The organism is Enterobacter sp. BIDMC92 (genome assembly GCF_001030225.1).
In the GTDB taxonomy this organism is placed as follows: domain Bacteria; phylum Pseudomonadota; class Gammaproteobacteria; order Enterobacterales; family Enterobacteriaceae; genus Enterobacter; species Enterobacter sichuanensis.
In genome coordinates this window covers 457,213-572,555 of the sequence record NZ_KQ087598.1, presented here as the reverse complement: position 1 = coordinate 572,555, position 115,343 = coordinate 457,213, and the positions used below count along the sequence as shown (strand labels likewise).

The window sequence follows — 115,343 nt, the reverse complement described above, 5'->3', positions numbered from 1 at the left end:
ACATCCGCGATTACGGCACCATTGAAATGCGGCAGCTCTTTGAACAGCCGTTTACGCATATCCACAACGAAGGCGTTACCGGTGTGTTCCCGGATATAGAGCAGATCGTCCGGTTGCAAAAGATAGTCGAAGAGCTGGGTGTTGTGACCGACGCAGCGACGGTATAATACGCACATGACAATCCCCGGCAGCGGGGCTTTTGTATTTATAACAGGGTATACGTAACAATGATCACCGGTGACTTAAAAAGTAAAATCGACGGCCTGTGGGAAGATTTCTGGGTGGGCGGCATCACTAACCCGCTGACCGTAATCGAACAGATCACCTACCTGATGTACTCCCGGATGCTGGATACCCAGGAACAACGCGACGAGAAGCGTAAGCAAATCGCGGGCGTTGGTTTTAAACCGCGTTTTGCGCCTGAGCAGCAGGAGTTCCGTTTCAGTCACTACAGTAACCTCGGTTCGGACGAAATGATGGAAGTGGTGCGCGACGGCGTATTCCAGCATTTCCGCCAGCTTGGGCAGGCTGAAGATACGAAGGTGACGTTGCTGGGCAACTTTATGAAAGATGCTCGTCTGGAGATTGTTAAACCGTCACTGCTGACCAAAGCCGTGGAGGTGATCAAAAACCTGCCGCTGGATCGTGGCGACACCAAAGGCGATCTCTACGAATACCTGTTGAGCAAGCTGACCACTGCCGGGATCAACGGACAGTTCCGCACGCCGCGCCACATTATCCGCACAATGGTTGAAATGATGGAGCCGAACCCGGCGCGCGGCGAGACGATTTGCGATCCAGCCTGTGGCACCGGTGGTTTTCTAGCGACCAGCTATGAATATCTGCTGGAGAAGTACAGTTCGCTGGAGTCGATTCATACCGAGATTGGCACCAACGAACGCGGCGAGCTGGAGGAGCAAAAAATCTTTACCGGCGATCTGCTGACGCCGTGGCGTAACCATGTGGATAACAATATGTTCCACGGTTACGACTTCGATACCACCATGCTGCGTATTGCCGCGATGAACCTGATTATGCACGGCGTGGAAGCGCCGGATATTCACTATCAGGACACCATGAGCCAGAGTTTCAGTACCAATTTCCCGCAGGCCAGCAAAAACGCTTTCAACCTGATTCTGGCGAACCCACCGTTTACCGGTTCACTGGACGAGGAAGATATTGACTCCACGCTGTCGGCAATGGTGAAAACCAAAAAAACCGAACTGCTGTTCCTGGCGCGGATTCTGCAAATGCTGAAAGTAGGCGGACGCAGTGCCACTATCGTGCCGCAGGGCGTGCTGTTTGGTTCCAGCAAGGCGCACCAGTCGCTGCGTAAAACGCTGGTGGAAGATAACCAACTGGAAGCGGTGATCAACCTACCTTCCGGCGTATTTAAGCCTTATGCCGGTGTGGCGACGGCGATCTTGATTTTCACTAAAGGCGGCCAGACGGATGAAGTTTGGTTCTACGACCTTCAAAATGATGGCTACAGTCTGGATGACAAGCGTAACCCGATAAAAGACAACGATCTGCCGCATCTGCTGGCAAGCTGGAAGTATTACCGTACTTTACGCGGGCTGCCGGTTGATAACTTTATGGGTGAAAAATTAGCCTCATTGTTGAAACAACAGTCCCCGGAAGGGATTGATGCTGGCGTTGATTTTAAAGATCGCACGCAGGCGGCGTTTGTGGTGCCGAAGGAGGAGCTTGCAGCGCAGAAATACGATCTCTCCATCAACCGTTATAAAGAAGTCGTGTATCAGACGGAGGAGTATGAAGATCCGAAGGTGATACTGAAACGATTAAAAAATCTGGAAAAAGAGATTCTGGCGGATCTGGATGAGTTGGAGGGGATGCTGTGAGTTGGCCGATGGTGAAGCTCCATGATATTTGTAGACCGAAACAGTGGAAAACTATAGCCGCTAGTAGCTTACTAGAGTCTGGTTACCCTGTTTATGGAGCAAACGGAAAGATAGGGTTTTATTCCCAATTTACGCATGAATTCCCAACATTGATGATTACTTGCCGTGGGGCGACTTGCGGTAATGTGCACATTTCTGAGCCCAAGTCATACATTAATGGGAATGCGATGGCATTGGACGATATAGACCAAAGTAAGGTTGATATCAAATATTTGTATTACTTCTTTCTAAAAAGGGGATTTAGTGATGTGATTTCTGGCTCGGCACAACCACAAATCACTGGTCAGGGATTAACTAAGGTCGAAATCCCTCTCCCTCCCCTGCTCGAACAAAAACGAATCGTAGCCACCCTTGACAAAACCGCTGGCATACGTCAAAAACGCGAGAAAGCTATCAAACTGGCTGATGATTTTTTGCGTGCTACATTTTTGGAGATGTTTGGTGATCCTGTGGGAAACCCTAAAGGATGGAAAAAGGATAAAATAAAAAAAGGTGTATTAGACATTACTTCAGGTTGGAGTGCCTCTGGCGAGAATATTCCCTGTAAATCGAATGAATTTGGCGTATTGAAAATCAGCTCGGTGACCTCTGGAATATTCAAGCCGGAAGAAAATAAAGTAGTAGACTGTAAAACCATTCCTACTTCGAAAAAACTTATCCTCCCTAAGAAGGGAGATTTACTATTTAGCCGCGCAAACACCAGAGAGTTAGTTGCTGCGATATGTATGGTCCATCAGGATTATAATAACGTTTTCCTTCCTGATAAATTATGGTCCATTAAGCTAAATCACGAGCTATTACTACCAGAGTTCTTTCTTGTTTTGATACAAAATGAAAAAGTCCGTGAGTTACTAACAAAACAAGCGACCGGAACAAGTGGGTCGATGCTAAATATATCTAAAAATAAATTTGAAGAAACTGAGATTATCTTCCCAGAGATCAATGTTCAAAAAGATTTTTGCAATGCTTTCAGCAAAATAATAAATTTAAAAGAAAAATCAATAAAAAGTAATGAGTTAGCCAATGAGTCATTTAATTCATTATCTCAAAAGGTATTTTAGCAATGAAGATTGTTTATACCCCTAATCTCTACTGGAAATATGCTCCGCCAGCAAAACCAGAGTTTGGTGATGTTTTATCTTTGAGCAGTAATAATTGGGACGACTATGGCTTTAAAACCAGCTTAAATGCACAAATATATATTGACAATCAATTAGTATCATTTGACTTTTCAATTAAACTTTTAATTGAAAATATCGATAACACAGCAATAAAACTTGATGAATTATGTAAGGATGGATGGGATGGAGTATTCCCTATACCTAATGCTAACTATATAGCACTCCCATCTGATATTGATTTTTATAAAATACTCATATCGAAAATCGGTGAAGATGAAACAATTATTCTTCTTAATGAACTACACGACGCTGGTTTTACATTCAATATAAATCACGATAAAAATACTGAAGCATTAATTGAAACAGATGCCTTTAAAACATCATTGCTTCGTGAAAGTGGTTCCAGTAAATCGTTTCAAGATGGCTATCTTATTTTCAATAACATTCTTTCTGAAATAAGAGATTTTCAATTAAATATCATCGCAAAAGATGAACATGTAAGAACTGTACCATTTAAGTTCAATTCATCACTTTTACCCTATGATATTAATGTAATTATAGGGCCAAATGGCATTGGTAAGTCTCACTGTCTTAAATCGCTGGTTGAATATTGGTTACAAACAGGAATGGGAGACTTTTCTGTTTTAAACGAAAACAAACATACTCCTTTTGATGAAAGACCAAATATTAGTAAGTTAGTGCTTGTGTCCTATAGTCCGTTTGAAGATTTTAACCTTGATATGGAAAATAATAATCTACAAGATAAACAAGCTTATCAATATTTTGGATTTCGACAGAAAAGAGACGATGGTAGCATTGGTATCAGTCGTAACTTACCAGCATTGAACTCAAGTAATTCATTGATTGATATGGTATCTGATGACGAAAAATATAAATTTATAGAAGGAAGAATAAATAAATTAAATACAATCAATGATGTATTAAAATCAGCTATTGATTATGAACAATGCGCACTAAAACTAAAGCCATCAGAGCATCCAACATTTTTCAACCACCATGCTATCCCTATAAATGGTGAACAGTTTTTCTCAGCTAAAGATATATCAACCTGGATACCTAATATCGACTTGCTTCGTGAAGCATGTAGTCTTAATGATGGTGTTATTTTTATAAAAAATAATCAGATCGTTCCATTGAGCTCGGGGCAACGATTATTTGCCTACATCGTAATTAATGTTGTTGCATCAATAAAAGATAATAGCTTGATTGTTATTGATGAACCTGAACTTTTCTTGCATCCAACATTAGAGATTGAATTCGTTGGACTTCTGAAAAAAATACTTAAGCCATTTCGTTCAAAAGCTATTCTTGCCACACATTCTTTATCCATTACTCGCGAAGTTCCTTCAAAGTGTGTGCATATATTCCACGACGGATGCAATGGCTTAGAGATACTTCCTCCGCCATTTGAAACGTTCGGTGGGAATGTTCAGAGAATTTCATCCTATATCTTTGGCGATAAATCAATTTCTAAACCGTTCGATGAATGGCTTGAAATGCAATTGCAAAACATTGAAGATCCTGAAAAATTAATAAAAATGTTAAATGAGGAGATAAATGAGGAAATGATCATGAGAATTATGAGCTTAGGAAAAAAATATCATGGTCGCTAAGTTACATCTACCTGAATATGATTCTATTGCGATACTTCGAGCTATCATTTCAGAACGAGAAAGATATAAAGATTTCTATAATAGACTAACTGATGATTGGGTAGTACAGGTACAAAATTATCTGGAACATCATGGTGATCCACGTTTTATTTTACCTCTCGACCTGTCATCGTATATTTCAGAAGAATCCGTTCACACAGAAGAAGAAAAAACAACTGATGCCAATAGACACATATCTGCAAAAGAAAGATTAACACAAAAAAGAAGACAAAGCCTTATCAATTTGTATTCCCCTGATGAGAACAAAATACCTTACACAATCCTTGATACGCTAAGACGGGGACATAATCTCTTATTTTGCCCATGTTGCGGTGAACCAGGAAAACCGACAACATTAGATCATTATTTGCCGAAAACTGCGTATCCAGAATTAGCTATAATAATCGCTAATTTAACACCCATGTGCAATGAATGTCAGCAGAATAAAAGTTCTGACTATCATGATGAAAATGGTAACAAAATTTACATACATCCTTATTTTGATCCTATTGAACAAGTTAATTTAAGCATTGACATAGAAGAACCATATGCTACTCCAACATTCAGACTAACTATTCCTGATGATGATAATGAGTTATATGAATTATTAGTCCGACATGTTAATGGCGTTAATTTCTTAGAGCGCTTTGATGAATTTTGTCGAAATGAATATATGGCATTATTAAGAACAATGTCATTAGAACGCCAAGAGGATGAACCGGATAGGGCATCTAGAATAGTCAGTCGGTTCAAACGGCAGTGTGAGGGACAATCTCAAAATAGATGGGAGGCTATTTTTTATAGAGGGATTTTGAACAATACGGATTTACTTGATTATTTGGATAATGGCAATCTACCTAGCTTCATTTAACGTAGAAAATTATTCCATTTATAAATATATTAACAATAACTCTACGATGAGAAAATTAAGAGAAAGGCATATACTGCCCTTACATCATAGTCTTGTAGGAAAGTAACCATGCCTTTAGATTTAAGTAACATTTTAGTTATTGGCATCAGCGCAACTGCGCTTTCGACATGAGCGAATCCGATCGGATGTTCCGAGAAACCTATGCGACGGATCCTGATAGCGCCATTGGAAAATATCGCGCCTATATGCTGGAACACGAAAACCAGCCTTTACAGCCTGGTACAGGGTATCCCTTAGTCAAAGCACTTCTGGGGCTGAACCAACATCGTCAATCCGAAGATAAATCACCGCTGGTTTAAGTCGTTGTGATGTCGCGTAACAGCCCTGATACGGGTATCCGCGTCCTGAATACTATCCGCCATGACAGGCTCGATATCACGCGTTCTGCCTTTACGGCAGGTGAAACCGTTGCTGATTACCTCGATGCTTTTGATGTGGATCTGTTTTTAACGACCAACATCGATGATGCGCAAAAAGTTATTGATTCCCGATTTTGCGCCGCAGCAATATTAAAAGATCCTCCGTCTGATGCCGCAGATATCCCGGAAGGATCGTAGCTGTAAGCTCCTTATGACAGTAACTCCGAATTGACTTGGTAGTTTTCACCGGTAGCACATAAGCAAACCTGACGGTCTGCTTCGAGCGAGGAGCGGACACTCATGATTCTTACTTATATATATTTTCCTACATCGAATTTTTTAGGGAAAAATTATTTAGTTAGTCACACTCCGCCAGTCAATTCTGCGATTAGTGGTTCATAAGGTGTGCCAGCTTGTAGTGCATTCCAGATTTTTAAAATTTTATCACGATTTCTCCCCAACCAACTCGAAACATCGCTATCATATTTCTTAGGTAAATCTCCCTCTATGCGGTCTCCTGATTGTATGGCATAACTAGCAGCATGCGCTTTTTTTCCATAGTCAATATGAATATGGGGAAGTTGATGTCCTTTTTCTTGATATATTTTTATCTTCATGTTTTGTCTCTTCACCAAGAGAATTTCCATGAATCCGCCGCCACTAGAGCGCCTTTTCTCAGTCAGTAGATCCTTCTGAGCAAAGAGTTTTTGTAATTCGTAAAATTCTTCATCTAAATTCATATATCACCCATTAAATTTCAGTTTAAACTCAACTCTTTATTGCTAGGCTTTTCCTAGTCTGCTCCAGGCACTAAGCCGACCCCAGATCAACACTCCCTTCTAAACACCTCTTTCCTGTGCCATTCCACAAACCGCTCGCCCGGATAATTTTCTTTAACCGGTGGCAACGCAATCGCCTTTCCCGCAAAATCCCAGAACAGTCGCTGTACCACCCCACCACCATTAACCGCGTCGGAAACCATCACACGCATATTTTCATCCAAGCCAATCGAACCACGATCAAACGCTTTATGATGGATTGCGCACAATGCCAGGCCATTAGGTACTTCACAAGGGCCATGATGCTGCTTCCATCTGATATGGGCAGCTTCCAGAGCAATCGGCGCATTGTCGTGGCGCATGTTGAAGCCGCAGATCGCGCACTGATAATTGTAAGCACGTAGCACCATCTGGCGGAACTTCGGATCACGTTGGCGGAGAGAGGTGCGAATATCAAACCCCATCTCATCAGCGATGTCTTCTTGGATACTGGCCGGGAAATGCGCCTCCAGGAGCTGCTGCGCCAGCGTATCAATTAGCCTGTGATTTTTTGCCACCAACCCAAAACTATCGGCATCAAATCCACCCGCGACATTATATTCGATGAGTTCACGTCGGGGCGGCTGGCGGCTACCATTGGTTGAGCACAGTTCCGCGTTTTGTAGTTCCCAAAAGCCATCGCCCTTCAGACGCCAGAACGGCATGTCCGGGCGCTGGTCACGGCGCTGCGGTCCATAACGTTCCAGAAGATCCAACAGGGGCTCGTAGATTTCAGAACTATAGTTAAACAGGCGCTCATGACCCTGCCGATAGCGTGAAAGGACATGCAGCAGCAATAATGGCTTATGTGGCGCACGCTGTTCGCCTTTGCGCCAAATGGTGATATTTGATATCGCTTGCTTCAGGGTTTTGTCAGAGGTCATTACGTTGAAGAATCCATGAGCACATATTTGCGATGATGCTCGCAACTTTATGTACATTCAAGGCATTATTGCAGACGTCCTTTTTGTCTGGCGACTCTGTACCTGGCAGATGGAATTCTGATAACAACGGTAAAAAATACAGCGACCAACCAGTCCTAAAGGGCTGGTTGGTCATTTTAATTTAAACATCAACCGAGAAATAAAGGCATTCAACTCACTCGCCATTACCCCGGTTGATCTTCGCATAGTCAAACGGCGTAATCCCTTTCCCTCGATTGGCATCCAGAAAATCCGCCCACCACTGCAACATCAGCTTGCGCTCATCCAGATGTTCCGCTTTATGGATATACGCCGCCCTCACCGAATTGCGTTCCATATGGCTCATCTGCCTTTCCACCGCATCCTTCGACCATAGTCCTGACTCAATTAGCGAGCTACAGGCCATTGTGCGAAAGCCGTGACCGCAAACCTCAACTTTAGTGTCATAGCCCATCACCCGGAGCGCACTGTTTACGGTGTTTTCACTCATTGGCTTACGCGGATCATGATCGCCAATGAAGATCAGCTCATGTTCGCCACAGAACTGCTTTATCTGCTTCAGGATCGCCAGCGCCTGCTTTGAAAGCGGCACCAGATGCGGTGTACGCATCTTTGAACCTCGCTGAGAATGTTTCACATCAGGAATGGGCTCTCGCTCAGGTGGGATGGTCCACATTGACGTTTCAAAATCGATTTCTGACCAGCGAGCAAAACGCAGCTCACTGGACCGAATAAAGATAAGCAGAGTGAGTTCTGTCGCCCAGCGGGTTAGCGGCCTGCCGGTATAGCTATCTATTTTCTCAAGCAACTCAGGGATGCGCTTTAATTCCAGCGCCGGACGATGTTGTCGATTACCGGAAGCAACCGCCCCAGCCATCTCTTGTGCCGGGTTATAATCAATTAACCCACTTTGCACTGCATAACGCATGATGGCCGTAGTGCGCTGTTGAAGACGGGCAGCAACTTCAAGACGTCCAGACATCTCTACGGCTTTAATTGGCGCTAATAAATCGCGCGTTTTTAACTCAGTGATATTACGTTCACCAAGCGCTGCAAAGAGATTATCTTCCAGACTTTTTAGCACACGATGGGCGTGATCTTCAGACCACTTTTTATTGGTGCCATGCCACTCGATCGCTACCTCTTTAAAGGTTCGTGCTTTACTCTGTTCAACCTTATCATTTTTCTTTTTGTTTCCCGGATCGACGCCATTCGCTAGTAGCTTACGCGCTTCGTCACGACGTGCTCTGGCATCCGCCAGTGTGATTTCAGGGTAAACCCCAAGTGCCAGCATCTTTTGCTTGCCGTCATAACGGTACTGCAAACGCCAGTACTTAGAACCATTAGGATGGACAAGTAGGTGCATACCGCTGCCATCGGTCAGTTTGTATTGCTTATCCGTTGGCTTGGCTGTTCTGACCTTGATATCTGTTAACGCCATGCTTATCCCCTCCCTGTTGGTACAAGCATTATCGAACCGTAAATACCATCATCTTTACCAACATGTGTTGGTAGATGTACGTTGATGTCGGTTAACCTTGAGAGAGTTAATATAGCGGGAAAGGTAGATAAATACTGGATTTTAGAAATAAAAAAAGACCTCAGTTGAGGTCCATTTACATGCTTTTGGTGCCGAAGGCCGGACTCGAACCGGCACGTATTTCTACGGTTGATTTTGAATCAACTGCGTCTACCGATTTCGCCACTTCGGCACTGAAGGGGATGCGGAAACGTTGTGGATTATACCTGTCGCGCGCCGCCATGCAAGCGACGACGCGCTAAACCTGCGCTAAGTGCCCAAAAAACCAGCGCTACCGTCAGTCCAGCTCAGACACCGCCAGCCGTATCACCCTCGCTGCCTTCTGCTCCGGCAGCGCCAGCACCTTGGCCCACATTTCCTGCACCATATCGCAGGAGAGCTTCTCTTTGCCCGCCGCCTTTTCCGGCATCTGCAGCAGCTGGATGTCCTCGCCGTACTTATCGGCAAGCGCCTTCATAATCGGTCGCACATCCTCGACGGCCGCCTCGCGTTCGGCCGGGGTCACGGTGTGGCGGTTTTTGCCGTAGGCCGCGCGCATCATGTCGGCGTCGGCCTGCATGCGCCGCGCCATCAGGTCTTTATCCAGCATGCGCATCGGGTTGATGCCGCCCTTCACCATCGGGTAGAGGAAGCGGAAGCAGGCGTCGTCGCTCACCTTCTGGATGGCGGCGGTCTGCTCCATATTGATGGTCATGTAGTTCACCACGTTGGCATCCGGGGCGTTTTGCAGGCGCGACATCTGCAGATGCAGGATCTGCGGCTGGATGGTGTCGATAATCTGCTGCTCCGGCTCGCCCGCTTTTTGCAGGGCGGCCATCTGGTCGAGGATGCGCTGATGCAGCGCGGGCTCCTGCTCCTTAATCACCTGCCAGGCGGGCATCGCGTTAAGGGCGTTATCCATCTGCCGTTCCGGGGCGCGCTGCCTGTCGAAAAACACCCAGAACGCCACGGCGGCAGCCGCAATGACGACAATCACAATACGGGTCCACGTTTTATTCATCTCGCATCCTTATCCTTGAGTTATGCCGGTTTACACCGGCACGCCGCTGTGGAAGCGAAACTCGTTGTCCGGTGTCGAGATAAGTGTGGCTTCAATTTCGCCAAAAAGCTTTATGCGCGGTGAGATATCGTCGTCGCTCACCTGCTGGGCCAGCGTCAGGTAGTCCTGATAGTGGCGCGCTTCCGAGCGCAGCAGCGAGAGATAAAACTTCTGCAGGTCGTCGTCGAGGAACGGGGCCAGCGCGGCGAAGCGTTCGCAGGAGCGGGCTTCGATGTAGGCACCACAGATGAGCTTGTCGATCAGCGTCAGCGGTTCGTGGGTGCGCACTTCCTTCAGCATCCCTTTGGCGTAGCGGCTGGCGGTGATTTTGACGTAGGGAATGTCGCGGGCCAGCATCGCCTCGCGCACCTGCAAGAAGTGGTGCAGCTCCTCTTTAATCAGCAGCACCATGCTGTCGATAAGCGCCTGGCCCCACGGGTCGTCGGTTTTGGGCATCACGCTTTTGCCAATCTGCCTGTGCAGGGCGATGAAGTCCGGCTCCGGGCCGTCGCGGAAGGTGAACTGTTCGTAGGGCTTGAGCCACTCGAGCAGCGCGTCGGCACCGCTTTCGTCGGCGACGTATTTACGCACCAGCAGCAGCGCGGTCTGGGCGGCCTTGAGCTCGCACACCATGTGGTCGGTGAGCAGCAGCGGCAGGTTCGCCGGGTCGCGGGCTTTATCAATCCATGCTTGCGGGGTCGGGCACTGGAGGAAGTTGAGTACGGGGGCGAGTATCTGCGGGTAATCCATGGTTCTGCCTTGAAAAAGCGGTGGCGCGCGCCACCGCCTGAAACGCTTAGTGACGCACGCCGTCGTCGTCTTCGTCGACGTAATCTTCGTCGTCGCCTTCTTCGCCGTCTTCACCGTTCGGATCTTCGAAGTAGGTTCCCCAGCCGTCGTATTCCACGTCAAACTTCTCGGCCAGGTTCATCAGCTGTTCTACCTGCGCGTCGATCAGCTCCGCCTTCAGCGCGCCTTCGCTCAGAATGTCGCAGCAGATGACGGTGTCGCCCTCTTCCACTTCCAGCTCTTCAGGCTCGGTCACTTCGTAACCCAGCTTGAAGGCTTCTACCGCCATTTTTTCCAGCGCGTCGAAATCATCCGCAGAGAAATGGTGCTCGATGGTGTACAGCGCGTCCGGATCGCTACCGTCTTCCAGCAGCTCTTCAATAATCAGACGCGTCTCTTCGCGTTGCTCTTCCAGTAATTCCGGGTTTGCCATGGCTCAATCCTCTTTAAAGTGCGGCAGATACTTCTATTTTCACACACGGACGGGTTTGCCTCCACCTTTGTTGGAAAGATTTGTGAAACGGGGTTGCAAATGAATAATTACACATATAAAGTGAATTTTAATTCAATTAGTGGCGTTCGCCATGTGAGGATAAAATGTCCGATTTATACAAAAAACACTTTCTGAAATTGCTCGACTTTACCCCTGCACAGTTCACTTCTCTGCTGACCCTTGCCGCACAGCTCAAAGCCGATAAGAAAAAGGGCAAGGAAGTACAAAAGCTTACCGGTAAAAACATCGCGCTCATCTTCGAAAAAGACTCGACCCGTACACGTTGCTCTTTCGAAGTTGCCGCATTTGACCAGGGCGCGCGCGTTACCTATTTAGGGCCGAGCGGCAGCCAGATTGGGCATAAAGAGTCAATTAAGGACACCGCGCGGGTTCTCGGGCGGATGTACGACGGCATTCAGTATCGCGGGCACGGCCAGGAAGTCGTCGAAACGCTGGCGCAGTATGCGGGCGTGCCGGTGTGGAACGGGCTGACCAACGAGTTTCATCCGACGCAGCTGCTGGCGGACCTGCTGACCATGCAGGAGCACCTGCCGGGCAAGGCGTTTAACGAGATGACGCTGGTCTACGCGGGCGACGCGCGCAACAACATGGGCAACTCGATGCTGGAAGCGGCGGCGCTGACCGGGCTGGATCTACGCCTGGTGGCCCCGAAAGCCTGCTGGCCGGAAGAGAGCCTGGTGGCAGAGTGCAGCGCGCTGGCGGAAAAGCACGGTGGGAAAATCACGCTGACGGAAGACGTAGCGGCGGGCGTGAAGGGCGCGGACTTTATCTATACCGACGTGTGGGTGTCGATGGGCGAAGCCAAAGAGAAGTGGGCGGAGCGGATTGCGCTGCTGCGTGGGTATCAGGTGAACGCGCAGATGATGGCGCTGACCGGCAACCCGGACGTGAAGTTCCTGCACTGTCTGCCGGCGTTCCATGACGACCAGACCACGCTCGGCAAGCAGATAGCGAAAGAGTTCGACCTGCACGGCGGGATGGAAGTGACGGACGAGGTGTTTGAGTCGGCGGCGAGCATCGTGTTCGACCAGGCGGAAAACCGGATGCATACGATTAAGGCGGTGATGGTGGCGACGCTTGGGGAGTGAGTCCTCTGCGGTCTGGTGCCCTCACCCCGGCCCTCTCCCACAGGGAGAGGGGGAAAACACTAAAAAACGACAACAGGGTTGTCGTTTTTGCTTTTACCTTGCACAGGGAGAGGGGGAACACCGGCTCCATTTCATTGATTTTTCACCCCGAAAAAGGTACGTTTTCGCCTTAATTCCAGCGTGGACATGCCAGCATTATGCCGATTATTCAGTCTGTTGAACGTGCATTGCAGATCCTCGACCTGTTCAACGAGCAGGCCACCGAGCTTAAGATCACCGACATCAGCAAACTGATGGGGCTGAGCAAGAGTACCCTCCACTCTCTGCTGAAAACCCTGCAGCTTCACGGCTATATCGATCAGAACCCGGAGAACGGCAAATATCGCCTCGGCATGAAGCTGGTCGAGCGCGGTCATTTCGTCGTGGGCTCCATCGATATTCGTCAGAAGGCGAAAGGCTGGCTGACGGAGCTGTCACAGCGGACCGGGCAGACCACCCATCTGGGGATCCTGGACGGGCGTGAAGGGGTCTATATCGAGAAGATTGAAGGCAAGCTGGCCGCCATCGCCTATTCGCGCATTGGCCGCCGCCTGCCGGTTCACGCCACCGCCATCGGCAAGGTGCTGATTGCCTGGCTGGGCGAGGCCGAGCTTAACGCCCTGCTGGAGGGCTATCAGTACACCACCTTTACTCCCGCCACCCTCTCCTCTCGCGAAGCGTTAATGGCTGCCCTGGCGCAGACCCGCGAGCAGGGTTACGCCCTGGATAGCGAAGAGAACGAGCAGGGCGTGCGCTGCGTGGCGGTGCCGGTGTGGAACCATGAGTCCCGCGTGATTGCCGCCCTGAGCCTGTCGACGCTGACCTCCCGCGTGGACGACGCCGGGCTGGCGAGTTTCCGCGAGCAGCTTCAGCAGGCCGGGCTCCAGCTGTCACGCGCGCTGGGCTACCCGGCCTGAGCCGTTAGGCCGGCTCGTAGGTGAAGTAGTCGAAGTCCGCGTGACAGCCGTCGCCGCTGATGTCCTCGCAGTGCAGCCCCACAAACGCGCCGGTGAAGAAGCCGCGCCCGCCAATGTAGTCGTCCGACAGCTTCCACGCCTCATACGTTACCGGCACGGTGTGCCACGTCTCGCCGTCAAACGAGTAGCTGTAGCGGTAGACCAGCGTATCCACGTCCACCCGCAGCCAGACGCTCTCCGCGCTCTCCGGCACCGGAATGGGCTGCTCGTGCAGCGGCCATGACGGCACGTTGTGGTCGAGCTGGATAACTTTGATGGTTCTCCCCTTCCCCTCCTCGTAGTCCACAAAGCAGTAGCTCCAGTTTTTGCTGTTGTAGTAGCAGGTCAGCCCCGCGCTCTGCTGGAAGTGGACCGGCGAGAACTGCATCCGCGTCTCGGCCCGGAAGGTGAAGTGCTGCCAGCGGCGCGCCACGGTTGACTGGGTGAAGGTCGAGTTGAGCGAATCGTTGCCATAGAGCCGTAAGAAGCCCGGGCGCGCGGTGAGCGAGCCGAGGGTGTCGTCGAACGGAATGCGCAGGGTCTGCAGTTCCGGGTCGAGCGAACTGGCGTCGAAATCCTCCCGCCAGCTGCCCTGAACGGCGACAGGCTGCTCGGCTACCTGCGGGCCTTTCACGGTCAGCTGCGCGTGCTTGCCGCCTTCCACATACGGCCAGCCGTCGCGCCACGCAATGCGGGCGATGCCGGTCTCGCGCCCCAGCGGGCAGTAGCCGCGCCCGCCGGAGGCCAGCAGCGGCACACCGGGCAGGCGCAGCGGGCGGCTGGTGAGGTAGGCCATGTACCATTCTCCGGTATGGATCTGCAGCAGCGAGCCGTGGCCGCTCTTCTGTAGCGGGTTCTCCGGCAGGTGCCAGCTGGTCATCATCGTCACGTCCGGGTGCAGCTCGTACGGCCCGTCGATATTTTTGGAACGCAGCACCACGACGGCGTGCTCGTAGCTGGTGCCGCCCTCAGCCACCATTAAGTAGTACCATCCCGCATGGCGATACAGGTGCGCGCCCTCGGTGTAGCAGAGCGGCGTGCCGGTAAACAGCGTTTTGCGCTCGGGCGAGAGCGTGCCGGTCTGCGGATCAAACTCCTGCAAAACGATGGTGTTGTGCGGATTGCTGTGGTGGCGCGGCCCCCACGGGCGGTAGAGGTAGTACTTGCGGCCATCGTCGTCGTGGAACAGGGACGGGTCAAACCCGCCGTTGCCCATCGGGATCGGCTCGCTCCACGGCCCCTCGATGGACGGCGCGGTGACGAGGAAGTTACGGCCGTTTTTCCACGGCGAGTCGACAATCTTCACGTCGGTATAGAGCAGCCAGAATTCACCGTCGGCGTAGCTCAGGCACGGCGCCCAGATGCCGCCGGAGTCCGGGTTGCCCTTCATGTCCAGCATCGACACGCGGTCCAGCGGGGTGCTGACCAGCGACCAGTTTTTCAGGTCTCGGGAGTGATAGATGCGCACGCCGGGGAACCATTCGAAGGTCGAGGTGGCGATGTAGTAGTCCTCGCCCTGGCGGCAGAGGGACGGGTCCGGGTTAAAGCCGGTCAGAATGGGATTAGTGATTTGCATAGTGCCTCCGGTTAATGGGATGCGGCTGTCGCGGCGTCGGGAACGGCCTCGCCCTGCGCCGCGCGGTGCTTGATCAGCTGCTGGCTGATGGCCTCCACGCGGGCATCGGTGAGCTTGTAGAACGACAGCATGATGAACATGCCCGCGTAGAGCACCACCGGCACCACGCAGAACAGAATTTTGATGGTGGTGAGCACCTCGACCGGCTGCACGCTGCTGCTGGCGGAGTAGTTGACGTACGCCAGGATCCAGCCCACCACCGCCCCGCCAATCGCCAGGCCAATCTTCAGGCTGAACAGGTAGGTGGAGAACACCAGCCCGTCGAGGCGGCGCCCGCTGCGGCTTTCCTCGTAATCCACCACGTCAGAGGCCATCAGCCACTGCAGCGGCGTGGTGGTGTTAAAGACAAACAGGAACAGAATGTTGAGGGCGAAAATCAGCGCGATATGCTCGGCCGGGGTGACAAAAATCAGCAGGCTGATCAGCGAGTAAGCGACGATGATCCACTTAAAGGCGGTGACGCGGTCGAAACGGCCCAGCAGGCGGGAGGAGCAGAGCGAGCCGAACATGGTGGCGAGGCTGCCGTAGAGTAAAAACTGGGTCGCCATCTCCGGATGATCCATCACGTATTTCACGAAGTAGAGCGTCGCCCCGCCGCGTACCACGTTGGAGCAGGTCGCCATCATCTTGAACGCGCACATGATGCGCCACTGGCCGTTACCGAGCAGCAGTTTGAGATCTTTCGCCACCGACGAGCCCGGCTGGACCTCAAAGGTGTAGCGCTCTTTAGTGGTGAAGAAGCAGACGTAGAGCAGCACCACGCCGGTCAGGCCCAGCACGCACATGGCGCCGAAATAGCCCACCTGCTCATCCCCTTTACCGATGATGCTCACCAGCGGCAGCGCGATGCCGCTGATGGCGAGCGAGCCCGCCGCCGCGAGGAAAAAGCGCCAGGACTGCAGGGCATGGCGCTCTTTCGGGTCGGCGGTAATGACGCCCGGCATGGCGCAGTACGGCACGTTAACGAAGGTGTAGACCAGGGTCAGGAGAATATAGGTCACGCAGGCATAGATGATTTTGCCCTGCGCGGAAAAGTCCGGCGTGTAGAAGGTCAGTACGCAGACGATGCCAAACGGGATGGCGCCCCACAGCAGGAACGGGCGGAACTGACCGTGCCGCGTGCGGGTGCGGTCCACCAACAGCCCCATCAGCGGGTCGGTCACCGCATCCAGCACGCGGGAGATTAAAAACAGCGTGCCCATAATCCCCGCCGACAGGCCGAAGACGTCGGTGTAGAAATAGGCCAGCAGGAACATGGTGGCCTGCCAGACGAAGCCGCAGGCGGTATCACCGAGCCCGTAGCCAATTTTGTCTTTCATGGTTAATTGCGTCATCAGAATTACACCCTTATGTAGTGTGCTGAATTACAACATCGTGTTAATGGAGTGTAATGAGCTGTTCAATTAACCAGCAATGGTCATATCTTATTTCTGAATTACGTTATTTTGCTTTTGTGACGCCAACGATATATCGCAAGACATTGTTTAAATTAACAAAAAACAAAAAAGCAAAAGCCATCCACGGAATATATTCCGTAGACGACAATCGCGTGAAAAATAATTAAATGCCGAGCGCTTTTTTACCGGCGTTAATTACCTCGATAATTTTATCAGTGTCATAAATACAGCCTTTCCAGGTGCCGCCGCTTACCGACTGCAGTGCCGCCCACAGCCGGGTATCGTCCGGCAAAAAGTCGTGAGCGTGCAGATCCGGGTGCGTCTGCCGCAACGCCAGCTCGCGGGCGCCCTCCTCCGGCGTCAGCGGGTGGTCCGCGGTGCCGATAAAGCTCACGCTGCCCGTCAGGGTCAGACGGTCGACCACAATCTCGATGATGTCGTTGTCGCGCAGCTTGCCAATCGGCCCGCCCGCCAGCGCCTCCGGCGACACGTGGCCGAAGCAGGCGCCTGTCGATACCCCCGAGAAGCGCGCATCGGTGATTAACGACACCGTTTTGCCCCACGAGATATGCTTCAGCGCGGAGGTAAGCTGGTAGGTCTCTTCCATGCCGGTGCCGGACGGGCCGCCGCCGATCACCACCATGATATCGCCCTGCTTAATCTCTTCCCGCTTGATGGCCTTAATCGCCTGCGCTTCCGAGACAAACACCCGCGCCCTGCCGGTGTGGCGGTAAACGCCATCGTCACCCACCACAGACGGGTCGATCGCCGTGGCCTTGATCACCGATCCTTCCGGCGCGATGTTGCCCGTCGGGAAGCAGACCGTCGAGGTCAGCCCTTTCGCTTTTGCCTTCTCCGGCGGCAGGATCACGTCATCCGGATCCACGCCGTCCTGCTCCCGCAGGCACTGGCGGAAGCGCGCCCGGCGCTCGGACGCCTGCCACCAGTCGAGGTTCTCACCTACCGTCTGGCCGGTCACGGTCATGGCGTCCAGGTGCAGCAGGCCGAGATCGCGCAGGTGGAGCATCACCTCCGGCACGCCGCCGGCGAGGAACGCCCTCACGGTCGGATGGTAGTCCGGGCCGTTGGGCAGCACGCTCACCAGGCGCGGCACCTTACGGTTGATGCGCGTCCAGTGTTCAACATCCGGAATAGTGCAGCCCGCCGCGTGGGCGATGGCCGGAATGTGCAGCAGTAAATTGGTCGAGCCGCCGAACGCCGCGTGGATCACCATCGCATTTTCGATGGCTTTATCGGTGAGGATATCCCGTGTGGTGATGCCGCGGTTATCCAGCTCGCTCACCGCCCGCGCCGACTGGCGGGCGATCTCCAGCCACACCGCCTGTCCGGACGGCGCCAGCGCGGAGTGCGGCAGCGCCAGACCCAGCGCTTCCGCGACCACCTGCGAGGTGCCCGCCGTGCCGAGGAACTGGCAGCCGCCACCCGGCGACGCGCAGGCGCGACAGCCCAGCTCGGCGGCCTCCTGCAACGAGAGTTCATGGTTGGCGAAGCGCGCGCCGATGGTCTGCACCTTGCCCGCGTCTTCCCCCACGGTCGGCGGCAGCGTCGCCCCGCCCGGCACCAGAATGGTCGGCAGGTCGTGCATCGAGGCCAGGGCAATCATGGTGGCGGGCAGCCCTTTGTCGCAGGTTGCGACGCCAATCACCGCCCGGCGCGTCGGCAGGGAGCGGATCAGGCGGCGAAAGACGATCGCCGCGTCGTTGCGGTACGGCAGGGAGTCGAACATGCCGTGCGTGCCCTGTGAGCGCCCGTCGCACGGATCGCTGACGAAGGCCGCAAACGGGATCCCGCCGTTGCGGGTGATCTCCTTCGCCGCCGCCTGCATCTGCATACCGATCTCCCAGTGCCCGGTGTGGTAGCCCAGCGCGACCGGGCGTCCGTCTCCGGCGCGGATGCCGCCCTGGGTGCCGATAATCAGCACCTCTTTACCGGTCAGCTTGTTGGCATCCCAGCCCATCCCGGCGTTCTGCGTCATGCCGAACAGGTTGCCGCTGGGGGATTCCATCAGCATCTGCGGGGTCAGCGGCAGCGCCCCCTGCGGCCCCGCCGCATGGGTGATCACCGCATAAAACGCATCATCCTGCGGGGTGAAAATTTTCTCGATGGTCATGGTTATCGTCCGGCTCAGCAGAGCTTGAGCTGTTGCAGCAGGGTTTTCAGCTGCGCCTTACGCGGCTCGTCCAGCGGTGACGCGGGCGGCAGCACGTGCGTGGAAATCGGGCGGCCGCAGAGCACGATCGCCTCTTTAATCACGTTCACAAACGGCGTATCCAGCTGATACATCTGCGGAATTTGCAGTAAGGTCTGATGATACTCAGCCGCCTTCGCCACGTCTTTATCCCGCCAGGCTTTCAGCAGATTTACCGACACCTGCGGAGCAAAATTGCCGCTCGCCGAGATCGCCCCGTCGCCGCCGAGCAGCAGGGTATTAAAGAGATGATCGTCGTAACCGCATAGCACGGAGAAGTGCGGATGCGCCGCTTTGACAGTGTGGATCATGCTGCGCAGGTGGGCGACGGAGTCGATGGTGTCTTTGATGCCGATAATATTGCTGCGCGAGTCGGCCAGGGTTTTCACCAGCGCCGGGGTCAGATCCTGCCCGGTCAGCGCCGGGAAGTTATAGAGTATCACCGGCAGCGTCACGCTGTCGGCCACCTGTTCGAAGTAGCGAATCAGGTTCGCTTCCGACACTTTCCAGTAGTAGGGGTTGATCACCACGATGCCGTCCGCACCCTCCTGCTGGGCGTGCTGGCTCAGTTCAATGGTTTCCCGGGCGTTGGTGCCGCCGGTGCCGATCAGCACCGGCACACGACGATCGACATGATCAATAGCGAAGCGGGCAACGGTTTTACGCTCTTCGGCGCTGAGCTGGGAGAATTCGCCGCCGCTGCCGAGGAAGAACAGGCCGTCAACGCCTGCGGCGATCAGATCGTCAATCAGTGCGGCGGTGCCCGGCTTATCGAGCTGGCCATCGGCGGTAAATATGGTGGAGACGGGGGGAATGATCCCCGTGAACAACGCGGACTGCGGCATGAGATCTCCTTGCTGAATCATTTTGTTCTACATTATAGAACAGCGTTCATTAATTTAACGATCATACTATGACGCAGAAAAAGCGCAGGTAAATGGGAAGGGTTGAGGGAGTGCGGGAAATTTAAGCTGGATCACATTATGCGAGGGGATGTGCCCCAGCGCATGTTTATCGGGCGCGGTGTTAATTTGCTGTTAATCCCTCGCAGGCATTTATGCAGTAGTTATGCATAACCTCAGCACGGCGTAATGACACCGCGGCGCTAAGTTGCTGATCGTACTGCTTTCATCATAAAACTCGCGGCAGCTTCACACTTTATCATTTTAATAATTTGCTAATAAATCCCATAATTATTTATTGATTTTTCTTAAGTCAAAAATAGTTAATTGATAATTATGCATAGTCATTCCACTGATATAATTAAATCATTTAAAATCAATCATATAACAAATTATGCCAAAGCATTAAATTCTACAAAATAATAACAAACCCAAATAATGCCAACGGATCCTGCTTAGCTATTCACCCGCCAACAATATCAAATTAATCATTATCTGATGCGAATCATGCAAATGAAAACAAATCCTCCGATCGCTAATTTCACGTGAGCAACATCACAATACGGTTTATTTAAGCGCCTACTATTGACCACGAAATCAATTGAGCTTAGCCGCCATGTAATTAAGCAAATATGGCGCATGCCCTTTTTATTCTGAAAAACAGTTAAAGGAATAATTATGGAAAAGCATTATGTCGGTTCTGAAATTGGTCAATTGCGTAGCGTTATGCTGCACCGCCCAAATTTAAGTCTGAAACGGTTAACGCCGTCGAATTGTCAGGAGCTGCTTTTCGATGACGTGCTCTCGGTTGAACGGGCGGGTGAAGAGCATGACATTTTCGCAAACACGCTGCGCGAGCAGGGTGTGGAAGTCCTGCTGTTGACCGACCTTCTGACGCAAACCCTTGATATCGCAGAGGCGAAAGCCTGGCTGCTGGAGACGCAAATCTCCGACTATCGCCTTGGGCCCACCTTTGCCGGCGACGTCCGCGGCTGGCTGGCGGATATGCCGCACCGCGAACTGGCGCGCAGATTAAGCGGCGGGTTAACCTACGGTGAAATTCCGGCGGCCATTAAAAATATGGTCGTCGATACCCACACGGCGAATGATTTTATTATGAAGCCGCTGCCAAACCATTTATTTACTCGTGATACTTCGTGCTGGATTTATAACGGCGTGTCCATTAACCCGATGGCCAAACCAGCTCGTCAGCGCGAAACCAATAACCTGCGGGCAATATATCGCTGGCACCCGGCATTCGCCGACGGGGAATTTATTAAGTATTTCGGTGATGAAAATATTAATTACGACCACGCCACTTTAGAAGGCGGTGACGTATTAGTGATTGGCCGCGGCGCGGTGTTGATCGGCATGTCCGAACGCACCACCCCGCAGGGGGTGGAGTTCCTCGCCAACAGCCTGTTCAAACACCGCCAGGCCGAGCGCGTGATCGCCGTTGAGCTGCCAAAACACCGCTCCTGCATGCACCTCGACACCGTGATGACCCACATCGATGTCGACACCTTCTCCGTCTACCCGGAAGTGGTGCGCAAAGACGCCCACTGCTGGACGCTCACCCCGGATGGCCGCGGCGGCCTGCTGCGCACCCAGGAAACCGACCTGCTGCACGCCATTGAAAAAGCCCTCGGCATTAATCAGGTGCGTCTGATCACCACCGGCGGCGACGCCTTTGAGGCCGAACGCGAGCAGTGGAACGACGCCAATAACGTACTGACCATTCGCCCGGGCGTGGTGATCGGCTACGAGCGCAACGTCTGGACCAACGAGAAGTACGACAAGGCCGGTATCACCGTGCTGCCCATCCCGGGCGACGAGCTTGGACGCGGGCGCGGCGGCGCGCGCTGCATGAGCTGCCCGCTGGAACGCGACGGAATTTAAGGAGCCATCATGGAACGAAAACCCACTCTGGTTGTGGCCCTGGGCGGCAACGCCCTGCTCAGGCGCGGCGAACCGTTAGAGGCCGACATCCAGCGCCAGAACATTGAGCTTGCCGCCCGCACCATCGCCGGGCTGACGGCGCAGTGGCGCGTGGTGCTGGTGCACGGCAACGGGCCGCAGGTCGGGCTGCTGGCGCTGCAGAACAGCGCCTACGACAAGGTCGCCCCTTATCCGCTGGACGTTCTCGGCGCGGAAAGCCAGGGGATGATCGGCTACATGCTCCAGCAGGCGCTGAAAAACAGCCTGCCCCAGCGCGAGGTGAGCGTCCTGCTCACTCAGGTGGAGGTGGACGCCGCCGACCCGGCCTTCAGCAACCCGACCAAGTACATCGGCCCGGTCTACAGCGAAGCGCAGGCAAAAACGCTGGCCGCGGAGAAAGGCTGGGTATTCAGGGCCGACGGCGGCTATTTCCGCCGCGTGGTGCCCTCTCCACAGCCGAAGCGCATCGTTGAGCGCGACGCCATCACGGCGCTTATTCAGCGCGACCACCTGGTGATCTGCAACGGCGGCGGCGGCGTGCCGGTGGTGGAAAACGCCAACGGCTATCGCGGGATTGAGGCTGTGATCGACAAAGACCTCTCCGCCGCCCTGCTGGCGCGCCAGATCGAGGCCGATGCCCTGCTGATCCTCACCGATGCCGACGCGGTGTACCTCGACTGGGGCAAACCGACCCAACGCCCGCTGGCGCAGGTGACGCCGGAACTGCTCAGGGGCATGCAGTTCGACGCCGGATCGATGGGGCCGAAGGTGGCCGCCTGTCGCGAGTTCGTTGAAACCTGCAACGGGATTGCCGGCATTGGCGCGCTGGCCGACGGCGCGGAGATCCTGGCGGGCGAGAAAGGCACGTTGATTCGTAACTGAGCACACATTTTAAAAAGGATTAACCCATGACCATCAACCTGAAAAACCGCAACTTCCTCAAACTGCTGGACTACACCCCGGCAGAGATCCAGTACCTGATCGACCTCGCCATCGAGCTGAAGGCCGCCAAAAAAGCCGGGCGCGAGAAGCAAACCCTGGTCGGGAAAAACATCGCCCTGATCTTTGAAAAAACCTCCACCCGCACCCGCTGCGCCTTTGAAGTGGGCGCGTTCGACCAGGGCGCGCAGGTCACCTACCTCGGCCCAAGCGGCTCGCAGATCGGCCATAAAGAGTCGATGAAAGACACCGCCCGCGTCTTAGGCCGCATGTATGACGGCATCGAATACCGCGGCTATGGGCAGGCCATCGTCGAGGAGCTGGGCGAGTACGCGGGCGTGCCGGTGTGGAACGGCCTGACCGACGAATTCCACCCAACGCAAATCCTCGCCGACCTGATGACCATGCTGGAGCACGCGCCGGGTAAAACCCTGCCGGAGCTGAGCTTTGCCTATCTCGGCGACGCGCGAAACAACATGGGCAACTCGCTGATGGTCGGCGCGGCCAAAATGGGGATGGATATCCGCCTCGTCGCGCCGAAATCCTTCTGGCCGGAAGCAGGTCTGGTTGAGCAGTGCCGCGCCATCGCTAAAGAGACGGGCGCGCGCATCACCCTTACCGACGACGTGGAAGAGGGCGTGAAGGGAGCGGATTTCCTCTACACCGACGTGTGGGTCTCTATGGGCGAGCCGAAGGAGGCCTGGGCCGAGCGCGTCAGCCTGATGAAGCCGTATCAAATCAACGCGGACGTCATGAAGGCCACCGGCAACCCGAACGTCAAGTTTATGCACTGCCTGCCGGCGTTCCACAACGAGCACACCAAAGTGGGCCGTGAAATCGAGATGGCCTATGGCCTGAAGGGGCTGGAGGTGACGGAAGAGGTCTTTGAATCACCGAACTCCATCGTCTTCGGCGAAGCTGAGAACCGCATGCACACCATTAAAGCGGTCATGGTGGCGACACTCGGCGACTAATCACCGCCCGGCGCGCCGCGGGGTGCGCCGGGTTTAAGGAGAACATCATGGGCAAGTTCAAGTTTCCCTCCGCTTACACCATTCTCTTCTTTCTGATTGCCGTCGTCGCCGCGCTGAGCTGGATTATCCCGGCCGGTCAGTACCAGATGGCAATGAACGAGGCATTAGGCAAAGAAGTGCCGGTTGCCGGTACCTATGCGCACGTGGCGGCACATCCGCAGGGCCTCGTTTCCGTCCTGATGGCGCCCATCGCCGGGCTGTACGATCCGGTTTCCGGCCAGGCCGGGGCGATCGACGTGGCGCTGTTTATTCTGATCATCGGGGGATTTCTCGGGATCGTCACCAAAACCGGGGCGATTGACGCCGGGATCGAGCGCGTCACCACCCGGCTGCGCGGACGCGAAGAGTGGATGATCCCGATCCTGATGGCGCTGTTTGCCGCAGGCGGCACGATTTACGGCATGGCCGAGGAGTCGCTGCCCTTCTACACCCTGCTGGTGCCGGTAATGCTGGCCGCCCGGTTCGACCCGGTTGTCGCCGCCTCCACCGTGCTGCTCGGCGCGGGGATCGGCACGCTCGGCTCCACCATTAACCCGTTCGCGACGGTGATCGCCGCCAACGCCGCCGGGATCCCCTTCACCAACGGCATCATGTTGCGCATCGCGCTGCTGGTGATTGGCTGGGTCATCTGCGTGGCGTGGGTGATGCGTTACGCCCGTAAGGTGCGTCAGGACCCGTCGCTGTCGATCGTCGCCGACAAGCAGGAGGAGAACCGCGCCCATTTCCTCGGCAACAAAGGGGAGCAGTCGCTGGAATTTACCCCGGTGCGCAAAATCATCCTCGTGATTTTTGCCCTCGCGTTCGCGGTGATGATTTACGGCGTGGCGGTGCTGGGCTGGTGGATGGCGGAGATCTCGGCGGTGTTTCTCGCCAGCGCCATCATCGTGGGGCTTATCGCCCGCATGAGCGAAGAGGAGCTGACCTCAACCTTTATCAACGGCGCACGAGATTTGCTGGGCGTCGCGCTGATTATCGGCATTGCGCGCGGTATCGTAGTCATCATGGATAAGGGCATGATTACCCACACCATTTTGCACAGCGCGGAAGGGCTGGTCAGCGGGTTGTCCACGGTGGCGTTTATCAACGTGATGTACTGGCTGGAGGTCGTGCTGTCATTTCTTGTGCCTTCTTCATCCGGCCTGGCCGTTCTGACGATGCCGATCATGGCACCGCTGGCCGATTTCGCTAACGTCAACCGCGACCTGGTGGTGACGGCTTACCAGTCTGCCTCCGGCATCGTTAACCTCGTCACGCCAACCTCAGCCGTGGTGATGGGCGGTCTGGCTATCGCCCGGGTGCCTTACGTGCGTTACCTGAAATGGGTGGCGCCGCTGCTGGCGATCCTGACGGTGGTGATTATGGTGGCGTTAAGCCTGGGGGCGGTGTTGTGATGTGTTGACGTTGTAGGCCCGGTAAGCGTAGCGCCACCGGGCGTTTTGTTTCAGCCACTTACATGGGAAATAGTTATGACGGAATATGGTGATTACTCTCCAAAAGAACAACTACAGTTGACGGTCTGTCAGCGCCTGATTGCAGAAAAGAGCTATATCTCCCAGGAAGAGATCCGCCGCGACCTGCAGGAGAGAGGGTTTGACAGCATCAGCCAGTCGACCGTTTCGCGTCTGCTGAAGTTGCTCGGAGTCATAAAAATTCGAAATGCTAAAGGGCTAAAGATTTATTCGTTGAATCCTCAACTGCGCCCTGCCCCCGACGCCGCACGCACCGTTTCAGAAATGGTGGTGAGCGTCGAGCATAATAGCGAATTTATCCTCGTGCACACCGTTGCCGGATATGGCCGCGCGGTGGCGCGCATTCTGGATTATCACCAGCTTCCGGAAATTTTAGGCGTGGTGGCCGGCAGCAGTATCGTCTGGGTCGCCCCCCGGGTGGTGAAGCGCACCGCGCTGGTGCATAAGCAAATTAATTATTTACTCAGAACGAATTAATATTCACAAAGAACCGTTTGCATTGAGTAAAGCGTGCATTAAATCGCTTGATCCGCAAAGCGAGCTGCGTATAATGCCCCACAATTTGCCGGGAGGAAGCATGGTCAAGCGTGTACGACACAACGTCTTACCGCGTCTGAAATCAGACGCTGGCCTGCCGTTTTTCTTCCCGTTGCTCAATCTATTCCCAGAGCCCCTCATTTGAGGGGCTTTTTTTTGCCCGGCGTCAGGAGATAAACATGAATCCGCTTTATCAAAAACACATCATTTCCATAAACGACCTCAGCCGCGAAGAGCTGGAACTGGTTCTGGAAACCGCGGCAAAACTGAAGGCTAATCCGCAACCGGAGCTGCTGAAGCACAAGGTGATTGCAAGCTGCTTCTTTGAAGCCTCCACCCGCACCCGCCTCTCCTTTGAAACCTCGATGCACCGCCTGGGCGCGAGCGTGGTGGGCTTCTCGGACAGCAGCAACACGTCGCTGGGTAAGAAAGGCGAAACTCTGGCGGATACCATTTCAGTGATCAGCACCTATGTGGACGCGATCGTGATGCGTCACCCGCAGGAGGGCGCGGCGCGCCTGGCAACCGAGTTTTCCGGCGGCATTCCGGTACTGAACGCCGGTGACGGTGCCAACCAGCACCCGACGCAGACCCTGCTGGATCTGTTCACCATTCAGGAAACTCAGGGCACGCTTGAGAACCTGAACATCGCCATGGTCGGCGACCTGAAATATGGCCGTACTGTCCACTCCCTGACCCAGGCGCTGGCGAAATTTAACGGTAACCGCTTCTTCTTCATCGCCCCGGACGCGCTGGCCATGCCGCAGTACATCCTCGACATGCTGGACGAAAAAGGCATTCAGTGGAGCCTGCATGCGAGCATCGAAGAGGTGATGAGCCACGTGGATATTCTGTACATGACCCGCGTGCAGAAAGAGCGTCTGGACCCGTCCGAATATGCCAACGTGAAGGCGCAGTTTGTGCTGCGCGCCAGCGACCTTGAGGGGGCGCGCGACAACATGAAGGTCCTGCACCCGCTGCCGCGCATCGATGAGATCACCACAGATGTGGATAAAACGCCGCACGCCTGGTACTTCCAGCAGGCCGGGAACGGCATCTTCGCCCGCCAGGCGTTACTGGCACTGGTTCTGAATCGCGAATTAGCTCTGTAAGGGGAGACGACCATGACACACGATAACAAACTCCAGGTTGAAGCCATCAAGCGTGGCACCGTGATTGACCACATCCCTGCGCAGGTGGGCTTTAAGCTGCTGACGCTGTTCAAACTGACCGAAACCGACCAGCGCATCACCATCGGCCTGAACCTGCCGTCAGGCGAGATGGGACGCAAAGATCTGATCAAGATTGAGAACACCTTCCTGACCGACGAGCAGGTCAACCAGCTGTCGCTGTACGCGCCGGAGGCCACCGTCAACCGCATCGACGAGTATGAAGTGGTCGGCAAATCCCGTCCGAGCCTGCCGGAACGCATTGAGAGCGTGCTGGTTTGCCCGAACAGCAACTGCATCAGCCACGCTGAGCCGGTATCCTCCAGCTTTGCAGTGAAAAAACGCGCCGATGACATCGCGCTCAAATGCAAATACTGCGAAAAAGAGTTTTCTCATTATGTGGTGCTGGCCAACTAATTGAGGTTGGTAATGAAATCCCGGCTGTTATAATGGCCGGGAACATTCTTAACGCTGTCATTCTGGAGAAAACATGAGCAAAGTACTCGCGACGGAAAATGCACCCGCGGCTATCGGCCCCTACGTTCAGGGCGTTGATCTGGGCAGCATGATCATCACTTCAGGTCAGATCCCGGTGAACCCGAAAACCGGCGCGGTGCCGGAAGACGTAGCGGCACAGGCGCGTCAGTCGCTGGAAAACGTGCAGGCTATCGTGGAATCCGCAGGCCTGAAAGTAGGCGATATCGTGAAAACCACCGTTTTCGTGAAAGATCTGAACGATTTCGCGACCGTTAACGCCACTTACGAAGCCTTCTTCACCGAGCACAACGCCACCTTCCCGGCGCGCTCCTGCGTGGAAGTGGCCCGTCTGCCAAAAGACGTGAAGATTGAAATCGAAGCGATTGCGGTACGTCGCTAAGCGGTTTCAACAGATCATGGGCGGCGTTGGCCGTCCATTTTTTTTGGCTATTTTTCCTCTCTCCACCGCATGACGTTCCCCGCTCGCCATTAATAACATCGCACTGCAGATTAATTATTAATGGACTAACAATGAAATTATCAAAAATTGCACTGGCGGTGGCGACCCTGACCGTTGCCTCCTCCGCACTGGCCCACGGTTATATTGAATCTCCTGCCAGCCGCGCTTATATGTGTAAGCTTGGGCAAAATATTGATTGCGGTTCCGTTCAGTATGAACCGCAGAGCGTGGAGAAAACCTCCGGCTTCCCGACCGGGGCGATGCCGCCTGACGGCCAGCTTGCCAGCGCGGGAATTGCGAATTACTCCCAGCTGGATAAACAGAGCCTGAACGCATGGACGAAAAGCCCCATGACCGCCGGCCCGCATGAATTTGTCTGGTATCACACCGCGCCGCACAAAACCACCAACTGGCGTTACTACATCACCAGACAAAACTGGGATCCGAATAAACCCCTGACCCGCGATCAGTTTGAATTAACCCCGTTCTGTACCGTGAATGGCAATGGCCAGGCCCCCGCGATGCGTAAAGCCATGACCTGCAATGTGCCGGCACGCACGGGTTATCAGGTGATTTATGGCGTCTGGGAAATAGCGGATACCTCGAACAGTTTCTACCAGGCCATTGACGTTGATTTCGGTAACGGCGGCAATGTTACCCCGGATGACGGTGCCGGCATCGAATCAGAGTGGAGCAAAGTCCTCAGCGGCCAGATTGCGGGAAATAACCTGAACGTCGGCGATAAGGTCATTGCCCGCTTCTTCGATGCGCACGGTGAAGTGACGTCCCTGCGCACGGAAATAACGATCGCCACGGCCGCGCAGGGGGATGCTAACCAGTGGTCTTACGATCTGGCGCAGAAAATTAACACCGCGCACCAGGACATTCGCGTTGGCGTGAAAGATGAGGGCGGCGAGATTAGCCCGGTTCATGGCGCGAACAGCGTATTCGTCAAAGAGGGCAGCGCCCTGCAGTCCGTTGCGATTTCGTACGAAGAGCAGAAGGCGGAGGTCAACGAAACTATCGCCGTCAGCAATTTGCACTACAGCAAAATCGAGAACGGCAATGCGACCATCACCTTCCACGTGAACACCCACGGTAACGTCGATTTCGAAGCCCACGTCATGAACCATCACGGCGCGGAAAAAGGCTATCTCAAGCAGGCGATGAACAACGCGAATCAGGACGTCACCCTGACGCTGACCGACGTTGAAGCGGGCCATCACATGCTGAAGTACTACGCCACCAATCAGGACGGCACGCTGTTTGCGCAGGATGTACTGAACCTGATGCTGGAAGATGACGCGGCGGCGGACAACAGCCCCGGTCAGCATGACTACATCTTCCCGGACAATATCGCGTCGTATAAAGCGGGTACCGTGGTGCTGCAGCCGAAAGACGGTAAGACCTACCAGTGTAAGCCATTCCCGTACAGCGGCTACTGCGTGCAGTGGAGCAAGTATGCGACCCAGTTTGAGCCGGGCACAGGTTCACACTGGAAAGAGGCGTGGGTTCTGAAGCACTGAGTCGTCTGATTCCCTCACCCCGGCCCTCTCCCAAAGGGAGAGGGTGTATAAATTCCCTCTCCCTTTGGGAGAGGGTTAGGGTGAGGGGGTCTATTGATTCCGCGTCGCTCTGAGCAGCGTCTCCAGCGGATAGACCGCCGCAATCACCACCTCGTCCTGCACCTTCGCCGCGTTATCCAGCTCACCCTGAATCGAGGCTATTTCTTTATCGTCCAGCGTGCCCTGCCGCGCCACCAGATCGGTGAGCCGCAGGCCAATCGACGCAAGCTTGTCGACCTCCTGAATCACCGGTTTGATCGCCTTCAGCTGATAGCTGTTTTCGCTTAACGCCAGCGCGTCGCTGGTGTTGCTCTGCCAGCGGTTGAACACGTGGCGCAGCGCCTCGGCGCTTTCCGCATCTTCCGCGTCGCTCACCAGACGATCGGCCCATTTGTTCATCTGCCGCACGGTAGCGCTTTCGGCGTTCAGCGCATCCGCGAAGCGGTTGAGGGGTTCAAACTGATGGTAGTTTCCGGCCTGGAACTTCAGGTGCTGACGGGTGTAGTACTGCGCCGGCTCAACGGCCTGGGCGAGGATTTGCAGCGGCAGGGTGTCGGCATTACCGGCGAGGCGTGTGAATTGCACCTGCTGCTGGGTGTGCTGTTGTAGCCCGACCGACACCGTCGACCAACTGTCCATCGCCTGCAGGCGGGTGTACATGTTGTCGACGTCGTTGACGTCCTGCGCGGACCACAGGCGCTCCGCGACCGCAAACGTACGCGGCCACAGGCGGATATCGAGCACCGGCGCCACCACGTTTTCTGCCCACAGCGCGGCTTCACCGCCGAGCAGGTTAACCTGATGCGCGGCGTCCGGCACCACCGGCGGCGTCCCTTCAGGGACCTCGTCCAGACGCGTGCCGCTAATCGGATAACGGACGTTCCCCACCAGGAAGTAGCCGGTGAGCTTATCGTTATCCACCGATACCACCGGACGGGTTTCCCCCATCCAGGTGTCGACGGTAAAGGTCACCTGGTTGTCATCGCGCCAGGCAATGTCCTGTACCGCGCGGCGGGATTTGCCGGCAAAATCAATAAACCCGCGCCAGCCTGATTCCCCTTTCACCAGCGTGAAACTTCCCTCCACCGGCTTCCCCTTCAGGCGCGGCATAGAGAAGGCCCAGCTCTGGACGCTGTCGGTGTCTGCGATGACATCCACGCCGTTTAAGCCCTGCGGGACGATCTCGTTGCGGTAGTGGTAGGCGGTGGACTGCGGCTGATCGAGATAGAAGCCCGTGGAGAGGATCCCTTTATAGCCGTTCTGCGCCACCTGCCCCAGCGCGTCCTGCCCCTGCCAGGACTGGATCAGAATGCTTTTCGGCAGATCGGGATGGTAGATCTCGTCCCAGCCGACCATCTGCCGGTGATGCTTTTCAAGGATCGTTTCCAGCCTGCGGTTGAAGTAAGCCTGCAACGCGTGGCTGTCAGCAAGCTTCTTATCGCGCATAAACTGCTGAATGGCCGGGTTCGCTTTCCACTGGCTGTCGTCCACCTCGTCACCGCCGATATGCAGATACGGATCGGGGAAGATCGCCGCCAGTTCGCTGACCATCGCCTCAGCAAAGGTGTAAGTTGCCTCTTTGGTCGGGTCCAGCACCGGTTTGAGCACGCCCCAGTGGCGCTCCATCTGATACGCCCCCGGCGCGCTCATCAGCTCCGGGTAGGCCACGGCGATGGCCGAGGCGTGGCCCGGCATGTCGATTTCCGGCACCACGCGGATGCCGCGCTCGGTAGCGTAACGCACGACCTCGCGCATCTGTTCCGGGGTGTAGTACAGGCCATCGCTGGCAAGCCGGGTCAGTTTGGGATAGCGCGTCGAGCTGAAGCGCCAGCCCTGATCGTCGGTGAGATGCCAGTGCAGCACGTTTAGCTTGGCCGCGGCCATGCCGTCAATCTGGCGCTTGATATCCGGCAGCGGGATAAAGTGGCGCGCCGAGTCCAGCAGCAGCCCGCGCCACGGGAAGCGCGGGGAATCCTCAATCGACACCCACGGCAGGGAGGTGTTTTCCGCGCCGTTTTGTATCAGCTGGAGCAGGGTTTCCATGGCGCGTAGCGCGCCGAAGCGAGTGTTGGCGGAGATATCCACCCCGTTGGCATCCACCGTGAGCTTATAGCTTTCGTCGCTGTCCGGCAGCGGCTGCGGCTTCACTTTTTTGGCAATAGCAATGCGGATGGTCGGTTTTTCCGGCTTATCAGCCTGCGGCTGCAGCGTCCAGCCGGTTTGCAGGGCGATACGCTGACGCAGACGGTTCACCGCATCACCGAGATCGTCCCCGCTGACGCTTACGGAAACGTTGTTACTCAGCACCAGTGCGCCCTGGGTGGTTGGGCGTTCGACCTTCGCAGGCCAGGGCATCAACGGGAGATCCCCTGCCGGGGCGGCAAACGCCGACGCGCCGAGCAGCAGCCCGGCGGTTAAGAGACTGTACCGTAACATGAATGTTCCTTATCTGACGGGCCAAATAAAGGCAAAACATTCTGTTAACATGCGCTCATTTTGTCGTCAAGCGAATGCGCCGACGGAGATCACAGGTTGTTGAATTTGGGAGGAAAGCTAGTGCCGGGTGGCGGCTTCGCCTTACCCGGCCTACGTTCTGATCGTAGGCCCGGTAAGCGCAGCGCCACCGGGCTTGCCGTTACTGCCACCCATACCGACGCGCATAGAACCCTTTCACCATCTGCGTCAGCACCATATAACCGGCGAGGATCGCCACCAGCCACGGGAAATAACTCAGCGGCAACGCCTGCAGCTGCAGGTAACCTGCCAGCGGTGAGAACGGCAGTGCGATACCCAGCGCCATCACAATCCCCGTCATCACAATCAGCGGCCACGCGGCATGGCTCTGGAGGAACGGAATGCGGCGGGTGCGGAGCATATGCACAATCAGCGTCTGCGACAGCAGTCCCACCACGAACCAGCCGGACTGGAACAGGGTCTGATGTTCCGGGGTGTTGGCGTGGAACACAAACCACATCAGGCAGAAGGTCAGGATGTCAAAGACGGAGCTGATGGGGCCAAAGAACAGCATAAAGCGACCCAGATCCGCCGGGTTCCAGCGCTGCGGTTTCTGGATCTGCTCGTCGTCGACGTTATCAAACGGGATCGCCACCTGAGAGACATCGTACATCAGGTTCTGGATCAGCAGATGCAGCGGCAGCATCGGCAGGAACGGCAGAAAGGCGCTCGCCACCAGCACGCTGAATACGTTACCGAAGTTGGAGCTGGCGGTCATCTTGATGTACTTGAGCATGTTGGCGAAGGTGCGACGGCCTTCAATTACGCCCTCTTCCAGCACCATCAGGCTCTTTTCCAGCAGGATGATATCCGCCGCTTCGCGGGCGATATCCACCGCCCCGTCAACGGAGATACCAATATCCGCCGCACGCAGCGCGGGCGCGTCGTTGATGCCGTCACCCATAAAGCCCACCACGTGCCCTTCGCGGCGCAGCAGGGTAACAATGCGCTCTTTGTGCATCGGTGTCAGACGGGCAAACAGCGTGGTGCGCCGGGCAAGCTGAGCCAGCTCGTCATCGGAGAGCGGTTCAATGTCGCTCCCCACCACCACGTCACCCGCGTCCAGCCCCACTTCATGGCACACTTTGGCCGCCACCAGCTCGCTGTCGCCGGTGAGGATTTTCACGGTGATACCGCTCGCCTTCAGCGCTTTCAGCGCCGGGGCGGTGGTCTCTTTCGGCGGATCGAGGAAGGCGATGTAACCCTCGAGGATCAGATCGGATTCGTCGATTCGCTGATAGTCCCCCTCGCGCGCGGGCAGGAATTTGCTCGCCACCGCCACCACCCGCAGCCCCTGTCGGTTCAGGTTATCGGTGACGCGCCTGATGCGGCGCAGCATGGTGTCATCCAGCGGCACGATGTCGCCGTTATAGCGCACCTGCGTCGACACGTTCAGGATCTCCTGCAGCGCCCCTTTGCAGATCAGCTGATGGACATCTGCCTGCTCGCTCACCACCACCGACATCCGGCGGCGCTCGAAATCGAACGGGATCTCATCCACCTTCTGCCAGCGCCCGGAGAGCGTGCGGGCAGCCTCCTCGTCCACCCCTTCCAGCACCGCCACGTCGAGCAGGTTTTTCAGCCCGGTCTGGTAGTGGCTATTCAGCCAGGCGCTGTGCAGCACGCGCTCGCTGGTTTTGCCGGAAATATCGGTGTGGTTCTCCAGCACGATTTTGTCCTGCGTCAGGGTGCCGGTTTTATCGGTGCAGAGAATGTCCATCGCGCCAAAGTTCTGAATGGCGTCGAGGTGTTTGACGATCACTTTCTGTTTAGAGAGCTTCACCGCCCCGCGCGCCAGCGTGGAGGTGACGATCATCGGCAGCATTTCCGGGGTTAAGCCGACGGCCACAGAGAGCGCAAACAGCGCCGCTTCCCACCAGTCGCCTTTGGTGTAGCCGTTGATCAGCAGCACGATCGGCGTCATCACCATCATAAAGCGGATCAGCAGCATGCTGACGCGGCCAATCCCTTTCTGGAAAGCATTCGGTTCGCTTTCCTGCTCGCTGACGCGCCCGGCAAGCTGACCAAACCAGGTGTTGCCTCCGGTGGCGGTGACGATCGCCTGCGCCGTACCGCTGACCACCGTGGTGCCCATAAAGCACAGGGTGTCGCACTCAAGCGGGTTCATCTGCAGCGGGTCGCGGCTGCGCGCCACCTTTTCAACGGGCAGGGACTCCCCGGTCAGGGAGGCCTGCGCCACGAACAGATCCCGTGCCTGAATGATGCGTAAATCCGCCGGGATCATATCCCCCGCGGCCAGCTTCACCAGATCGCCCGGCACCAGCTGGTCAATGGGCAGTTCAACCCAGGCGTTTTCACCGAGATCGTTGATCACGCGCGAGACGGTTGCGGTGTTGCTGACCATCGCTTTCAGGGCATCCGCCGCTTTGGTGGAGCGGGCTTCCTGAATAAAGTTCAGCAGCGTGGAGATCCCCACCATCAGGGCGATCACGCCTGCGGCAAACAGATCTTCAGTGGCGTAAGAGATCGCGCCAAGTACCGTCAGCAGTAAATTAAACGGGTTGCGGTAGCAGAGCCACAGATGCACCCACCACGGAGACGGCTTTTGCGCCGGGATCTGATTATCACCGTGCACGGCGCGGATTTTTTCCACTTCTGCCGCGTTCAGCCCTTCCGGATGCCCACCAAACGCGCGCCAGACTTCGTTTTCATCCATCGCCGCCACGTTCAGGCAGCGTTCGGTCAGGGACGCGGGGATCGCGGCGCCCGCCATGTTTTTGGCCGTGGGCAGCGGGTCGCGCTGAACAAGACGGTGTGGCAGGTGGCGGCTCAGCAGGGCCTGCAGCTGCCGGGTGATATTTTTAAACATAGTCATTCCTCCGCATCCGCAAGCGCGGACGCAGCTTTTCCTTCAGGCGTGGCAAAGCCGTACCTGAGCGGCACTCAATTTTTCAAGCAGGAACGTGTATGACGCTGCTGCCTCACATCACCGGTGAGTCAGCATCAGGCTGGCTTACCGGAAAGAACGTCTTCTCCCGTTCAGGAGAGGTGTGGGATCGGGATCCATAAAGCCTCCGGTAAGTAAAAATAAGGGGTACGCCGCGCAGTATAAGGATTTAACCGTACCCTAAGCGACGCTTCGGGCGGTATTATACCCCCCCTCAAATAAACCGAACGTAAACCAGACTTTGCCCATAGCGAATTGGCGCTATAGCATTAGGCTCATTTGACACCGTTATCGTTGTTACAGGGAATACAGCATGCAGAACCGCCTTACGATTAAAGACATCGCGCGTTTAAGCGGCGTGGGAAAATCCACCGTGTCGCGCGTGCTGAACAACGAAAGTGGGGTCAGCGAACGCACCCGCGAACGCGTTGAGGCGGTCATGAACCAGCACGGCTTTTCCCCTTCCCGCTCCGCGCGCGCCATGCGCGGACAGAGTGACAAAGTGGTGGCGATCATTGTCTCGCGTCTGGATTCGCTCTCTGAAAACCTCGCTGTGCAGACCATGCTGCCCGCCTTCTATGAGCAGGGCTATGACCCGATCATGATGGAGAGCCAGTTCTCTGTGCAGCTGGTTGAAGAGCACCTGGGTATGCTTCAGCGGCGCAACATTGACGGCGTGGTGCTGTTTGGCTTTACCGGCATCAAAGAGGAGATGCTGAAACCCTGGCAGCCGTCGCTGGTGCTGCTGGCGCGCGATGCCCACGGCTTTGCGTCCGTCTGCTATGACGACGAAGGGGCGATTATTACCCTGATGCAGCGCCTGTATGACAAAGGCCATCGCCACATCAGCTACCTCGGCGTTCCCCATGCGGACGTCACCACCGGCAAGCGTCGTCATGAAGCCTACCTGGCCTTTTGCAAAAAACACAATCTCTCCGCCGTGGCCTCCCTGCCGGGGCTCGGCATGAAGCAGGGCTACGAGCAGGTCGCCAGCGTCCTGACGCCGCAAACCACCGCGCTGGTATGCGCCACGGATACCCTGGCGCTGGGTGCGAGCAAGTATTTACAGGAACAACGCATCGATAACCTGCAGGTAGCGAGCGTGGGCAGCACACCGCTGATGAAGTTTTTACACCCGGAAATTATCACCGTCGATCCGGGCTACGCCGAGTCCGGCAGGCAGGCTGCCGCACAGCTGATCGAGCAGATCAACGGACGCGCTGAGCCGCGTCAGATTGTTATTCCCGCCCACCTTTCATAACCCACATAAATCGGTTTATTGTGATCTTCGCCCGATTTCGGGAACGTTCCCATTTTCGCCGTCACGCTGAAGGAGTAGGCTTGCGCTCAGGTCATTACACCCCTCCCATCTGTCATGAGGTTTCATGATGAGTAAAGTCAAACAAGCAGATATTGATCAGTTGATCGTCCTGGTCGGCGGCCGCGAAAACATCGCCACCGTCAGCCATTGCATTACCCGCCTGCGCTTCGTGCTGAACGATCCGGCTAAAGCCAACCCGAAAGCCATTGAAGAGCTCTCGATGGTGAAAGGCTGCTTTACCAACGCCGGACAGTTCCAGGTGGTGATTGGTACCGAAGTGGGCGATTACTATCAGGCTCTGCTGGCGACGACGGGGCACTCCTCCGCCGATAAAGAGCAGGCCAAGAAAGCCGCACGTCAGAATATGAAATGGCACGAGCAGCTGATCTCCCACTTCGCGGAGATCTTCTTCCCGCTGCTGCCGGCGCTGATCAGCGGAGGCTTGATTTTAGGCTTCCGCAACGTCATCGGTGATGTGCCGATGAGCGACGGCAAAACCCTGGCGCAGATCTATCCGGCGCTGAAAACCGTATACGACTTCCTGTGGCTGATTGGCGAAGCGATCTTCTTCTATCTGCCGGTGGGGATTTGCTGGTCCGCGGTGCGCAAGATGGGCGGTACCCCGATTCTGGGTATCGTGCTGGGCGTCACGCTGGTCTCTCCGCAGTTAATGAACGCTTACTTACTTGGTCAGCAGGTCCCGGAGGTGTGGAACTTTGGCCTGTTTACCATCGCCAAAGTGGGCTATCAGGCTCAGGTCATTCCGGCTCTGCTGGCTGGTCTGGCGCTGGGCTTTATTGAAACGCGTCTGAAGCGCATCGTGCCGGATTATCTCTATCTGGTGGTGGTGCCGGTCTGCTCGCTGATTCTGGCCGTGTTCCTGGCGCACGCCTTTATCGGTCCGTTTGGTCGCATGATTGGCGACGGCGTGGCCTTCGCGGTCCGTCATCTGATGACTGGCAGCTTTGCGCCGATTGGGGCCGCGCTGTTTGGCTTCCTGTACGCCCCGCTGGTGATCACCGGCGTACATCAGACCACGCTGGCCATTGATATGCAGATGATCCAGAGCCTTGGCGGAACACCGGTCTGGCCGATTATCGCCCTGTCTAACATCGCACAGGCATCGGCGGTCACGGGCATTATCCTTGTCAGCCGTAAGCATAACGAGCGTGAGATCTCCGTTCCGGCCGCCATCTCCGCTTACCTCGGCGTCACTGAACCGGCCATGTACGGCATCAACCTGAAATACCGCTTCCCGATGCTCTGCGCGATGATCGGTTCCGGTCTGGCAGGCCTGGTGTGTGGTCTGAACGGCGTGATGGCGAACGGGATCGGCGTCGGGGGTCTGCCGGGCATCCTCTCTATCCAGCCCGCTTACTGGCAGGTGTTTGCCCTCGCGATGGCCATTGCGATCATCGTCCCCATGGCGCTCACCACCGTGGTTTATCAGCGTAAGTTCCGTCAGGGCGCGCTGCAGATTGTTTAACATTATCTTTCGGGGCGCAGTTGCGCCCCTTCGCATTTGCAGGAACGCATTATGAATACCCTTCCTCACTGGTGGCAGAACGGCGTCATCTATCAGATTTACCCAAAGAGTTTTCAGGACACCACCGGCAGCGGCACCGGTGATTTACGCGGCGTGACGCAGCGGCTGGACTACCTCAAAACCCTCGGCATCGATGCCATCTGGCTGACGCCGTTCTATATCTCCCCGCAGGTGGATAACGGCTACGACGTGGCGAACTACACCGCCATCGACCCGGCCTACGGCACGCTGGATGATTTTGACGCGCTGGTTGCCGGTGCGCACGCGCGCGGCATTCGCATCGTGCTGGATATGGTGTTTAACCACACCTCCACGCAGCACGCCTGGTTCCGGGAATCGCTGAACAAAGCCAGTCCGTACCGCCAGTTTTACATCTGGCGCGACGGCACGCCGGAGCAGCTTCCTAACAACTGGCGCTCCAAGTTCGGCGGCAACGCCTGGCGCTGGCACGCCGAGAGCGAGCAGTATTACCTGCACCTGTTCGCCCCTGAGCAGGCAGATCTCAACTGGGAGAACCCGGACGTGCGCGCCGAGCTGAAAAAAGTGTGCGAGTTCTGGGCCGACAGGGGCGTGGATGGCCTGCGTCTCGACGTCATTAACCTGATTTCGAAAGATCAGGATTTCCCGAATGACGAAACCGGTGACGGCCGCCGTTTCTATACAGACGGGCCGCGCATCCACGAGTATCTGCAGGAGATGAGCCGCGACGTCTTCACCCCACGTAATTTGATGACGGTGGGCGAGATGTCCTCGACCTCGCTGGAGAACTGCCAGCAGTATGCTTCTCTCGATGGCCGCGAACTGTCGATGACCTTTAACTTCCACCACCTCAAGGTCGATTATCCCGGCGGCGAAAAATGGACGAAGGCGAAGCCGGACTTCGTCGCGCTGAAAACCCTCTTCCGTCACTGGCAGCAGGGGATGCACAACAAAGCCTGGAACGCGCTGTTCTGGTGTAACCACGACCAGCCGCGCATTGTGTCGCGCTTCGGTGACGAAGGAGAATACCGCGTTCACGCCGCGAAGATGCTCGGCATGGTGCTGCACGGCATGCAGGGCACCCCGTATATCTACCAGGGTGAAGAGCTCGGTATGACCAACCCGCACTTCAGCCGCATCACCGATTATCGCGACGTGGAAAGTCTGAACATGTTCGCCGAACTGCGGGCCAACGGTCGCGATCCGGACGAATTACTGGCGATCCTGGCGAGTAAGTCCCGCGACAACGGCCGCACGCCGATGCAGTGGGATGCCTCGCACAACGCGGGGTTCAGCGAGGGCGAGCCGTGGATTGGCGTCTGCGATAACTACGAAACCGTCAACGTCCGCGCGGCGCTGGATGACCCGGACTCGGTGTTTTACACCTACCAGTCTCTCATCAGCCTGCGCAAAACCCTGCCGGTGCTGACGTGGGGGGATTATGAGGATCTGCTGCCGGAGCACCCATCCCTGTGGTGCTATCGCCGCCAGTGGCAGGGGCAGACGCTGATGGTAGTGGCGAACCTGAGCGATACACCTCATGAATGGACGACTGACCTCCTGAGCGGGGCGTGGCAAACGGTGATAAGCAACTACCCGTCGCCGCAGAAAACGACGCTGCGTCCGTTTGAGGCCGTCTGGTGGCTACAGGCGTAATACCTTCACCGGGCGCATCCGTTGCGCCCGGTGTACTTTACTGTTTTTGTTGAATAATTAATCAGATTTTTCCTTTCCGCATTTACAATCGCTACAGCGCCCGCCGTTTGTACTCTCGTCTTTTTACTTTGTTCTGAATCAAATAAATCGCAAACATGTTTGATGCAAATCACTATATGTAGCACTTAAAATGCACGCCGACCCAACATCTTGTATTAATCGTCTACTATTCCAACAACAAGACGGCGACTCCGCTCTCCGGAATTGTGGATAACAAGGGTCAGAAACGAGGGAAGTGACTGGCTGGTCTCAGGATCTGTCCGGTGAATACTTCTCCGCCTCTGTGGATAACCTGTTTTTAAAAAATGGAGTGATCATGACACCGCATGTGATGAAACGTGATGGCTGTAAAGTGCCGTTTAAATCAGAGCGCATTCAGGAAGCCATTCTGCGTGCAGCTAAAGCAGCGGGAGTCGATGACGCAGATTACTGCGCCACCGTCGCAGACGTCGTTAGCCGCCAGATGAATGAACGCAGCCAGGTCGATATTAACGAGATCCAGACCGCGGTTGAGAACCAGCTGATGGCGGGGCCCTACAAGCAGCTGGCGCGTGCTTACATTGAGTACCGCCACGATCGTGACGTACAGCGTGAGAAGCGCGGCCGCCTGAACCAGGAGATCCGTGGCCTGGTGGAGCAGACCAACTCCGCCCTGCTCAATGAAAACGCCAACAAAGACAGCAAGGTTATCCCTACCCAGCGCGATCTGCTGGCCGGTATCGTGGCGAAACACTATGCCCGTCAGCATCTGCTGCCGCGCGACGTAGTGTCGGCGCACGAGCGCGGTGAGATCCACTACCACGATCTCGACTACTCGCCCTTCTTCCCGATGTTCAACTGCATGCTGATCGACCTGAAAGGCATGCTGACCCACGGCTTTAAAATGGGTAATGCCGAGATTGAGCCGCCGAAGTCGATTTCGACGGCGACGGCTGTTACCGCCCAGATCATCGCGCAGGTCGCGAGCCATATTTACGGTGGGACCACCATTAACCGTATCGACGAAGTGCTGGCCCCGTTCGTGACGGCAAGCTTCAACAAACACCGTAAAACGGCCGAAGAGTGGCAAATCCCGGACGCCGACGGCTACGCGCATTCCCGTACCGAGAAAGAGTGCTATGACGCGTTCCAGTCTCTCGAGTATGAGGTGAATACCCTGCATACCGCCAACGGCCAGACGCCGTTTGTGACCTTCGGTTTTGGTCTGGGCACCAGCTGGGAATCGCGTCTTATCCAGCAGTCCATTCTGCGCAACCGTATCTCCGGGCTCGGCAAAAACCGCAAAACCGCCGTGTTCCCGAAACTGGTGTTCGCCATCCGCGACGGCCTGAACCACAAATCTGGCGATCCGAACTACGACATCAAACAGCTGGCGCTGGAGTGCGCGAGCAAGCGTATGTACCCGGACATTCTGAACTACGACCAGGTGGTGAAGGTCACCGGTTCATTTAAAACGCCGATGGGCTGCCGCAGCTTCCTCGGCGTGTACGAAGACGAAAACGGTGAGCAGATCCACGACGGGCGCAACAACCTGGGCGTTATCAGTCTGAACCTGCCGCGCATCGCGCTGGAAGCGAAAGGTAACGAAGACGCCTTCTGGACGCTGCTGGACGAACGTCTGCAGCTGGCGCGTAAAGCGCTGATGACCCGCATTGCGCGTCTCGAAGGGGTCAAAGCCCGTGTCGCCCCTATTCTCTATATGGAAGGGGCCTGCGGCGTGCGTCTGAAAGCGGACGATGACGTGTCTGAGATCTTCAAAAACGGTCGCGCGTCAATTTCGCTGGGCTATATCGGTATCCACGAGACCATCAACGCGCTGTTTGGCGATACGCATATGTACGACAGCGCCGTGCTGCGTGAGAAAGGCATCGCTATCGTCCAGCGTCTGCGCGACGCGGTGGACCAGTGGAAAGAGGAGACCGGCTACGGCTTCAGCCTCTACAGCACGCCAAGCGAAAACCTGTGCGACCGCTTCTGCCGTCTGGACACCGCCGAGTTTGGCATTGTCGAAGGCGTGACCGACAAAGGGTACTACACCAACAGCTTCCACCTCGACGTGGAGAAAAAGGTGAACCCGTACGACAAGATCGACTTCGAAGCGGCGTATCCGCCTATCGCCAGCGGCGGCTTCATTTGCTACGGCGAGTATCCGAACATTCAGCACAACCTGAAGGCGCTGGAAGACGTGTGGGATTACAGCTACCAGCACGTGCCGTATTACGGGACCAACACGCCGATAGACGAGTGCTACGAGTGCGGTTTTACCGGAGAGTTTGAATGTACGAGTAAAGGCTTCACCTGCCCGAAATGTGGTAATCACGATGCGGCTCGCGTCTCCGTGACCCGCCGCGTGTGCGGCTACCTCGGCAGCCCGGACGCGCGTCCGTTTAACGCCGGTAAGCAGGAAGAGGTGAAGCGCCGCGTGAAGCATCTGGGGAATGGGCAGATCGGTTGAGTTCTTCGCCAGGTTCTCCCCCTCACCCTACCCCTCTCCCTCAAGGGAGAGGGAACCGATCGAGCACATTGCTAAGCCTGACGCCGGTTTTCTCCCTCTCCCTGTGGGAGAGGGCCGGGGTGAGGGCATCAGGTTAACGTTATGAACTATCACCAGTACTACCCCGTCGACATCGTTAACGGCCCCGGCACCCGCTGCACCCTGTTCGTTTCCGGCTGCGTGCACGAGTGCCCCGGCTGCTATAACAAAAGCACCTGGCGCCTCAATTCCGGCATACCGTTTACCGCTGAGATGGCAGACAGGATCATCAACGACCTGAACGACACACGCATCAAACGCCAGGGGATTTCGCTCTCCGGCGGCGATCCGCTGCATCCGCAAAACGTGCCGGATATTCTGAAGCTGGTGAAACGCATTCGCCGCGAATGTGCGGGAAAAGACATCTGGGTCTGGACGGGCTATAAGCTGGATGAACTGAATGCGGCTCAGAGGGAGGTCGTGGACCTGATTAACGTGCTGGTCGACGGCAAGTTTATGCAGGATTTAAAAGACCCGTCGCTTATCTGGCGAGGCAGCAGTAACCAGGTCGTGCATCATCTGCGTTGAATGAAGGCGGATATTCTCTGTCCGCCTGAACGTCAAAACCGACTCAAACTCTCCATCGCCACCGCCTTAAACCCGGCAAAATCCCCACAGCTACAGAGCCGCGACATCGCCCGTTCACGCAGGAAGGTGACGAAGATATCGTAAATCGCCATCGCCTCTTCGTACTCGCTTTTGCTGATGGCGAGCAGGAAGATGACGTGCGCGGTTTCGTCACCCCACGGGATGCCCTGCGGGGCGAGGACGGTATAGACCACCGTTTTCTGCGCCAGCAGGCCGAGGGAGTGCGGCAGCGCGATGCCGTCCCCGAGCATGGTGCTGACGATGGCCTCACGCTCAACGACCGACTCCAGAAAGGCTTCCCCCACAAATCCCTCTTCTTCAAGCTGTTCGCACAGCTCCCGGAACAGGGTCTGCTGGTCAACAGGCGTGTTAATAATGCGGAAATGGGCTGCGTCAAAGTATTTATCCAGCATCCACGGGCGGGTGCGGTCCACCAGCACCAGCTTGCCGATCTGCTCCAGCTGGTAATCCGTCGGGAACGGGGCGATCATCACCACCGGTTTCGACTTTTCACTGACGCGGACGGTGGAAATAACAAAATCTTCGCTGATGGATTCGGTCAGCTCGTACTCGCGCAGGGTGAGGGTGCGCGTCATCTCAATTTGCGGGTATTTGCGCTGCAGCACCGCCTCAATCATGCGCACCATGGCGTTACCGGCGTCACACACCAGCAGCACGCGCGGCTGGCGCTGGTAGCCGATGTTGTAGTGGCGCTCCAGCCCGACGCCGATGTGCAGCACCAGGAAGCCAATCTCGTTTTCGCTGATCACATACGGCGTATATTTGCCCCAGCTCGACACCGCCGCCAGGGTCATATCCCACGCCATCGGGTAGTGCTGCTTGATGTTATCCAGCAGCGGATTCGGGATCATGATTTGATACCGCACGCGGGTGATCATGGTTTTGATGTGCGTGAGCAGATCCGCATGCAGCTGTTCGTCGCTGAGCAGGTTGTAGTTATAGTGGGTGTTAATGTAGCGCAGGATATAGTTAACCAGCGCTTCGTCGTCGTCGGCATTTATGGCGCTGGGCGCAATCTCCTGGATCTGCCGCGCGGCGATGTGAACGCACAGCCAGCTCTCCTCCGAAGGTGAAAGCGCTTTGCCCGCCAGCTGCTGGAGGGTCACGGCGATATCTTTCGCCGCCTCGCGCACGTTCTCTTCCACGTCTTCGGCATGGAATTCCGGCAGCGGGTAACCTTCGCTGATGCGGCGCACCGACACCGCGCAGTAGAGGCGCAGGAACAGCTCGCCTTCGTCGGTCAGGCGGATGTGATGATGCGTCAGTGCGTCGTGCAGCACCGGTACCATCTGCTCCGCCACGCCCGCATTCAGCGCAACCTCCGTCACCAGTGGATTCAGGCTGTCCTGCTGGGCCAGCTCCCAGAGCAGATCGGTCAGGCACGCGCGGATCGCCATCTCGCTGCCAAACAGCTTCATCCCGTGGCGAGGACGGGTTTCCAGCGTCAGGTTATAGCGGTGGAACCACTCGCGCACCTCGGCCATGTCGCTCTGCAGCGTGGCGCGGCTGACGAACCACTCGTCCGCCAGATCCTCAAGCTTGAGGGAAAAGGCCGAGGTCAGAAAACGCACCACCAGATAGTGCACGCGCTCCGGCCCGGTCCGCGGAATGCGCAGCGCACGCGGGTGGGAGGCCTGCAGCTGCTGATAGCGCTCGGCATCCTCAATTTTGAGCTGGTAGCCGTTGCCCCGGCTCAGAATGAACTGCGCGCCGTGGCCTGCCAGCAGCGCGTTGAGGGCGGTGATATCCGCACGGACGGTTCGCGTGGAGACCGACAGCCGCTGCGCCAGCTCGTCCTGTGGCAGCGTCTCGTTTTGCAACAGATCGAAAAGTTGCGCTAAACGTTGGTTCGGGAATCGCACGTCGTTGTCCTCTTACGGCTTAAGGTGAAATGACCATCTGGGATGGGCTGCCGACCGGAGTATAGTCTGGCTCAACGCTTAGCCTGCCGTCCTGACCGACGCGGAAACGGGTAATGTTGTCGCTACGCTGGTTCATAACGTACAGCCAGCGGCCCTGTTTATCGAGCGTCAGGGTGCGCGGGTAATCACCTCGCGTCCAGACATCATCCTGATGCGTCAGCGTGCCCTCCGCTGTTACGGTAAAGTGCCCGATGCTGTTATGCAAACGGTTAGCCACATACAGCTGTTTACCATCGGCGCTTAACGCCAGCCCCGCCGCAAAACTGGTGCCTTTGTACCCTTCCGGCAGGGCAGACACCGTTTTGCCCTCTTTCAACGTACCGTTGGCCTGCACGGCATAGTGGGTGAGCGTCGACGCCTCTTCATTAATCAGCCACAGGGCGTCCCCCTTCGGCGTGAAGACGAAATGGCGCGGTCCAGCCCCTTTTGAGGAGGCGCGAATAAACGGCGGATCGTTTGGTGTCAGCGTGCCGGTTCGCTCGTCCAGGCGGTACTGGTAGATGCGATCTAACCCCAGATCGGTGGAAAACACGTATTTCCCGCTGGGATCGGCGGCGATCATGTGCGCATGAGGTCCGTTGTGATCGCTGATGGCAAAACTGCCTTCAGCGGCCGCTTCCGGTTTTGCCGCGCCCGGTTCGCCCTGATCCTGATGGATGTCCGTGGCCTCCCCCAGGCTGCCGTCTGCCTTAACCGGCAGAACGGCAATCGACCCGCTGACGTAGTTGGCCACCAGCAGATGCTGGCCATTTGGCGTCAGCGAAAGATAAACCGGCCCGGCCCCGCCGGACGCCACCTGATTGAGCTCGCTCAGCTCACCCTTATCGCCGATGCGCAGCGCCTGCACCACGCCCTGCTCCACTTCGCTTGCCAGATAGAGCGTTTTGCCGTCGGGCGAGACGGTCAGCTGCGCGGCGTTCGGCAGTTTGCTCACCAGCGTTTTATTGCCGAGCGCGCCGGTTTGCGGGTCAACGGTAAAGCGGTACAGCCCTTCCCCGTTAGGGTTATAGGTACCCACCCAGGCGTACTGCATCTGGGCGACAGCGGCGCTGGCAAGTAAAGAGAGTGAAGCGACAAGCAGGTTACGGGTATGCATGGTGGCTCCTGTTGAAGGTATTACTTAACGAGTTTCTTCGTCATTTCAAGCAACGTACGCACATCTTCCGGACGCGTATCGCCGCTGGCTTTGTCGATAATCGAGCTGTAGATATGCGGGATGATTTTGCTCACGCCTGCGTCCAGGGCGATCTGCAGGATCTCCTCAAAATTCTCCAGATCGATTCCCCCTGTCGGCTCCAGCCAGAAGTCGTGACGGGCGCAGGCTACTGCTACAGCCTGATATTCGTCACGGCACTTGAGCCCGCCCATCGGGAAGTATTTGATTGAGCTGCCGCCAAAATCTTTCAGAAGGGCAATTGCCGTTTCCACCGGCACAATGCCGTCCATAGCTGCGCTACTCAGCGGGCCGGTGGAGATTTTCACCATGCCGACGGTGCCGGTCGGTGAGACCAGACCGTTGACCACGGAGTCGTTCTGCCCCAGCAGTGCGCGGCTGGTGGCGACGCCGGTAAAGACCTGATTGACGTGCTGCGGCTGCACCTGGCGGGCGATTTCGCTCACCATCGCCGACTGGTTCGGGTCGCCTGCGCCAAGTCCTACCGAGAGCGCGTTGTCAATCAGCGCTGCGTACTCACGCATATCAGCGACCGCGCTGGCTACGTCCGGATAATTTTTGGAGAGCACGCCCACCAGCACATGACCTTCCGCCGCCTCGTAAATGGCGCTGGCGTTAGCCTTCGAACCTGCCAGCACATTCAGACAGACGCGGTCACGGTAAAAATTGGGGGTCAGTTTCATGCCTTATTCTCCTGTCCTAACACTTCACTAATGCGACGGTACACAATGTTCAACTGGTCAGCATTCACGCTGCGCACGTCCGCTTCGATGATCCCTTCGTTGGCCTTGTAGCCACGGAAGTAAATGGCGTATTCGCCCTGCTTCAGGGCATTCACCAGCTCGCCGGTGCCGATGCCGGTAATGGCTTCGTCGAACTTAATCTCGGTGCGCGCGATATCGCGACCCGCGCTGTCCCAGACCACGCGCGCCGTGACGCCGTTCAGGGTATTGAGTGCGTCGATAAACGGCGTCATCTTCGCCACCATTTCCGCACCGCTCTCTTTGGTCGCCGTCAGGTAGTATTCGATGGCGCAGGTCAGGCCGAGGATCCCCTCTTTGCCGACCTTCATCGCGCGGCCAATGCCCGCCGTCTGGCGCTTCACCCACTCGACGTAGCGGGTCTTGCCGATCACCAGCCCGCTGGTAGGCCCTTCAATCGCCTTCGCGCCGCTGTAGATCACCAGATCGGCCCCGGATCGGTAGTAGGTATGCAGATCTTCTTCCGCTGCCGCGTCGACGATCAGCGGAAGATCGTGTTTACGCGCCACCACCGCTGCCTGCTCAACGCTGAGCATGCTTTTCTGCACGCAGTGGTGCGATTTGATGTACAGGATCGCCGCGGTGCGTGGGGTGATTGCCGCCGCCAGCTGATCGGCGGAACATTCGTTGGCATAGCCCGCTTCCACCACCCTGCCGCCGCCCAGCGCCACCATGGTGCCCACCGGCGCGCCGAAGTTAACGTTGTGCCCTTTCGGCAGGACGATCTCGTTGTTCTCAACGGGCGTCACGTGCAGGTTTTCCAGCAGCCAGTCGCTGTCTTTCACCAGCACCGCCGCCACCGACTGGGCAATGCCCGCCGAGGCGCAGGAGACCACCGTCGCCCCTTCAACGTCCAGCAGCTTCGCGATGTATTCCCCGGTTTTGTTAACCAGATCCTTCATCTCGAAATAGTGATTCATGCCGTCCATCGCCGCCTGAACCACTTCCGGGCGCGGCGTGGAGACGCCCAGCGCCGTCATGCGGCCGGAGGTGTTGATAACCTGCTTTAAGTTGTACTTCTCATAAATCGAAGGCATGTTCCGTGCTCCCTTGTTCGGTCATGTAGCCCTTGCCCGCGCGGATCGCGGCAAGCGGCACCAGAATGTGTTCAGCCTGCAGGCTGTCGTTTTCGGCATCCGTCAGCACCGTCGGCTGACGTTTAACGGTGAACAGCGTCAGGTCGGCGTCAAGGCCGGGCTGAATGCGCCCTTTGCGCGCCAGTCGCAGGCCATCAGCCGCGTTCGCGGTCACGCAGTCAATCACCTGTGGCAATGACATGCCGATGGCGAGGAATTTAGACATCACGCTCGCCAGCGACCCGACCGGGCCATTGATGCGGTTGCGGCAGTAGATATCCGAGCTGATGGTGTGGGGCAGAATGCCCATCGCGATGGCACGTTTTGCCACCTCAAAGCTGAAGCTCGCCGTACCGTGGCCAACGTCCAGCCGTACGCCGCGCTTCAGCGCAGACGTAATGGACGCACGCAGCTCGCCGGAAGGCGTCAGAATGCGGTTGGGTTTGCCGTTATAGCAGTGGGTGATGATGTCGCCCGAGCTCAGCAATTCGGCGATTTCGTCGAGGTTTGGCGGGTTATTGCCGATGTGCACCATCAGCGGCAGGTCGCCGTTCTCTTTCTGGATGGCTTTCGCGCGCGCAAGCGGCGTAATACCGTTGTCACCGACCACGCTGCTGCTCATGCGCGCTTTCAGGCCGACGATAAAATCAGGGTGGCGTTTTACCGCCTGCTTCACCGCCTCGGCGTCAATATTGGCCATATTGGCCAGCTCATTCTGGGCAATCAGCCCTACGCGGGAGATGTTCAGCAGCGCGAACACCTCGGTGGTGGCTTTGCGGGTAATTTCATAGAAATCGTCCACGTCGTCTGCCCCGGTACTGCCCGCATCCACCACGCTGGTGACGCCGGTGGCAATCCCGACGCTGTCCGGTTCGTCGTGGTAAATCGGGGAGTTCGGGTAGCAGTGAACGTGGGAGTCAATCCAGCCTGCGCTGACGAACACGTCACCGTTCAGCTCAACCGTCTTATGTGCGGGAGCATCAATCTTGCCCAGCGCCGCGATCGAACCGTCCTGAATGGCGATATCGGTCAGGGTATCGTCGGCAAGGCGCGCGCGGCGCAGGAGTAAATCAAACATGGGGTTCTCCTGATAAGGCGGGCGCCAGCGCGCCCGCAGGTATTAAAGGGCGACCGGGAACAGCCAGCCTAAAATCATTGCACCCAGAATGGCGCCACCGGTAATGGGCTTCTGCCAGATGTAGAACAGCAGCGCGCCCAGCAGGGAGCCCACGCCAATCGGGATGGAGGCAGTCATGGCGCTGAGGATAATCAACGGCCCCAGGAAGCGGCCGGAGGCGTTACCTGCGCCCATCATGACGTCTGCGCCGTAAGTGGAGTTGCTCTGGTTGATGGTGAACTTACGCGCCAGGATAATGACGTAGCCAATCGCCAGACCAATCACCAGCCCGGTGATCAGCGCGGCAATAAAGTTGGTCACCGGGAACATGATGCCCGCCCCCAGCAGCAGTGCCGGAACCCCCAGCCCCACGCCGGTCTGGATGGCGCCGCCGATGTCGAGAATACCGACCAGCGAGCCTTCGATAATGCGGGCGAACAGGAAGCTCGCGCCAAACGCCGCCACCGCGCCGTAGACGCCGGTATCAATCCCGGCTTTCAGCATCGCCACGAAAGCCACTTCGTTAAACGCGCCGATGCCATAGAGGTAGTACATGTGCGTCCCGGCGAACACGCCGGAGGAGAGCAGGCCAACGAAGATCGGGAACGACCAGTCGGCATACCAAAAACCTTTATTCTGTTCCATTGCAGGCTCCTGTTATTTACCGCTGAGCGAGTTGTGGATCATGTCGAGCCAGTTCGGCACGGTCAGATGGAAGGATTCGATCATCTTCATGTCGAAGCCGCGGAAGAAGCCGCTCAGCACGAAGAGCAGGACGATCGCCGCCATCATCACTTTGGTGACGTGGTTCCAGCCGCTCTCTTCCACGCCTTTACCGATCAGGATCCCCAGTACCAGGCCCGGTACGGCGTTGCCCATAATCAGCTGCGCTGCGCCGCCGAAGATGGTGGCCCAGAAGCCCGATTTTTTACCTGCGTCGATGGCCGCCAGCCAGAAAATCACCGGCATCACGGTGTTGACCAGCAGGTTCGCCGCCGGTACCAGCACCTTCACGGCGGTGACCTGCAGTGCGGCAGGGACCGAGGAGGCGGTCAGGTTCAGGAAGGTCACGACGACCATGCCGATCACGCCGCAGGCAATCGCCATTTTGCGCGGGTCGTGCAGCGTTTCGCCGACGTTACGGTTTTTGATCATCAATGCAGCCGCACCCCAGTTCGGGATGATGCGGTGGTCAACGTCCTGTGTGAAAGCCCCTGCGGCCACGGAAGAGGCCCAGGCGTTAAAGAAGAAACCTAACCCAAAGGAGAAGTGAGACGCCGGATCCCCTTCGCAGGAGTTCAGCTCCCCCAACGTACGAAACGCGCCCATCCCCTGTGTGGTAGGCGCATGAAACATGCGTGCAGCCCCGGCCCCGACACCGACGCCTACCAGGCCGCCGATGATGAGCGATTTTATTAATATAATTAAGAACATCAGTCTGCCCTTTTATGAATAATCAGCGTTGCGTGACGAAATCCACCTGGTCAAGATTGATGGCGGTCACGTTGACGGTCACATCCAGCTCCACGCTGTAGGTGCGTCTTTCCCGGCGCAGAAAGAAGAACAGAAAGGCTTCTTTTCGCACCGCTTCTTGCGCCTGAACGACCTGCACATCCTGTGGCTCAATACGCAGTAAGATATGCGGTGAGGCTTTCATCACCGCGGCCTGAACGTGGTTGAGCGCGTCGGCAAAGGCGCGCGCTTTGGCGTCGCCTTTCCCCTTCACTCTCACCGTGGTTGTGAACTGTTCTTTCATGCTTATGCGCCGTATTTTTTCTGCCACGCCTGCACCAGACGCTCGCCCAGCTCTTCTTTATCCATAAAGCCAAAGCCCAGCACGTTGCAGCCTTCGTTGATGGCAGTCACACCTTCATCCACGGAACGCATACCGTATTTGGCTTTGTAGCCATATTTGGTCTGGGCGGTGATGGCGCCCGCGCCGCCGCTACCGCAGAAGGAGATACCGAAGGTGGCGTTTTCCGCTTTCATCACGTCGCCCAGCTTCATATCCGCGGCCATGCCCGGCACAACCACCGCGCGTCCACCCGCTTTTTCCACACCAGTGGCCACTTTCTGACCTTTACCCAGGCGATCGCCAATCACGACTGTAATCTGTTCCATGTGTTGCTCCTTAAAGGTTGTCTTTCGCGACTTCAAAGTGAACGGAGAGCAGCCAGGCCTCTTCATCAGGAAGGTTGCCAAACTGCGCCACCACTTCACGTGCCAGCCGCATTGAATCCGGTGAAATTTCGTCGAACAGCTCCGCTTCAACCTCCGGCAGCGGCTCGCCGGTCACGGACCGGTGCGCCATCGCACGAACGTGGGAGGTGAGCATTTGCTCCTGTACCGCATTGGGGATGATGTTGTGCCGGGCCAGCAGGGCGTAAACCTGCTGCAGCATCGTGTTCGCAAGCTGCTCTGTTTGCACTGCCTGTTCCCCAACGTCGTTCATTACCGCTCCGTTACTCACTGGTCTTACCCCGTTAATGGCTCTGTAAGTAAACTAACGGCGGGGGGAAAGGGTTTGTAGCGAGTTGTTTTCCACTTCGAAGTGGAAAGGCGGGCCGCAGCAGTGATCTGTGCCACATAAATTCGCTGAATCTGGATAAACCACTGTATTTACGTGATGAATATCACGCTATTACGCGGCAAGAAACAGGTCAGCGAAGTGGAAAAGATTACGAGTCGGCTCGTAGAAATGTGACGTGGATAAGGTTTTCTTATGGGGATTCGCTAGAGTGGCGACGGGTGCTTGAGACTGACCGTCTCAGGCAAGGGACGGAAAGTGGAAAGCCCCGCCTGATAAAAAATCAGGGCGGGGGCTCGAAACAACACGTCACGACCGTGGAGTTCGCTACCTCGCCCGCTTTAAAGCAAGGAGGCATCCATGAAACGCCAATCCCCAATTATCCGGGTTTTGATGATTGTTGCTTTGACAATAATCATCTTAACGCTGGTGACGAGGAAAACACTGTGCGAGATCCGTTTTCAAAACGGCTCGCTTGAAGTGATAGCGCGGATGGATTGTCGCTCCGGCAAGTAGGGAGCAAAGATGTGGAGGCGCGCAGTGCGCCTCCGCATACGGAGGAAGGACGTACAGCTCAGGCACCCAATTAACGGTACTTTTTATGATACGTGTTGCGCGTCGTCACAAACTGCTCGGCCGCGGCCTGGGCTTCTTTCACTTTGCCTTCGTTGGCGAGCTTCAGCGCACCGTCGATTTGCCCTACCAGCACGTCAAAGCCGTGACGGTAGTCTTTCATCTCGGCACTGTCTGCCGCTTTGTTTTCAAGCTTAGGCGGTGTTGCTTTCTGGGCATCCACCGCCGCTTCACGCATTTTGGTCAGCGCGTCTTTCATTTCCGCCGCATTGTCCGTTTTCTGCACCACCTTCAGGTTTTGCCCGAGGATGCCCATGTCGTCTTCAAGATCGGCAGCAAACGCAGAAGAGCCAAGAACCAGCGTTGAAGCCGCGACGATCGCTAACAGATGTTTACGCATTGCTCACTTCCTTTTTTATTATTAACAAAACGCTATCTCTATTGTCCGGCGATTTTCATTTCCGGGAGTAATACAGAACCACACTGTATATTGCTGCGTGTTTCAATATCGTTACCGACCGTAACGATATTGCGCCACATGTCCTTCAGGTTGCCGGCAATGGTAATTTCGCTCACCGGATACTGGATTTCGCCATTTTCAACCCAGAAGCCCGCCGCACCACGAGAGTAATCCCCGGTGATGCCGCTCACGCCCTGGCCCATCAGCTCTGTGACGACCAGCCCGGTGCCCATCTCTTTCAGCATCTGCTCAAAGCTCAGGCCCTGTCCGGCGATGCGCCAGTTATGGATGCCACCTGCGTGCCCGGTGCTTTTCAGCCCCAGCTTGCGCGCGGAGTAGTTGGTCAGCAACCACTGGGTCAGCACGCCGTCTTTGACGATATCACGACGTTCGGTACGCACGCCTTCGCTGTCGAACGGTGTGGAGGCGAGGCCTTTCAGCAGGTGCGGATGCTCTTCGATGGTCAGCCAGTCCGGCAGGATCTGCTTGCCCAGCGAGTCGAGCAGGAAGGTCGATTTACGGTACACGGAGCCCCCGGCGATAGCGCCCACCAGATGGCCAAACAGTCCGGTCGCCACTTCATTGGCAAAAATGACCGGGGCCTTCATGGTGGAGAGTTTACGCGGTGACAGGCGCGACAGCGTGCGTTCGGCGCATTCTTTACCGACCCACTCCGGAGACTGTAAATCCCCCAGCGCGCGGCCAATGGTGTAGGCGTAGTCGCGCTCCATGTCGCCGTTCTCTTCGGCGATCACGCAGCTGGAGAGCGAATGACGGGTGGAGCAGTAGCCCTGCAGCATGCCGTGGCTGTTGCCGAACACTTTGATGCCGTAATGGCTGTTGAAGCTGCCGCCTTCGGTATTGGTAATACGTTTATCGGCCTGCAGGGAAGCCTGCTCAGCGCGGGCTGCCAGTTCAATGGCTTCGTCCGGGGTGACGTCCGCCGGGTGGAAAAGGTCGAGATCCGGGGCATCAAAGGCCAGCAGCTCTTTATCCGCCACGCCAGCGTAAGGGTCTGGCGAGGTATAACGGGCGATATCCAGCGCCGCCTGCACCGTACGGGCAATGGCATCCGGGCTGAGGTCGGTCGAGGAGGCACTGCCTTTGCGATTCTGGTGATACACCGTGATCCCAAGCGCGCCATCGCTGTTGAATTCTACATTTTCCACTTCGCCATAGCGGGTACTCACGCTAATACCGGTGGTTTTGCTGACCGCCACTTCGGCGCCATCTGATTTACCTGAAGCGAGCGTCAGCGCGGTGGAGACGGCTTCTTCCAGAATCTTACGCTGCGCTTCAACTTGTGAGGTTACTTTCATCGCAAATGCCATACTGTAAGAGAGAGTTAACTGAAGTCTAACAGAGAACCGTTTTTCAGTGCGCGTCTTAACTGGTAACATTAGCCTCTTTTTTTAAGGAGCCTGACATGACTAAGCAGCCCGAAGACTGGCTCGACGACGTTCCCGGTGATGACATCGAAGACGAAGATGATGAGATCATCTGGGTCAGTAAAAGTGAAATTAAACGTGACGCCGAAGAGTTAAAACAGCTTGGCGCAGAAATGGTGGAACTGGGTAAAAACGCGCTGGATAAGATCCCGCTCGACCAGGATCTGCGTGATGCCATTGAACTGGCACAGAAAATCAAAAAAGAAGGCCGTCGTCGCCAGCTTCAGCTTATCGGTAAAATGCTGCGTCAGCGCGACGTTGATCCGATCCGCCAGGCGCTGGACAAGCTGAAAAACCGCCATAACCAGCAGGTTGCGCTGTTCCATAAGCTGGAGCAGATCCGCGATCGTCTGATTGAACAGGGTGATGACGCCGTACCGGAAGTGCTGAACCTGTGGCCGGATGCCGACCGCCAGCAGCTGCGTTCCCTGATCCGTAACGCGAAGAAAGAGAAAGAAGGGAATAAGCCGCCGAAGTCTGCGCGCCTGATTTTCCAGTATCTGCGCGAACTGTCTGAGAACGAAGAGTAAGGCACGAGCAAATGACCTTTGCGCGCTCCCTCTGACGGTTCAACTCACCGCTGCAGCACCACCAACTTTCACCCGAACAGCCTTCCCGGGCTGTTCAGGCTTTGCCATTCCCGGTAATTTATCTGGCGCGCAATCGCGGATGATTTTCCCTCCTTTCATCACCAGCACCCGGTCGAAATATTTCAGCAGATAGCGGCGATGCGTCACCATGATCAATGTTTTATCCTGGATGAAATGATCGAGATGTTCAAAAATACGTTGCTCCGTCACTTCGTCCATACTGGAGGTGGGTTCATCCCAGAGGTATATTTCCGCCTCGCTGCTCAGGCTTCTGGCGAGCAATAGCTGCTGGTTTTGTCCGGAAGAGAGATTGCGCGCCATAAAACTCACCGGATAACGCAGCCCCATCGGATGCTGCAAAACGAACCCGCAGTTGGTCACCTGAAGCGCCTCAATTACCCGCTTGCGGTTATTGCACTCTTTTAAGGAGAAATTGCTTTCAATACTGCCTGTAAAAAGCGTGTCCTGGTTCGTCACCATACTGATGAAACGGCTGAAAAAGTTCTGCGCCAGATGGCGAGAATTATAACCGTCATACATAATGCTACCTTCTGTGGGCGGGCAATAGCCGGAAAGCAGCGAGACCAGAGAACTTTTGCCGGAACCGCATTCGCCCACGATGGCTACCCGCTGTCCCTTAGGAATATCCAGGGTGATATTATCGAGTGCTTTTGGCAACTGAGGGTCGTATTGATAATTCACCGCCCGCAGGGCAATGTCCCCTTGCAGATTAACGACGGATTGCAGAAGTTTTTGTTCCTGCTGTTCTGACACAAACATCTTCATTAAATCGGAGATGCTTTTATTGGTGGTGAAAATCGTTGAAAGGGTGGAAGCCAGCCCGGAAATAATCCCGGACATACGCCCTGACACGATGACTGACGAAATAATTGCCCCGGTAGTGATTTCGCCTTTAATCACCAGAAAGAATGCAAACACCATCAGCAGAATTTGATTCAAATTCGACATTGCGCCAAGTGCAGACTGATAATAGACGCTCGCTTTACGAATTTTAAGACTGAGCCATGACTGGTTGTTACTGCTATTGACCCAGTCCAGCATCAAGTTTTTGTTATTCAGCGTGTGGATTGTTCGCAATGAGTACAGCAGTTCCGTAATGAACACGTTACGGTTAGACTGGCTCTCCTTCATTTTATCCATCAGGATTTCGGTATATTTATAGTTCACCCAGGCCAGTACCAACGATAAGGCCATTAGCGTCACCGGGATCATCACCAGCATACCGAGGTTCACATAAATAATAATGCTGAAAATAATAAAAACAGGAATATCAGACATGCGCTGGAAAACGGAGTTCAACAGAACCGGCTTAATCTTTTGAAACTCAGTCCAGAGAATGAAGACCGAGGACATTGAACTCGTTTTGGTGGTGTTATAAATTAACGACTCGACAAAGGACACATCAACGTTAACATCCTCCTGTCGTGAAACAATGGACTGGTAAATATCTTTTGATGAACGGAGTAAAAATTCAAAAATGACAAAGACCAGGACAATCGCGGTGACGCCGAACAATGAGGCTGCGGACGAACTGGGAACCAGTTTATCATAATACAGGTTACTAAATACCGGGATCGTCAGCGCAAAAAGCGCCATAAACAGCGAAGTGAAAAAATATTTACTATAAAAAATTTTATTATTTCGCAGCCCCGTTTTTAGTATTTCGCTAATACGTATAGACTCGCTCATACCGCTCAGCGGCTGAATAAGAAAAACGGAAAGTTCATTCAAATGATCGGATTCGCACTCAATGACGCCAAACTCATTGTTTCGCGAAACCAGCTGCAATCCCCCTTCCTGACAGCCGACGCACACCATCCATTGCATGGCTGACGTGAGTATGATCAACGGCATATGCTCGTTAAGGAGATCTTCTGGTCGGGAGAATTTTACCTCATGAATCACCAGACCTAACGACAGAAAATAGTTTTTGATCTGCACTTCGTGTGCAGGATCGTTTTTATCATAACGAGAGAGGTTAACCGGGATCTTCTTTTCGTCTACCTCGATGCGGGAATCATGGTTTTTTGCAATATAGCGCATCACGCCCGCAAGGCCTAAATCATATAACGTGAAATCATTCATGGATATCTTTACTCAACCCCCGGTCGTTGCCGACCGGGGGGACGTTGATTATTGATGCTGAGACTGATCGTCGTGATGCTCTTCAACAACAGGCGTGATGCTCATCACCTCGGCTGCGAAGCTGGCAGCCTGATGCGAGGTGCCAGCGTCAGCAGCGGATTGTGGCGAGTCGTCGTGGCTCTGACTGTGCTCATCCATACTGGCGATAACGCTGCCAGAGCTGGTATCCACGGTAAACGGCACCTCCTGACGCTCGCTATTCCCCGCGCTGTCTTTGGTTTGCAGGACCAGAGTATGTGGGCCCTCCTCCAGCGCGACGGGTACCTCAAACACCGTTGGACCGGAATCAGCCGGCGTCAGTGAATAGACCGTACCGTCCAGCTCGACGCTGGCATGCGTGACATTCGCATCAAGACTGAATTCGAACACCGGATGGGATGATTCCACCTCGATCGGTGCCGGATCCTGCGCTTCGCTATAGCGAACGCTCTGCAACAAGGCTGGGGACTCCGTCTCCACATCAACATTATGCGTATACGAACTGGTATTGCCCGCCTGGTCAGTAATGGTAAAGACCAGCTCATGGGTTCCCTGGTTGACATTCTCAATGTCAATGCTCCAGTTCCCCTCCTGATCCACCCGGGTCGTGACTTCATCACCGTTATCCAGCTTGACGGTGATCTCCGCCCCTGCTTCACCATGACCGGTAAACGATAATGTGGAATCATCGCTGATCCAACTCTCTTCCTGACCACTATTACTGGCGAAAGTGACATCGAAGGTGTCGATGTGATTATCGACGGTAAAATCAACCGACTGGCTGGCCGTATTGCCTGCCGTATCGGTGACGTTCACCTCCAGCGTCCAGTGACCTTCCGCCAGCGGCGAATCCGGGGTGAACGTCCAGTTGCCCGATTTATCTTTCACCGCATCGTACGTATTACCGTCCAGGGTAACCTGCACCCGGGTGGCGTCGGCATCGATGTTGCTAAGAGTAAACGCGGGCGTCGCGTTGGAGGTGATGTTATCTCCCGCCACACCGGTGTCGCTTCCCGCATCCATCGTCACCACTGGCGTACTGATGGTGGTGTCGATGGTGAAGTTCAGCGATGAGTGAGCGGTATTGCCCGCCGCATCGGTGACGTTCACATCCAGCGTCCAGTGGCCGTCCGGCAGCGCCGCATCCGGGGTGAACGTCCAGTTGCCCGACTCGTCTTTCACCGCGTTGTACGTTTTGCCGTTCAGGGTGACCTGAACCTGGGTGGCATCGGCGTCGATGTTGCTCAGAACAAAGATTGGCTGGTGATTTTGGGTAATGTGATCGCCCACAATGCCGGTGTCGCTGTCGGTATCAAGGGAAATGATCGCCGCATCCACGTGGGTATCAACGGTAAAGCTCCAGGATTGCGTCACAATGTTGCCAGCGCCGTCCGTCACCTTAACCTGGACATTACACAGACCATCGCTCAGCGGTTCTGTCCAGTTCACCGACCAGACGCCATCGGAAACCTTCGTCGCCTGCACGGTGATACCATTGATGGTCATACTGACTGCCGTGACATCTTTCTCGATGTTGCTCAACACAAAGGTCGGTGTTGAATCGTTCGTCAGATTATCCCCCAGGATCCCACCGTCAGAAGCCGCATCCAGTGCAATGGCGGGTTTCGAGAACATCACATCCAGTGCCAACGGATCGCTGATGTTGGTTGCGCTATCCTGGGCCTGCACCGTGATTTTACCGCCGTCAGGGTAGTTAATCGCCGTGCTCCAGTTACCGTTACTGTCCACCATCACCGTGGTCACCACATTGCCTGCGCTATCCTTAATGACGATCGTGGTACCGGCTTCAGCCTTACCGGACAAGACCCACAGGCTCCCCTCCTCGCTATAGGTGGAGATCTGCACTGTTGGGGTGCCCGGCGTCACCGTATCCACCAGCAGGTCCTGTTCGATGGTGTTGCTATTGCCCGCCGCATCGGTAATCCGGAACGTTAACGCATTATTACCCTCCGGCAGATCGCTGGCGGTGATTGTCCAGGTGCCATCTGCTGCCACGACCGCGCTTGCCACGACCATGCCTGCGACCAGTAACGTCACGGTCGCCCCCACTTCACCGACCCCGCTAAAGGTGGCAGGACGGGTATTTACCGCCCACTTCTCAGACGAGGCATCTTTATCGTTTTCCAGATTGGCGGTGAACTGGTCGATAACGGTGTCCACCACGATAGTAAAGGTGGACGAGTTAGTATTCCCCGCGGCGTCTTTCGAGTTAACGACAATCGTCCATGTCCCGTCAGTCAGCATCAATGGGTTAATCTGCAAACTCCAGTTGCCATTGCTGTCTGCCCATTGCTGGCTCACATGTAAGCCGTTAATCGTCACGTCAATCAGGCTGTTGGCTTCGGCTTTACCGCCAAGTCTTACCCCCTGAGAGAAGTCGTTGATATAGAGGGTTCCTTTGGAGGTATAACTCTCAATCCCCTCCCCGTTAATCGTGTCCAGTGTCACCGGCGTGTTATTGACGGTATCGACGGTAAATGATTTTTCACCCGTTGAGGCGGTGTTGCCTGCCGCATCGGTGATATCAAAACGGATGGTGTGCTTGCCGTCCGCTAAGGCTTCCGGAACGGTATATTGATAATTACGCCCGGTAAGGGTGATGGTTTCGACATAGACTCCGTCAATATATACCTGCACCAGTTGCCCGGTTTCACCGTTAAGTTTGAAAACGGGCGCCGTTTTTGACGTGACATAATCGTCATTGTAGATCCCCGAGTCGTTGACCATCGAATCCAGCTCAATCCAGGTGCTGGTATCCACCGTCAATAATATGCGCGCAGAATCTGCCGTGTTACCCGCGGCATCTTCCGCAACCACGCGTATGGAGTACTCACCATCGGCCATAGTACCAGGAGATTGCCACGTCCAGTTGCCCTGCGCATCGGCAATCACTGTCGCCACCACGACTTCATCGATCATGATAGAGACCGTGGCTCCCGCTTCCGCCGTACCATGGAAGGCTGGGGTATTATCATTGGTGATGTTGTCGCTCAGGCTGCCGGAATTAGACGCGTCATCAAGATTGATCGTTGGATAATCCGTCTTGCTGTCTAAAGTAAAGTCAAACGCGTCGCTAGTCTGGGTATTCCCCGCCTTATCTGTGATCTGGGTCGTCAGCGTGTACTGCCCGTCGTTGCCAAGAATAAGCGGTATGGACCAATGACCGTTCTCGTCGATGGTTCCCTGCCCCACTGCCACGCCATTCAGGTACACCGTCACCGTGGCACCCACTTCGCCAGCCCCGGTGACCGTCAGCGCCTTGCTGTTTGTCAGTTCTAGCAACGTATCAACACTGAAGCTGTCGATAACGGTATCGATCACAATGGTCGTCGTTTCACTGGTGGCAACGTTACCTGCCGCATCCGTGGAGACCATTTTTATCGTATAAGCACCATCTACGCTCTCCGGCATGGTCCAGGCGACCACACCAGCTGCATCGGCGGTGACGGTAGCCACTTTTACGTCATTAACATAAATATCCACCGTGGCCTGGGGATCGGTGACAGCCGTAACTGTCGGTGCCTTCACGTTGGTAATGAGATCATACGCATCAGCACTGTTAGATTCCCTGGTCAGGGCAATGTCGGTGATGGCGTTTTTCGTATCGCAGACAATATCGATATTCTTCGTGGCGGTGTTGCCTGCCGCGTCGGTTTCCGTTACCACAAAGGTTTGTGACCCTTCCTGCAGATTAATCTCACAGTTCCAGACGCCTTTTTCATCGGCCGTTACTGTCGCCAGAATCTCCCCTTTTGCATTGGCGATGGTAATAATCGCGCCAGCTTCAGCGGTACCGTCAAGATGGACCTTCGATTTGTTGGTGATATTGTCAGTCGAGCTCACGCCGCTGTCATCCGCATCACGCAGATCGACGGTTAACGGGACGATATAGGTGTCCAGCACAAATTCCTGCGGACCAAAATCTTCTGAGTTACCCGCCACGTCCGTTACCGTGAAGCTGAGTGTATGCTCACCGTCCGTACCAATGTTCGGAACAGAGGCATACCAGCTACCGTCGCTGGCCGCGACGGTTTCTATCACCGCACGTCCATCGATCATGATGATGATTTTCGCTCCCGGTTCGGAAAGCCCGTGCACTACCGGTGAGTTGGTATTCAAATAACCAGCGTCATTCATCCCCGTAACGTCCCAGCTCAGAGGTTCAACGTGGGTATCAATCACCAGGCTCGTGGCGCTGGATTTCACCTCTTCACCGTTATTTGGGTTGATGATCCCGACCTCGACCGTGTAGGTTCCCTCCGCCCTCTCCGGCAGCGTGAAGTTATAACGCCCGGTAGAGTCCGTCTGCGCGGTACCTACAGCGCGACCATTGATGTATATCGTGACCGTATTCCCCGGCAGCGAGATACCGGTTAGCGTCGGCGTAGTATCATTGGTGACAAAGTCACCAATCGCGCCACTGTCCGACGAGGTCTGCAGCTGAACGGTCGGCGGATCCACATCCACGATCGGAATAATGAAGGTAAAGTCTGTCGGCTGCGAAACGTTTCATGCTTTGTCGGTCGCAATGACGCTTATCACATGATCGCCGGATGTCAGTACGCTCGGCGGCGTCCATGCCCAGGCCCCATTACTGTCCACCGTCACGCTGGCGACGGTGACGCCGTCAATAATGATCGACAGCGTTGAACCCGGCTCGGCGGTTCCGCTGAATTCCGGCGCCAGACTCAGGGCTTCATGGTTGTTCTCCGGATCGGATGCGCTAAGCATGACACCCGGCGCATTCACCACCGTATCAATTTCAAAATTGATGCTGGAATTGGTGCTGTTACCGGCCCGATCAACCGCCGTGACGGTAATGGTATACGTTCCGTCAGCCAGATCGTTGAGCGTGGTCGACCAGCTGCCGTCCGCCGCTGGCGATAACGTCAACGTCTGGACGACTTCACCTTTATCGTTAGTGACCGTCACCGTCAGCGTGGCATCCTTATCCGTTACGCCGCCAAACGTTGGCGAGGTATCACGGGTCAGGTGGTCGGTCTGCGAAACCCCTGTATCCGATGCTGCGGCAAGATTCAGCGACAGGACAATCGTGGTATCAATGGTGAAGTTCATGCTGCTGTCAGCCGTGTTGCCCGCCTTGTCGGTGACAATCACTTTTGCCGTATAGCCGCCGTCCGCCAGTTTCGAAGGCGGGGTAAATGTCCATTGGCCATTATCACCCATCGTTGCCGCGTATTTTACGCCCTTGATCTCGACATAAACGGTTGCGACATCCTGAGGAATATTCGACAGGTTAAACGTCGGCTGCGCATCTTTGGTGAGGTTATCCGTATTGCTAATACCGGAATCACTGGCATCATCCATATCAATACCCGGCTGCGGGATCTGGGTATCAATAGTGAAGGTGATGGTTTGGGTCGTACTGTTCCCCGCCGCATCATACATTTTGACAGTCGCCGTCCATGTGCCGTCTGCCAGCGCATCCGGTGTGAAGATCCACTCTCCCTGCGCGTTTTTCTGCAGCTCGTGACTGTGACCATCCAGCGTGACGGTAACCCTGGTTAACTCTTCAGCGGCGCTTACCTGTAAACGCGGCGCAGACACGTTGGTCAGGAGATCCGTTGCGCTTTGCCCGGTGTCATCCAGTAAGACAACCGAAGGAGACGAAATAACGGTATCAATAACGAAGTTATAGGTTGTTGAATTGCTATTTCCTGCCTTATCCGTAAAGGTGACAATGAGGTTATAAGCCCCATCGGTCAGATTAGTAGGCAGTTGCCACACGCTGGTATCCGTATCCAGTGTCCAGGTGTTTTGACCCAGCTTGACCTTAATACTGGCGACATCATCAGGTATGCCGCTGATTTTGAAACCAGGGGATGTTACGTTGGTGATATTGTCCGCAGTATCCCCACTGTTGCTTGCGCCATCCAGTGTAACCACAGGGGCGGCACAAACTGTATCGACGGTAAATGACATTGACGCTGACTTAGTATTTCCTGCGTCGTCTTCGGCCTTAATGGTAATATTGTAGGTTCCATCAGCAAGCGCGTCTGCAGCTGGCAGCTGGAAGCTCCATACCCCCTCCTTCAAACTGGCATTGTATGTTTTATTGTTTACCGTCACCGTCACCATGCGTACATCACTATCGATATTACTCAGCGTAAAGAACGGTGTCGTATCATTGGTTAAATGATCGTTTGAGGATATGCCTGTATCGCTCTCCGCCGCTAAATCAATCGTCGGCACATTTAATGTGGTATCAACTTCAAAACTCAGCGTCGTACTGGCGGTATTGCCCGCTTTATCGACAACCGATACCACCAACGAATATTCACCATCGGCCAGGGTGGATGGCGTAAATAACCAGCGACCCGATCCATCTTTCGACAAAATGGAAGGCTGTCCATTCAACGTAACGGTCACTGACACTACATCTGCAGGAACTGTGACTTCAAAGGTTGGCGCATTGTTCCTGGTGATATTATCGGTATCCGAATATCCGGTATCGTCACCTGCAACAAAATCAACCGAAACGGATGTCTGCGTATCAACCGTGAAGACAAGCTGAGACTCTTTCGTATTGCCCGCTTTATCCGTCACCGTTGCTGTCAGGGTATAACAGCCGTCAACCAGCGGCTGGTCAGGTGTGAAACTGACCGGCAGTGAGGTTAAATCCACATGATACTGTTTACCGTTTAACGTTACCGTCAGGCTATACACGTCTTTATCGATCGAGCCAAATTCAAAGGTCGGCCGGGTGTTACTGGTGTAGTTGTCTGCCGAACTGCTGCCGGTATCATCCGCATCACGCAGATCGATGCTCACCGGATTAAGCGTGGTATCAACCGTAAAGGTAAAGCTGCTATTCGCGGTGTTACCGGCCTTGTCGGTTACCGTCACCACCAGCGTGTGCTCACCGTCAGATAGGGCAGCATCCGGCGTATAAACCCATTTGCCATTGACTTTGCTGAGAAGAATAACGCTACCACCGTCCAGAGTGACCGAGACATGGGTAACATCATCCGCCACGCTGATATCAAATGTCGGCAGCGTGTCATTGGTCAGCCGATCATCACCTAAATAACCGGTATCGTCGGACATGGTAATGCTGTCAATGGTCACAGTGGTATCGACAGTAAAGTCCAGATCCGAGGCGCGGACGTTTCCGGCTTTATCCGTCGCCGTCACCACAATGGTGTAATCTCCGTCAGCCAGATCCCCGGCGGGCTGGAATACCCACTCCCCCTGCGCGTTCTTCGTCACAGGGTAGTCAACACCATTCAGCGTAACTACAACCTGCCAGATATCGCTGTCAATGTTAGAGATAACAAACTCAGGGCGTTTGTTTGATGTGATATTGTCTTCTGCGCTATCGCCGGTATCCGATGTCGCCCTCAGATCAATCACCGGCGTCGTTAATGTCGTGTCTACGGTAAACGACATCGTCTTCGTCTGGGTATTTCCCGCACGATCGTGAACCTCGACCGTCAGGTCGTAAGTCCCATCCGCCAGAGAGGATGGCGGCGTGAAAATCCAGTTACCGCTCGCATCCTTGACTAAGGTAGAAGATTTTCCGTCCAGCTTAACGATGACGGAGGTCACATCGCTGTCAATATTCGTAATGACAAACGACGGTTTATTTTCAGCCGTCAGGTGGTCACCGGCGTTATATCCCGTATCATCCCCTGCGACAAACTCGATATCCGGCATCGATAACTGGTTATCGAAGGTGATCTTTTTGCTACTGCTCGTGGTATTCCCCGCCGCATCCTCTACCGTCACGTTCAGCGTATAGTCGCCGGACGTAGAGAGCACAGGAGACGTTACCGTCCATTCTCCGTTAGCATTTTTCACCACGGTACACTGCATACCGTTAATGGTCGCAGTAACGCTAATCACATCCTCTGAGGTGGTGACACGAAAACAGGCTGGCTGGCATTGGTAATACCGTCCGTTGCTGAATCCCCGGTATCATTCGTCAGGGTAATCATATTGATATCAACAGTGGTATCAACGGTAAAGCTGTACGAAGTTGTTCTCTGATTACCGGCCTTATCGGTGACTATCGCCTGCAGCGTGTACTCGCCGTCGGCCAGTGCCGTCGCCGGTGTAAAGATCCAGCTTCCGTCCGCCTGAACGGTAATGGGCGTTCTTACGCCATTCAGGATAACCTCAACGCTATAGACATCCTCCGGGATATTGCTGAATTCAAACGAAGGCATTGTATTGTTTGTCACATCATCACCGGCAACGCCGCTGTCATCCTTCGCACTCATATGAACCGTCAGCGGCTCAAGCGTCGTATCGATGGTGAAATTCTGTTCGCGATCGGCCGTGTTACCGGCTTTATCCGTTACAGTGACGTGCAGCGTATAGTCGCCATCGCTCAGAGCAGACGGCAACGTCACGATCCATTTACCGTCCCGGAAAACAGCCTCTGCTGACACAGAACCTACCGTGACGGTCACCTTTTGCGCATCAGCAGGCGCCGTGATCGCGAAGGTCGGCTTCGTCTCATTGGTCATCCAGTCGTTAAGGACGCCGGTATCGCTTTGCAGCTCAATAGCGTCTACGCTGGTGACGGTATCAATCGTCAACGACAGGGTTGTCGTGCGGGTGTTCCCTGCATCATCCGTCACGGTCAGTTGCGCTTGCCATATGCCGTCAGGCAGATCAACCGGTACGGTGAACGTGCCCGTGTTGCCAGTTATCGTTACAGGCCACGACTGACCGTTGATGGTTAGCATGACACTGACCACATCGCTGTCGATATTGCCAATCGTGAACGTTGGACGAACGTTGTTAGTAATATTATCCGAGTTGCTGAAACCCGAATCACTTTCACTCGCAAGCGATAATGTCGGGACAGAAAGCGTGGTATCGACCGTAAACGTCTTATCCTGCTGGCTGGTGTTCCCTGCCTTATCCGTGACAACGACAGAGAGTGTATGGGCGCCATCTGTCAGCTCTGAAGCCGTGAAGTGCCAGGTGCCATCCGCCTGCTTTGACGCATTGCCCGCAGCTTTACCATCAATCATGATCACCACGTGCGTGACGTCTGCGGGCACGCTGATGGAGAACGCCGGGGTATTCACATTGGTCTGGCCATCCGTTGTGCTTGATCCGGTGTCATCCAGCAGTTGAATATTGTTGATGGCCGTTTTGGTATCAATCTCGAAGTTAAGGGCATCGGATGTCTGCTGGTTACCCGCTACGTCTTTCACGGTGACGGAGATCTGATACTCTCCATCCCCCAGATTCACCGGACACGTCCAGAGTCCCTGCTTATAGTCCGCTGCGGCCACGCTCCAGCTTTCTTCAAATGAACCGTCGCTGCTGCGGATCACAATAGTGATGGTGTCACAGTCGTTAACGTCAATGGCCCCCATCTGGAACTGAGGCCTGGTGACATTCGTCAGATTATCGGTCTGGCTGTCTCCGGAATCGGACCCGGCGACAAGATCTACCGTTGGTTTAGCGACAGTGGTATCAATCGTGAAGTTGTACTGGCTTTCAGCACTGTTGCCTGCGATATCGACAACCGTCACCGTCGCCGTCCAGGCACCGTCGGCCAGCTCATCAGGCAGGGTAAAGGAGGAACCTTTGCTCAGATCAACAACGTATTCTTTCCCGTTACTTAACGTCAGGGTAATACTCGCCACATCGTTTGGAATATTGCCGAACGTGAATGTTGGGGTCGTATCCGAGGTATAGCGGTCTGTTGAGCTACTTCCGGTATCCGAATCCTTATCAAGGGTAATCGTGACCGGCGCAACAACCGTATCGATGGTGATATTCAGCGCGGTAGAGGTCGCGATATTTCCTGCATCATCAGTGACCCTGACCGTTATGCTGTAATCGCCGTCCGCCAGTTCCGGCGCGGTGAAGGTCCACTGACCGTCCACCTTCTGCGCGTTGTATGCCGTGCCGTTAATCAGCACCTGCACTTCCGTCACGTCCGCATCGATATTGCCCAGCGTGAAGGCCGGGGTATTGTCGCGGGTAATGTTGTCCGTGGCGCTGCTACCCGTGTCGGACGCGTCAGTCAAATCGATGGTCGGGACCGACAGGGTGGTATCCACGGTGAAGGTCTGGGACGAGGTCGCGGTGTTGCCCGCCACATCTGTCACCGTCACGCTGATGCTGTGATCGCCATCCAGCAGTTTCCCTGATGCAATATGCCATTCACCGGCCGCATCCTTTGTCGCCGCCACTGGCGTGCCGCCATCGATACTGACCATGACGCTGAGCGCATCCGCATCAGTATGGATATTAAAGGTTGGCAAATTGACGTTAGTCTGCTTGTCTCCCGGTACGCCAGTATCCTCATTCAGGGTAATCACTGGCTCCGAGATGGCGGTATCGATAGTCATATCCAGCGCAGCCGAACTCTTCGTATTGCCCGCATCGTCCGTCACCTGCACGGTGACGGTATATTCCCCGTCCGCCAGCGTCGGCGCGGTGAAGGTCCACTTACCCCCCACCAGTACGGCATCATACGCGGTGCCGTTAATCAGCACCTGCACGCTGACGACATCCGCGTCGATATTGCCCAGCGTAAAGGTCGGGGTATTGTCGCGGGTAATGTTGTCCGTGGCGCTGCTGCCCGTATCGGAGGCGTCCGTCAGATCGATAGTGGGTACCGACAGGGTGGTGTCCACGGTGAAGTCCAGCGACGAGGTCGCGGTGTTACCCGCCACATCGGTCACCGTCACGCTGATGCTGTGATCGCCGTCTGCCAGCTCCTTGCTGTTAATTTGCCACTTTCCGTCTGCATCTTTCGTCGCCGTCACCGGCGCACCGCCGTCAATGCTCACCATTACGGTGACCGCATCGCGGTCGGTGGTGATGGCAAAGCCCGGGGTGGCGTCGTTCGTCTGGTTATCGCCCGGCGTGCCGGTATCATCGCTGAGAGTGATGACCGGCGCGGCCGTGACGGTATCAATGGTCACATCCAGCGCGGCGGAACGCTTCGTGTTACCCGCGTCGTCCGTCACCTGTACGGTGATGCTGTATTCCCCGTCCGCCAGCGCCGGCGCGGTGAAGGTCCACTGGCCGTCCTCCTTCTGCACGTCATACGCGGTACCGTTGATCAGCACCTGCACCCTGACGACATCCGCGTCAATGTTACCCAGCGTGAAGGTCGGGGTGCTGTCCCGGGTGATGTTATCTGTACTGCTGCTGCCCGTGTCGGAGGCGTCCGCCAGATCGAGGGTCGGGACCGACAGGGTGGTGTCCACGGTGAAGTCCAGCGACGAGGTCGCGGTGTTACCTGCCACGTCAGTCACCGTCACGCTGACGCTGTGCTCGCCGTCCGCCAGCTCCTTGCTCTTAATATGCCACTGCCCGTCCGCGTCTTTCGTCGCCGCCACAGGCGCGCCGCCGTCAATGCTGACCATCACGGTCACCGCATCGGCATCCGTGGTGATGGCAAAGCCCGGGGTGGTGACGTTAGTCTGGTTATCGCCTGCCACGCCGGTGTCATCACTCAGGGTGATAACCGGTTCTGCCGTGACGGTATCGATGGTCACATTCAGCGCGGCGGAGCTCTTCGTGTTGCCCGCATCGTCCGTTACCTGCACGGTGATGCTGTATTCACCGTCTGCCAGGACCGGCGCGGTGAAGGTCCACTGGCCGTCCACTTTCTGTGCGTCATACGCCGTGCCGTTAATCAGCACCTTCACCGTAACGACATCCGCGTCGATATTGCCCAGCGTAAAGGTCGGGGTACTGTCGCGGGTAATGTTGTCCGTGGCGCTACTGCCCGTATCGGAGGCGTCCGTAAGATCGATAGTGGGTACCGACAGGGTGGAATCCACGGTGAAATCCAGCGACGAGGTCGCGGTGTTGCCTGCCACGTCAGTGACCGTCACGCTGATGCTGTGCTCGCCGTCCGCCAGATCCTTGCTCTTAATATGCCACTGCCCGTCTGCATCTTTCGTCGCCGCTACCGGCGCGCCGCCGTCGATGCTCACCATTACGGTGACCGCATCGCGGTCGGTGGTGATGGTAAAGCCCGGGGTGGCGTCGTTCGTCTGGTTCTCGCCAGGCGTACCGGTATCATCGCTGAGGGTGATAACTGGCACCGCGGTAACAGTATCGACGGTCACATCCAGCGCGGTGGAGCTCTTCGTGTTGCCCGCATCGTCCGTTACCTGCACGGTGATGCTGTATTCACCGTCTGCCAGCTCCGGCGCGGTGAACTGCCACTGACCGTCCACCTTCTGCGCGTCATACGCCGTGCCGTTAATCAGTACCTTCACCGTGACGACATCCGCGTCAATGTTATCCAGCGTAAAGTTCGGGGTACTGTCCCGGGTGATATTGTCCGTGGCGCTGCTGCCCGTGTCGGACGTGTCCGTCAGGTCAATGGTCGGGATCGACAGGGTGGTGTCCACGGTGAAGTCCAGCGACGAGGTCACGGTGTTACCTGCCACGTCGGTCACCGTCACGCTGAGGGTGTGCTCGCCGTCCGCCAGCACCTTGCTGTTAATATGCCACTGCCCGTCCGCGTCTTTCGTCGCCGCCACCGGCGCGCCGCCGTCGATGCTCACCATCACGGTCACCGCATCGGCATCCGTGGTGATGACAAAGCCCGGGGTGGTGACGTTAGTCTGGTTATCGCCCGGGGTACCGGTATCATCGCTCAGGGTGATAACCGGCACCATTGTGGCGGTATCAATGGTCACATCCAGCGCGGCTGAGCTCTTCGTATTGCCCGCATCGTCCGTCACCTGTACGGTTACGGTATATTCCCCGTCCGCCAGCGCCGGCGCAGTGAAGGTCCACTTGCCTCCCACCAGTACGGCGTCATACGCCGTACCGTTAATCAGCACCTGTACGCTGACGACATCCGCGTCGATATTGCCCAGCGTAAAGGTCGGGGTGCTGTCCCGGGTGATGTTGTCCGTGTCGCTGCCGCCCGTGTCGGAGTTAGCATCCAGATCAATGGTCGGGACCGACAGGGTGGTGTCCACGGTGAAGGTTAACGTGTCAGAGGTGGCGGTATTGCCCGCCGCATCGGTTACGGTCGCCACAACCGTATGCTCGCCGTCGTTCAGCGCGGAGCTGTCGATATGCCATTTCCCGTCTGCATCTTTCGTCGCCGCCACCGGCGCACCGCCGTCGATGCTGACCATCACGGTGACCGCATCGGCATCCGTGGTGATGGCAAATCCCGGGGTGGCGTCGTTGGTCTGGTTATCACCCTGAACGCCGGTATCATCGCTGAGGGTGATGACCGGCGCGGCCGTGACGGTATCTACGGTCACATCCAGCGCAGCGGAGGTGCGGGTGTTGCCCGCGTCATCGGTCACCTGCACGGTGATGCTGTACTCACCGTCCGCCAGTTCCGGCGCAGTGAAGGTCCACTGACCATTCACCCATTCGACGTCATACGCCGTGCCGTTGATCAGCACCTGTACCGTGACGACATCCGCGTCGATATTGCCCAGCGTAAAGGCCGGGGTGGTGTTTCGCGTGATGTTATCTGTACTGCTGCCCGTGTCGGAGGCATCCGTCAGGTCAATGGTCGGTACCGACAGGGTGGTGTCCACGGTGAAGGTTAACGTGTCAGAGGTGGCGGTATTGCCCGCCGCATCGGTTACGGTCGCCACAACCGTATGCTCGCCGTCCGCCAGCTCCTTGCTGTCGATATGCCACTTCCCGTCCGCGTCTTTCGTCGCCGCCACCGGCGCGCCGCCGTCGATACTCACCATCACGGTCACCGCATCGGCATCCGTGGTAATGGCAAAGCCCGGGGTGGCGTCGTTGGTCTGGTTATCACCCTGAACGCCGGTATCATCGCTGAGAGTGATGACCGGTACGGCCGTGACGGTATCTACGGTCACCTCCCGCGCGGCGGAGGTGCGGATGTTGCCCGCATCGTCCGTTACTTGCACGGTGATGCTGTATTCACCGTCCGCCAGCTCCGGCGCGGTGAACTGCCACTGGCCGTCCACCTTTTGCGCGTCATACGCCGTGCCGTTAATCAGCACCTGCACCCTGACGACATCCGCGTCGATATTGCCCAGCGTAAAGGTCGGGGTGCTGTCCCGGGTAATATTGTCCGTGGCGCTGCTGCCCGTATCGGACGCGTCCGTCAGGTCAATAGTCGGTACCGACAGGGTGGTGTCCACGGTGAAGTCCAGCGACGAGGTCGCGGTGTTACCCGCCACGTCAGTCACCGTCACGCTGACGCTGTGCTCGCCGTCTGCCAGATCCTTGCTGTTAATATGCCACTGCCCGTCCGCGTCTTTCGTCGCCGCCACCGGCGCGCCGCCATCAATGCTGACCATCACGGTCACCGCATCGGCATCCGTGGTGATGGCAAAGCCCGGGGTGGTGACGTTAGTCTGGTTATCGCCTGCCACGCCGGTGTCATCACTCAGGGTGATAACCGGTTCTGCCGTGACGGTATCGATGGTCACATTCAGCGCGGCGGAGCTCTTCGTGTTGCCCGCATCGTCCGTTACCTGCACGGTTACGGTATATTCTCCGTCCGCCAGCTCCGGCGCGGTAAAGGTCCACTGACCGTCCACCTTCTGCGCGTCATACGCCGTGCCGTTAATCAGCACCTGCACCGTGACGACATCCGCGTCGATATTGCCCAGCGTAAAGGCCGGCGTATTGTCGCGGGTGATATTATCTGTGCTGCTACTGCCCGTATCGCTGGCATCGGACAGATCCACCGTCGGAATTGACAGGGTGGTGTCCACGTTAAACGCCAGGTAAGAGGATGCCGTATTGCCCGCCACGTCGGTCACCGTCACGCTGATGGTGTGATCGCCATCGCTCAGTTCGCCGCTGGTGATGTGCCATTGCCCGTCCGCGTCCTTCGTCGCCGCCACCGGCGCGCCGCCGTCGATGCTCACCATCACTCTGATCACATCCGTACCGGTGGTGATGGCAAAGCCCGGGGCGGTGTCGCTGGTCTGATTATCCCCCAGGGTACCGGTATCATCACTCAGGGTAATGACCGGCACCATTGTGGTGGTATCGATGGTCACATCCAGCGCGGCGGAGCTCTTCGTGTTGCCCGCATCATCCGTTACCTGCACGGTGATGCTGTATTCTCCGTCTGCCAGGACCGGCGCGGTAAAGGTCCACTGGCCGTCGACTTTCTGCGCGTCATAGGCCGTGCCGTTAATCAGCACCTTCACCCTGACGACATCCGCGTCGATATTGCCCAGCGTGAAGGTCGGGGTATTGTCGTTGGTGATATTATCCGTTGGACTGATACCACTGTCTGACTGATCGGTCAGGTCGACCGTCGGCACCGAGAGGGCAGTATCCACGTTAAAGGTCAGAGATGAGGTCGCGGTGTTACCCGCCACATCGGTCACGGTGACACTAATGGTGTGATCGCCATCGCTCAGTTCGCCGCTGGTGATGCGCCACTTCCCGTCCGCGTCTTTCGTCGCCGCTACCGGCGCGCCGCCGTCGATGCTCACCATTACGGTGACCGCATCGGCATCCGTGGTGATGGCAAAGCCCGGGGTGGTGACGTTAGTCTGGTTATCGCCCTGAGTACCGGTATCATCACTCAGGGTGATAACCGGCTCAGCCGTGACGGTATCAATGGTCACATCCAGCGCGGCGGAGCTTTTCGTGTTGCCTGCATCGTCCGTTACCTGCACGGTGATGCTGTACTCGCCGTCCGCCAGTTCCGGCGCAGTGAAGGTCCACTGGCCATTTACTTTCTGCGCGTCATACGCGGTACCGTTGATCAACACCTGCACCCTGACGACATCCGCGTCGATATTGCCCAGCGTAAAGGTCGGGGTACTGTCCCGGGTGATATTGTCCGTGGCGCTGCTGCCCGTGTCGGAGGCGCCCGTCAGGTCAATGGTCGGTACCGACAGGGTGGTGTCCACGGTGAAGGTTAACGTGTCAGAGGTGGCGGTATTGCCCGCCGCATCGGTTACGGTCGCCACAACCGTATGCTCGCCGTCGTTCAGCGCGGAGCTGTCGATATGCCATTTCCCGTCTGCATCTTTCGTCGCCGCCACCGGCGCACCGCCGTCGATGCTGACCATCACGGTGACCGCATCGGCATCCGTGGTGATGGCAAATCCCGGGGTGGCGTCGTTGGTCTGGTTATCACCCTGAACGCCGGTATCATCGCTGAGGGTGATGACCGGCGCGGCCGTGACGGTATCTACGGTCACATCCAGCGCAGCGGAGGTGCGGGTGTTGCCCGCGTCATCGGTCACCTGCACGGTGATGCTGTACTCACCGTCCGCCAGTTCCGGCGCAGTGAAGGTCCACTGACCATTCACCCATTCGACGTCATACGCCGTGCCGTTGATCAGCACCTGTACCGTGACGACATCCGCGTCGATATTGCCCAGCGTAAAGGCCGGGGTGGTGTTTCGCGTGATGTTATCTGTACTGCTGCCCGTGTCGGAGGCATCCGTCAGGTCAATGGTCGGTACCGACAGGGTGGTGTCCACGGTGAAGGTTAACGTGTCAGAGGTGGCGGTATTGCCCGCCGCATCGGTTACGGTCGCCACAACCGTATGCTCGCCGTCCGCCAGCTCCTTGCTGTCGATATGCCACTTCCCGTCCGCGTCTTTCGTCGCCGCCACCGGCGCGCCGCCGTCGATACTCACCATCACGGTCACCGCATCGGCATCCGTGGTAATGGCAAAGCCCGGGGTGGCGTCGTTGGTCTGGTTATCACCCTGAACGCCGGTATCATCGCTGAGAGTGATGACCGGTACGGCCGTGACGGTATCTACGGTCACCTCCCGCGCGGCGGAGGTGCGGATGTTGCCCGCATCGTCCGTTACTTGCACGGTGATGCTGTATTCACCGTCCGCCAGCTCCGGCGCGGTGAACTGCCACTGGCCGTCCACCTTTTGCGCGTCATACGCCGTGCCGTTAATCAGCACCTGCACCCTGACGACATCCGCGTCGATATTGCCCAGCGTAAAGGTCGGGGTGCTGTCCCGGGTAATATTGTCCGTGGCGCTGCTGCCCGTATCGGACGCGTCCGTCAGGTCAATAGTCGGTACCGACAGGGTGGTGTCCACGGTGAAGTCCAGCGACGAGGTCGCGGTGTTACCCGCCACGTCAGTCACCGTCACGCTGACGCTGTGCTCGCCGTCTGCCAGATCCTTGCTGTTAATATGCCACTGCCCGTCCGCGTCTTTCGTCGCCGCCACCGGCGCGCCGCCATCAATGCTGACCATCACGGTCACCGCATCGGCATCCGTGGTGATGGCAAAGCCCGGGGTGGTGACGTTAGTCTGGTTATCGCCTGCCACGCCGGTGTCATCACTCAGGGTGATAACCGGTTCTGCCGTGACGGTATCGATGGTCACATTCAGCGCGGCGGAGCTCTTCGTGTTGCCCGCATCGTCCGTTACCTGCACGGTTACGGTATATTCTCCGTCCGCCAGCTCCGGCGCGGTAAAGGTCCACTGACCGTCCACCTTCTGCGCGTCATACGCCGTGCCGTTAATCAGCACCTGCACCGTGACGACATCCGCGTCGATATTGCCCAGCGTAAAGGCCGGCGTATTGTCGCGGGTGATATTATCTGTGCTGCTACTGCCCGTATCGCTGGCATCGGACAGATCCACCGTCGGAATTGACAGGGTGGTGTCCACGTTAAACGCCAGGTAAGAGGATGCCGTATTGCCCGCCACGTCGGTCACCGTCACGCTGATGGTGTGATCGCCATCGCTCAGTTCGCCGCTGGTGATGTGCCATTGCCCGTCCGCGTCCTTCGTCGCCGCCACCGGCGCGCCGCCGTCGATGCTCACCATCACTCTGATCACATCCGTACCGGTGGTGATGGCAAAGCCCGGGGCGGTGTCGCTGGTCTGATTATCCCCCAGGGTACCGGTATCATCACTCAGGGTAATGACCGGCACCATTGTGGTGGTATCGATGGTCACATCCAGCGCGGCGGAGCTCTTCGTGTTGCCCGCATCATCCGTTACCTGCACGGTGATGCTGTATTCTCCGTCTGCCAGGACCGGCGCGGTAAAGGTCCACTGGCCGTCGACTTTCTGCGCGTCATAGGCCGTGCCGTTAATCAGCACCTTCACCCTGACGACATCCGCGTCGATATTGCCCAGCGTGAAGGTCGGGGTATTGTCGTTGGTGATATTATCCGTTGGACTGATACCACTGTCTGACTGATCGGTCAGGTCGACCGTCGGCACCGAGAGGGCAGTATCCACGTTAAAGGTCAGAGATGAGGTCGCGGTGTTACCCGCCACATCGGTCACGGTGACACTAATGGTGTGATCGCCATCGCTCAGTTCGCCGCTGGTGATGCGCCACTTCCCGTCCGCGTCTTTCGTCGCCGCTACCGGCGCGCCGCCGTCGATGCTCACCATTACGGTGACCGCATCGGCATCCGTGGTGATGGCAAAGCCCGGGGTGGTGACGTTAGTCTGGTTATCGCCCTGAGTACCGGTATCATCACTCAGGGTGATAACCGGCTCAGCCGTGACGGTATCAATGGTCACATCCAGCGCGGCGGAGCTTTTCGTGTTGCCTGCATCGTCCGTTACCTGCACGGTGATGCTGTACTCGCCGTCCGCCAGTTCCGGCGCAGTGAAGGTCCACTGGCCATTTACTTTCTGCGCGTCATACGCGGTACCGTTGATCAACACCTGCACCCTGACGACATCCGCGTCGATATTGCCCAGCGTAAAGGTCGGGGTACTGTCCCGGGTGATATTGTCCGTGGCGCTGCTGCCCGTGTCGGAGGCGCCCGTCAGGTCAATGGTCGGTACCGACAGGGTGGTGTCCACGGTGAAGGTTAACGTGTCAGAGGTGGCGGTATTGCCCGCCGCATCGGTTACGGTCGCCACAACCGTATGCTCGCCGTCGTTCAGCGCGGAGCTGTCGATATGCCATTTCCCGTCTGCATCTTTCGTCGCCGCCACCGGCGCACCGCCGTCGATGCTGACCATCACGGTGACCGCATCGGCATCCGTGGTGATGGCAAATCCCGGGGTGGCGTCGTTGGTCTGGTTATCACCCTGAACGCCGGTATCATCGCTGAGGGTGATGACCGGCGCGGCCGTGACGGTATCTACGGTCACATCCAGCGCAGCGGAGGTGCGGGTGTTGCCCGCGTCATCGGTCACCTGCACGGTGATGCTGTACTCACCGTCCGCCAGTTCCGGCGCAGTGAAGGTCCACTGACCATTCACCCATTCGACGTCATACGCCGTGCCGTTGATCAGCACCTGTACCGTGACGACATCCGCGTCGATATTGCCCAGCGTAAAGGCCGGGGTGGTGTTTCGCGTGATGTTATCTGTACTGCTGCCCGTGTCGGAGGCATCCGTCAGGTCAATGGTCGGTACCGACAGGGTGGTGTCCACGGTGAAGGTTAACGTGTCAGAGGTGGCGGTATTGCCCGCCGCATCGGTTACGGTCGCCACAACCGTATGCTCGCCGTCGTTCAGCGCGGAGCTGTCGATATGCCATTTCCCGTCTGCATCTTTCGTCGCCGCCACCGGCGCACCGCCGTCGATGCTGACCATCACGGTGACCGCATCGGCATCCGTGGTGATGGCAAATCCCGGGGTGGCGTCGTTGGTCTGGTTATCACCCTGAACGCCGGTATCATCGCTGAGGGTGATGACCGGCGCGGCCGTGACGGTATCTACGGTCACATCCAGCGCAGCGGAGGTGCGGGTGTTGCCCGCGTCATCGGTCACCTGCACGGTGATGCTGTACTCACCGTCCGCCAGTTCCGGCGCAGTGAAGGTCCACTGACCATTCACCCATTCGACGTCATACGCCGTGCCGTTGATCAGCACCTGTACCGTGACGACATCCGCGTCGATATTGCCCAGCGTAAAGGCCGGGGTGGTGTTTCGCGTGATGTTATCTGTACTGCTGCCCGTGTCGGAGGCATCCGTCAGGTCAATGGTCGGTACCGACAGGGTGGTGTCCACGGTGAAGGTTAACGTGTCAGAGGTGGCGGTATTGCCCGCCGCATCGGTTACGGTCGCCACAATCGTATGCTCGCCGTCGTTCAGCGCGGAACTGTCAATATGCCACTTCCCGTCTGCATCTTTCGTCGCCGCCACCGGCGCGCCGCCGTCGATGCTGACCATCACGGTCACCGCATCGGCGTCCGTGGTAATGGCAAAGCCCGGGGTGGTGTCGTTGGTCTGGTTATCATCCTGAACGCCGGTATCATCGCTGAGAGTGATGACCGGCGCCGCGGTTACGGTATCGACGGTCACATTCAGGGCGGCGGAGCTCTTCGTGTTGCCCGCATCGTCCGTTACCTGCACGGTGATGCTGTACTCACCGTCTGGCAACTCTGGCGCAGTGAAGGTCCACTGACCATTCACCCATTCGGCGTCATACGCCGTGCCGTTAATCAGCACCTGTACCGTGACGACATCCGCGTCGATATTGCCCAGCGTGAAAGCCGGGGTATTGTCGCGGGTAATATTGTCCGTGGCGCTGCTGCCCGTGTCGGACGTGTCCGTCAGGTCAATGGTCGGTACCGACAGGGTGGTATCCACGGTGAAGTCCAGCGACGAGGTCGCGGTGTTACCCGCCACATCGGTCACCGTCACGCTGAGGATGTGATCGCCGTCCGTCAGCGTGCTGCTGGTGATATGCCACTTCCCATCTGCGCCCTTCGTCGCTGCCACCGGCACACCGCCATCGATGCTGACCATCACGGTCACCACATCAGGATCCGCAGTGATGGCAAAGCCCGGAGTAGTGACGTTGGTCTGGTTGTCGCCCAGGGTACCGGTATCGTCGTTGAGGATGATCACAGGGAGGGAGACGCTGGTGTCCACCGTGAAGGAGAGCGCCGCCGAGGACTTCGTGTTACCCGCGTTGTCCGTTACCTGAACAATAATGCTATAGTCACCTTCCGGAAGTTCTGGCGCGGTAAATTGCCAGACGCCACCCACTTTCTGAACCGTGTACATCGTGCCATTAATGGATACCTGAACATCAACCACATCGGCATCGATATTGCTAAAAGTGAAGGTCGGTGTTGTATCACGGGTGATATTATCGGTGCCGCTGCTGCCCGTGTCTGACGAATCCGCCAGATCAACCACAGGCGTTGTTACCCAGGTATCAATAGTGACCTGAATTTTTTCAGAAGAGGCGGTATTGCCCGCTACGTCCGTGGCAGTGATGGAGAAAATGTAACTACCATCGGCCAGTACTTGCGATGCTGTGAGGGTATAGGTCCATTTGCCGTTTGCATCCGCAGTCGCTTTACCAATCGCCTTCCCGTCTTCATAAATCGTAATGGTAGAGAAGGCTTCAGCTGTGCCGGAGAAAGTAGGCAACGTACTATTGGTGATACGATCCGTGGAGCTCGCCCCACTGTCACTGTCCAGCTGAATGGTTGGTGTATCAATGACGCTATCGACAGTGACGGTCATTGTTGTGGAGTTAGCGCTGTTACCCGCCGTATCCGTCGCTTTCACCATCACACTGTGATCGCCATCAGACAGGCTTTGGCCTTCCGGCACCCGATAATTCCAGATGCCATTTTTATCAGCAACAACCTGGCCGACCAGTTTGCCATCAATATAAATCTCAACGGTGGCATTCGCTTCAGCCGTCCCCGTCAGTAACGGGTGGGTATCCTTTGTTATGCCGTCATTGCTGGATGAGCCCGTATCGGATGCTGCATCCAGTTGTACCGAAGGTGTTACGGTGATCGTATCGATGACTAACTCATAGGTGCTGCTCGCTGTATTACCGACTTCATCGCGAGCCTCAATGGTGAGCTTATAATCGCCGTCAGAAAGCGCTGGGTTAGGGTCATATTCAAACTGCCAGTTGCCGTTCGCGTCCGCCCGCGTGGTGCCGATGACTTTACCGTCAACTTTCAAAACAATGGTGGCGTACTTTTCCGCCGTACCGACAATCGAAAGATTGTCGTTTTGCCGGGTAATCCAGTCAGTCTGACTGATGCCTGTATCATCCTCAGCCAGCAAGTTTGCCGAAGGAGCCAGGGTTCCAGTATCAATGTTGAAGGTATACTCGGCAGACGAAGGGGAAATATTACCTGCGAGATCCTGGGCATAAGCCGTGGCGGTATGATTTCCGTCTGCCATAGAGGACGGCATCGTAAAGGACCAGCTACCATCAGCACCAGCGGTCACCGAACCATAGGCTTTACCATCAATATAGATAATCACCGTACTGCCTGGTTCAGCCTTGCCGGTGAACGCCGGTGTGGTGTCGTTGGTCAGAATATCACCGGAGAGTGAGACGACGAAATTATCCAACTCAAGCGTAGGGGCAGCAGGAGGTATCGTATCAATCGTGTATTCATAGGTGAATGTTTGCTGGTTGCCCGCATAATCCGTGACGGTGATCGACAGTTCGTTATTACCTTCAACGGAAGCCTGCGCGAGGGTAAAGCTGAAGTTACCGCTTTGTGAGGCGTCAATCTCAATCGTTTCCCCGGTCATTAAGTTGGTGATGACGATATGACTCGAAGGATCGGTTTTACCCGTAAATGACGGATGCACGTTGTTGGTGTAATTATCGCCCGCTATGCCGCTGTCAGATTGACTGTTCATCGACAGTGAAAAGGCGTCAATATTCGTATCTACCGTTATATCAAGCGTCGCCGAAGAGGTATTACCGGCACGATCGGAAGCCACCACCTGAATGGTATAATCGCCATCTTTCGTGATTTTATTATCGGGTAGGGTATATGACCAGTTCCCCATGGCATCCACCGCAACATCGGCGACTTTATAGCCATTCAGATACAACTCAATCGTTGAATTTGGCTCTGCACTACCATGCAAGGTAGGGGTTTTATCATTGGTCAGATGGTCATCCTGCGACATACCGGTATCGCTGGCTTCATCAAGAAGAATGATCGGCGTTTCCGGAGGGATGGTATCCAGCGTAATCATGCCGCTGGTCGTCGCGCTATTTCCTGCTTTATCGGTTGCGACGATGTCAATGTTGTTGATACCTTCGCTGAGCTCTGAGCCGCTGAACTGATAAGACCATTGTCCCTTCGAATCTACCGTGACCGTAGCCAGTAAATGACCATTCGTGTAGATACTTACCTGCGAACCAGCTTCAGCTTCCCCGACAATTTTCGCATTGCTAAATCGGGTCAGGTTCTCGCCCTCAATTCTGTCCGCCTCAGGAATAGCATATTGATCGTCAAGCTCGAAGGTTGGAGCCTCAATGGTGGTATCAATGGTCACCAGAATTTTGGCGCTACCGGAGCCGCCTTTGCCATCGGAGACATCAACCTGAACAGTGTGTTCGCCATCCGGCAAAAATGAGGAGGTGAAAGAGAAATTCCCCATGGCATCGGCCACCGTAACGGCAACAACAATACCATCAATACGCAAAGCGACCGTTAAACCCGGTTCAGTGGAGCCCACAAAGAGTGGAGTGGTGATATTCGTGATATTGTCATTTTTGGTGCCGGAGTCACTCGCCTCATCCAGTTTCAACGAAATATCAATGGGCTTTTGATCAACAGGCGTCGAATCGGAGGACTTCGAACTGGACGAACTCGATGAACTGGATGAATAATCTGAGAATTGTAAGCGGCTGGCTTCCGCTACGGACTCATCAACATATTTCTTTTTATAGAGGTTTCCCCCTTCCTGCCCTTCAATGTCGGACTGAGGTGTAGCCCCGTTCTGCGTGTTATTTTGGGCTTTGTCATTGAGAAACTCTTCAAGCTGTCGCTCAACATCCTCTGATGCTTTTCGGGCTTCTTCGGCTTCAGCACGCATTTTCTCAGCTTCTTGTTTCAGCTGCGCGGCCTCTTTTTTCGCCTCTTCAATGCTTTTGGCGTCAACGTCACTTAGCTTACCGATATTATCTTTAAGGACATGCTCTTGACGCTGGTCCGATAATGCAGAGTCAAGTCTTTCCAGTTCCAGATTACTCAGGTCAACTGATTTCAGGAGGTCCTGACCAGAAATAATTGTCCCCTGAAACTTAAAGGTTACGCTATTTTTATCGAGGCTCGAAAAGAGGGCGCCGTTAACAACGTTAACCTCTTTATTACCTGGGAAAATAAACTTAAAGTCGGTCCCACTAATGACAACTTTGGCATTTTCCATTTTACCGTACTGTTGTAAATCAACAACAGAATCATTATTTACAAAAATAGTATTGCTCATATTATCACCCTGGTTGATGAGTCATTTTTGTATCAGTAAGGACCGGCTCACTGAAAACTTGTTGTGCACCGCGCAGCAATGGCGAAGCGAGATATTTTAAAATACTATGGTTACCCGTAATGACATAAGCGTCGACGGCCATACCAGGCTTAATTGATTCGCGGTCTTTCTCAGCAATATCAAACACGACAATAGCCTTATAATATCTAACCATATTACCGTTTATTGACTCTTCATAAGAGTCCGGACTAATTTGTTCAACCTCACCTTTATAAGGCTTGGCGCTGGAAAGGATAAAAGACAATATTTTTACATTTGCCTCACCGCCGACAAATATCTGGTCACGATCTTTTGGCTGAATTTTAACCTCAGCAATCATCCTGGTTGACATGGGCTTTATTTCAAAAAGCGCATCGGCGGCCTGAATAACCCCACCTTTAGTAAACGCATTTTTGTTAATTTTATAAATCACCCCATCAACCGGTGAGTGCACGCTGGAATCACTCATTTGCTTTGACAGCACCGTCATCGCCGATTTATTCAGCGAGGCTTCACGTTGCGCATCGACAAGGTTTTTCGATAGCGTATTACGAATGGCATAATAATTGTCATCGATTTCACCCCGGGTGACCTTGATCTCTTCTTTTTTCGCGACCATCTGACGTTCTAGCTCAATAATCTCACTCTTCAGGCGAACGGCAGCCTGTTTCTTTGCCAGAAACGTGGTGTAAGAACTGATCCCTTTTTTTACCAGCGGCGAAAGAAGATTAACTTCCTCCTGCACCAGAGAAAGTTCGCTGTTCTTACTGACCCGTGCCAAACCAAGTTGTTCAATATCCGAGTTTAAGCTCGCGACTTTACTCTCTTTGGTCCGCTCCTGGCTGATAAGCAACTGAATGTTGCCAATAAGATCCTGATTCGTCAGCACCGTCGTATCAAAGTCTTTGAGATCACCTTTCCAGGCCAGAACACTATTAAGCTCTTTGATATAGACGGTCAGATATTCACTTTGTGCTTTCACATGTTCATATTCTTTCTGGATATCAAAGTTCGTTGTTTCGGCGAGAATTTGACCTTTTTTCACATAATCCCCTTCCGCTACATGAATAGCATCAATCGTTCCTCCTTTAGAAAGAGAAACGACCTGGGTATTATCCTTTGTGATGATCACACCGTTACCATGCACAACCGAGTTGATTTTGATAAAGGCAAAGAGTGTCAAAATCAACAACGTCATAACGATGATGACCATCATAAGATGGTCACTTTGTTTTCTGTTCATTGCGTTAAGGCGCCACTCCGGGGCTGTATTTCTCCTGGCGTCAGATAAAGTTCGGGTAGCAATTTTGCTAACTGTGTCATCTGATCCAGCTTCGCCTGATAGATTGCAAACTGCGATTCAATCATTGTCAGATGCGCCTGGTAGTGTTCATTTCTACTGGAGATAAAATCGAGTAATGATTTTTGCCCGAGCTTAAACTCCTCTTTATACAACTCTATCAATTTACCGGCGTTTTCATACGAGCGCGTTGAGATCACTAATGAATCAGCTCCCGTCTGGTATTTTGAAACAGAGGCATCAACGCTATTACGCGAACGAATTAAGAAATCATCCAACCCAAGTTTTGCCTGCGTGTATTTGGCGCTAAATTTTGCCGCTTCAGATTGATTTTTAAAGCCGTTAAAAATATTGATTCCAACTTTAACACCGACTTTAAATTCATCCTGATAATCACTTTGTTGCGCGTCCTTCGACGGCGAGTTATCGGTATAACCAGCATTAAAATCAACGACGGGATAGTTGGCGGATTTTGCAGCGGAATAATCAGCAGAGGCTGCAGCCACGGCCTTATTCAGTGAAAGATAAGTAGGGTTATCTTTCATGATTTCCTTCATGACGTCGTCTTTGTGTACATTGAAAATGTACTTATTGAAAAACTCAGGCAGTTTCCCAAGATTATCAGCGGTGACGTAATCGCCGGTCATGTTACGCAGCATCATGAGCTGCGTATCCAGCTGGGCCCGGTAGTTCAACTCCTGCGTGCTCAGTGAATCAATAGAGACCTGTACCTTGCGAATATCAGACTGCATCGCAGCGCCAGCGCTGATTAACTCGGAGAAATCACTGAGCATTTTTTTGTAGAACAATTTCTCACCGTCAATGACGGCCAGAATCTGGCGGGTCTTTTCCACTGCCAGGTAAGCATCTGACGTTTTCTGCGCAACGGTTAACAACTCTTGTTGAAAATCGTACTGGCTGGCCGCTTCCTGGTGCTTAGCCTTCTCAATATTGCTGCTTCTGACGCCAAAATCGGCAACGCGATAGCTCAGAGTTAGCTTGTTCTCAATGTTTTGTTCATTGTCATGCTCATCCGTCTTTTTACGCATCGCTTCGGAGGAAGCATCCAGGGTTGGATAGAGTGACGCCTTGCTCATGTTGGTTTCCTGGTGACGCATCTCTGTTTCCCAGGACGCCATCGCCACGGAAGGCTGTGTATTCAACGCATGAATAATTAAAGTACGAAGCGGCAAGGTACCTGCCGTCGTGTCAGCCTTTACGCTCAGCGAAACAGGTAAAAGCCCTGCTGAAAACAGCAGTGCAATTAATCGCATATTCATTTATTTTCCTGCCCTTTAATGACATTGATTTCCTTTTGCAAACTTCTGTGCATCCCTGCAATTTGCCCAAGCAGTGGTTCAAATGTCTGAGATTGGCTTTCAAGCGTGGCCAACGTTTCAACATGACGATGCGCGCTGGCGTGCTCCATCCCCTTAACGGCGTCGTTCATATCCTGCATCTGTGCTGACTGAGCGGTAAAATAGCGATCGGCCACAGCAGACATCTCTCCGACTGTCGCCTCAACATGGCTGATGCTTTCACCGGCGCTTTGTACGGCTTCCTGCAACGTTTCCTGCTGGCTAATCACCGTACCAACGGCTTCTGTCTGTTCCACCAGTTGACTCTGAAGCTGTTGCTGACCTGAATAAATCGCATTTTGATTCAGGCTGATCGTTTCCAGCTGTTCATGCTGACCTTTGAGGAACTGAGTACTCTCCTGAATACCCTGCTCAATAGAGCCCAACGTTGCATAGCTAAGCGAAATGCCACGATCAATTTTTTGCATGCTCTCAGCCTGATCCTGAACAGCATTTACGAGACGTTCGTAAAAAATTCCGCTGTTGCGTGACGCTTCAGTACTGGTATCAAGCAGCAACTTCAGGCTGCGATTACTTTCGCTAAAGGCGCCAGACAGACGTTCCTGCCAGGCAAACATGCCTTCTTTGAAATCCTTAATGACATCATCAAGATCGGTGATGATTCGCAGCGTTTTTGTCTTTTCAACCACAGGCTTTTTACGCCCGCGGCACTCACGCACAAAGTCCAGGCGCGCATTACGAAGATCGATCGATAAACGGACAAATTCACCGCGCAAGAATGAACACACAATGTTAAGCAGAATGGCGCTAACCACCCCGTAAATAGAGGAGACAAACGCGGTGTTCATCCCTTTCAGCGGTTCAGAAAGCGAGGAGACCACGTTGACGATAATGCTCAACGTATCCGCCTCGTTACCGCCGGTTATTTGAGATTTCTCAAGCAGCGTGATAACCGAAGCGATCGTCATCGACAGCCCAGCAAACGTACCCAGCAGACCAATCATGGTCGACAGGTTTGCACAGGTCATCACACCCGCCAGACTTTGGTTCTGCTTGCGGTTAACGCTGTTATCCATGCTCTCGTAAAGCGAGGCAATGGTGTCGTCATCCAGGCCATGGGCAGGAGAGAAAACGATCTTATTCGCGTCGCCAAGCAGATAAGAGTGCTTTTCGGCATTTTTCTTTCGCAGGACGCTGACACATTTCGCAATTTCAATGAACGAGAAAATAACGACGCCGCAACCTGTTAAATAGAGCACAATAATAATTGAGCTGTAAAAGGCGGCAACGTGCCATGTATCAATCACATAGTCATAAATAGCGGGTATGCATAATACGGCGGCAGGCAAGAACACAAAAACCAGCGCCAGAATAAAAGCATGGTATCTTTTTAAAAAATTCATAAAAAATCATTCGCTCCGGGTAATAACAGCGCTATTACTTAACGTTGTCGCATCATTTACAACAGAAATGGATATTTCATCTTGTGGGTATTTTCCTTTGAGGATTTTCAACAGAATAACCCCTCGTTCATACGCCAGACGCATTGCATCTGAGACTGCAATCGATGCCGTTGGATGTGCATAAACAGTAATAGCCAAAGGTTTATTTGCCCCTAACCACTTATTCACTTCTTCAATAACTTCAGCCGGATATCCCTGTTCCATGCCTTTGAAATGAATAACAAACTGGTTACCTTTGATCTCCCAGACCGGAGGCGTGTCCTGCGAATCAAACCGTCCATTATTCTGCCCTTTGATCGATGCGGCAGTCTGGCTATCAGCCAGTCTGATCACCTCACCTTTCTTGTTCACATCAGCGTTGGCCTGCATCGTCTTGTCACCATCCGATGCACTGCCCTCCGCGCTTGCCTGGCTGGCTTCTGCGGATGAGGCGGAGGCCATCATTTCAGATTCAGAGCACGATGTTGCCGGCTGTTGTTGGGCCTGAACGGACTCAGACTGACTGATGCTGGCGGTTGCAGGGCTTGGCGATGCGTCACTCGCATCCTTAAGATTTTGCTGGTCAGGTGTCGCACCGTCACTCTCCGCAACGGTAGAAAATGATGATTTAGCAATTTGCTCAACCGGTGAAGGTGCTTCATAGCTTTTTTTAGCACTTTCATACATAATCAACATACTATTAAGTACGAAGACCAGCATCAGGAATATAAAGATGCATAACACCGAAGAGAAGGCATCAACAAATGTTGGCCACGGGTTGCTTTCTTCCATTAAAACTAACCTCTGAAAACATAAATGAATGAGTGAATATCTATTATTCATAATCATTGTTTATGATTTCAACAAAACTCGAGAGTAAAATTACTCTTTCAGAATAAATTAATATTATTTAATTATTAATATATGATTTTTATTGATTGGAGTTATGAATGACAACATTTCCCGGAGAGTGGTCTCCCCAGGAAATGAATTTATCAGATTAGTTTGAAGTTAATATAAATGATTAATTTAAATATTATCAGCAACTCAAAGTAACATAAATAAAAACGTTACGCGAACGTTTTACTTGCCAGGCGATCCAGCAGTTTCTGATGGATCCCACCAAAACCACCGTTACTCATCACCAGAATATGGTCACCCGGCTGAGCCGCTTTCACCACCATATCCGCCAGCACATCCACATCCGCAGTCCAGTGCGCCGGCTGGATGCAGGCATCGGCCACTTCCGCCACCTGCCACGGAATATGCTGCGGCTGCAGCAGGAAGACCTCATCGGCACGCCCTAAAGAGGGCGCGAGATCGTCTTTGCAGATCCCCATCTTCATGGTATTCGAACGCGGTTCCAGCACTGCCAGAATGCGCGCGGTACCGCCGACTTTGCCGCGCAGGGCCGCAAGCGTCGCCAGAATCGCCGTTGGATGGTGTGCGAAATCGTCATACACCGTGACGCCGTGGGCTTCACCGCGCAGCTCCAGACGGCGACGGGCATTGATAAACGAGCCCAGTGCGTTCGCCGCATCCGCAGGCTGAACGCCCACATGGCGTGCGGCCGCGATCGCCATCAGGCCGTTGTGCATGTTGTGTTCACCCACCAGGCCCCACTTCACCTCTCCCACTTTTTCACCGTCGAGCAGCACTTCCCACTCCGAGGCATCCGCGTTGAGTTTCTTCGCCTGCCAGTGGCCCTGCTCGCCCACCAGCTCCTGCTCGCTCCAGCAGCCCATTGCCAGCGTCTGTTTCAGGTTGATGTCGTTTTCCGGCAGGATGATGCGGCCCTGGCCCGGAACAATGCGCACCAGGTGGTGGAACTGCTTCTGAATGGCTTTCAGATCGTCAAAGATATCCGCATGGTCGAACTCAAGGTTGTTGAGGATCAGCGTACGCGGGCAGTAATGGACGAATTTGGAACGTTTGTCGAAGAAGGCGCAGTCATACTCGTCGGCTTCGATAACAAAGAACGGGCTGTCGCCCAGGCGCGCAGAGACGTCGAAATTACCCGGTACGCCGCCAATCACGAAGCCCGGTTTATAGCCGCAGGCTTCAAGGATCCACGTCGCCATCCCGGCGGTGGTCGTTTTGCCGTGGGTACCGGCAACGGCAACCACCCAGCGGTCACGCAGCACGAAATCATGCAGCCACTGCGGGCCGGACATGAACGGAATATTGCGTTCCAGTACCGCCTCAACGCACGGGTTGCCGCGGGTCATGGCGTTGCCAATGATGACCAGATCCGGCTCGGGATCCAGCTGGCTGGCATCGTAGCCCTGAATCAACGCGATGCCCTGTTTCTCCAGAAGCGTGCTCATTGGCGGATACACATTGGCGTCCGAACCTGTCACTTCATGGCCCAGCGAGCGCGCCAGCATTGCCAGTCCGCCCATAAAAGTGCCACAAATCCCCAATATATGAATGCGCATACGTCACTATCCTTCTTTAATGTGGCGCACATTTTACTCACATGTTAGCGGCTGTGAAACGCATTTCAGGAAAATCCGTATCCTGCTGGCGCGATTCACCTCTGCGCTACTATTTGAATCTTTGTTAAGATTGTTGGGCTTTAGTCGTTTTAGTGAACATACAATCGCTTTACTCACAAAGATGCAGGGAAAGTGTTATGAAAACGTTAGGTGAATTTATTGTCGAAAAGCAGCACGAGTTCTCTCATGCTACCGGTGAACTCACTGCTTTGCTGTCGGCAATAAAGCTGGGCGCTAAGATCATCCACCGTGATATCAACAAGGCCGGTCTGGTCGATATCCTGGGTGCCAGCGGTGCCGAGAACGTTCAGGGCGAGGTTCAGCAGAAACTCGATCTGTTCGCAAATGAAAAACTGAAAGCTGCACTGCGCGCGCGCGACATCGTTGCGGGTATCGCCTCCGAAGAAGAAGATGAAATTGTTGTTTTCGAAGGGTGTGAACACGCGAAATACGTTGTTCTGATGGATCCGCTCGACGGCTCCTCCAACATCGATGTTAACGTTTCTGTCGGTACCATTTTCTCCATCTACCGCCGCGTCACGCCTGTTGGCACGCCGGTGACCGAAGAAGATTTCCTGCAGCCGGGCAATAAGCAGGTTGCTGCCGGTTACGTCGTGTATGGATCCTCCACCATGCTGGTGTATACCACCGGGTGCGGGGTTCACGCCTTTACGTACGATCCTTCCCTGGGCGTCTTCTGCCTGTGTCAGGAACGTATGCGCTTCCCGGAAAAGGGCAGTACCTACTCCATCAACGAAGGAAACTACATCAAGTTCCCGAACGGTGTGAAGAAGTACATCAAATTCTGCCAGGAAGAAGATAAAGCGACGCAGCGCCCGTACACGTCCCGCTATATTGGCTCTCTGGTTGCGGACTTCCACCGTAACCTGCTGAAAGGCGGTATCTACCTCTATCCAAGCACCGCAAGCCACCCGGACGGGAAACTGCGTCTGCTGTATGAATGCAACCCGATGGCGTTCCTGGCCGAACAGGCGGGCGGCAAGGCGAGCGACGGTAAAGAGCGTATTCTGGATATCGTGCCGGAAAGCCTGCACCAGCGTCGTTCATTCTTCGTCGGCAACAACCATATGGTTGAAGACGTTGAACGTTTTATCCGTGAGTATCCGGACGCGTAATACCTTTCTTCAGGGGAGCCCGTCTGGCTCCCCTGTTCATTTATATATTTTACCGTATAAGTGTTTATAAAAAACACGCTTTAATCCTGAGCACTGCTCCTGCATTATTTCCATAACAGTTTGACAGATATTTCGTGGAGCAGAATCGCAATGAAAAATTATTCTCGTGCTAATACCGGTATTGATTTAAATCTTATCCCTGTTTTTATTGAGATCGTCCGCTGCGGCAGCATGGCAAAGGCGGCAGTGCGTCTCGACATGTCCCGCCCCGCGGTGAGTCTGGCCCTGAAACGTTTTAATCAACTGTTTAATGAGCCGCTGTTTTTCCGCAAAGGTTTATATCTCGAGCCGACGGAAAAAGCATTAGCTCTAACCAGTTCGCTGGAAATATTAATGGGCGATATTCACGATAATATCGCAGCAGTCAATTCTGCAAAAAATAAAACCCCGACACAAAACGTACCGGGGCTGGGCAATATTATGCCGCGTTCTGAGTCGTCACTTTGAATGAGGACATGGCGTCCATCAGCTGACGCGACTGCTCCTCAAGGGAGCGGGTCGCGGCGGAGGATTGCTGCACCAGCGCCGCATTCTGCTGCGCGGTTTCGTCCATCTGATTCACCGCAATATTCACCTGCTCAATGCCGCGGCTCTGCTCCTGGGACGCGGTGGCAATTTCGCGCATCAGTTTCGTCATGCGCAGCACTTCGGTTGCGATCTCATCCATTGTTTCACCTGCCTGCTGAGCCAGCTCGCTGCCCTCGTTAACATGGGTCTGCGAATCACTGATAAGTGAGCGGATCTCTTTCGCCGCGTCGGCGCTACGGCTGGCAAGGTTTCGCACTTCGCCCGCAACGACGGCAAACCCGCGCCCCTGCTCGCCCGCGCGCGCCGCTTCCACGGAGGCGTTAAGCGCCAGAATATTGGTCTGGAAGGCAATGCCGTCAATCACGCTCAGAATGTCGGCGATTCGCGCCGAGCTGCCGGAGATATCCCGCATTTTCTCAATCACATAGCAGACCATTTCGCTGCCATGATCCGCGGTATCAGACACCGATTTCGCCAGCTGGTGCGCCTGCTCGGCGTTATCGGCGTTGAGTTTCACCGTGGCGGTGATCTCTTCCATGCTGGCGGCCGTCTGTTCCAGCGACGTGGCGGTGGATTCAGTGCGCTCGGCCAAATCCCGGTTCCCCGCCGTCAGTTCGCGGCTGCCGGTGTCAATTTGCGCGCTGGCATCACGTACCCGCAGCACCGAGTTCATCAGCGACTGACGCATCTCCTCTATGGCGGCATTGAGACGGTTAAATTCCTGGCTCGCGGGCGCATTTAGCGTATGGGTTAAATCACCCGCCGCCACGTTCTCCAGCTGAGCGATTGACGCCGAGAGCGGCTTGAGCAGCATATGGCGCAACACCAGCCAGGCCAGCACGATAATGCCTGCCGTCAGCAGCGCTGCGACGATAATCAGGATCAGTACGCGGGTTTTACTCGCCTGCACGGCACTGACTTCTGCCTGGCCTCGCGCTTCACTCCATTTCTGAAACGCCTGCATAGCGTTATCAAATTGCTTCGCCACCGGGATCAGGGCGTTTTCCAGCAGATCGTAGTAATTGTCAGCGCTCTGGTCATTCAGGGCTTTCAGCATCGGGTTGATCCCCTGCTGGTTATACGCCGCCAGCGTGGTTGCCACGTTATTGAGAAGCTGTTGCCCCTGCTCGTCAGCCACGCCGCCGTCGATCACGCCTTTCAGCGTTTTCTGGGCCAGGGCGACTTCCTGATTGATATTTTTTACCGCTCTGGAGGCATCGTCCAGCATACCGATTTCCATCATCCGGACGGCCTGGCCCGCTTCATTGCGCGCACGCAGGATCAGCGTATAGCCAGAATTAAGCTGCACCATCTGCTCACCCTGAAGGTGGTTGATACGCTGCAGTGAAGAAGAACTCTGTGTGAGGGCATAAATGCCAATGCCGCTGACAATCAGCAGCAGAAGGGTCATAACGGCCAGTAAAGAGAGCAAGCCGGTACGAATCGATAGCGTTTTAAGCATGATATTATTTCCGGTAGCGAGATATTTCTGGGCATAAAAAAAGAGTATCGGCCGCTACCGGAAAATGTTTAGACTTTAAGCAAATTCAGCATGTTATCGCTCTGTTACCGACGTGTTTACGCGGGTAACAGGTGAGCTTTGGCGGTTCTCCCAGAGCACCGTCAGACCGCGCTGCAGGGCAATAAAGATAAACAGCAATATGCCGATAGCGATCTTCGTCCACCAGGAGCTGAGCGTACCGTCAAAGTTGATATAGGTCTGGATCAGCCCCTGGATGGCCACGCCGAACAGCGTTCCCAGCACCGTTCCCACTCCACCGCTGAGCAGTGTGCCGCCGATGACCACCGAGGCAATGGCATCGAGCTCGACGCCCACCCCTGCCAGCGCGTAGCCCGCCTGGGTATAAACCGAGAAGACAATGCCTGCCAGCGTCGCCAGCCCGGTCGAGAGCATATAGATGCGAATGGTGGTGCTGCGGGTGGAGATCCCCATCAGGTTTGCCGAGGTGGCGTTACCGCCAATGGCGTAAACCTGGTTGCCAAACCGGGTACGGTGGGCAAGGAAGATGCCAATGACCACCACGCCCAGCATCAGAAGCCCCATCGCGCTCAGACGACCGCCGCCGGGGATTTTCCACGCCAGGCTTGAGAGCGTGTCGTACACCGGATGGTTAATCGGAATTGACTCTTCCGACACCAGATAGCTCACCCCGCGCAGGAAGAACATGCCCGCGAGGGTAATGATAAAGGCCGGGATCTTTAACGCGTCGATCAACAGCCCCATAAAGGCACCAAACGCGCAACCCATCACCAGCACCAGCGGGAAGGCCACCAGAGGAGAGATCCCCCAGAAACCGATCGCCTTCGCGAGGAACACGCCAGTGAAGGCGATCACCGAGCCGACGGAGAGATCGATCCCACCGGAGAGGATCACAAACGTCATGCCGACGGCGATAATCCCTAAAAAGGCGTTATCGGTCAGTATGTTGCAAATCACGCGCGTCGAGGCAAAACCCGGGAACTGGGTCAGGCAGTAGAGATACCCCAGCACAAACACGCCCAGGGTGATCATTAACGGTAAATTACGTTTTATCATGGCCACGGATCCCCTTAATGATGCTGACAAAGCGCGGTGACTGGACGATCAACACGCAGAGCACGACCACCGCTTTTACCACCTGGTTGAGTTCCGGCTGGAAACCGGAAAGCAGGATCCCTGTGTTCATCCCCTGAATGATCAGCGCGCCAATCACCGAGAGCAGCAGGTTAAAGCGCCCGCCCATCAGCGACCCGCCGCCGATCACCACTGCCAGGATCGCATCCAGCTCCAGCCAGAGTCCGGCGTTGTTGGCATCGGCCCCGCGAATATCTGCCGCGACGATAACCCCGGCGATGGCGGCGCACACACCGCTAAGCACGTAGGTCAGCATCACCATCAGACGCGTATTGACCCCGGCGTTGCGTGCCGCGCGAATATTGATCCCGACGGCTTCAATGAACATCCCCAGCGCCGTTTTGCGGGTGAAGAGCCAGAACACCACCAGCGTGACCAGAGCAATGATCACCGGCGTGGGGAAGAACAGCAGCTTGCCGCTGCCGAGCCACGCCAGGTTCGGCGAGTTGAAGGTGACAATCTGTCCGGAAGTAATGAGCTGTGCCACACCGCGCCCGGCGACCATCAAAATGAGCGTGGCGACAAAGGGCTGAATCTTCAGCACCGCCACCAGAATGCCGTTCCATAATCCTGCCAGCACGCCGGTGCCTAATGCCGCCAACAGGACGACCGGCAGGCTGTGCCCGGCCACGGTCATCGAGGCTGCCGTGGCCCCGGCGATGGCCATCACCGCGCCGACGGAGAGATCGATCCCGCCGGTGGCAATGACCAGCGTCATCCCGATGGCCAGCAGCGCCACGGGCGCAGCCCGGTTCAGGATGTCTATCGGGCTGCCAAACAGGCGACCATCCTGAACAATAATCTGGAAGAAATGCGGTGCGACAAGGCTATCAACCAGCAGTACCACCAGCAGCGCCGCGATTTGTGGCGTGCCGGTTGGCCAGTTGAAGCGGCGCTTTGTTGCGCCAGTTTGCGAAAGCGAACGGGACATCACGATTCACTCCTTATGCCGCAATGGCATTCATGATCGCCGGAACGGACAGCTTATCCAGCGGGATCTCTGCCACCTGTTTGCGATCGCGCATGATAATGACGCGATCGGCATAGCCCACCAGCTCTTCCAGTTCAGACGAAATGACCAGCAGCGCCAGGCCGTCCGCACACAGCGTTTCGATAAGGCGGATAATTTCGGCGTGCGCCCCCACGTCAATGCCGCGGGTCGGTTCATCGAGGATCAGGAACTGCGGTTTAGTCAGCAACCAGCGTGACAGCAGTACTTTTTGCTGGTTGCCGCCGGAGAGAAATTCAATGGGCTGTTCCGCGCTCGGGGTGCGGATGCCGAGCTGGCGGATAAAGCGCTCCGCAATCGCGTTCTGCTCTTTGCGGGGGATTGGCCGCAGCCAGCCGCGCTGCGCCTGCAGGGCGAGAATGATATTTTCGCGCACCGAGGCCGCGGCAATGATGCCATCCGTTTTCCGGTCTTCCGGACAGAAACCGACGCCAAGACAGGAGGCCTGATGCGGCGATCGCAGGGTTTGCGGTTTACCCTTGATCAGCGCAGTGCCGCTGTCCGCAGGTTTGATCCCGAAGATCACTTCGGCGGTTTCGGTGCGTCCGGAGCCCAGCAGGCCCGCCAGGCCGACAATTTCGCCCGGGCGGACTTCCAGGTTAAACGGCGAGATCACCCCTTTTTTGCCATAATCGCTGAACGCGGCGACCGGTTTTTCGCTCAGCAGCGTGCGGCCTGCACGCTGAAGGGCGTTGGTTTCAAGTTCACGCCCCAGCATCATTTTGACCAGTTCGATCTGCGGCAGCTCGCGGGTTTCACGGCAGCCGACAAAGCTGCCGTTACGCAGCACCGTAATGCGATCGCTCACCTCGTACACCTGATCGAGGAAGTGGGTGACGAAGATCAGGCTGACCCCCTGATCGCGCAGCTGGCGCATCAGGGTAAAGAGCATCTCCACTTCCTGGGTGTCAAGGCTGGCGGTGGGTTCATCAAGGATCAGCACTTTTGCGGAGAGATCGATGGCGCGACAGATGGCGACAATCTGCTGCATCGCCACGGAAAAGCGGTTCAGCGGCTCGCGAACGTCGAGGGAGAAGCCGTATAATTCCATCAGCTTCGTGGCACGCGCCTCCATCTCTTTGCGGCGCAGCAGGCCAAAGCGTCGTGGCTCCCGGCCAATAAACAGATTATCCGCCACCGACATATTCGGCAGCAGGTTCACCTCCTGGTACACCGTCCCGATCCCCAGCTGTTGGGCATGAGCGGTGTTTTTCGGTGAAATGGCGTGACCTTCCAGCCAGATGGTGCCGCGATCGGCGTGATAAACGCCGGTCAGGGCTTTAATCAGCGTTGATTTTCCCGCCCCGTTCTCACCCAATAACGCCATGATTTCACCGCGCCGCAGGCTGAAATCAACGTTATCCAGCGCTTTTACGCCGGGAAAAAATTTACTCAAGCCCTCTGTGCGGAGGATTGCCTGGTGTTGTTCAGTGGTCATGGTTTTCCCCCTGCATCAAGCCGGATGGCGCTACGCTTATCCGGCCTACAAAAGAGCGTATCGTAGGCCGGGTAAGCGTAGCGCCACCCGGCAAATTCACTGGATCAGTAGCCCATATTTTTCTTCTTCTCTAACTCTTCTTTCGCCGTGTCCGGCAGGTAGAGCGTGGATTTGGTGACCGTCACCTTCTCAGGCATCGTGCCGTCCTTCTTGAATTTCTCCAGCGCATCGAATGCCGGGCCGGCCATGTTTGGCGTGAGTTCCACACTGGCGTTAGCTTCGCCGTCGATCATCGCTTTATAGATGTCCGGCACGCCGTCGATCGAACCGGTGAGGATATCTTTGCCCGGCTTCAGGCCCGCTTCTTTAATGGCCTGAATCGCCCCGATCACCATGTCATCGTTATGGGCATAAACCATGCAGATGTTCTTGCCGTTGTTTTCGGCCTTAATGAAGCTCTCCATGACCTCTTTCCCTTTACTGCGGGTAAAGTCGCCGGACTGGGAGCGGATAATCTTGATGTTTGGCGCTTTGGCAATCGCCTCAGCAAAGCCTTTCTTACGGTCAATAGCCACGCTCGCGCCGACCGTGCCCTGCAGCTCCACGACGTTACACGGCTTGCCATCCACCTGCTTCACCAGCCAGTCGCCAATTAATTGCCCTTCAAGCACGTTGTTGGCGGTCACGGTGGTCATATAGAGAGATTTGTCTTTTACATCGATGGAACGATCGAGCAGGAAGACCGGAATTTCAGCATCTTTCGCTTCTTTCAGGACGGGTTCCCAGCCGGTTGCCACCACAGGCGCAATGAAGATGGCATCCACGCCCTGAGCGATGAATGAACGCACGGCTTTAATCTGGTTCTCCTGCTTTTGCTGACCATCGGCGATTTTCAGCGTAATGCCGCGTTTCTGGGCCTCGCTTTTCGCCACGTTGGTTTCTGCTGCACGCCAGCCCGATTCAGAGCCGACCTGCGAAAATCCTACGGTTAAGGGTGCGGCCATCGCCATAGACGACATGGCTGCCGAAACTGCTGTGACAAGAAGTAAGCGCTTCCACATATGAGCGTCCTCGTAGGGTGAGTTATTGTTGGTTAAAAGATGTTCTGCGAAATGACTATAGCCAATGAAATATGTAACGAATTGCGTTACATCACACTTCAGAAAAGTGAATAAAACGTTAATCACAAGTTTGTAATCGCTTTCATTTCTCCATGAAAAATGCGGCTGAGTTTATGGATTTTTCTGTCATGGAATCGGTCTGAAAAGTGGGAAGGAGAGGGAGAGAAGGCGAAAACAGGCAGAGACATTCAGTGCGAGTTGGCTATAATACCTGCCACTTGTTTACCATCCATTTTAAAGGACACCGACATGAGCTTACTCAACGTCCCTGCGGGTAAAGAACTGCCAGAAGACATCTACGTAGTTATCGAAATCCCGGCTAACGCAGATCCTATCAAATACGAAGTGGACAAAGAGAGCGGCGCCCTGTTCGTAGACCGTTTCATGTCTACCGCGATGTTCTATCCGTGCAACTACGGTTACATCAACCACACCCTGTCTCTGGACGGTGACCCGGTTGACGTGCTGGTCCCAACGCCATATCCGCTGCAGCCAGGCGCCGTCATTCGCTGCCGTCCAGTGGGCGTGCTGAAAATGACCGACGAATCCGGTGAAGATGCGAAGCTGGTTGCGGTACCACACACCAAACTGAGCAAAGAGTACGATCACATTAAAGATGTGAACGACCTGCCAGAGCTGCTGAAAGCGCAGATCACTCACTTCTTCGAGCACTACAAAGACCTCGAAAAAGGCAAGTGGGTTAAAGTTGACGGCTGGGACAACGCAGAAGCGGCGAAAGCAGAAATCATCGCCTCTTTCGAACGCGCGGCGAAGAAGTAATTCTTACGGCCTGCCGATAAAGCCCCGCTGGTCGGGGCTTTTTTTTGCCATTGAATAACAAGAACACTCCTGACCGTCGCGATCGTGAGCGCTATACATGCTAAGTTTCTTTCTTCAAAGCATAAAAATGGGCTACATAAAGGCGTTTGACTGTTACGGCAAAGACAGCAAATGGCAGTATCTCTGCATCATGACATTCCAGCTTGCCTGGTTTTTGTTTTACTTATGGATCCCTTATCGAAGCGATTATGCGATTCTGCTGTTTTTACTGTTTTTCCTGCCCGTCATTTCAAGTAATACACGGTGCATAAACTACTATGGCCGTTCACGCGCTTTGTGTTTGTTATGGCTCATTGCCCCCTACATCATGCTGTTCGTTCCTCTGTTTTTAACCCGGCGCCGGGATACAGAAGAGAATTGAAAGAGTAAAAAAAAACAACGCCACCTCACGGTGGCGTTGTCGTTTTTCAGTACTGGTCTCTGTCTAACCAGTTACCGCTTACAATCCGCGTTAACCCTTCGACCGGACGCTGGTAGACGTACATCCACGCGCTTCCGTACGGCGTCTGGATCAACTGGCGCGCGTATTCACCGCCCCTGGTGCGCAAGGCATCAAGTTCGGCAAGTGTCGCGTTATCAATACGATAAACCTCACCCTGTACCGTTCCCTCCCCGGGAACCGCGCCTGGATAGTGGCCCAGGCTGTACAACTGGTAGTTTTCGATATTGTAATTCCCCAGTAGCTGGGCATTGGTCATCCAGTGACTGTTGCCTTGCCTGGTTCTTAAACTGCCGTAGACAAATATTCGCATTGCTAAAACTCAAACTGATAGAGCAGATCAAGTGCCTGGTCTACGCCGGACACTGCTTCCAGATATAGCTTAGGCATCAGGCGATAGCGTAGCGTGAGTGTTGCCAGTGAGTCAAAGATCCCCACACCATATTTTACCTGCAGACCCGGCAGTACATAGCCGCTGACCACCACCTGCGAGGAGTCACCCACGCCTTGGGTGTCCAGCGCCAGATTGCTTACGCCGAACGTCTCACCGATTTTACCCACAACCTGCCCACTTTGTGCAACCCCCAGGCCCACTAACATCGAGGTCATCGCCGCACTGTCGCTCTGACCGCTGTCCAGACCTTGTCCACGCAGCAGGTATGAGAGAGCTTCCTGCTGCGACATCGCCGGGTCAGAGAAGATCTCCGCCTTCGGTTCGTCAGCGGAACCCGTAACGCGCACGCCCGCGATAACGTCGTTTTCCGTCGCTTCCGGGTTACGAATCGCTTCAATGTTCAGCAGAGGCTGATCCGGTGGACCGGAGAACAGCAGCTCACCTTTGCGGACAATCAGATCCTGGCCATAGGCATGGAAACGCCCTTCAGGAATATTGATTTGCCCGTTCAGGCCAAGCCCTTGTTTATCCTGCGCCACTTTCAGATCCCCCGTCAGTCGCGCCTTCAGCCCAAACGCATCCAGCCGCACGTTATTCCCCACGTGCACGATAAGGTTACTGTTGATGGGTATGCCCGCGCTCTTCTGTTCGACAGGTTTCAGATTGTCATCGAGCATCACTTCATCACTTGAGACGCCGACCGCGCTTTCCGGCACGTCGTGGACCACGATGCGTGCCCACGGCACGTCGACGCGTCCGTCAAGCGTGAAGAGGCTTGGCGTGGCTTCAAAGACCACATCAGGCGAGACGTCCAGTCGCACCATAGGCGGTACGGTGATGCGCACCTTGCTGCCTTTCGCCGCAATACGGGCCCGCCAGTTATCGAGCTGGCTCCAGTCCGCGTCGCCGCTGAGGTTGATTTGCCCCTGCTGGGTTAACACCGAGCCGCTCAGCGTCGAGCTCATGCCGTTGAAGTTCATCGCGAGCTGGCTGGGCTGCATGTCAAACGGCATAAAGTTACCGTCGATATCCACCCCGCTGAGCCGCATCTGACCGAACAGCTGCGGGCTTTGCGCGTTGCCGGCCAGACGCAGGTTGGCATTGAGCATGCCTTCTGCTTTTTCCCCGCGGGCGAAAATCGGGTTCACCATCGCCAGGTTGAAGTTGCGGATAGTGACGTTGCCGCCCAGATTGCGCCGTCCCTGTGGGTCGGTGATTTCAACTTTCCCGTCAAACTGACCGTTGTTGGTAAGACGAATCAGCCACCCCAGCTCCGCACGGTTGTTATGCAGGTCCGCGCTCAGGTTCAGCGTGTCGAAGGCCACCGGCAGCGGCGCATCGTTGACCTCCTGCGTCACCTTCACGTTACGTCCGGAAAGCGTGACGCTGCCCTGCGGCAGCCCCTCTTTGGTGGTGTCCCAGGCGACATCGGCTTTCCCGCTGAAGACGCCGCTCGCCTGGGTGGTATCCGGCATAAACGGTTTCAGCATCGCCAGATCGAAGCGATTGAGGTTGATCTGTGCGCGACCTTCCGCCCCCGCATCGATGGTCTGCGGTACGCACAGTTCCGCATTCGGGTTGGTCCAACAGTGTGGCCCAATGCTGATCTTCTGCTCGGCGTTGCGGTAGTCCAGCGCGATGGCGCGCGACAGCGCCAGCGGCCCTACCGGGGTGTTGAAGCGGGTGTTGTCCAGCGTCCCTTTCCAGCGCTCTTCCTTGCGGTCGAAGCTGCCGGTCAGGTGAAGCTGACCGGAGACCGGCTCGCCCTGCACCCGCAGCTGGAGGTCGTGCTGCTTCTCGTTCCCTTTGGCGTCCAGGGTGACAAGGTTAATGTTGACGTCCGGCTGAGAAATGCGCTCCACGCGCAGGTTCAGGTTACCGCCGATCTGATCGGTGGATTTCACATCCCCTTCCACGCGGACGCGGGCGACGCTCAGTTCCTGCCAGCGCAGGTTACTGGCGGTGATATCCGCCAGCAGCTGCGGCGCGTCGACCGTGCCGCGCACTTTCACTAGCCCTTTCGCCGTACCGCCAAGGCCCGGCAGCGCGTTATCCAGATTCGGCGCGTCGATGGTGGCATCCAGATTGAGATCTTTCACCCCCAGCTCGCCTTTGATATCCGCCGTGTTGCGACCCAGCGCCACGTGCAGACCCGGGATAATCCACTGCAGATAGCTGTTGCCTTTGACCGAGCCCTCAACGTTAACCTTGTTCTGCTTCACGTTACCGGTGAGCTTAATCTCCGGCACGTCCATCTGCCACGTTCCACCGTACAGGCTGCCGCGGGTTTTAATCAGACCATCCAGTTTCGACGGCCAGTCCGGCACCTCTTTGGCGGTGTTAATGCCCGTCAGCTTCAGCTCGCCGCGCCAGCTGATCGCCTGCTGCCAGTCGAGCAGCGCGGTCAGCTCGGTTTTGCCTTCCAGCGCCGCGACGGTCAGCTTATCGAGGTTGACCTGCTGTTCGTTGCCCTTCGCATCCAGCGTAATGTTTGCAGGCGGCACGCCTTGCCCCTTCACCGCGGTACGGAACGACAACGTATAATCGGTCATCTTGCCGCTCAGCTTCAGCTTCAGGTCATCGGCCTGGAACTGCTTTTCGCCGGTGAACGGCCAGGAAAGCTGCTTGCTGACGACCTCAAGATTCAGCGGCAGCCCGGCTTCCGCCAGCTGGGTTTGCGCACGCAGAACCATGTCCACCGGGCCGGAGAGATTCACGCCGACGTCCAGCTTGTCGCGCAGCGCCCCGCCCACTTTGACCTTCACCTTTTCGCCTTTCAGCGGATCGATGTTGAGCGCGCTGTTCAGCGTGATATCCACCGGCCAGTTGTCGCGCAGCAGGGCATTCCCTGACGCGTTCACCGAGCCCTGGTTGGTGTCGATATCCAGCGCGTCGAGTTTCATGTTGCCGTCAATGCTGCTGACCTTCAGCAGCATGTTAAAGACCGTCAGGTCGGTATCGCCGGTCAGACGCAGCTGCTCGCCTTTGAACTCTTCAATGTTGAGGTTCAGCGGCAGATGAACGTCGGTCATCTCCGGCAGGACTGGCTTAGAGAAAAGATCTTTCAGCGTTTCGCCCAGCGGCTTCTCTTCCGGCTGCGGGTTCTGGATCTTCGGCTCGACGATCTCTTCCTGCGCCACGTCTGCCACTTTCGGCAGCGCGATCAGTAAACCCTGCAGGGAGGTGGGCGTCAGGGTCAGGTTTTTCTCCTGCCAGCGCAGGCCGGAGGTGAAATCCATCACCGACACGGTGGTGTCGTCGATTTTGATATTGACGTTATCCAGCGCCACCCGATAAAGCGCAATCGGGTACGGCGTGGAGAGATTCAGCGGACCGCTCTCCTCTTCTTCCACCGGCGCAGACTTCGGCATTTTTTTCGTATCTATCGCCACGTTGACATCTTTTAGCGACAGATCGTTGACGCAGAGCTTGCTGTCGCGCAGACAGCCCAGCTTCACTGCGAGGTGAAATTCACCGGCGTTCACCGCCACGCCCGGCTGTTCATAGCGGATGTTTTTCAGACGCAGGTCGCGCCAGCCGCCCGTCACCTGGCCGATTTCCAGCCCGGGCACCCAGCGGTTCGCGGCGTTAAACAGCAGATGCAGCCCGCTCGTCGTGCCCACCAGAAATGCCACCGTACCGAGCAGCAGCACGATAAAAATCAGTACCCCGAGGCTTATCTTCTTCCATAAACTCATAATTCAGGCCCCAGACCGATGTAAAACTGTAATCCGTGTTCTTCTTTGTCGCCCACCGGAACGGCGAAATCGAGCTTGATGGGCCCGACGGGTGACTGCCAGCGCACGCCTACGCCCGCGCCGGTTTTAAAATCGCTGCGGCGAATATCGCTCACCGCTTCGCCGCCGTCGACGAACATCGCCCCCCACCATTTCCCGCTGACGTTGTATTGATACTCCAGCGAGCCGGTGGCCAGCTTGGAAGCACCAATCAGCTTGCCGTCATCATCTTTTGGCGCGATAGACTTGTATTTGTAGCCGCGGATACTGCGGTCACCCCCGGCGAAGAAGCGCAGGTCCGGCGGGACTTTCTCGAAGTCGCCGGTTTCGATCCAGCCGAGGTTACCGCGCATCACAAAGCGGTGTTTATCATACAGCGTGCGGATCCAGACGTTCTGCGCCTGAATTACCGAGAAATCCACATCGGAACCCCACATGGTGTTGGAGTAATCGATAGAGTAGCGCTGGGAATCTCCCCAGGTGGGCATCAGGCCGCCGCGCGAGCGGGTGCGGCTGATCATCACCCCAGGATAAAGCAGCATGGTGGTGTTGGTGACGTTGGCCTGAGTAAAGTGGTCCAGACTCCAGCGCAGGTTAATGGCGCGCTGCCAGCCGCTGGAGAGATCCCAGTAACGTGACACGGCAAGCGTGGTGGAATCTGACTCGGTATCGTTCAGGTCGGTTCGCTTAAAGCCCCCCTGAACCAGGTAGTACTGCTCGAGCGGGTTTTTCAGCAACGGCATTTTGTAGCTGAAATCGAGCTGCTGTTCCGGGGCAGAGATACTGGCGCTGGTGGTCAGGCTGTGGCCCCAGGAGTTCATCCACGGCTTTTTCCAGGTGGCCTTCACGCGCGGGCCGACGTCCGTCGAATAGCCCACACCGGTTTCAATGGTGTTCTCGGTGCGCGGCGAGACAACGCCATGCAGCGGCAACACCTTGGTTTTGCGAGACTTATCAAATTCCGGCGCGACAATCACGGAGTTAAACCAGCCGGTGGCAGAGAGGCGTCGGTTCAGCTCTCCCAGATCGCTCGACTGGTAGTAATCCCCTTTTTTGAAAGGCACGAGGTTTTGCAGGTACTCTTCACGAATTTGCGAACCTTCGAACGTCACATCGCCAAAGCGATAACGTTCCCCGCTGTCGTAGTCGATATCCCAGAAGGCCTGACGTCGCGCCAGCGCAATACCGAGCTGGCTCTTGTTGAACTGGCTGTCAAAGTAGCCCTTACGCAGGGACACGCTCGTCAGCTCTTTTTTGAAATGGTCGTAGTCACCGTGGTTGAGCACGGTGCCGATTTTCGGCCGCGTGCTGAGCAGATCCAGATAGTCCCGGTCGGTACGCGCCCCGCCACGCAGGATAACGTTGGTGCCGCCAATCAATACGGGCTCACCCGGCGAAACGCGGGCAATAAGCACCTGCCGCCCCTTCTTTGGCGGTGGACGGAGGTCAAAATCAATGGTGGGCTCGTAATACCCCAGCGCTTTCAGCCCTTCACGGATGGCATCATCCACGCGCGCGCGAAAACGCCGGTCCGGCGTCACCTCATCACTCTGGATGGTCGATAACTGCGCACGCACGTTTTTTTGTAGCGCCCCGGATAACCCCTCAACCTGCAAACGGACATTCGCCGCGCTGGCAATCCCGCTTGTCAGCAACATACTGACCAAACATAACTGGCGGATTTTTGTCACGTTCTCTCCTGAATATCCCTGTTTCCACCCTGGAAGCAAATGAAGTGCCGCTCCGCGGCAAAATACGGCCTGTTGGCCAAAAACCCACATCACGGGTTGAAAATGGGTATAACACCCAAATATTTCTTATGATTAAATCTAGACTCATTCAGCGCATTTATTGTGTTCAATTAAACGCTTCGTGACAACCTTAACCGAAACATCGCACCCCGGGAGGCCCCATCGTGAGTTTATTCGACAAAAAGCATCTGGTTTCACAAGCTGATGCATTACCGGGACGCAACACCCCTATGCCTGTGGCGACCTTACACGCCGTCAATGGCCATTCCATGACCAATGTTCCTGAAGGTATGGAAATCGCCCTGTTTGCCATGGGCTGCTTCTGGGGCGTTGAACGCCTCTTCTGGCAACTGCCTGGCGTTTACAGTACGGCAGCCGGCTATACGGGCGGTTACACGCCAAACCCAACCTACCGCGAAGTCTGCTCCGGCGAAACCGGCCATGCGGAAGCGGTGCGCGTGGTGTATGACCCCGCGGTGATTAGCTACGAGCAGCTCCTGCAGGTCTTCTGGGAAAACCACGACCCGGCGCAGGGCATGCGTCAGGGCAATGACCACGGCACCCAGTACCGCTCGGCCATTTATCCGCTCACCCCGGAGCAGGACGCCGCGGCGCGCGCCAGCCTTGAACGCTTCCAGCAGGCCATGCGTGAAGCGGGCGATACGCGCGAGGTGACCACGGAAATCGCGACGGCAAAACCGTTTTACTATGCCGAGGACGATCACCAGCAGTATCTGCATAAAAACCCCTATGGCTACTGCGGTATCGGGGGCATCGGCGTCTGCCTGCCGCCACAGCTGGCCTGATTACTGATCCAGCGCCACGCGAGCCGCGTGGCGCGTAGCATTGCTGACCGAACCGTAATCCATCACTTTGCCCTGCAGCAGCAGGTTAAAGACCGGCGCCTGCGGTCGGTTCAGCCGCGTCTGCAGCAGGTGCACAGCCTCAATCCCCAATTCCCGGCAGGGCACCGTGACGCCCGTGACCGGCCTTTCCAGACGGTGCGCCAGATTCCAGGCAAAATCGGTGGTAATGAGCGAAATATCTTCCGGGATACGCAGCCCGTGGCGCGTTAACGCCCTGACCACCCCTTCGGTCATGCTGGTACTGTTGGGGAAAATGACCTCCGGCCACTGGGATCGGTCATGGCTTAACAGCCACGCATCGAGCGCCTGCTCGGCCTCGCCTGCCGTAAACCACTCCGTAACTAACAAATCGCGCTGGGGATCAAAGGCAACGTGAAAATGGCGGTATGCCTCTTTAATGCCGTCCAGACGCGCATACAGCGTATCCCGTCGCAGACAGGTGAGCGTAAGCACGCGGCGGTGCCCCTGCTCAAAGAGATATTGCATGGCGGTAAAGCCGATCGCCCGATGGTCGGGTGACACGGAATCCAGAACCCGCTCCCGGTCAACAGAGTTGATTAAAACGCAGGGTTTATTGAGCGTGCTGGCCAGTTTAAATATGGTGGCATCATCCGTGCCGATGATAATTATCGCATTGATATTTTTATGGCTGGCTTTTTCCATAAATAATTTCACATCCGCGTGTTGCTCTTCTAATGCGCAACAACTGACCCACACATTGTGTCGCGAGCAGGCTTCGGCAATGCCTTTGGTCACTTCCAGATAAAAAATATCACCGCGTCCCTGAAAGGTTCTTTCCGGTGCAAAAACCGCGATGCCGTTAATTAACAGCCGGCCGCTCGCCATTGACTCCAGAACACCTAATTCTCGCGCGGTGCGAACGATCGCGTCCCTGGCTTTATCGCTGGTATAAGACTTGCCGCTTAATACCCGCGAAACCGTGCTAACGGAATAGCCCGTCAGGGCCGCAATTTCCTCCATTTTTAACTTGCCCGGCATAGTGTGACCTCGCTCTCAATCAGTTTTTGCAAATATTTGCAGAAACAGCACGTTGATTTTAAAACCAAATTTCTGAAAGCCTGGAGATTACTTAATCACCTTGCGAGTATTCTCACAAAAACACATTGTCGCTGTGGCTCCCCTTTCCTATTTTCCGGTCATCACTCATTTCAACTGAAATTAAGGTGTGACATGGAGAAGGTACGTTTTGGCATTATTGGAATAGGTAATATCGGTACGGTCCACGCGCGTTATTTACTGGCGGGTACGGTCAGTGACGCCTGCCTGACGGCGGTTTGCGATAATGCGCCGGAAAAGCACCCGGCCATTCGTCAGCTGGTCGGCTCCATCCCTCTCTTCAGCGACGCGCAGGAGATGCTCCAGAGCGGGCTTATCGACGCGGTGATTGTCGCGACGCCCCATTATGACCATCCACGCCTGTCGATGCTGGCGATGCGCCACGGCATCCATACCTTGTGTGAAAAACCGGCGGGCGTGTATACCGCCCAGGTACAGGAGATGAACGCCTGCGCTCAGGAGTGCGATGTGGTGTTTGGCATCATGTACAACCAGCGCCCGAACCCGCTCTATCAGAAGGTGAAGGATCTGATCGACAGCGGCGAGCTGGGTGAGATCCGCCGGTCGAACTGGATCATCACCAACTGGTATCGCTCGCAGAGCTACTACAACTCCGGCGGCTGGCGCGCCACCTGGAAAGGCGAAGGCGGCGGCGTTCTGCTCAATCAGGACCCGCATCAGCTCGATCTCTGGCAGTGGCTGGTCGGCATGCCTGTTCGTCTGCGCGCGTTTTGCCAGTTCGGCAAACATCGCGATATTGAAGTGGAAGATGAGGTCACCGCTTATGCCGAGTATGCCAACGGCGCGACCGGCGTGTTTATTACCACCGTCGCGGAAACGCCGGGGACCAACCGGCTGGAAATCACAGGCGATCGCGGCAAGGTAGTCGTCGAAGAAGGCAAGTTGCGCTACTGGCGACTGCGAGAATCCGAAACCGCCTTCAACGCCCGCTGGCAAAACGGCTTTGGCGAACCCGAATGCTGGGAGGTCACCCTTCCCGTCGCCCCGGAGTGCAGCGAACACCACGTCATTACCGCCAATTTCTGTGCCGCCATCCTGCGCGGCGAGCCGCTTATTGCACCGGGACTGGAAGGGATCCGCGGGCTGACGCTCTCCAACGCCATGCACCTCTCCACCTGGACCGACGACTGGGTCGACCTGCCGCTCAACGAGAAACAGTATCTGCGCCTGCTGCAGCAGCGTATCAGCACCTCAGTGGCTAAAGAGACAGCCAGCGTCACGCTGGATGCTTCCGGCACCTGGTAACTCCGGAGAAGAAACGATGTTAAATGTTGCTATCGTGGGAACAGGGAATATCTCGCATAACCATATTCAGGGCTATTTGCAGTTTGGCCAGCGCTGCCGGATCGTCGCGCTGGTGGATATCTACCCGGAAAAAGCCCACGAGAAAAAAACGCGTTACGGCCTGACGGACGCCCGCGTGTATGAAAGCCACCAGCAGATGCTGGCGTCAGAGCCGGAGATTGACATCGTTGATGTCTGCACCCCGCCCTACGTCCATGCAGAGATCAGCATTGATGCCCTCAATGCCGGTTGCCATGTGCTGTGCGAAAAACCGATGGCCGCCTCGCTGGAGGAGTGCGACGCGATGATCGCCGCACAAAAGGCCAGCGGCAAAATCCTCTCCATCATTGCCCAGAACCGCTTTACCGACGCCTTCTGGCGTCTGAAAGCGGCGCTGGATTCCGGTCTTGCCGGCAAGATTTGTCATGCCCAGGTGGATTCGTTCTGGTGGCGCGGACACTGCTACTACGACCTGTGGTGGCGCGGCACCTGGGAAAAAGAGGGGGGCGGATGCACCCTTAACCACGCGGTTCACCACATCGACGCCATTCAGTGGATGCTGGGCTTCCCGTCCGAGGTAGTGGCGATGATGACCAACGTGGCGCACGACAATGCCGAAGTGGAGGACCTCAGCGCCGCGATATTTAAATACCCCAGCGGCGCGCTCACCCAGCTGACCGCCTCCGTCGTGCACCACGGGGAAGATCAGAAAATCATTATCCAGGGTGAAAAGGCGCGCATCTCCGCGCCATGGCAGGCCTTTGCCAGCCTCAGTGCGGACAACGGTTTCCCGCAGGAAACCCACGACCAGCAGCGAGAAGCGCAGCTTGACGCCGTGTTTCAGGAGACGCCGAAGCTCGACTGGACGCTGCATACCGGGCAGATTAACGATCTGCTTGACGCCATCGGGCACGGCACGGCGCCGTTAGTCGATGGTCTGCAGGGCAAACGCTCCCTGGAGCTGATTACCGCGATTTATAAATCCGCCATTACCCGCAGCGTGGTCTCGCTGCCGATTCAGCGCGACGACCCGTTTTACCGCACCGGTGGGACGAACAGCCTCGCCCCCCGTTTTTATGAAAAAACCGCAAGCGTCGCCAACTTCAGTGAAGTCGGCGCCATCCCTCTGGGCAAAGATCTGGATCGAGGACTCTAACCATGAACAAAAATGACGGAATGAACTACGCGCCGGTCGGTAAGCCACAGCCGGTGGTGAAGGAAGGCGAATTTGTCTTTGCCGCCGCCGCGCTCGACCACGGCCATATCTACGGCATGAGTAACGGGCTGATTGAAGCCGGGGCCACGCTGAAGTGGGTGTACGATCCTGACCCGGCAAAAGTGGATAAATTCATCCAGCAGTATCCGCAGGCACGCGTTGCCGCGTCACTGGAGCAGATCCTCGCCGACGATGAGGTGCGCCTGGTTGCGGGCGCCGCCATTCCCTCCGAGCGCTGCGCGCTGGGGCTGAAAACGATGGCCGCCGGCAAGGACTACTTCACGGATAAAGCGCCGCTCACCACCCTTGAGCAACTGGAAGACGCCAAAGCCATGGTGGAAAAAACGGGCCGCAAATACGCGGTGTATTACAGCGAACGCCTGCATGTGGAGAGCGCGGTCTTTGCCGGACAGCTGGTGCAGCAAGGGGCCATTGGCCGTGTCGTACAAACGCTGGGGACAGGCCCGCACCGGGAAGGCACCGGGCGCCCGGACTGGTTCTACGATCGTCGTTATTTCGGCGGGATTCTGTGCGATATCGGCAGCCATCAGATTGAACAGTTCCTTTTTTACACCGGCAACCACGACGCCTCCGTGGTGGCAAGCCAGGTCCGCAACGTCAAACACCCACAGTATCCCGACTTCGAAGATTTTGGTGATGCCATGTTGAAAGGGGAAAACGGCGCCAGCGGCTATTTCCGCTGCGACTGGTTTACCCCTGACGGGCTTTCTACGTGGGGCGATGGCCGCCTGACGCTGCTCGGCACCGACGGGTATATCGAGATCCGCAAATATGTCGATCTCACCCGCGGCGAGCAGGACGTGGTGTACCTCGTCAATAAAGAGGGAGAGTTCCGCTATCCGGTCGCCGGCCAGGTCGGCTTCCCGTTCTTTGGCGAACTGATCCTCGACTGTTTGCATCGTACTGAAAACGCAATGACCCAGGCCCACGCCTTCAAGGCGGCGGAGCTTTGCGTGAAGACACAGATGCTGGCCAACGCGACGGAATAACGGGAGGCGACAATGACGATCCTGAACACGGCGGTGATCGGTGCCGGGGCGATCCATATTTGCCATATCAATGCATTGCGCCAGATCCCCGGGGTCGCGCTGCGCGCGCTGGTCGATACCGAAAGCGTGAAAGGGCTGAAGCTGGCAATGGGCTATCAGTGCCGCTTTTATCAGGATTACCGGGAAATGCTGCTGGATGACGCCATCGACGTGGTGCATATCTGCACGCCGCATGTCGAGCATAAGCCCATGATCCTGGCGGCGCTCGCCGCCGGGAAGCATGTGTTCTGCGAAAAACCGGTGGGCATGAACCGCAGTGAACTGGTGGATATCACCCGCGCCGCTGAACAGGCATCGGGTCTGCTCGGCGTGTGTTATCAGAACCGCTACAATCCCACCAGCCTTCGCATTCGCCAGGCGCTGGACGATAGCGAACTGGGGAAAATGCTCAGCATCAAAGCGGTGCTGACGTGGTCACGCTCGGGGACGTATTACACCGAAAGTCCCTGGCGCGGGCGGCTGGCAACGGAAGGTGGCAGCCTGCTGATCAACCAGGCCATTCATACCCTCGACCTGATGCAGTGGTTCGCCGGCGGGGTGACGCGTGTGAAGGGCGTGGTGGATAGCGGTGAGCTGGCGGCGGTAACCGAAGGCGAAGACAGCGCGATGGCCACCCTGCACTTTGCCAACGGCGCGCGCGGCCTGTTTTACGCCAGCAACTGCAATACCACCGATTCCCCGCTCCTGATGGAGATCCACTGTGAGCGGGGCTCGCTGCTGCTGAACGACAACACGCTCTGGCGCGTGACGTCGGGGGAGCGCGTTACCCTCGCGAGTGACGACTCCCCGGATGGCTCGGTCAAAAGTTACTGGGGGCTCGGGCATCAGCAGGCGATCCGCCGTTTTTATCACGCGATTACCCACCCGGGCTATGCGGACTACACCGACATCCGTGAAGCCGGAAAATCACTCACTCTTGTGGAGGCTATTTACCGCTCATCTCAATTAAGGCAATGGATAGATATCAACAACTAGAACGTAATTTGTATTCCAGCAGTAAATAAAAAACGACCCAAATATGGGTTTATAGTTACCCTACACTGGATATTATTATGGTCAAACCAACTGAACGTAGAGTGGGTTATGGCGTGGCGCTCGGCTACGGCATAACCGATCTTTTTGGCGGCGGCGCTTTCGCCATTATCGGCACCTGGCTGTTATTTTTTTACACCACCTATTGCGGCCTCTCGGTGATTGAAGCGGGGTCTATATTCGCAATTGCCCGCGTTATCGATGCGTTATTAAGTCCGATTATGGGGTATATCACCGATAATTTCGGCGACACCTGGCTCGGGCGTAAATTTGGTCGTCGTCGCTTCTTTTTATTACTCAGTTCACCGTTAATGTTTTTATATGCTCTGCTGTGGTTAACGGACATGGGTTACTGGTATTACCTGGGCACATACCTCTCGATTGAGCTGCTGTCGGCGATGGTGCTGGTGCCCTGGGAAACCCTGGCGGCAGAGATGACAAACCGGTATGAGGAGCGTAGCCGCCTCTCCGGCGTGCGGATGATCTGTTCCCAGCTGGGTGGTTTTCTTGCGGTTTCCGTTCCCGGCGTGATTATGCAGTTCACAGGGAAAGATAATCCGTTTACCTATACCCTCACCGGGCTGATCTTCTCCTGTGTATTCTGCATCGCGGTATTTATTACCTGGTACATCACCTGGGAAGCGAAGGATGTGCAACAGGAATCCACGTTTAAAGTGGAGAATCATCGCAGCAGCGGGATACTTAATCACCTGAAATATCTGGTGCTGGATCTCTTTTCCTCTTTCCGGATCCGCGCGTTTCGCCTGCATATTATTATTTATATCTTTTCCTTTACGGCGATGGACGTATTCGGGTCGGTCTTTACCTATTATGTCGTTTATTGCCTGAGCCAGGATGCGGCGGCGGTATCAGGCTGGCTGAGCATTGCGGCATTCGCCTCGGTACCCGGCACCTATGGGTTTATGCTGTTGCTGAACCGGCTGAACGTCACGCCGTCTGCCGCCCTGCGGCTCTCCTACAGCTGCATTTTCCTGGTGCTGGCTTTCCTGTTTGCGATCTATCTGACCAAAACCCAGGTACCAACGCTGCTGTTCTCGGCGATCTTTATCCTGCTCGGTGCCGCCCGCTCAGGCCTCTATTACATACCGTGGAACATCTACAGCTTCATTCCGGATATCGACGAGATAGTGACGCAGCAGCGCCGCGAAGGCATTTTTGCCGGCGTCATGGTCCTGACCCGCAAAAGCACCGTGGCGATGGCCATCATGATTATTGGCCTGGTGCTGCAGGAGGCCGGTTTTGTGAAAGGCAGCGGCGCGCAGCCTGAAAGCGCACTGGGGGCGATTATTGGTCTGATGATTTTCGCGACGTCAGCCCTGCTGGCGGTCAGCTTCTTCACCACCTACAAGTTTAAGCTCACCCGCGAGACGCATAAGCTGCTCCTCAAAGAGATTGCGCGCCGTAAGCTCGGCGGAGATTACCGCGACTGCGACGCCAGGACGCGCGTGGTGATCAAACAGCTCACCGGCTATGAGTATGATCAGGTCTGGGGCGGCGATGCGACACGCCGTGCCGTGGGCAACGTCGGGTTATCTCCCGCAAAATAGTGCTTCTCGCCGGGCAGGCGCTCCCCGTCTGCCCGGCCCCGTTTTACTCAAAATGTGACCTCTGGCAGATTTAGATCTCTTTATGCTATAAAAGGAAAACTCTGGCATATTACTGCGGATAATAAAGCCCCCCTATGATATTTATACTACAGGGGGGCATAAATTGCAGAAAGAATACCTACTTAACTGTTTCAAGTATTTCACTTAAAAAGTCATTGAAATTTTCAAATGAACCATATATCGACTCTGTAGAGGCATTGTCCCTAATTTCAAACAAATTGGATTTAGTATCATAGGTGAATAATGATATGCTATTTTCACCAATGACTAATCTTTCTGCAAGATCAGGATCTATAAAATCATCATTGTCTCTATAGAAATCATTCATCACAAATAGATTTTTAACTAATGGTTCAGGGATAGACAAACTGAATAGAGTAAGACCGTCATATTCAAATCCGTCCATATACTCTAAGAATGTTATGTAGTCGGGTTGGTTGGAAAATAAAATACAAAGTTCATCTGCTAAACTTTCTAACATTGGTGTTGTCGTTGAATCAGGTTTTCTATTCAAAATACTGTTAAGAAATGATTTCCCAATTGGATCTTGAACTGGATACTCCCACTTAATCATTTCACTTTTCAGTTCTGCAAGAATGTTTTCTATTTTCATTTTCTTGATTCCATAAACTTATTTAAGTGGGTAAATTGAACCAGTAGGTATTGCCCACGGTGTTACTCTACTTTCCCCTGGTACTAAATTTTTAGCTGCTGACCTCTGCATGTTTGTAAAAATCTTATGATATGGTTCCTTTTCGATTAACACTAAGTTATTAAAAGAATTAGTACCACCATCATCTAATGGAAGTTTGTGGTGAACATCCCATCCATCTGGAGACTTCCCACTATTCATCCTAAGTAACTGTGATGGTGAAAATATATTAGCCGCATCAGGAGTGGCAGCAATTTCTTTAACAAATTCCTTTCTTACTGTGCTATCGAATTCTTTTCTTAATAATGCTGCTTCTGCTGGATTTCTTTTAGTATAATTAATATCGGTAATTGTAATTCCATTAACTAATCTGGATTCACCTCTGAGTTTCCCCAGATAGCTTGTCATTTCATCATATAGTTGTGGGTTAGGTCGTTTCGCTAACAGAATTGAAGCCGCCGCAATAGCTGTACCTGCTGTTTGTTCATTCAGTACTTGATCATATCCCTTAACCGCATCTCCACCTAACTGTTCCGCCGTTTTCCTGAAGCCCTCAACGTTACCATTGTAAACACCGCCAGCAGCCAGTAAACGTCCTGCGGACTTGCTGTTAATCGTCTTGTATGTCGGTTCAGAAGCTGGGGTCGATGTACCACCGAAGGAAGATAATGCAAACGAAGTTGGGCGTGGCTTTCCTGTACCGTAGTACCTGCATCCTACCGAATTCCTGTACTCTCTCAGGATCTGTTCAGCACCATTCATTTCAAATGCATGGTAATTATTACAGATAAGCTGGCCTTCTTCATCGATATAGAACAGCTCCCCTGGGGAAGCAGAACGGTTTAACATCACGACTTCACCTCTGAAGACAAGATACCTCATACGTCTTTCAGTATTGAACCCATTGGAACGATTATTCTGATACGCATAACTACGCGAATATGACGGGCGGGGCCTTAGCCCTTCAACATGGTAATGATCGCGGTATCTGTCATCAAACTCGAACTCCTGCCGGATGTAATCCCATGTGACAGAAGGGCGAGTGATCAATTCAAACTTTTCAGGTTCAAGGTTATCCCTTGAGAGATAGAACAGGTTAAATCCCGGTAAGCTAAAACTCATAACCAATTCCTTTTGGAAACGAACTGTGCATTTTATAACCGCATCGCCTTGAAAACAAATGATTGTTTTGACCTGTGTTCGTAGGCTTATCTGTAGAAGGTTCCTGGCAAACTCCAAACCCAACACGCAGCGGTGCACTAACGCCAAAATGTGACCTCTGGCAGATTTACATCTCTTTACGCTATACTACCCGCTGAAATAATCGGCTCAACGCTACGAGCTGACGTTCAATGTGTTTCCACACAAATGGTATCAACTCCCCTTCTGAGGATCTGGCGAGAAGCCGGATAAACTATGTTAAACAGTATTTTAGTAATACTTTGTCTTATTGCCGTCAGTGCATTTTTCTCGATATCGGAGATCTCGCTGGCCGCGTCCCGTAAAATCAAACTGAAGCTGCTTGCTGACGAAGGCAATATCAACGCCTCCCGCATTCTCAAAATGCAGGAGAACCCCGGTACGTTCTTCACCGTGGTGCAAATTGGCCTGAACGCGGTCGCCATCCTGGGCGGTATCGTGGGCGATGCGGCGTTTTCCCCGGCATTTTATAGCCTCTTTGTGCAGTACATGTCCGCCGAACTGGCCGAGCAGCTGAGCTTTATTCTCTCCTTCTCGCTGGTGACCGGGCTGTTCATCCTCTTCGCTGACCTGACCCCGAAACGCATCGGTATGATTGCGCCAGAAGCTGTAGCTTTGCGTATCATCAACCCGATGCGCTTCTGTCTGTACGTGTTTCGTCCGCTGGTGTGGTTCTTCAACGGCCTGGCGAACGTGATTTTCCGCATCTTTAAACTGCCAATGGTACGTAAAGACGACATCACCTCTGACGACATTTATGCGGTCGTGGAAGCCGGTGCGCTGGCCGGGGTGCTGCGTAAGCAGGAGCACGAGCTGATTGAGAACGTATTCGAACTGGAATCCCGTACCGTCCCCTCTTCCATGACGGGCCGTGAAAGCATTATCTGGTTCGATTTACATGAAGATGAGCAGAGTCTGAAAAACAAAGTGGCGCAACATCCGCACTCTAAGTTCCTGGTCTGTAATGAAGACATCGACCACATCATCGGTTACGTCGACTCGAAAGATCTGCTGAACCGCGTGCTGGCGAACCAGAGCCTGGCGCTCAACAGCGGCGTGCAGATCCGCAATACCCTGATTGTGCCGGACACCCTGACGCTTTCAGAAGCGCTGGAAAGCTTTAAAACCGCCGGGGAAGACTTCGCGGTGATCATGAATGAATACGCTCTGGTGGTGGGTATCATTACCCTCAACGACGTCATGACCACCCTGATGGGCGACCTGGTTGGCCAGGGGCTGGAAGAGCAGATTGTTCAGCGTGACGATAACTCATGGCTGATTGATGGCGGCACACCGATTGAAGACGTGATGCGCGTGCTGGATATCGACGAGTTCCCGCAGTCCGGAAATTACGAGACCATCGGCGGCTTTATGATGTTTATGCTGCGTAAAATCCCAAAACGTACCGACTCGGTGAAGTTCTCCGGCTACAAGTTTGAGGTGGTGGATATTGATAACTACCGCATCGACCAGCTGCTGGTGACGCGTATCGATAACAAACCGACCGTGCTGGTACCGAAGTTGCCAGATGCGGAAGAGAAGGTGTCGGCGTAAGGTTCCTGCCCCAGAAACATCAACGGCTCCCATCGGGAGCCGTTTGTTTAACTACTGCATAGCACGTTGGTTAAGCCATCTCAGTTTGCAGACGCATAACCTGACGGTTGACTTCGGACATCACAGACAGGTGCTGTTTGTCCTTCACTTTTGGGACAAGGATCTTGCCCTTATCAAACTCAAAAGCGCCAACATCCTTGATATACAACCGTCCACGGAACAGGATCTTCACGTACTTCGCCACCTGAAGCGGGTTGTAGCGTTGGAAAATTTTCATTCTTGTATCTCCTGCGAATCATACGCTCTTGCGGTGCCACAATCGGCCCGACTGTCCTGAGCGCAAATTTTAATGCCCAATGACTATAGACCAGAACTACGTTGTTACCCAGTGTGCATAAGTTTATTTACCGTTTGATTACAATTATTCAGAATAATCTTTGCAAACCGCCACTGAGGGCAGTATAAGCCGTCGTTTTTTCGTGGATATGTGCGTTGACCCGCAAACTGGCATCGCGATTGCGGGAAAACCACATTGATCGCACTTATCATTAAAAGCGCATGACCAAGTGGTCGGATCACCTGCAAACAATAAGGAAACGCCATGACCCTACGTACTATCCTTGCCGCAGCTTGCCTGCTGCTGCCTCTGTGGGCTTGCGCTCACAACATTGAAAAAGGACAACGTGTACCGCCAGTCGGCATTGCTGACCGGGGAGAATTGATTCTCGACAATGATAAGTTTAGCTATAAACCCTGGAATAGCGCGCAGCTCGCGGGCAAAGTGAGAGTTGTACAACATATTGCCGGTCGTACATCTGCAAAAGAGAAAAATGCCAACCTCGTGGAAGCGATCAAAGCCGCAAAATTCCCTCATGACCGCTACCAGACCACCACCATTGTGAATACCGATGACGCCATTCCAGGCTCCGGGATGTTTGTGCGTTCAAGCCTTGAGAGCAATAAAAAGCTCTACCCGTGGTCGCAGTTTATCGTCGACAGCAACGGCGTGACGCGTAAGGCATGGCAGCTTGAGGAAGAGAGCTCTGCGATTATCGTGCTGGATAAAGAGGGCCGCGTAGAGTGGGTAAAAGACGGGGCATTGACCCAGGAAGAGGTGCAGCAGGTTGTCGACCTGCTGCATAAGCTGCTGACTCAATAAATAGAGACGCGGAAGCCGGGGTTGAGGAACGATTCGCGTGGGGTATAGTCCAGCGGTTTGCCCTGCCAGTCATGAACATGCGCCCCGGCAGCCGCGGCCACGGCATGCCCGGCCGCGGTATCCCAGATGTTGGTTGGCCCAAAGCGTGGGTACAGCTGCGCATGCCCCTCCGCCACCAGGCAGAATTTCAGCGATGAGCCAATCGAGGTGGTCTGGTGTTCACCCAGCTGTTGCAGATACTCCTGCAGCTCGCTGTCGCTGTGCGAGCGGCTAATCACCACCAGCGGTGGACGCGCATCGCGCACCTGGATCTGCTTACGTACGCCGCACTCTTCCTTCCAGGCCTTCCCGTCTGCGGCGCTGTACATCACTTTCAACACCGGCGCGTAGACCACGCCCAGCACCGCTTT

At 55.2% G+C, this 115,343-nt stretch carries 81 protein-coding genes, 1 tRNA gene and 3 pseudogenes (2 of these 85 only partly in view); 37 read left to right on the top strand and 48 right to left on the bottom strand.

The features are described 5' to 3' along the window. The 6 genes and pseudogenes from SP99_RS02605 to SP99_RS02585 all read left to right on the top strand — a co-directional run. On the top strand, positions 1–167 hold the final stretch of the coding sequence (locus SP99_RS02605; RefSeq protein ID WP_047957653.1) for a DEAD/DEAH box helicase family protein. The gene continues 3,247 nt to the left of window position 1, outside the view; 167 of the gene's 3,414 nt are visible here — the last part of the coding sequence; the start codon falls outside the window, past its left edge; its stop codon occupies positions 165–167. Between the two features lie 60 nt (positions 168–227). Next, positions 228–1,862, top strand: coding sequence for a type I restriction-modification system subunit M (locus tag SP99_RS02600; RefSeq protein WP_047957652.1), 1,635 nt, complete (start codon positions 228–230; stop codon positions 1,860–1,862). Next, complete coding sequence (locus SP99_RS02595) at positions 1,859–2,983, top strand: restriction endonuclease subunit S (RefSeq protein ID WP_231584216.1); 1,125 nt, start codon at positions 1,859–1,861, stop codon at positions 2,981–2,983. Before SP99_RS02600 ends, SP99_RS02595 begins: the two co-directional genes overlap by 4 nt. A gap of 2 nt (positions 2,984–2,985) precedes the next feature. After that, positions 2,986–4,677 carry an AAA family ATPase gene (locus SP99_RS02590; RefSeq protein WP_047957650.1) on the top strand — a complete coding sequence of 564 codons (1,692 nt, stop codon included), beginning with the start codon at positions 2,986–2,988 and terminating at the stop codon, positions 4,675–4,677. Continuing rightward, positions 4,667–5,587: an HNH endonuclease gene (locus tag SP99_RS23475; RefSeq protein WP_072060253.1), complete on the top strand. Its 921-nt coding sequence runs from the start codon at positions 4,667–4,669 to the stop codon at positions 5,585–5,587. Before SP99_RS02590 ends, SP99_RS23475 begins: the two co-directional genes overlap by 11 nt. A 108-nt stretch (positions 5,588–5,695) precedes the next feature. After that, positions 5,696–6,198 (top strand): annotated as a pseudogene (locus SP99_RS02585) (5'-nucleotidase); the annotation flags it as partial. A 170-nt stretch (positions 6,199–6,368) separates the two neighbouring features. Here the strand turns inward: SP99_RS02585 and SP99_RS02580 are convergent. The 7 genes from SP99_RS02580 to rraB form a co-directional block, all read right to left on the bottom strand. After that, entirely contained in the window at positions 6,369–6,746 is a 378-nt protein-coding gene (locus SP99_RS02580) for a DUF4160 domain-containing protein (protein WP_047957649.1), read from the bottom strand. 86 nt (positions 6,747–6,832) lie between these two features. After that, entirely contained in the window at positions 6,833–7,708 is an 876-nt protein-coding gene (locus tag SP99_RS02575; RefSeq protein ID WP_047957648.1) for a phosphorothioated DNA-binding restriction endonuclease, read from the bottom strand. Positions 7,709–7,922: 214 nt separating this feature from the next. After that, positions 7,923–9,188: a tyrosine-type recombinase/integrase gene (locus SP99_RS02570; RefSeq protein WP_047957647.1), complete on the bottom strand. Its 1,266-nt coding sequence runs from the start codon at positions 9,186–9,188 to the stop codon at positions 7,923–7,925. Positions 9,189–9,374: 186 nt separating this feature from the next. Then, positions 9,375–9,459, bottom strand: a tRNA-Leu gene (locus SP99_RS02565). A gap of 105 nt (positions 9,460–9,564) precedes the next feature. Then, a complete protein-coding gene (locus SP99_RS02560; protein ID WP_021240664.1) occupies positions 9,565–10,287 on the bottom strand; it encodes a hypothetical protein in 723 nt (240 codons plus the stop codon). Between the two features lie 30 nt (positions 10,288–10,317). Beyond that, positions 10,318–11,076: a tRNA isopentenyl-2-thiomethyl-A-37 hydroxylase MiaE gene (miaE, locus tag SP99_RS02555; RefSeq protein WP_047957646.1), complete on the bottom strand. Its 759-nt coding sequence runs from the start codon at positions 11,074–11,076 to the stop codon at positions 10,318–10,320. A gap of 46 nt (positions 11,077–11,122) precedes the next feature. After that, positions 11,123–11,548 (bottom strand): ribonuclease E inhibitor RraB, encoded by a 426-nt coding sequence (gene rraB, locus SP99_RS02550; RefSeq protein WP_008501374.1) that lies wholly within the window; start codon positions 11,546–11,548, stop codon positions 11,123–11,125. A gap of 99 nt (positions 11,549–11,647) precedes the next feature. Between rraB and argL the strand changes: the two genes are divergently transcribed. The 3 genes from argL to xynR all read left to right on the top strand — a co-directional run bounded on the left by argL (position 11,648) and on the right by xynR (position 13,673). Continuing rightward, the gene (gene argL, locus SP99_RS24960) at positions 11,648–11,743 is read left to right on the top strand and encodes a putative translational regulatory protein ArgL (RefSeq protein WP_213375672.1); all 96 of its coding nucleotides are present in this window, start codon (positions 11,648–11,650) and stop codon (positions 11,741–11,743) included. After that, positions 11,713–12,717: an ornithine carbamoyltransferase gene (argF, locus tag SP99_RS02545; RefSeq protein ID WP_047957645.1), complete on the top strand. Its 1,005-nt coding sequence runs from the start codon at positions 11,713–11,715 to the stop codon at positions 12,715–12,717. The genes argL and argF (SP99_RS02545) overlap by 31 nt, the downstream gene beginning before the upstream one ends. A gap of 197 nt (positions 12,718–12,914) precedes the next feature. Then, positions 12,915–13,673 carry a DNA-binding transcriptional repressor XynR gene (xynR, locus tag SP99_RS02540; RefSeq protein WP_047957644.1) on the top strand — a complete coding sequence of 253 codons (759 nt, stop codon included), beginning with the start codon at positions 12,915–12,917 and terminating at the stop codon, positions 13,671–13,673. Between the two features lie 4 nt (positions 13,674–13,677). On the opposite strand, the gene SP99_RS02535 is transcribed toward xynR, so the two are convergent. From SP99_RS02535 to yagE, 4 genes are all read right to left on the bottom strand, one after another. After that, complete coding sequence (locus SP99_RS02535) at positions 13,678–15,288, bottom strand: glycoside hydrolase family 43 protein (protein WP_047957643.1); 1,611 nt, start codon at positions 15,286–15,288, stop codon at positions 13,678–13,680. Positions 15,289–15,299: 11 nt separating this feature from the next. Beyond that, positions 15,300–16,682, bottom strand: coding sequence for an MFS transporter (locus tag SP99_RS02530; protein WP_023293405.1), 1,383 nt, complete (start codon positions 16,680–16,682; stop codon positions 15,300–15,302). A gap of 226 nt (positions 16,683–16,908) precedes the next feature. After that, positions 16,909–18,876 carry a xylonate dehydratase YagF gene (yagF, locus tag SP99_RS02525; RefSeq protein ID WP_047957642.1) on the bottom strand — a complete coding sequence of 656 codons (1,968 nt, stop codon included), beginning with the start codon at positions 18,874–18,876 and terminating at the stop codon, positions 16,909–16,911. Between the two features lie 14 nt (positions 18,877–18,890). Beyond that, complete coding sequence (yagE, locus tag SP99_RS02520) at positions 18,891–19,799, bottom strand: 2-keto-3-deoxygluconate aldolase (protein WP_047957641.1); 909 nt, start codon at positions 19,797–19,799, stop codon at positions 18,891–18,893. Positions 19,800–20,534: 735 nt separating this feature from the next. Here yagE and arcA point away from each other — a divergent pair. The 5 genes from arcA (at position 20,535) to SP99_RS02495 (ending at position 25,713) form a co-directional block, all read left to right on the top strand. Further along, complete coding sequence (gene arcA / locus SP99_RS02515; RefSeq protein WP_047957640.1) at positions 20,535–21,755, top strand: arginine deiminase; 1,221 nt, start codon at positions 20,535–20,537, stop codon at positions 21,753–21,755. 9 nt (positions 21,756–21,764) lie between these two features. Continuing rightward, positions 21,765–22,676, top strand: coding sequence for a carbamate kinase (gene arcC / locus SP99_RS02510; RefSeq protein WP_047957639.1), 912 nt, complete (start codon positions 21,765–21,767; stop codon positions 22,674–22,676). 26 nt (positions 22,677–22,702) lie between these two features. Further along, positions 22,703–23,707, top strand: a complete 1,005-nt coding sequence (gene argF, locus SP99_RS02505) for an ornithine carbamoyltransferase (RefSeq protein ID WP_047957638.1) — start codon at positions 22,703–22,705, stop codon at positions 23,705–23,707. A gap of 47 nt (positions 23,708–23,754) precedes the next feature. Further along, complete coding sequence (locus SP99_RS02500) at positions 23,755–25,158, top strand: YfcC family protein (protein WP_025759898.1); 1,404 nt, start codon at positions 23,755–23,757, stop codon at positions 25,156–25,158. A 75-nt stretch (positions 25,159–25,233) separates the two neighbouring features. Beyond that, positions 25,234–25,713 carry an arginine repressor gene (locus SP99_RS02495; RefSeq protein ID WP_025759899.1) on the top strand — a complete coding sequence of 160 codons (480 nt, stop codon included), beginning with the start codon at positions 25,234–25,236 and terminating at the stop codon, positions 25,711–25,713. 3 nt (positions 25,714–25,716) lie between these two features. Here the strand turns inward: SP99_RS02495 and SP99_RS25270 are convergent. After that, a pseudogene (locus SP99_RS25270) lies at positions 25,717–25,834 on the bottom strand (hypothetical protein). Here SP99_RS25270 and SP99_RS23470 point away from each other — a divergent pair. The 5 genes from SP99_RS23470 to gbpA all read left to right on the top strand — a co-directional run bounded on the left by SP99_RS23470 (position 25,814) and on the right by gbpA (position 29,405). Beyond that, a complete protein-coding gene (locus tag SP99_RS23470) occupies positions 25,814–25,918 on the top strand; it encodes a pyrBI operon leader peptide (protein ID WP_022646880.1) in 105 nt (34 codons plus the stop codon). The pseudogene SP99_RS25270 and the gene SP99_RS23470 sit on opposite strands and share 21 nt — an antisense overlap. Before the next feature lie 34 nt (positions 25,919–25,952). Then, positions 25,953–26,885 (top strand): aspartate carbamoyltransferase, encoded by a 933-nt coding sequence (gene pyrB, locus SP99_RS02490; RefSeq protein ID WP_025759900.1) that lies wholly within the window; start codon positions 25,953–25,955, stop codon positions 26,883–26,885. 12 nt (positions 26,886–26,897) lie between these two features. Next, a complete protein-coding gene (pyrI, locus tag SP99_RS02485; protein WP_025759901.1) occupies positions 26,898–27,359 on the top strand; it encodes an aspartate carbamoyltransferase regulatory subunit in 462 nt (153 codons plus the stop codon). Between the two features lie 73 nt (positions 27,360–27,432). After that, on the top strand, positions 27,433–27,819 hold the full coding sequence (gene ridA / locus SP99_RS02480) for a 2-iminobutanoate/2-iminopropanoate deaminase (RefSeq protein ID WP_008501391.1): 387 nt from the start codon (positions 27,433–27,435) through the stop codon (positions 27,817–27,819). A gap of 131 nt (positions 27,820–27,950) precedes the next feature. Beyond that, positions 27,951–29,405, top strand: a complete 1,455-nt coding sequence (gene gbpA, locus SP99_RS02475; protein ID WP_047957637.1) for an N-acetylglucosamine-binding protein GbpA — start codon at positions 27,951–27,953, stop codon at positions 29,403–29,405. A 90-nt stretch (positions 29,406–29,495) separates the two neighbouring features. Here the strand turns inward: gbpA and SP99_RS02470 are convergent, their stop codons facing one another. Both SP99_RS02470 and mgtA read right to left on the bottom strand, forming a co-directional pair. Continuing rightward, complete coding sequence (locus SP99_RS02470) at positions 29,496–31,880, bottom strand: beta-N-acetylhexosaminidase (protein WP_047957636.1); 2,385 nt, start codon at positions 31,878–31,880, stop codon at positions 29,496–29,498. 199 nt (positions 31,881–32,079) lie between these two features. After that, on the bottom strand, positions 32,080–34,788 hold the full coding sequence (gene mgtA / locus SP99_RS02465; protein WP_047957635.1) for a magnesium-translocating P-type ATPase: 2,709 nt from the start codon (positions 34,786–34,788) through the stop codon (positions 32,080–32,082). Between the two features lie 391 nt (positions 34,789–35,179). Here mgtA and treR point away from each other — a divergent pair, with 391 nt between their 5' ends. From treR to nrdG, 5 genes are all read left to right on the top strand, one after another. After that, positions 35,180–36,127 carry a trehalose operon repressor TreR gene (treR, locus tag SP99_RS02460; protein ID WP_025759097.1) on the top strand — a complete coding sequence of 316 codons (948 nt, stop codon included), beginning with the start codon at positions 35,180–35,182 and terminating at the stop codon, positions 36,125–36,127. 127 nt (positions 36,128–36,254) lie between these two features. Continuing rightward, complete coding sequence (gene treB / locus SP99_RS02455; RefSeq protein WP_025759096.1) at positions 36,255–37,673, top strand: PTS trehalose transporter subunit IIBC; 1,419 nt, start codon at positions 36,255–36,257, stop codon at positions 37,671–37,673. 51 nt (positions 37,674–37,724) lie between these two features. Next, complete coding sequence (gene treC / locus SP99_RS02450; RefSeq protein WP_047957634.1) at positions 37,725–39,368, top strand: alpha,alpha-phosphotrehalase; 1,644 nt, start codon at positions 37,725–37,727, stop codon at positions 39,366–39,368. Between the two features lie 376 nt (positions 39,369–39,744). After that, a complete protein-coding gene (nrdD, locus tag SP99_RS02445; protein WP_047959760.1) occupies positions 39,745–41,883 on the top strand; it encodes an anaerobic ribonucleoside-triphosphate reductase in 2,139 nt (712 codons plus the stop codon). Positions 41,884–42,024: 141 nt separating this feature from the next. Continuing rightward, a complete protein-coding gene (gene nrdG / locus SP99_RS02440; protein WP_047957633.1) occupies positions 42,025–42,489 on the top strand; it encodes an anaerobic ribonucleoside-triphosphate reductase-activating protein in 465 nt (154 codons plus the stop codon). 32 nt (positions 42,490–42,521) lie between these two features. Here nrdG and SP99_RS02435 read toward each other — a convergent pair whose 3' ends face one another. Genes SP99_RS02435 through SP99_RS02390 form a run of 10 tightly spaced genes read right to left on the bottom strand, consistent with a single transcriptional unit; the run spans position 42,522 to position 51,090 of the window. Further along, positions 42,522–44,432 carry a BglG family transcription antiterminator gene (locus SP99_RS02435; protein WP_047957632.1) on the bottom strand — a complete coding sequence of 637 codons (1,911 nt, stop codon included), beginning with the start codon at positions 44,430–44,432 and terminating at the stop codon, positions 42,522–42,524. 19 nt (positions 44,433–44,451) lie between these two features. Beyond that, positions 44,452–45,588: a lactonase family protein gene (locus SP99_RS02430; protein ID WP_047957631.1), complete on the bottom strand. Its 1,137-nt coding sequence runs from the start codon at positions 45,586–45,588 to the stop codon at positions 44,452–44,454. A 20-nt stretch (positions 45,589–45,608) separates the two neighbouring features. Next, positions 45,609–46,349 (bottom strand): 2-dehydro-3-deoxy-phosphogluconate aldolase, encoded by a 741-nt coding sequence (dagF, locus tag SP99_RS02425; RefSeq protein ID WP_025759082.1) that lies wholly within the window; start codon positions 46,347–46,349, stop codon positions 45,609–45,611. Next, positions 46,346–47,464, bottom strand: coding sequence for a DgaE family pyridoxal phosphate-dependent ammonia lyase (locus SP99_RS02420; RefSeq protein WP_047957630.1), 1,119 nt, complete (start codon positions 47,462–47,464; stop codon positions 46,346–46,348). The genes dagF and SP99_RS02420 overlap by 4 nt, the downstream gene beginning before the upstream one ends. Then, the gene (locus SP99_RS02415) at positions 47,448–48,581 is read right to left on the bottom strand and encodes an amidohydrolase/deacetylase family metallohydrolase (protein ID WP_047957629.1); all 1,134 of its coding nucleotides are present in this window, start codon (positions 48,579–48,581) and stop codon (positions 47,448–47,450) included. Before SP99_RS02415 ends, SP99_RS02420 begins: the two co-directional genes overlap by 17 nt. Before the next feature lie 42 nt (positions 48,582–48,623). Continuing rightward, positions 48,624–49,265: a DUF4310 family protein gene (locus SP99_RS02410; protein WP_008501407.1), complete on the bottom strand. Its 642-nt coding sequence runs from the start codon at positions 49,263–49,265 to the stop codon at positions 48,624–48,626. 12 nt (positions 49,266–49,277) lie between these two features. Beyond that, positions 49,278–50,054 carry a DUF4311 domain-containing protein gene (locus SP99_RS02405; RefSeq protein WP_025759080.1) on the bottom strand — a complete coding sequence of 259 codons (777 nt, stop codon included), beginning with the start codon at positions 50,052–50,054 and terminating at the stop codon, positions 49,278–49,280. A gap of 22 nt (positions 50,055–50,076) precedes the next feature. After that, on the bottom strand, positions 50,077–50,376 hold the full coding sequence (locus tag SP99_RS02400; RefSeq protein ID WP_006810338.1) for a DUF4312 family protein: 300 nt from the start codon (positions 50,374–50,376) through the stop codon (positions 50,077–50,079). Between the two features lie 2 nt (positions 50,377–50,378). Further along, a complete protein-coding gene (locus SP99_RS02395) occupies positions 50,379–50,741 on the bottom strand; it encodes an SFCGS family glycine-rich protein (RefSeq protein ID WP_047957628.1) in 363 nt (120 codons plus the stop codon). A gap of 10 nt (positions 50,742–50,751) precedes the next feature. Further along, positions 50,752–51,090, bottom strand: a complete 339-nt coding sequence (locus tag SP99_RS02390; protein ID WP_025759077.1) for a glycine dehydrogenase — start codon at positions 51,088–51,090, stop codon at positions 50,752–50,754. Between the two features lie 417 nt (positions 51,091–51,507). Here SP99_RS02390 and SP99_RS02385 point away from each other — a divergent pair, with 417 nt between their 5' ends. After that, positions 51,508–51,663 (top strand): Hok/Gef family protein, encoded by a 156-nt coding sequence (locus SP99_RS02385; protein ID WP_047957627.1) that lies wholly within the window; start codon positions 51,508–51,510, stop codon positions 51,661–51,663. A 70-nt stretch (positions 51,664–51,733) separates the two neighbouring features. Here SP99_RS02385 and cybC read toward each other — a convergent pair whose 3' ends face one another. After that, positions 51,734–52,120, bottom strand: coding sequence for a cytochrome b562 (cybC, locus tag SP99_RS02380; protein WP_047957626.1), 387 nt, complete (start codon positions 52,118–52,120; stop codon positions 51,734–51,736). Positions 52,121–52,158: 38 nt separating this feature from the next. Continuing rightward, positions 52,159–53,511 (bottom strand): metalloprotease PmbA, encoded by a 1,353-nt coding sequence (pmbA, locus tag SP99_RS02375; protein ID WP_032672597.1) that lies wholly within the window; start codon positions 53,509–53,511, stop codon positions 52,159–52,161. A 95-nt stretch (positions 53,512–53,606) separates the two neighbouring features. Here pmbA and yjgA point away from each other — a divergent pair, with 95 nt between their 5' ends. Continuing rightward, positions 53,607–54,158, top strand: a complete 552-nt coding sequence (gene yjgA / locus SP99_RS02370) for a ribosome biogenesis factor YjgA (RefSeq protein ID WP_008501414.1) — start codon at positions 53,607–53,609, stop codon at positions 54,156–54,158. 39 nt (positions 54,159–54,197) lie between these two features. Here the strand turns inward: yjgA and SP99_RS02365 are convergent, their stop codons facing one another. The 9 genes and pseudogenes from SP99_RS02365 to mpl all read right to left on the bottom strand — a co-directional run bounded on the left by SP99_RS02365 (position 54,198) and on the right by mpl (position 87,026). Further along, positions 54,198–56,324, bottom strand: coding sequence for a peptidase domain-containing ABC transporter (locus SP99_RS02365; protein WP_072060252.1), 2,127 nt, complete (start codon positions 56,322–56,324; stop codon positions 54,198–54,200). Positions 56,325–56,372: 48 nt separating this feature from the next. Beyond that, positions 56,373–60,845, bottom strand: a complete 4,473-nt coding sequence (locus SP99_RS23020; protein WP_053060131.1) for an Ig-like domain-containing protein — start codon at positions 60,843–60,845, stop codon at positions 56,373–56,375. Between the two features lie 48 nt (positions 60,846–60,893). Continuing rightward, positions 60,894–64,250, bottom strand: coding sequence for an Ig-like domain-containing protein (locus tag SP99_RS23015; RefSeq protein WP_053060130.1), 3,357 nt, complete (start codon positions 64,248–64,250; stop codon positions 60,894–60,896). Next, the gene (locus SP99_RS02355) at positions 64,247–80,488 is read right to left on the bottom strand and encodes an Ig-like domain-containing protein (RefSeq protein ID WP_047957625.1); all 16,242 of its coding nucleotides are present in this window, start codon (positions 80,486–80,488) and stop codon (positions 64,247–64,249) included. The genes SP99_RS23015 and SP99_RS02355 overlap by 4 nt, the downstream gene beginning before the upstream one ends. Positions 80,489–80,492: 4 nt before the next feature. Further along, positions 80,493–81,770, bottom strand: coding sequence for an HlyD family type I secretion periplasmic adaptor subunit (locus SP99_RS02350; RefSeq protein WP_047957624.1), 1,278 nt, complete (start codon positions 81,768–81,770; stop codon positions 80,493–80,495). Beyond that, on the bottom strand, positions 81,767–83,107 hold the full coding sequence (locus tag SP99_RS02345; RefSeq protein WP_053060129.1) for a TolC family protein: 1,341 nt from the start codon (positions 83,105–83,107) through the stop codon (positions 81,767–81,769). The genes SP99_RS02350 and SP99_RS02345 overlap by 4 nt, the downstream gene beginning before the upstream one ends. Continuing rightward, on the bottom strand, positions 83,104–84,549 hold the full coding sequence (locus tag SP99_RS23010; RefSeq protein ID WP_053060128.1) for a MotA/TolQ/ExbB proton channel family protein: 1,446 nt from the start codon (positions 84,547–84,549) through the stop codon (positions 83,104–83,106). Before SP99_RS23010 ends, SP99_RS02345 begins: the two co-directional genes overlap by 4 nt. A gap of 713 nt (positions 84,550–85,262) precedes the next feature. Next, a pseudogene (locus tag SP99_RS25235) lies at positions 85,263–85,380 on the bottom strand (hypothetical protein); the annotation flags it as partial. Positions 85,381–85,658: 278 nt separating this feature from the next. Beyond that, on the bottom strand, positions 85,659–87,026 hold the full coding sequence (mpl, locus tag SP99_RS02325; protein WP_047957623.1) for a UDP-N-acetylmuramate:L-alanyl-gamma-D-glutamyl-meso-diaminopimelate ligase: 1,368 nt from the start codon (positions 87,024–87,026) through the stop codon (positions 85,659–85,661). 197 nt (positions 87,027–87,223) lie between these two features. Between mpl and fbp the strand changes: the two genes are divergently transcribed. Continuing rightward, positions 87,224–88,222 (top strand): class 1 fructose-bisphosphatase, encoded by a 999-nt coding sequence (gene fbp / locus SP99_RS02320; protein ID WP_025759072.1) that lies wholly within the window; start codon positions 87,224–87,226, stop codon positions 88,220–88,222. A 150-nt stretch (positions 88,223–88,372) separates the two neighbouring features. After that, the gene (locus tag SP99_RS02315) at positions 88,373–88,729 is read left to right on the top strand and encodes a helix-turn-helix domain-containing protein (RefSeq protein ID WP_047957622.1); all 357 of its coding nucleotides are present in this window, start codon (positions 88,373–88,375) and stop codon (positions 88,727–88,729) included. Here the strand turns inward: SP99_RS02315 and SP99_RS02310 are convergent. The 5 genes from SP99_RS02310 to ytfQ all read right to left on the bottom strand — a co-directional run bounded on the left by SP99_RS02310 (position 88,701) and on the right by ytfQ (position 94,953). Then, positions 88,701–90,272 (bottom strand): methyl-accepting chemotaxis protein, encoded by a 1,572-nt coding sequence (locus SP99_RS02310; protein WP_045284442.1) that lies wholly within the window; start codon positions 90,270–90,272, stop codon positions 88,701–88,703. The genes SP99_RS02315 and SP99_RS02310 overlap by 29 nt on opposite strands. A gap of 93 nt (positions 90,273–90,365) precedes the next feature. Further along, positions 90,366–91,367 carry a galactofuranose ABC transporter, permease protein YjfF gene (yjfF, locus tag SP99_RS02305; protein ID WP_021240694.1) on the bottom strand — a complete coding sequence of 334 codons (1,002 nt, stop codon included), beginning with the start codon at positions 91,365–91,367 and terminating at the stop codon, positions 90,366–90,368. Next, positions 91,354–92,379 carry a galactofuranose ABC transporter, ATP-binding protein YtfT gene (ytfT, locus tag SP99_RS02300; RefSeq protein WP_167514955.1) on the bottom strand — a complete coding sequence of 342 codons (1,026 nt, stop codon included), beginning with the start codon at positions 92,377–92,379 and terminating at the stop codon, positions 91,354–91,356. The genes yjfF and ytfT overlap by 14 nt, the downstream gene beginning before the upstream one ends. 10 nt (positions 92,380–92,389) lie before the next feature. Next, positions 92,390–93,892, bottom strand: coding sequence for a galactofuranose ABC transporter, ATP-binding protein YtfR (ytfR, locus tag SP99_RS02295; RefSeq protein ID WP_047957620.1), 1,503 nt, complete (start codon positions 93,890–93,892; stop codon positions 92,390–92,392). A 104-nt stretch (positions 93,893–93,996) separates the two neighbouring features. Continuing rightward, positions 93,997–94,953 (bottom strand): galactofuranose ABC transporter substrate-binding protein YtfQ, encoded by a 957-nt coding sequence (ytfQ, locus tag SP99_RS02290; RefSeq protein WP_014882271.1) that lies wholly within the window; start codon positions 94,951–94,953, stop codon positions 93,997–93,999. A gap of 309 nt (positions 94,954–95,262) precedes the next feature. Here ytfQ and ppa point away from each other — a divergent pair, with 309 nt between their 5' ends. After that, the gene (gene ppa / locus SP99_RS02285) at positions 95,263–95,793 is read left to right on the top strand and encodes an inorganic diphosphatase (protein ID WP_008501423.1); all 531 of its coding nucleotides are present in this window, start codon (positions 95,263–95,265) and stop codon (positions 95,791–95,793) included. A 467-nt stretch (positions 95,794–96,260) separates the two neighbouring features. Here ppa and SP99_RS02275 read toward each other — a convergent pair whose 3' ends face one another. Genes SP99_RS02275 through tamA form a run of 3 tightly spaced genes read right to left on the bottom strand, consistent with a single transcriptional unit; the run spans position 96,261 to position 102,114 of the window. Next, entirely contained in the window at positions 96,261–96,605 is a 345-nt protein-coding gene (locus SP99_RS02275; protein WP_025759063.1) for a gamma-glutamylcyclotransferase family protein, read from the bottom strand. 2 nt (positions 96,606–96,607) lie between these two features. Continuing rightward, complete coding sequence (gene tamB, locus SP99_RS02270; RefSeq protein WP_047957619.1) at positions 96,608–100,384, bottom strand: autotransporter assembly complex protein TamB; 3,777 nt, start codon at positions 100,382–100,384, stop codon at positions 96,608–96,610. Beyond that, entirely contained in the window at positions 100,381–102,114 is a 1,734-nt protein-coding gene (gene tamA / locus SP99_RS02265) for an autotransporter assembly complex protein TamA (protein WP_025759061.1), read from the bottom strand. Before tamA ends, tamB begins: the two co-directional genes overlap by 4 nt. A gap of 224 nt (positions 102,115–102,338) precedes the next feature. Here tamA and msrA point away from each other — a divergent pair, with 224 nt between their 5' ends. Then, entirely contained in the window at positions 102,339–102,980 is a 642-nt protein-coding gene (gene msrA / locus SP99_RS02260; RefSeq protein WP_025759060.1) for a peptide-methionine (S)-S-oxide reductase MsrA, read from the top strand. Here the strand turns inward: msrA and SP99_RS02255 are convergent, their stop codons facing one another. Further along, on the bottom strand, positions 102,981–104,039 hold the full coding sequence (locus tag SP99_RS02255; RefSeq protein ID WP_047957618.1) for a LacI family DNA-binding transcriptional regulator: 1,059 nt from the start codon (positions 104,037–104,039) through the stop codon (positions 102,981–102,983). A gap of 192 nt (positions 104,040–104,231) precedes the next feature. Between SP99_RS02255 and SP99_RS02250 the strand changes: the two genes are divergently transcribed. The 5 genes from SP99_RS02250 to SP99_RS02230 all read left to right on the top strand — a co-directional run bounded on the left by SP99_RS02250 (position 104,232) and on the right by SP99_RS02230 (position 110,308). After that, positions 104,232–105,383, top strand: a complete 1,152-nt coding sequence (locus SP99_RS02250; protein ID WP_047957617.1) for a Gfo/Idh/MocA family protein — start codon at positions 104,232–104,234, stop codon at positions 105,381–105,383. 16 nt (positions 105,384–105,399) lie between these two features. Continuing rightward, complete coding sequence (locus SP99_RS02245) at positions 105,400–106,578, top strand: Gfo/Idh/MocA family protein (protein ID WP_047957616.1); 1,179 nt, start codon at positions 105,400–105,402, stop codon at positions 106,576–106,578. Positions 106,579–106,580: 2 nt separating this feature from the next. Further along, on the top strand, positions 106,581–107,648 hold the full coding sequence (locus SP99_RS02240) for a Gfo/Idh/MocA family protein (protein ID WP_047957615.1): 1,068 nt from the start codon (positions 106,581–106,583) through the stop codon (positions 107,646–107,648). A 12-nt stretch (positions 107,649–107,660) separates the two neighbouring features. After that, positions 107,661–108,683 carry a Gfo/Idh/MocA family protein gene (locus tag SP99_RS02235; protein WP_047957614.1) on the top strand — a complete coding sequence of 341 codons (1,023 nt, stop codon included), beginning with the start codon at positions 107,661–107,663 and terminating at the stop codon, positions 108,681–108,683. A gap of 77 nt (positions 108,684–108,760) precedes the next feature. After that, the gene (locus SP99_RS02230; protein ID WP_047957613.1) at positions 108,761–110,308 is read left to right on the top strand and encodes an MFS transporter; all 1,548 of its coding nucleotides are present in this window, start codon (positions 108,761–108,763) and stop codon (positions 110,306–110,308) included. 178 nt (positions 110,309–110,486) lie between these two features. On the opposite strand, the gene SP99_RS02225 is transcribed toward SP99_RS02230, so the two are convergent. Continuing rightward, on the bottom strand, positions 110,487–110,981 hold the full coding sequence (locus tag SP99_RS02225; RefSeq protein ID WP_047957612.1) for a YrhA family protein: 495 nt from the start codon (positions 110,979–110,981) through the stop codon (positions 110,487–110,489). An 18-nt stretch (positions 110,982–110,999) separates the two neighbouring features. After that, positions 111,000–112,142, bottom strand: coding sequence for an HNH endonuclease signature motif containing protein (locus SP99_RS02220; protein WP_047957611.1), 1,143 nt, complete (start codon positions 112,140–112,142; stop codon positions 111,000–111,002). A 294-nt stretch (positions 112,143–112,436) separates the two neighbouring features. Here SP99_RS02220 and SP99_RS02215 point away from each other — a divergent pair, with 294 nt between their 5' ends. Continuing rightward, positions 112,437–113,774 carry a polyamine export protein PaeA gene (locus SP99_RS02215; RefSeq protein ID WP_025758299.1) on the top strand — a complete coding sequence of 446 codons (1,338 nt, stop codon included), beginning with the start codon at positions 112,437–112,439 and terminating at the stop codon, positions 113,772–113,774. A 70-nt stretch (positions 113,775–113,844) separates the two neighbouring features. Here the strand turns inward: SP99_RS02215 and SP99_RS02210 are convergent, their stop codons facing one another. Next, on the bottom strand, positions 113,845–114,051 hold the full coding sequence (locus tag SP99_RS02210) for a DUF1107 domain-containing protein (protein WP_008501430.1): 207 nt from the start codon (positions 114,049–114,051) through the stop codon (positions 113,845–113,847). A 324-nt stretch (positions 114,052–114,375) separates the two neighbouring features. Here SP99_RS02210 and SP99_RS02205 point away from each other — a divergent pair, with 324 nt between their 5' ends. Beyond that, positions 114,376–114,933: a YtfJ family protein gene (locus SP99_RS02205; protein ID WP_047957610.1), complete on the top strand. Its 558-nt coding sequence runs from the start codon at positions 114,376–114,378 to the stop codon at positions 114,931–114,933. Here the strand turns inward: SP99_RS02205 and cysQ are convergent. Beyond that, a protein-coding gene (gene cysQ / locus SP99_RS02200) for a 3'(2'),5'-bisphosphate nucleotidase CysQ (protein ID WP_025758296.1) crosses the window boundary here: on the bottom strand, positions 114,927–115,343 show its 3' portion. 324 nt of this gene lie beyond the right edge of the window; only the last 417 of its 741 coding nucleotides appear in the window; the start codon falls outside the window, past its right edge — the gene reads right to left on this strand; it ends in the stop codon at positions 114,927–114,929. The genes SP99_RS02205 and cysQ overlap by 7 nt on opposite strands.

Coding starts and splice junctions, on each gene's coding strand:
- SP99_RS02600 (WP_047957652.1), top strand. CDS start 228: ATGATCACCGGTGACTTAAAAAGTAAAATCGACGGCCTGTGGGAAGAT.
- SP99_RS02590 (WP_047957650.1), top strand. CDS start 2,986: ATGAAGATTGTTTATACCCCTAATCTCTACTGGAAATATGCTCCGCCA.
- SP99_RS23475 (WP_072060253.1), top strand. CDS start 4,667: ATGGTCGCTAAGTTACATCTACCTGAATATGATTCTATTGCGATACTT.
- SP99_RS02580 (WP_047957649.1), bottom strand. CDS start 6,746: ATGAATTTAGATGAAGAATTTTACGAATTACAAAAACTCTTTGCTCAG.
- SP99_RS02575 (WP_047957648.1), bottom strand. CDS start 7,708: ATGACCTCTGACAAAACCCTGAAGCAAGCGATATCAAATATCACCATT.
- SP99_RS02570 (WP_047957647.1), bottom strand. CDS start 9,188: ATGGCGTTAACAGATATCAAGGTCAGAACAGCCAAGCCAACGGATAAG.
- SP99_RS02560 (WP_021240664.1), bottom strand. CDS start 10,287: ATGAATAAAACGTGGACCCGTATTGTGATTGTCGTCATTGCGGCTGCC.
- miaE (WP_047957646.1), bottom strand. CDS start 11,076: ATGGATTACCCGCAGATACTCGCCCCCGTACTCAACTTCCTCCAGTGC.
- rraB (WP_008501374.1), bottom strand. CDS start 11,548: ATGGCAAACCCGGAATTACTGGAAGAGCAACGCGAAGAGACGCGTCTG.
- argL (WP_213375672.1), top strand. CDS start 11,648: ATGAATAATTACACATATAAAGTGAATTTTAATTCAATTAGTGGCGTT.
- argF (WP_047957645.1), top strand. CDS start 11,713: ATGTCCGATTTATACAAAAAACACTTTCTGAAATTGCTCGACTTTACC.
- xynR (WP_047957644.1), top strand. CDS start 12,915: ATGCCGATTATTCAGTCTGTTGAACGTGCATTGCAGATCCTCGACCTG.
- SP99_RS02535 (WP_047957643.1), bottom strand. CDS start 15,288: ATGCAAATCACTAATCCCATTCTGACCGGCTTTAACCCGGACCCGTCC.
- SP99_RS02530 (WP_023293405.1), bottom strand. CDS start 16,682: ATGACGCAATTAACCATGAAAGACAAAATTGGCTACGGGCTCGGTGAT.
- yagF (WP_047957642.1), bottom strand. CDS start 18,876: ATGACCATCGAGAAAATTTTCACCCCGCAGGATGATGCGTTTTATGCG.
- yagE (WP_047957641.1), bottom strand. CDS start 19,799: ATGCCGCAGTCCGCGTTGTTCACGGGGATCATTCCCCCCGTCTCCACC.
- arcA (WP_047957640.1), top strand. CDS start 20,535: ATGGAAAAGCATTATGTCGGTTCTGAAATTGGTCAATTGCGTAGCGTT.
- arcC (WP_047957639.1), top strand. CDS start 21,765: ATGGAACGAAAACCCACTCTGGTTGTGGCCCTGGGCGGCAACGCCCTG.
- argF (WP_047957638.1), top strand. CDS start 22,703: ATGACCATCAACCTGAAAAACCGCAACTTCCTCAAACTGCTGGACTAC.
- SP99_RS02500 (WP_025759898.1), top strand. CDS start 23,755: ATGGGCAAGTTCAAGTTTCCCTCCGCTTACACCATTCTCTTCTTTCTG.
- SP99_RS02495 (WP_025759899.1), top strand. CDS start 25,234: ATGACGGAATATGGTGATTACTCTCCAAAAGAACAACTACAGTTGACG.
- SP99_RS23470 (WP_022646880.1), top strand. CDS start 25,814: ATGGTCAAGCGTGTACGACACAACGTCTTACCGCGTCTGAAATCAGAC.
- pyrB (WP_025759900.1), top strand. CDS start 25,953: ATGAATCCGCTTTATCAAAAACACATCATTTCCATAAACGACCTCAGC.
- pyrI (WP_025759901.1), top strand. CDS start 26,898: ATGACACACGATAACAAACTCCAGGTTGAAGCCATCAAGCGTGGCACC.
- ridA (WP_008501391.1), top strand. CDS start 27,433: ATGAGCAAAGTACTCGCGACGGAAAATGCACCCGCGGCTATCGGCCCC.
- gbpA (WP_047957637.1), top strand. CDS start 27,951: ATGAAATTATCAAAAATTGCACTGGCGGTGGCGACCCTGACCGTTGCC.
- SP99_RS02470 (WP_047957636.1), bottom strand. CDS start 31,880: ATGTTACGGTACAGTCTCTTAACCGCCGGGCTGCTGCTCGGCGCGTCG.
- mgtA (WP_047957635.1), bottom strand. CDS start 34,788: ATGTTTAAAAATATCACCCGGCAGCTGCAGGCCCTGCTGAGCCGCCAC.
- treR (WP_025759097.1), top strand. CDS start 35,180: ATGCAGAACCGCCTTACGATTAAAGACATCGCGCGTTTAAGCGGCGTG.
- treB (WP_025759096.1), top strand. CDS start 36,255: ATGAGTAAAGTCAAACAAGCAGATATTGATCAGTTGATCGTCCTGGTC.
- treC (WP_047957634.1), top strand. CDS start 37,725: ATGAATACCCTTCCTCACTGGTGGCAGAACGGCGTCATCTATCAGATT.
- nrdD (WP_047959760.1), top strand. CDS start 39,745: ATGACACCGCATGTGATGAAACGTGATGGCTGTAAAGTGCCGTTTAAA.
- nrdG (WP_047957633.1), top strand. CDS start 42,025: ATGAACTATCACCAGTACTACCCCGTCGACATCGTTAACGGCCCCGGC.
- SP99_RS02430 (WP_047957631.1), bottom strand. CDS start 45,588: ATGCATACCCGTAACCTGCTTGTCGCTTCACTCTCTTTACTTGCCAGC.
- dagF (WP_025759082.1), bottom strand. CDS start 46,349: ATGAAACTGACCCCCAATTTTTACCGTGACCGCGTCTGTCTGAATGTG.
- SP99_RS02420 (WP_047957630.1), bottom strand. CDS start 47,464: ATGCCTTCGATTTATGAGAAGTACAACTTAAAGCAGGTTATCAACACC.
- SP99_RS02415 (WP_047957629.1), bottom strand. CDS start 48,581: ATGTTTGATTTACTCCTGCGCCGCGCGCGCCTTGCCGACGATACCCTG.
- SP99_RS02410 (WP_008501407.1), bottom strand. CDS start 49,265: ATGGAACAGAATAAAGGTTTTTGGTATGCCGACTGGTCGTTCCCGATC.
- SP99_RS02405 (WP_025759080.1), bottom strand. CDS start 50,054: ATGTTCTTAATTATATTAATAAAATCGCTCATCATCGGCGGCCTGGTA.
- SP99_RS02400 (WP_006810338.1), bottom strand. CDS start 50,376: ATGAAAGAACAGTTCACAACCACGGTGAGAGTGAAGGGGAAAGGCGAC.
- SP99_RS02395 (WP_047957628.1), bottom strand. CDS start 50,741: ATGGAACAGATTACAGTCGTGATTGGCGATCGCCTGGGTAAAGGTCAG.
- SP99_RS02385 (WP_047957627.1), top strand. CDS start 51,508: ATGAAACGCCAATCCCCAATTATCCGGGTTTTGATGATTGTTGCTTTG.
- cybC (WP_047957626.1), bottom strand. CDS start 52,120: ATGCGTAAACATCTGTTAGCGATCGTCGCGGCTTCAACGCTGGTTCTT.
- pmbA (WP_032672597.1), bottom strand. CDS start 53,511: ATGGCATTTGCGATGAAAGTAACCTCACAAGTTGAAGCGCAGCGTAAG.
- yjgA (WP_008501414.1), top strand. CDS start 53,607: ATGACTAAGCAGCCCGAAGACTGGCTCGACGACGTTCCCGGTGATGAC.
- SP99_RS02365 (WP_072060252.1), bottom strand. CDS start 56,324: ATGAATGATTTCACGTTATATGATTTAGGCCTTGCGGGCGTGATGCGC.
- SP99_RS02355 (WP_047957625.1), bottom strand. CDS start 80,488: ATGAGCAATACTATTTTTGTAAATAATGATTCTGTTGTTGATTTACAA.
- SP99_RS02350 (WP_047957624.1), bottom strand. CDS start 81,770: ATGAACAGAAAACAAAGTGACCATCTTATGATGGTCATCATCGTTATG.
- SP99_RS02345 (WP_053060129.1), bottom strand. CDS start 83,107: ATGAATATGCGATTAATTGCACTGCTGTTTTCAGCAGGGCTTTTACCT.
- SP99_RS23010 (WP_053060128.1), bottom strand. CDS start 84,549: ATGAATTTTTTAAAAAGATACCATGCTTTTATTCTGGCGCTGGTTTTT.
- mpl (WP_047957623.1), bottom strand. CDS start 87,026: ATGCGCATTCATATATTGGGGATTTGTGGCACTTTTATGGGCGGACTG.
- fbp (WP_025759072.1), top strand. CDS start 87,224: ATGAAAACGTTAGGTGAATTTATTGTCGAAAAGCAGCACGAGTTCTCT.
- SP99_RS02315 (WP_047957622.1), top strand. CDS start 88,373: ATGAAAAATTATTCTCGTGCTAATACCGGTATTGATTTAAATCTTATC.
- SP99_RS02310 (WP_045284442.1), bottom strand. CDS start 90,272: ATGCTTAAAACGCTATCGATTCGTACCGGCTTGCTCTCTTTACTGGCC.
- yjfF (WP_021240694.1), bottom strand. CDS start 91,367: ATGATAAAACGTAATTTACCGTTAATGATCACCCTGGGCGTGTTTGTG.
- ytfR (WP_047957620.1), bottom strand. CDS start 93,892: ATGACCACTGAACAACACCAGGCAATCCTCCGCACAGAGGGCTTGAGT.
- ytfQ (WP_014882271.1), bottom strand. CDS start 94,953: ATGTGGAAGCGCTTACTTCTTGTCACAGCAGTTTCGGCAGCCATGTCG.
- ppa (WP_008501423.1), top strand. CDS start 95,263: ATGAGCTTACTCAACGTCCCTGCGGGTAAAGAACTGCCAGAAGACATC.
- SP99_RS02275 (WP_025759063.1), bottom strand. CDS start 96,605: ATGCGAATATTTGTCTACGGCAGTTTAAGAACCAGGCAAGGCAACAGT.
- tamB (WP_047957619.1), bottom strand. CDS start 100,384: ATGAGTTTATGGAAGAAGATAAGCCTCGGGGTACTGATTTTTATCGTG.
- SP99_RS02255 (WP_047957618.1), bottom strand. CDS start 104,039: ATGCCGGGCAAGTTAAAAATGGAGGAAATTGCGGCCCTGACGGGCTAT.
- SP99_RS02250 (WP_047957617.1), top strand. CDS start 104,232: ATGGAGAAGGTACGTTTTGGCATTATTGGAATAGGTAATATCGGTACG.
- SP99_RS02245 (WP_047957616.1), top strand. CDS start 105,400: ATGTTAAATGTTGCTATCGTGGGAACAGGGAATATCTCGCATAACCAT.
- SP99_RS02240 (WP_047957615.1), top strand. CDS start 106,581: ATGAACAAAAATGACGGAATGAACTACGCGCCGGTCGGTAAGCCACAG.
- SP99_RS02235 (WP_047957614.1), top strand. CDS start 107,661: ATGACGATCCTGAACACGGCGGTGATCGGTGCCGGGGCGATCCATATT.
- SP99_RS02230 (WP_047957613.1), top strand. CDS start 108,761: ATGGTCAAACCAACTGAACGTAGAGTGGGTTATGGCGTGGCGCTCGGC.
- SP99_RS02225 (WP_047957612.1), bottom strand. CDS start 110,981: ATGAAAATAGAAAACATTCTTGCAGAACTGAAAAGTGAAATGATTAAG.
- SP99_RS02220 (WP_047957611.1), bottom strand. CDS start 112,142: ATGAGTTTTAGCTTACCGGGATTTAACCTGTTCTATCTCTCAAGGGAT.
- SP99_RS02215 (WP_025758299.1), top strand. CDS start 112,437: ATGTTAAACAGTATTTTAGTAATACTTTGTCTTATTGCCGTCAGTGCA.
- SP99_RS02210 (WP_008501430.1), bottom strand. CDS start 114,051: ATGAAAATTTTCCAACGCTACAACCCGCTTCAGGTGGCGAAGTACGTG.
- SP99_RS02205 (WP_047957610.1), top strand. CDS start 114,376: ATGACCCTACGTACTATCCTTGCCGCAGCTTGCCTGCTGCTGCCTCTG.